At 36.3% G+C, this 115343-nt stretch carries 109 protein-coding genes and 1 tRNA gene (1 of these 110 running past the window's edge); 62 read left to right on the top strand and 48 right to left on the bottom strand.

All coding sequences use genetic code 11. From position 1 onward, the window contains the following. From B8977_RS14195 to B8977_RS14180, 4 genes are all read left to right on the top strand, one after another. Positions 1-277: the end of a malate dehydrogenase gene (locus tag B8977_RS14195; RefSeq protein ID WP_084018917.1), read on the top strand. Its footprint begins 650 nt before the window's first position; the window shows 277 of its 927 coding nt (coding positions 651-927); the start codon falls outside the window, past its left edge; the stop codon is at positions 275-277. A gap of 69 nt (positions 278-346) precedes the next feature. After that, the gene (gene nadC, locus B8977_RS14190; protein ID WP_084018914.1) at positions 347-1210 is read left to right on the top strand and encodes a carboxylating nicotinate-nucleotide diphosphorylase; all 864 of its coding nucleotides are present in this window, start codon (positions 347-349) and stop codon (positions 1208-1210) included. A 114-nt stretch (positions 1211-1324) separates the two neighbouring features. Continuing rightward, complete coding sequence (locus B8977_RS14185) at positions 1325-3745, top strand: TonB-dependent receptor (protein ID WP_084018910.1); 2421 nt, start codon at positions 1325-1327, stop codon at positions 3743-3745. Positions 3746-3825: 80 nt separating this feature from the next. Further along, complete coding sequence (locus B8977_RS14180) at positions 3826-4248, top strand: hypothetical protein (RefSeq protein WP_084018908.1); 423 nt, start codon at positions 3826-3828, stop codon at positions 4246-4248. Positions 4249-4448: 200 nt separating this feature from the next. On the opposite strand, the gene B8977_RS14175 is transcribed toward B8977_RS14180, so the two are convergent. The 3 genes from B8977_RS14175 to B8977_RS14165 all read right to left on the bottom strand — a co-directional run bounded on the left by B8977_RS14175 (position 4449) and on the right by B8977_RS14165 (position 6670). Then, positions 4449-5219, bottom strand: coding sequence for a DUF3108 domain-containing protein (locus tag B8977_RS14175; protein WP_084018894.1), 771 nt, complete (start codon positions 5217-5219; stop codon positions 4449-4451). Positions 5220-5285: 66 nt separating this feature from the next. Beyond that, a complete protein-coding gene (locus B8977_RS14170; protein ID WP_084018892.1) occupies positions 5286-5555 on the bottom strand; it encodes a NifU family protein in 270 nt (89 codons plus the stop codon). A gap of 14 nt (positions 5556-5569) precedes the next feature. Further along, a complete protein-coding gene (locus B8977_RS14165; RefSeq protein WP_084018890.1) occupies positions 5570-6670 on the bottom strand; it encodes an Mrp/NBP35 family ATP-binding protein in 1101 nt (366 codons plus the stop codon). A 433-nt stretch (positions 6671-7103) separates the two neighbouring features. Here B8977_RS14165 and B8977_RS14160 point away from each other — a divergent pair, with 433 nt between their 5' ends. Continuing rightward, positions 7104-7562: a DinB family protein gene (locus tag B8977_RS14160; RefSeq protein WP_084018888.1), complete on the top strand. Its 459-nt coding sequence runs from the start codon at positions 7104-7106 to the stop codon at positions 7560-7562. Positions 7563-7613: 51 nt separating this feature from the next. Here B8977_RS14160 and B8977_RS14155 read toward each other — a convergent pair whose 3' ends face one another. Beyond that, complete coding sequence (locus B8977_RS14155) at positions 7614-8687, bottom strand: HmuY family protein (RefSeq protein WP_084018886.1); 1074 nt, start codon at positions 8685-8687, stop codon at positions 7614-7616. A 5-nt stretch (positions 8688-8692) separates the two neighbouring features. Next, positions 8693-10861, bottom strand: a complete 2169-nt coding sequence (locus B8977_RS14150; RefSeq protein WP_084018884.1) for a TonB-dependent receptor plug domain-containing protein — start codon at positions 10859-10861, stop codon at positions 8693-8695. A gap of 122 nt (positions 10862-10983) precedes the next feature. Here B8977_RS14150 and B8977_RS14145 point away from each other — a divergent pair, with 122 nt between their 5' ends. Beyond that, positions 10984-12264: a T9SS type A sorting domain-containing protein gene (locus B8977_RS14145; protein WP_084018882.1), complete on the top strand. Its 1281-nt coding sequence runs from the start codon at positions 10984-10986 to the stop codon at positions 12262-12264. 545 nt (positions 12265-12809) lie between these two features. On the opposite strand, the gene B8977_RS14140 is transcribed toward B8977_RS14145, so the two are convergent. Continuing rightward, a tRNA-Leu gene (locus B8977_RS14140) sits at positions 12810-12891 on the bottom strand. 104 nt (positions 12892-12995) lie between these two features. Between B8977_RS14140 and B8977_RS14135 the strand changes: the two genes are divergently transcribed. The 3 genes from B8977_RS14135 to B8977_RS14125 all read left to right on the top strand — a co-directional run bounded on the left by B8977_RS14135 (position 12996) and on the right by B8977_RS14125 (position 14486). Further along, complete coding sequence (locus tag B8977_RS14135; RefSeq protein WP_084018880.1) at positions 12996-13364, top strand: DUF3127 domain-containing protein; 369 nt, start codon at positions 12996-12998, stop codon at positions 13362-13364. Continuing rightward, positions 13365-13901: a hypothetical protein gene (locus B8977_RS14130; protein WP_084018878.1), complete on the top strand. Its 537-nt coding sequence runs from the start codon at positions 13365-13367 to the stop codon at positions 13899-13901. It begins immediately after the preceding gene. Between the two features lie 117 nt (positions 13902-14018). After that, positions 14019-14486 (top strand): DUF6702 family protein, encoded by a 468-nt coding sequence (locus tag B8977_RS14125; protein WP_084018876.1) that lies wholly within the window; start codon positions 14019-14021, stop codon positions 14484-14486. On the opposite strand, the gene aroA is transcribed toward B8977_RS14125, so the two are convergent. The 11 genes from aroA to B8977_RS14070 all read right to left on the bottom strand — a co-directional run bounded on the left by aroA (position 14483) and on the right by B8977_RS14070 (position 25709). Continuing rightward, the gene (aroA, locus tag B8977_RS14120) at positions 14483-15703 is read right to left on the bottom strand and encodes a 3-phosphoshikimate 1-carboxyvinyltransferase (protein WP_084018874.1); all 1221 of its coding nucleotides are present in this window, start codon (positions 15701-15703) and stop codon (positions 14483-14485) included. The two genes, B8977_RS14125 and aroA, sit on opposite strands and share 4 nt — an antisense overlap. A 21-nt stretch (positions 15704-15724) precedes the next feature. Further along, the gene (locus B8977_RS14115; protein ID WP_084018872.1) at positions 15725-16051 is read right to left on the bottom strand and encodes a nucleotide pyrophosphohydrolase; all 327 of its coding nucleotides are present in this window, start codon (positions 16049-16051) and stop codon (positions 15725-15727) included. Positions 16052-16054: 3 nt separating this feature from the next. Then, complete coding sequence (locus B8977_RS14110) at positions 16055-18001, bottom strand: transglutaminase domain-containing protein (protein ID WP_084018870.1); 1947 nt, start codon at positions 17999-18001, stop codon at positions 16055-16057. A gap of 6 nt (positions 18002-18007) precedes the next feature. Continuing rightward, on the bottom strand, positions 18008-19900 hold the full coding sequence (locus B8977_RS14105) for a DUF3857 domain-containing protein (RefSeq protein ID WP_084018868.1): 1893 nt from the start codon (positions 19898-19900) through the stop codon (positions 18008-18010). Positions 19901-19926: 26 nt separating this feature from the next. Beyond that, entirely contained in the window at positions 19927-20379 is a 453-nt protein-coding gene (gene dtd, locus B8977_RS14100) for a D-aminoacyl-tRNA deacylase (protein WP_084018866.1), read from the bottom strand. A 21-nt stretch (positions 20380-20400) separates the two neighbouring features. After that, positions 20401-21321: a ribosome small subunit-dependent GTPase A gene (gene rsgA, locus B8977_RS14095; RefSeq protein WP_084018864.1), complete on the bottom strand. Its 921-nt coding sequence runs from the start codon at positions 21319-21321 to the stop codon at positions 20401-20403. Beyond that, positions 21321-22406: a bifunctional 3-deoxy-7-phosphoheptulonate synthase/chorismate mutase type II gene (locus B8977_RS14090; RefSeq protein WP_143736541.1), complete on the bottom strand. Its 1086-nt coding sequence runs from the start codon at positions 22404-22406 to the stop codon at positions 21321-21323. The genes rsgA and B8977_RS14090 overlap by 1 nt, the downstream gene beginning before the upstream one ends. Positions 22407-22433: 27 nt before the next feature. Further along, positions 22434-23297, bottom strand: a complete 864-nt coding sequence (locus tag B8977_RS14085) for a prephenate dehydratase (RefSeq protein WP_084018860.1) — start codon at positions 23295-23297, stop codon at positions 22434-22436. Between the two features lie 207 nt (positions 23298-23504). Beyond that, positions 23505-24224 (bottom strand): type IX secretion/gliding motility protein PorT/SprT, encoded by a 720-nt coding sequence (porT, locus tag B8977_RS14080; protein WP_084018858.1) that lies wholly within the window; start codon positions 24222-24224, stop codon positions 23505-23507. A 123-nt stretch (positions 24225-24347) separates the two neighbouring features. Continuing rightward, positions 24348-25073 carry a bifunctional demethylmenaquinone methyltransferase/2-methoxy-6-polyprenyl-1,4-benzoquinol methylase UbiE gene (gene ubiE / locus B8977_RS14075; protein ID WP_084018856.1) on the bottom strand — a complete coding sequence of 242 codons (726 nt, stop codon included), beginning with the start codon at positions 25071-25073 and terminating at the stop codon, positions 24348-24350. 81 nt (positions 25074-25154) lie between these two features. Continuing rightward, positions 25155-25709, bottom strand: a complete 555-nt coding sequence (locus B8977_RS14070) for a hypothetical protein (RefSeq protein ID WP_084018854.1) — start codon at positions 25707-25709, stop codon at positions 25155-25157. Positions 25710-25858: 149 nt separating this feature from the next. Here B8977_RS14070 and rpsO point away from each other — a divergent pair, with 149 nt between their 5' ends. Together rpsO and B8977_RS14060 are read left to right on the top strand one after the other, a co-directional pair. After that, positions 25859-26128, top strand: coding sequence for a 30S ribosomal protein S15 (gene rpsO, locus B8977_RS14065; RefSeq protein ID WP_084018852.1), 270 nt, complete (start codon positions 25859-25861; stop codon positions 26126-26128). A 134-nt stretch (positions 26129-26262) separates the two neighbouring features. Beyond that, the gene (locus tag B8977_RS14060) at positions 26263-28401 is read left to right on the top strand and encodes a polyribonucleotide nucleotidyltransferase (protein ID WP_084018850.1); all 2139 of its coding nucleotides are present in this window, start codon (positions 26263-26265) and stop codon (positions 28399-28401) included. A 208-nt stretch (positions 28402-28609) separates the two neighbouring features. Here the strand turns inward: B8977_RS14060 and B8977_RS14055 are convergent, their stop codons facing one another. Next, entirely contained in the window at positions 28610-30715 is a 2106-nt protein-coding gene (locus B8977_RS14055; protein ID WP_084018848.1) for a type IA DNA topoisomerase, read from the bottom strand. Positions 30716-30936: 221 nt separating this feature from the next. Here B8977_RS14055 and der point away from each other — a divergent pair, with 221 nt between their 5' ends. The 8 genes from der (at position 30937) to B8977_RS14015 (ending at position 40515) form a co-directional block, all read left to right on the top strand. Then, positions 30937-32244, top strand: a complete 1308-nt coding sequence (gene der, locus B8977_RS14050) for a ribosome biogenesis GTPase Der (protein WP_084018846.1) — start codon at positions 30937-30939, stop codon at positions 32242-32244. 49 nt (positions 32245-32293) lie between these two features. Further along, on the top strand, positions 32294-33709 hold the full coding sequence (locus B8977_RS14045; RefSeq protein WP_084018844.1) for an FAD-binding oxidoreductase: 1416 nt from the start codon (positions 32294-32296) through the stop codon (positions 33707-33709). Between the two features lie 152 nt (positions 33710-33861). Then, positions 33862-35319, top strand: a complete 1458-nt coding sequence (locus B8977_RS14040; protein ID WP_159447503.1) for a helix-turn-helix domain-containing protein — start codon at positions 33862-33864, stop codon at positions 35317-35319. A gap of 125 nt (positions 35320-35444) precedes the next feature. Continuing rightward, positions 35445-36812, top strand: a complete 1368-nt coding sequence (locus tag B8977_RS14035; protein ID WP_084018840.1) for a T9SS type A sorting domain-containing protein — start codon at positions 35445-35447, stop codon at positions 36810-36812. A 115-nt stretch (positions 36813-36927) separates the two neighbouring features. After that, entirely contained in the window at positions 36928-37506 is a 579-nt protein-coding gene (locus B8977_RS14030) for a hypothetical protein (protein ID WP_084018838.1), read from the top strand. A gap of 53 nt (positions 37507-37559) precedes the next feature. Further along, positions 37560-38555 (top strand): NAD-dependent epimerase/dehydratase family protein, encoded by a 996-nt coding sequence (locus B8977_RS14025; RefSeq protein WP_084018836.1) that lies wholly within the window; start codon positions 37560-37562, stop codon positions 38553-38555. A 1-nt stretch (position 38556) separates the two neighbouring features. Then, entirely contained in the window at positions 38557-39612 is a 1056-nt protein-coding gene (locus B8977_RS14020) for a diphosphomevalonate decarboxylase (protein WP_084018834.1), read from the top strand. A gap of 63 nt (positions 39613-39675) precedes the next feature. Next, a complete protein-coding gene (locus B8977_RS14015; protein WP_084018832.1) occupies positions 39676-40515 on the top strand; it encodes a T9SS type A sorting domain-containing protein in 840 nt (279 codons plus the stop codon). A 64-nt stretch (positions 40516-40579) separates the two neighbouring features. Here the strand turns inward: B8977_RS14015 and B8977_RS14010 are convergent, their stop codons facing one another. After that, on the bottom strand, positions 40580-41536 hold the full coding sequence (locus tag B8977_RS14010; RefSeq protein WP_084018830.1) for a YihY/virulence factor BrkB family protein: 957 nt from the start codon (positions 41534-41536) through the stop codon (positions 40580-40582). Between the two features lie 29 nt (positions 41537-41565). Between B8977_RS14010 and rlmH the strand changes: the two genes are divergently transcribed. From rlmH to B8977_RS13990, 4 genes are read left to right on the top strand one after another with little or no spacing between them, the layout of a single operon-like run. Beyond that, the gene (rlmH, locus tag B8977_RS14005) at positions 41566-42039 is read left to right on the top strand and encodes a 23S rRNA (pseudouridine(1915)-N(3))-methyltransferase RlmH (RefSeq protein WP_084018828.1); all 474 of its coding nucleotides are present in this window, start codon (positions 41566-41568) and stop codon (positions 42037-42039) included. Beyond that, positions 42032-42877 (top strand): CPBP family intramembrane glutamic endopeptidase, encoded by an 846-nt coding sequence (locus B8977_RS14000; RefSeq protein ID WP_084018826.1) that lies wholly within the window; start codon positions 42032-42034, stop codon positions 42875-42877. The genes rlmH and B8977_RS14000 overlap by 8 nt, the downstream gene beginning before the upstream one ends. Then, positions 42868-43440, top strand: a complete 573-nt coding sequence (rdgB, locus tag B8977_RS13995) for an RdgB/HAM1 family non-canonical purine NTP pyrophosphatase (RefSeq protein WP_084018824.1) — start codon at positions 42868-42870, stop codon at positions 43438-43440. Before B8977_RS14000 ends, rdgB begins: the two co-directional genes overlap by 10 nt. A 2-nt stretch (positions 43441-43442) precedes the next feature. Further along, on the top strand, positions 43443-44357 hold the full coding sequence (locus tag B8977_RS13990) for a ribonuclease Z (protein ID WP_084018822.1): 915 nt from the start codon (positions 43443-43445) through the stop codon (positions 44355-44357). Here B8977_RS13990 and B8977_RS13985 read toward each other — a convergent pair. Genes B8977_RS13985 through B8977_RS13975 form a run of 3 tightly spaced genes read right to left on the bottom strand, consistent with a single transcriptional unit; the run spans position 44354 to position 47022 of the window. Next, entirely contained in the window at positions 44354-45388 is a 1035-nt protein-coding gene (locus B8977_RS13985; RefSeq protein ID WP_084018820.1) for an AMP-binding protein, read from the bottom strand. The genes B8977_RS13990 and B8977_RS13985 overlap by 4 nt on opposite strands. Continuing rightward, positions 45385-45978, bottom strand: coding sequence for a DUF1684 domain-containing protein (locus tag B8977_RS13980; RefSeq protein ID WP_084018818.1), 594 nt, complete (start codon positions 45976-45978; stop codon positions 45385-45387). The genes B8977_RS13985 and B8977_RS13980 overlap by 4 nt, the downstream gene beginning before the upstream one ends. Before the next feature lie 9 nt (positions 45979-45987). Then, entirely contained in the window at positions 45988-47022 is a 1035-nt protein-coding gene (locus B8977_RS13975) for an o-succinylbenzoate synthase (protein WP_084018816.1), read from the bottom strand. A gap of 196 nt (positions 47023-47218) precedes the next feature. Here B8977_RS13975 and B8977_RS13970 point away from each other — a divergent pair, with 196 nt between their 5' ends. Together B8977_RS13970 and B8977_RS13965 are read left to right on the top strand one after the other, a co-directional pair. After that, a complete protein-coding gene (locus tag B8977_RS13970; protein ID WP_084018814.1) occupies positions 47219-51643 on the top strand; it encodes a T9SS-dependent choice-of-anchor J family protein in 4425 nt (1474 codons plus the stop codon). Between the two features lie 157 nt (positions 51644-51800). Next, positions 51801-52190: a group III truncated hemoglobin gene (locus tag B8977_RS13965; RefSeq protein WP_084018812.1), complete on the top strand. Its 390-nt coding sequence runs from the start codon at positions 51801-51803 to the stop codon at positions 52188-52190. Between the two features lie 62 nt (positions 52191-52252). Here B8977_RS13965 and B8977_RS13960 read toward each other — a convergent pair whose 3' ends face one another. Next, on the bottom strand, positions 52253-52933 hold the full coding sequence (locus B8977_RS13960) for a metal-dependent hydrolase (RefSeq protein WP_084018809.1): 681 nt from the start codon (positions 52931-52933) through the stop codon (positions 52253-52255). An 11-nt stretch (positions 52934-52944) separates the two neighbouring features. Next, positions 52945-53841, bottom strand: a complete 897-nt coding sequence (gene menA, locus B8977_RS13955; RefSeq protein ID WP_084018806.1) for a 1,4-dihydroxy-2-naphthoate octaprenyltransferase — start codon at positions 53839-53841, stop codon at positions 52945-52947. Between the two features lie 162 nt (positions 53842-54003). Between menA and B8977_RS13950 the strand changes: the two genes are divergently transcribed. Genes B8977_RS13950 through B8977_RS13940 form a run of 3 tightly spaced genes read left to right on the top strand, consistent with a single transcriptional unit; the run spans position 54004 to position 56723 of the window. Further along, the gene (locus tag B8977_RS13950; RefSeq protein ID WP_317043218.1) at positions 54004-55095 is read left to right on the top strand and encodes a DHH family phosphoesterase; all 1092 of its coding nucleotides are present in this window, start codon (positions 54004-54006) and stop codon (positions 55093-55095) included. Next, on the top strand, positions 55092-55634 hold the full coding sequence (locus B8977_RS13945; protein ID WP_084018799.1) for an FKBP-type peptidyl-prolyl cis-trans isomerase: 543 nt from the start codon (positions 55092-55094) through the stop codon (positions 55632-55634). Before B8977_RS13950 ends, B8977_RS13945 begins: the two co-directional genes overlap by 4 nt. A gap of 12 nt (positions 55635-55646) precedes the next feature. After that, a complete protein-coding gene (locus B8977_RS13940; protein WP_084018793.1) occupies positions 55647-56723 on the top strand; it encodes a peptidylprolyl isomerase in 1077 nt (358 codons plus the stop codon). 60 nt (positions 56724-56783) lie between these two features. Here the strand turns inward: B8977_RS13940 and B8977_RS13935 are convergent, their stop codons facing one another. Then, positions 56784-57335 (bottom strand): hypothetical protein, encoded by a 552-nt coding sequence (locus B8977_RS13935; RefSeq protein WP_084018788.1) that lies wholly within the window; start codon positions 57333-57335, stop codon positions 56784-56786. Between the two features lie 38 nt (positions 57336-57373). On the opposite strand from B8977_RS13935, the gene B8977_RS13930 reads away from it, so the two are divergent. The 3 genes from B8977_RS13930 (at position 57374) to B8977_RS13920 (ending at position 59865) form a co-directional block, all read left to right on the top strand. Beyond that, positions 57374-58468, top strand: a complete 1095-nt coding sequence (locus B8977_RS13930; RefSeq protein ID WP_084018783.1) for a Nif3-like dinuclear metal center hexameric protein — start codon at positions 57374-57376, stop codon at positions 58466-58468. Between the two features lie 12 nt (positions 58469-58480). After that, the gene (locus B8977_RS13925; protein ID WP_084018951.1) at positions 58481-59257 is read left to right on the top strand and encodes a zinc ribbon domain-containing protein; all 777 of its coding nucleotides are present in this window, start codon (positions 58481-58483) and stop codon (positions 59255-59257) included. 71 nt (positions 59258-59328) lie between these two features. Beyond that, on the top strand, positions 59329-59865 hold the full coding sequence (locus B8977_RS13920) for a hypothetical protein (RefSeq protein WP_084018778.1): 537 nt from the start codon (positions 59329-59331) through the stop codon (positions 59863-59865). Here the strand turns inward: B8977_RS13920 and B8977_RS13915 are convergent. Continuing rightward, positions 59862-60242: a PUR family DNA/RNA-binding protein gene (locus B8977_RS13915; protein WP_084018948.1), complete on the bottom strand. Its 381-nt coding sequence runs from the start codon at positions 60240-60242 to the stop codon at positions 59862-59864. The two genes, B8977_RS13920 and B8977_RS13915, sit on opposite strands and share 4 nt — an antisense overlap. 109 nt (positions 60243-60351) lie before the next feature. Continuing rightward, positions 60352-62070, bottom strand: a complete 1719-nt coding sequence (locus tag B8977_RS13910; RefSeq protein WP_084018773.1) for an ABC transporter ATP-binding protein — start codon at positions 62068-62070, stop codon at positions 60352-60354. 117 nt (positions 62071-62187) lie between these two features. Between B8977_RS13910 and nusB the strand changes: the two genes are divergently transcribed. The 7 genes from nusB (at position 62188) to B8977_RS13875 (ending at position 67713) form a co-directional block, all read left to right on the top strand. Further along, entirely contained in the window at positions 62188-63102 is a 915-nt protein-coding gene (gene nusB, locus B8977_RS13905; protein ID WP_084018770.1) for a transcription antitermination factor NusB, read from the top strand. A 100-nt stretch (positions 63103-63202) separates the two neighbouring features. Further along, complete coding sequence (locus tag B8977_RS13900; protein WP_084018765.1) at positions 63203-63703, top strand: DUF1573 domain-containing protein; 501 nt, start codon at positions 63203-63205, stop codon at positions 63701-63703. Between the two features lie 36 nt (positions 63704-63739). Further along, the gene (yajC, locus tag B8977_RS13895; protein WP_143736535.1) at positions 63740-64039 is read left to right on the top strand and encodes a preprotein translocase subunit YajC; all 300 of its coding nucleotides are present in this window, start codon (positions 63740-63742) and stop codon (positions 64037-64039) included. Positions 64040-64120: 81 nt separating this feature from the next. Then, positions 64121-64717 carry a dephospho-CoA kinase gene (coaE, locus tag B8977_RS13890; protein ID WP_084018761.1) on the top strand — a complete coding sequence of 199 codons (597 nt, stop codon included), beginning with the start codon at positions 64121-64123 and terminating at the stop codon, positions 64715-64717. Positions 64718-64774: 57 nt separating this feature from the next. Next, positions 64775-66328 carry a sensor histidine kinase gene (locus B8977_RS13885; RefSeq protein WP_084018758.1) on the top strand — a complete coding sequence of 518 codons (1554 nt, stop codon included), beginning with the start codon at positions 64775-64777 and terminating at the stop codon, positions 66326-66328. Positions 66329-66331: 3 nt separating this feature from the next. After that, positions 66332-67027, top strand: coding sequence for a response regulator transcription factor (locus B8977_RS13880; RefSeq protein ID WP_084018754.1), 696 nt, complete (start codon positions 66332-66334; stop codon positions 67025-67027). A 98-nt stretch (positions 67028-67125) separates the two neighbouring features. Beyond that, on the top strand, positions 67126-67713 hold the full coding sequence (locus B8977_RS13875) for a hypothetical protein (protein WP_084018750.1): 588 nt from the start codon (positions 67126-67128) through the stop codon (positions 67711-67713). Between the two features lie 564 nt (positions 67714-68277). Here B8977_RS13875 and B8977_RS13870 read toward each other — a convergent pair. Together B8977_RS13870 and B8977_RS13865 are read right to left on the bottom strand one after the other, a co-directional pair. Next, positions 68278-69390, bottom strand: a complete 1113-nt coding sequence (locus B8977_RS13870) for an ABC transporter permease (protein ID WP_084018745.1) — start codon at positions 69388-69390, stop codon at positions 68278-68280. Positions 69391-69519: 129 nt separating this feature from the next. Continuing rightward, complete coding sequence (locus B8977_RS13865; protein ID WP_245828570.1) at positions 69520-71577, bottom strand: carboxy terminal-processing peptidase; 2058 nt, start codon at positions 71575-71577, stop codon at positions 69520-69522. Positions 71578-71685: 108 nt separating this feature from the next. Here B8977_RS13865 and surE point away from each other — a divergent pair, with 108 nt between their 5' ends. From surE to B8977_RS13850, 3 genes are read left to right on the top strand one after another with little or no spacing between them, the layout of a single operon-like run. Beyond that, positions 71686-72468, top strand: a complete 783-nt coding sequence (gene surE, locus B8977_RS13860; RefSeq protein ID WP_084018737.1) for a 5'/3'-nucleotidase SurE — start codon at positions 71686-71688, stop codon at positions 72466-72468. A gap of 15 nt (positions 72469-72483) precedes the next feature. Continuing rightward, a complete protein-coding gene (gene aroQ / locus B8977_RS13855; protein WP_221405790.1) occupies positions 72484-72900 on the top strand; it encodes a type II 3-dehydroquinate dehydratase in 417 nt (138 codons plus the stop codon). Positions 72901-72914: 14 nt separating this feature from the next. Then, positions 72915-73457, top strand: coding sequence for an inorganic diphosphatase (locus tag B8977_RS13850; RefSeq protein WP_084018726.1), 543 nt, complete (start codon positions 72915-72917; stop codon positions 73455-73457). Here B8977_RS13850 and yihA read toward each other — a convergent pair. Both yihA and B8977_RS13840 read right to left on the bottom strand, forming a co-directional pair. Further along, positions 73454-74065 carry a ribosome biogenesis GTP-binding protein YihA/YsxC gene (gene yihA, locus B8977_RS13845; RefSeq protein ID WP_084018940.1) on the bottom strand — a complete coding sequence of 204 codons (612 nt, stop codon included), beginning with the start codon at positions 74063-74065 and terminating at the stop codon, positions 73454-73456. The two genes, B8977_RS13850 and yihA, sit on opposite strands and share 4 nt — an antisense overlap. Next, on the bottom strand, positions 74062-74838 hold the full coding sequence (locus tag B8977_RS13840; RefSeq protein WP_084018942.1) for an alpha/beta fold hydrolase: 777 nt from the start codon (positions 74836-74838) through the stop codon (positions 74062-74064). The genes yihA and B8977_RS13840 overlap by 4 nt, the downstream gene beginning before the upstream one ends. Positions 74839-75073: 235 nt before the next feature. On the opposite strand from B8977_RS13840, the gene mraZ reads away from it, so the two are divergent. Genes mraZ through ftsZ form a run of 13 tightly spaced genes read left to right on the top strand, consistent with a single transcriptional unit; the run spans position 75074 to position 90354 of the window. Further along, positions 75074-75541 (top strand): division/cell wall cluster transcriptional repressor MraZ, encoded by a 468-nt coding sequence (gene mraZ, locus B8977_RS13835; protein ID WP_084018723.1) that lies wholly within the window; start codon positions 75074-75076, stop codon positions 75539-75541. Next, a complete protein-coding gene (rsmH, locus tag B8977_RS13830; protein ID WP_084018937.1) occupies positions 75528-76436 on the top strand; it encodes a 16S rRNA (cytosine(1402)-N(4))-methyltransferase RsmH in 909 nt (302 codons plus the stop codon). Before mraZ ends, rsmH begins: the two co-directional genes overlap by 14 nt. Continuing rightward, entirely contained in the window at positions 76429-76779 is a 351-nt protein-coding gene (locus tag B8977_RS13825) for an FtsL-like putative cell division protein (protein ID WP_084018933.1), read from the top strand. The genes rsmH and B8977_RS13825 overlap by 8 nt, the downstream gene beginning before the upstream one ends. Further along, a complete protein-coding gene (locus B8977_RS13820) occupies positions 76763-78730 on the top strand; it encodes a penicillin-binding protein (RefSeq protein ID WP_084018721.1) in 1968 nt (655 codons plus the stop codon). The genes B8977_RS13825 and B8977_RS13820 overlap by 17 nt, the downstream gene beginning before the upstream one ends. A 4-nt stretch (positions 78731-78734) precedes the next feature. Further along, positions 78735-80195 (top strand): UDP-N-acetylmuramoyl-L-alanyl-D-glutamate--2,6-diaminopimelate ligase, encoded by a 1461-nt coding sequence (locus tag B8977_RS13815; RefSeq protein ID WP_084018718.1) that lies wholly within the window; start codon positions 78735-78737, stop codon positions 80193-80195. Between the two features lie 3 nt (positions 80196-80198). Next, entirely contained in the window at positions 80199-81425 is a 1227-nt protein-coding gene (mraY, locus tag B8977_RS13810; RefSeq protein ID WP_084018715.1) for a phospho-N-acetylmuramoyl-pentapeptide-transferase, read from the top strand. Between the two features lies 1 nt (position 81426). After that, positions 81427-82761, top strand: coding sequence for a UDP-N-acetylmuramoyl-L-alanine--D-glutamate ligase (murD, locus tag B8977_RS13805; RefSeq protein ID WP_084018712.1), 1335 nt, complete (start codon positions 81427-81429; stop codon positions 82759-82761). Positions 82762-82802: 41 nt separating this feature from the next. After that, the gene (locus B8977_RS13800) at positions 82803-84002 is read left to right on the top strand and encodes an FtsW/RodA/SpoVE family cell cycle protein (protein ID WP_084018709.1); all 1200 of its coding nucleotides are present in this window, start codon (positions 82803-82805) and stop codon (positions 84000-84002) included. Further along, positions 83974-85077 carry an undecaprenyldiphospho-muramoylpentapeptide beta-N-acetylglucosaminyltransferase gene (gene murG, locus B8977_RS13795; RefSeq protein WP_084018706.1) on the top strand — a complete coding sequence of 368 codons (1104 nt, stop codon included), beginning with the start codon at positions 83974-83976 and terminating at the stop codon, positions 85075-85077. Before B8977_RS13800 ends, murG begins: the two co-directional genes overlap by 29 nt. A 49-nt stretch (positions 85078-85126) precedes the next feature. Then, complete coding sequence (murC, locus tag B8977_RS13790; RefSeq protein WP_084018702.1) at positions 85127-86470, top strand: UDP-N-acetylmuramate--L-alanine ligase; 1344 nt, start codon at positions 85127-85129, stop codon at positions 86468-86470. Then, a complete protein-coding gene (locus B8977_RS13785) occupies positions 86460-87197 on the top strand; it encodes a cell division protein FtsQ/DivIB (protein ID WP_084018699.1) in 738 nt (245 codons plus the stop codon). Before murC ends, B8977_RS13785 begins: the two co-directional genes overlap by 11 nt. Continuing rightward, positions 87190-88578 (top strand): cell division protein FtsA, encoded by a 1389-nt coding sequence (gene ftsA, locus B8977_RS13780; RefSeq protein WP_084018696.1) that lies wholly within the window; start codon positions 87190-87192, stop codon positions 88576-88578. The genes B8977_RS13785 and ftsA overlap by 8 nt, the downstream gene beginning before the upstream one ends. 21 nt (positions 88579-88599) lie before the next feature. Further along, complete coding sequence (gene ftsZ / locus B8977_RS13775) at positions 88600-90354, top strand: cell division protein FtsZ (protein WP_084018693.1); 1755 nt, start codon at positions 88600-88602, stop codon at positions 90352-90354. A gap of 121 nt (positions 90355-90475) precedes the next feature. Here ftsZ and B8977_RS13770 read toward each other — a convergent pair whose 3' ends face one another. From B8977_RS13770 to B8977_RS13700, 15 genes are all read right to left on the bottom strand, one after another. After that, complete coding sequence (locus tag B8977_RS13770) at positions 90476-91327, bottom strand: acyl-CoA thioester hydrolase/BAAT C-terminal domain-containing protein (protein ID WP_084018691.1); 852 nt, start codon at positions 91325-91327, stop codon at positions 90476-90478. 70 nt (positions 91328-91397) lie between these two features. Then, complete coding sequence (locus B8977_RS13765; RefSeq protein WP_084018688.1) at positions 91398-91970, bottom strand: Crp/Fnr family transcriptional regulator; 573 nt, start codon at positions 91968-91970, stop codon at positions 91398-91400. 39 nt (positions 91971-92009) lie between these two features. After that, the gene (locus tag B8977_RS13760) at positions 92010-92963 is read right to left on the bottom strand and encodes a tetratricopeptide repeat protein (RefSeq protein ID WP_084018684.1); all 954 of its coding nucleotides are present in this window, start codon (positions 92961-92963) and stop codon (positions 92010-92012) included. 35 nt (positions 92964-92998) lie between these two features. Next, on the bottom strand, positions 92999-94876 hold the full coding sequence (locus B8977_RS13755; RefSeq protein WP_084018681.1) for a S9 family peptidase: 1878 nt from the start codon (positions 94874-94876) through the stop codon (positions 92999-93001). A gap of 182 nt (positions 94877-95058) precedes the next feature. Beyond that, on the bottom strand, positions 95059-95946 hold the full coding sequence (gene xerD / locus B8977_RS13750) for a site-specific tyrosine recombinase XerD (RefSeq protein ID WP_084018678.1): 888 nt from the start codon (positions 95944-95946) through the stop codon (positions 95059-95061). After that, positions 95947-97524, bottom strand: coding sequence for a S41 family peptidase (locus B8977_RS13745; RefSeq protein ID WP_084018675.1), 1578 nt, complete (start codon positions 97522-97524; stop codon positions 95947-95949). A 1-nt stretch (position 97525) separates the two neighbouring features. Further along, positions 97526-97960, bottom strand: a complete 435-nt coding sequence (locus tag B8977_RS13740; RefSeq protein WP_084018672.1) for a deoxycytidylate deaminase — start codon at positions 97958-97960, stop codon at positions 97526-97528. 94 nt (positions 97961-98054) lie between these two features. After that, on the bottom strand, positions 98055-99377 hold the full coding sequence (locus B8977_RS13735; RefSeq protein ID WP_084018669.1) for a retropepsin-like aspartic protease: 1323 nt from the start codon (positions 99375-99377) through the stop codon (positions 98055-98057). Between the two features lie 94 nt (positions 99378-99471). Continuing rightward, complete coding sequence (rodA, locus tag B8977_RS13730) at positions 99472-101004, bottom strand: rod shape-determining protein RodA (RefSeq protein ID WP_262494086.1); 1533 nt, start codon at positions 101002-101004, stop codon at positions 99472-99474. Beyond that, the gene (gene mrdA, locus B8977_RS13725) at positions 100979-102880 is read right to left on the bottom strand and encodes a penicillin-binding protein 2 (protein WP_084018663.1); all 1902 of its coding nucleotides are present in this window, start codon (positions 102878-102880) and stop codon (positions 100979-100981) included. The genes rodA and mrdA overlap by 26 nt, the downstream gene beginning before the upstream one ends. Further along, entirely contained in the window at positions 102877-103392 is a 516-nt protein-coding gene (locus B8977_RS13720; RefSeq protein WP_143736534.1) for a rod shape-determining protein MreD, read from the bottom strand. Before B8977_RS13720 ends, mrdA begins: the two co-directional genes overlap by 4 nt. Next, positions 103379-104230, bottom strand: a complete 852-nt coding sequence (gene mreC, locus B8977_RS13715) for a rod shape-determining protein MreC (RefSeq protein ID WP_084018658.1) — start codon at positions 104228-104230, stop codon at positions 103379-103381. The genes B8977_RS13720 and mreC overlap by 14 nt, the downstream gene beginning before the upstream one ends. A gap of 8 nt (positions 104231-104238) precedes the next feature. Further along, the gene (locus B8977_RS13710; RefSeq protein ID WP_084018655.1) at positions 104239-105264 is read right to left on the bottom strand and encodes a rod shape-determining protein; all 1026 of its coding nucleotides are present in this window, start codon (positions 105262-105264) and stop codon (positions 104239-104241) included. A gap of 177 nt (positions 105265-105441) precedes the next feature. Next, on the bottom strand, positions 105442-106203 hold the full coding sequence (locus B8977_RS13705; protein WP_084018652.1) for a C40 family peptidase: 762 nt from the start codon (positions 106201-106203) through the stop codon (positions 105442-105444). After that, a complete protein-coding gene (locus B8977_RS13700; protein WP_084018650.1) occupies positions 106200-106841 on the bottom strand; it encodes an O-methyltransferase in 642 nt (213 codons plus the stop codon). Before B8977_RS13700 ends, B8977_RS13705 begins: the two co-directional genes overlap by 4 nt. 80 nt (positions 106842-106921) lie before the next feature. Between B8977_RS13700 and B8977_RS13695 the strand changes: the two genes are divergently transcribed. The 7 genes from B8977_RS13695 (at position 106922) to B8977_RS13665 (ending at position 112083) form a co-directional block, all read left to right on the top strand. Continuing rightward, complete coding sequence (locus B8977_RS13695) at positions 106922-107620, top strand: CoA transferase subunit A (RefSeq protein ID WP_084018647.1); 699 nt, start codon at positions 106922-106924, stop codon at positions 107618-107620. Positions 107621-107643: 23 nt separating this feature from the next. Further along, the gene (locus B8977_RS13690) at positions 107644-108198 is read left to right on the top strand and encodes a hypothetical protein (RefSeq protein WP_084018644.1); all 555 of its coding nucleotides are present in this window, start codon (positions 107644-107646) and stop codon (positions 108196-108198) included. 43 nt (positions 108199-108241) lie between these two features. Continuing rightward, positions 108242-108898, top strand: a complete 657-nt coding sequence (locus tag B8977_RS13685; RefSeq protein WP_084018641.1) for a CoA transferase subunit B — start codon at positions 108242-108244, stop codon at positions 108896-108898. A gap of 57 nt (positions 108899-108955) precedes the next feature. Beyond that, positions 108956-109138 (top strand): CPXCG motif-containing cysteine-rich protein, encoded by a 183-nt coding sequence (locus B8977_RS13680; protein WP_084018638.1) that lies wholly within the window; start codon positions 108956-108958, stop codon positions 109136-109138. 85 nt (positions 109139-109223) lie between these two features. Beyond that, positions 109224-109853 carry an NUDIX hydrolase gene (locus B8977_RS13675; protein ID WP_084018635.1) on the top strand — a complete coding sequence of 210 codons (630 nt, stop codon included), beginning with the start codon at positions 109224-109226 and terminating at the stop codon, positions 109851-109853. Positions 109854-109884: 31 nt separating this feature from the next. Next, positions 109885-110700, top strand: coding sequence for a lysophospholipid acyltransferase family protein (locus B8977_RS13670; protein WP_084018632.1), 816 nt, complete (start codon positions 109885-109887; stop codon positions 110698-110700). Between the two features lie 33 nt (positions 110701-110733). Next, positions 110734-112083, top strand: a complete 1350-nt coding sequence (locus B8977_RS13665; RefSeq protein ID WP_084018628.1) for a UDP-N-acetylmuramate--L-alanine ligase — start codon at positions 110734-110736, stop codon at positions 112081-112083. A gap of 19 nt (positions 112084-112102) precedes the next feature. On the opposite strand, the gene B8977_RS13660 is transcribed toward B8977_RS13665, so the two are convergent. Beyond that, positions 112103-112426 (bottom strand): nucleoside triphosphate pyrophosphohydrolase family protein, encoded by a 324-nt coding sequence (locus B8977_RS13660; protein ID WP_084018625.1) that lies wholly within the window; start codon positions 112424-112426, stop codon positions 112103-112105. A 147-nt stretch (positions 112427-112573) separates the two neighbouring features. Here B8977_RS13660 and B8977_RS13655 point away from each other — a divergent pair, with 147 nt between their 5' ends. Continuing rightward, positions 112574-114718, top strand: a complete 2145-nt coding sequence (locus B8977_RS13655) for a M1 family metallopeptidase (protein WP_084018622.1) — start codon at positions 112574-112576, stop codon at positions 114716-114718. Positions 114719-114796: 78 nt separating this feature from the next. On the opposite strand, the gene B8977_RS13650 is transcribed toward B8977_RS13655, so the two are convergent. Continuing rightward, positions 114797-115000, bottom strand: a complete 204-nt coding sequence (locus B8977_RS13650) for a hypothetical protein (RefSeq protein WP_084018619.1) — start codon at positions 114998-115000, stop codon at positions 114797-114799. Positions 115001-115343: the final 343 nt, after the last annotated feature.

Raw genomic sequence — 115343 nt, 5'->3', positions numbered from 1 at the left:
GACCAAACTTTTAGGAACTTCAGCATGGTATGCACCGGGAGCAGCAGTTTCAGTTTTGGTTCAGTCGATTATTTGCGACCAGAAAAAAATGATTCCTTGTTCATTGATGTTGGATGGTGAATACGGACAATCTGATATTTGCTTAGGTGTTCCTGCAATCATTGGTAAAAATGGTGTTGAGAAAATCGTTGACATCACTTTGACAGAAGAAGAAAAAGAAAAATTCGAAACAGCTGCAGCAGCAGTTCGTGAAGTAAATGGCGATTTGAAATTTTAATTTAATTAAAATATTATAATTTTGACGGTGATAGATTTTATCACCGTTTTTATTTAAATAAATCAACAGATGAAAAGACCTGACTACGTGACTGCTGAACGATTACATCACTTCATTTCCGAAGCCTTCAAAGAAGATGTGAGAGATGGTGACCATTCCACTCTCGGAAGTGTTCCTGCAAACTTGCAGGATGATGCACACCTTTTGGTCAAGGAAGACTGCACTTTAGCAGGAATCGATTTAGCGGTTGAAATCTTTAAATTCTATGATTCTGATTTAGAAATTGAAATTTTGATGAATGACGGTGATACAGCCAAAGTAGGGGATGTAGCACTTCGTGTGAAAGGTTCTGCACGTTCCATTTTGACTTCAGAAAGATTGGTTTTGAATTGCATTCAGCGCATGAGCGGAATCGCAACTTACGCCCGCGAAATGGTTGAAAGGGTAAAAGGTACCAACGTTAAAATTCTTGACACCCGAAAAACTACCCCCAATTTCCGAATGTGTGAAAAATGGGCAGTTGCAATTGGGGGCGCACAAAACCATCGTTATGGTCTATATGATATGGTTATGCTCAAAGACAACCACAACGATTATGCTGGAGGAATTACAAAAGCAGTTCATTCCGTCAAGAATTATTTAAATTCAGTAGATAAAAAACTTCAAATCGAAGTTGAAACCAGAAATTTAGATGAAGTAAAAGAAGCGCTTTCTACTGATTTAGTTGATGTAATAATGCTCGACAATATGTCTTTGGAACAAATGAAAGAAGCTGTACAATTCATCAATGGAAGATGCAAAACGGAAGCTTCGGGCGGTATCACTTTGGAAACCATTCGAGCCGTTGCCGAAACTGGAGTAAATTACATTTCATCCGGTGCAATTATACATTCCGCTCCCAATAAAGATTTAAGCCTGAAAGCTATAAAATAGTCTGACCAAAATCATGCGTTCGGTTGAAAAAGCAGTTAATAAAATTAACGCTGTGTTAACACTTTAAATCTATAAGGGTTGCACCTTTGCCAAATAATTCAAAAATTAAAAATTATGAGGTACAACTCTAAAGTTTTATTGGCTTCCTTCATGCTTATGGCAGGTGGAGCTGCTATGACTTATGCGCAGGTAGATCCGGAAACGGAAGCTGTTGCTACGGACTCTGCAGACTGGGAACAGGATGTAATACTTAGTGAATCAATCATTGTAGGGAAAGGGGTAATCGACTTAGAAGAAAACCGAAAAACTCCGGTTGCTGTATCGACTATATACAAGCAAGAAATCCAAGACAAAGCAGTAGGTAACGTAGAGTTTCCTGAGATTTTAAAGAATACTCCTTCTGTTTATGTATCTGGCCAACAAGGTGGTTTTGGTGATTCTAAAATGTTTTTACGCGGTTTCGATCAATCCAACACTGCATACTTATTAAACGGTCAGCCTATCAACGGTATGGAAGATGGTAACATGTATTGGTCTAACTGGAGTTCGATGACTGATGTAGCAAACGTAATTCAAATTCAAAGAGGTTTAGGTTCATCAAAATTGGCAATTTCTTCAGTGGGTGGGACGGTTAACATCGTAACAAAAGCTACTGAAAAGCAACAAGGAGGTATGGCTCGTTTTGTCATGGGTAATGATTCTTACATGAAAGGAACCGTTGCTTATGATACAGGATTGAAAGGGAAATGGGGATTCTCTATGTTATTGGATTATTGGTCTGGTCACAGGAAGTTTGCGCGTGGAACTGCTGGGCAGGGACAAAGCTACTTTTTCTCAGTTGGTTACAAACCAAACGATCGGCACAATTTGAACTTCATGATTTTTGGTGCTCCACAGTGGCATGACCAAAACTATGCTACTAAATCTCAATCTCAGTGGGATAGAGGTGCTGAAGGAGGATTTGGTAAAAAATACAACAATACTTATGGTTTCTTAAATGGTGAAGCAACAAACTTCAGAAGAAACTATTATCACAAACCGGTAGCAAACTTAAACTGGGACTGGAATATCAACAACGATTTGTCTTTGTCAACTGTAGTTTATGCTTCACTAGGTAGAGGTGGAGGAACTGGAAACTTAGGTAGCTCAGGTAATACAGTTAACTTATTAAATGCTGGAGGTGAAATTGATTTCGACCAAATCTATGCTAATAACTTAGATGATGTGAATAACGGAGATGGAATCGGAAACAATGGAGGAGGTTTTAAAAACGGTGCAATCCGTTCTTCTGTAAATAACCATTTCTGGTATGGTGCCGTAACAAATTTGAACTATAACATCAATGAATATTTCAAAGTTAACGTCGGTGCTGACTTAAGATTCTACAAAGGTGACCACTTTAGACAAGTGACCAATCTTTTAGGATTGAACGGATGGCAAGATACAAAAGGATTCGATGGAGCAACTCCATTTGTAGCAACAGAAGTTTTTGAAGCAGATCCATGGTCAGCTTTATTTAACAATGCAAGCGAAGGTCAAAGAGTAGCTTATGACAATTCTGAAAAGATTAACTATCAAGGTGGTTTTGGACAATTTGAATTTGCAATGGGCGGATTCTCAGCATTCATTCAAGGTGCCGTTTCAAACCAGTCTTACCAAAAATTTGACCGTTGGAATTATGCAGGTGGTGAAGCTGAATCAGAAAAAGTAAGCAAAATTGGTTACAATGCAAAAGGAGGTTTGGCTTATGCATTTAATGAAGAACATACGGTTTTTGGTAATGCAGGTTTTTACTCTCGTCAACCTTTCTTAGACAATGTATTCGTACCAAATACAGTTGATTTGTATGAACCAGAAGTTGACAACGAAGAAATCACAGGCTTTGAAGTAGGTTACCGTTTCAAAACAAGAACTTTACAAGTAAATGTAAACTTATATCATACAGAATGGGCTAACCGTTTTGAAACTGGAGCATCAGCACAAGGACCAGATTTTACAAACTTATTTCCTAACGTAACTCAGGTTCACAAAGGAATAGAAGCCGATTTCTTTGCGAAATTGTCAAGAAAATGGACTTTTAGAGGTTATGCATCTTATGGTGACTGGCAATATGATGGATTTTCTCGAGTTTTAGAAAGAAATAATGATGATTTTACTTTAACTGAAAAAGAGGACAAAGATTTTTCAGGAATATATGTTCCAGAAGCTGCTCAGTTTACATTTGGTTTAGGGACAGCTTTCGAAGTTGTTAAAGGATTGTCTTTTGATGTAGATATGAATTACTATTCAAATATGTATGCAGTAGTAGATCCAATTACTTTTGATCCATTGGCTCAAAAACAAGAACAAGTATCTCCTTTCGCATTATTAGATGCAGGTGTAACTTATGAATTTAAATTCGGAAAACAAGCAGTTCGTTTCAGAGGAAACGTTAAAAATGCAGCAAATACCCAATACCGTATAACCCAAGATGCATTTGGTTACGGTTGGGGTATCGGAAGAACTTACAATGCAGGTATCCAGTACAACTTCTAATTCATAAAAAACAAATAATTTATATTTAACCTCCCACTCAGGGAGGTTTTTTTATTTTTGTATCAAACTAAACTTTATAGATGGACTTTTACAGCATTCTAAAACACATCCACAGCGGTTGGGCATATTTGGTAATTTTGGCAGCACTCTTTTTATTCCTTTGTCTTTCCTACTTTATACTCTCCAAAAAAGAAGCAACAACCAACCTCAGAAAAGTCAGTTTTATAACCACCATGATATTCCACATCCAGCTCCTAGCTGGAGCTATATTGTACTTGCTTTCCCCATATTCCAAATGGACAGAAGACACTATGAAAGACGACATCAACAGACTCTACGCCATAGAACACCCACTCATGATGTTTGCCGCAGTAGCACTCATCACTATAGTCAATTCACGCATCAAAAAATATTCCGACGTCAAATTCACCAACATGATTTTAGTTGCACTAGCAATAGCATGTATGCTGGCGATGATTCCGTGGCACGCATGGCCGATTTAAATCTCATATCCGAAATCTAAAATTATTATGGACGCCTTATCGGGCTGGCGGCACTCGCTTTTTTGTGAACTTCGCTGTGGCGAATCCACAAAAAGAGCTCAGACAGAAGCCTTCATCCCGGGCGCAGAATGATTATCCAACTCAAAAAAGTTATATAAAAAAGACATGATTCATCGTATCTCTACAAATATTGAATCAAATTATTTCGTGAAATTCAGAGTGTTTTTCACGTTTTTGTAGCTGTGAAGTTCAGCTTTCAAAGAACCTACCATCAGTTCAGCTTTTATCTGAACCGGAATGTGGTTGGCATCATCCGTTACCCACATCGTTACGCTTTCAGATTCCTTAAAGATTCTTCCGGACTGTACGTAAGGACGGATTTTGATACATTTAATTTTCCCGAATTTAGTTTTTACCGTTTCTCTTCCGAGAATTTTCAATCTAAATTTATAAGTCTCATCCGCCATCAAAATGTCCACATTCATGTAGTCGCCGGTTTTCAAATCATCTGTTTCCAGATTTCTCAGATAATAAAATGCAGACAACAAATCCTGCACGTTCCCGCTGAATTCCTTATAAGAAACCTTTTGCGCTTTACGGTCATTGATTTTAGCTGTTTTTTCTTTGTGATTGAAAGTAATTACCTGGTCACGGGTATAACCGCCTTCGCTGATTTTTCTGACAAATTTGGAAGGTTTATTCGTTGCCTTATCGATATAGGTCTCATACAAATCATCTACCTTGTAAAACGCACGGACTGCACCTGAAGAAGAACCTTCTCCCACAATGTGGTAGTGCGGTTTTCCTTCGTATGTGGTAGATTTTACTTCCAATGTTGCAAAACCTGCATTCAGCAATCCATAATGAATTCTGTATTTTAACAATTCACCTGATTCATAATTTTGAGAATCATTTTGGACAAATGAAAATGTGAAAACAATACAACAAAAAATCAGCAAGAATTTTTTCATTTATTAGGTTTTGGGCATATTTTAAACAAACATTCTGCCAAATTTGGTTATCGTAAATTTTTAGGATTAATTGACTTTGCTGCCCATCAAAGGATTAACACCGCTTGCGTTGATGACAGTTGATACTTCCGGTGCATATTTTTTAATCGTCATTTCCACACCTGACTTCAACGTCATTTGGTTGATACTGCATTCGGTACAAGTCCCGGTAAGTTGTACTGTTACTGTATCCCCTTCCACTGAAACCAATTCGATATCGCCACCGTCATTGTTCAAAAACGGACGGATTTCAGCCAATGCTTTTTCAATTCTTTCGTTTAAATTCATATCGCTCATAATTACAAAGTTAGTTATTTTTTTGCAGGCGAACACCCTGCCATTGTCGTAATTCTTACTGCTTCAGTCGGAGGAAGTGTATCATTTCTTTCTACCAAACTCACAATCATATTTTGGGTAATCGTTTCATAATTGTTGGAAACGGGCGTGTTATCCTGAAGAGCGGCTGGTCTTCCTGCATCGGCAGCTTCTCTGATGCTTTGTACAATTGGCACTTCTCCCAAGAAAGGAACACCTAAGTCTTCCGCTAAATTTTTCGCGCCGTTTTGTCCAAAGAGATAATATTTATTTTCAGGCAATTCTGCCGGAGAGAAGTAAGCCATATTCTCAATGATTCCCAACACCGGAACATTGATGGCTTCCATCTGGAACATTCCCACTCCTTTTCTGGCATCGACTAATGCGATGGTTTGTGGTGTACTCACAATCACAGCCCCAGTAATCGGAACTTGCTGCACGATAGACAAATGAATGTCACCCGTTCCCGGAGGTAAATCTACCAATAAGAAATCCAATTCTCCCCAATGTGCATCACGAATCATTTGATTCAAAGCTTTGGCAGCCATCGGGCCGCGCCAAACTACGGCTTGGTCAGTATTGGCAAAAAAACCGATGGATAGTAATTTCACGCCATAACTTTCTACAGGTTTCATTTTGGATTTGCCTCCCACGTTTACGGACATCGGCTGTTCACCCACCACATCAAACATAGTTGGCATGGAAGGGCCGTAAATATCGGCATCTAACAATCCTACTTTGAATCCCATTTTTTGAAGGCTGATAGCCATGTTGGCAGAAACGGTTGATTTTCCAACGCCGCCTTTTCCGGAAGCGATTGCAATTATATTTTTCACGCCAGGAATTTCATTTCCTTTGATTTCTTGTTTTTCCGGCGGGGTTTCTACGGTTATATTTAATTTGAGTTTTGCTTCTGGAAGCTGTTCTGAAAAAGTGACTTTCAGTGCTTGCTCCAAACGTTTGCGTTCGTGCATGGCAGGCGATGGAGATACGACATCGAGGATGACTTCATCACCCATGACTTGGGTGTTTTTGACCCAGTTTTCGATTCCTAACTCTTCTAATATTTCTCTTACACGATTTTTCAAACTGCTCATTGGTAATTTGTTTAATTTTTACGGTGCAAAGTTAGAGAGAAGGTTTCAGTAAATAAAATGGATTGGGATGATTTTGCTTATAGTGTCATTTTGTTGGATGATGGATGCTAGAAAATGCCCTTTGATATTCCGAGAAGCTCAGTACAGGCTGAGCTCAGGTTGACATGCGCTGATTTGGTGTGGCACGCGCCAGCGATAGTAAGGGCGCAACCGAAGGAAGCGGTACAGAATGAAATGGAGTACCGAAGCGAAGCGGAGCCCTGCATAGCGCGATCCCGGTAGCTGCAATTTTTAATTTCAAAAATGGAAAGTGAATCTACCGGGAGGCGCCCATGTCCCTAACCCCAAAGGGGGAATTAGAAAATAGAAAATGGAGTTGGGTGTGATGTATGGTAGATTTGTTATAGTTTTGTAACGAATTGAAATTGAAGTTATGGATAAGCATTTTGAAGATTTGGGGGTGATAAGAAAGCATTTGATTGAGTATCTTCATGCGTATGATTTGAAGCATTTAACGCAGATACCTCCGGGATTTCAGAATCATATTTTTTGGAATTGCGCGCATGTTTTGGTGACGCAACAGTTGATGACTTATTACTTGAGCAGCAATGCAATGCTGGTGGATAATGATTGGGTGATGCGTTATAAGAAAGGAACTGTGGGCGACAAAAATGTAACGGAAAATGATGTGCGGTTACTTATCAAGTTATTGCAAACGTCGCTGGTGCAGCTGAAGAAGGATTATAATTCGGAAAAGTTGTCTTATTATAAACCTTATGAAACGAGCTTTGGGATTCATCTTGAGAATATTGAGGATGCAATTCGTTTTAATGTTTTGCATGAGTCACTTCATTTGGGTTATGTAATGGCTTTGGTGAAGGGGATTTCATAAAAAAATCCCGAAAATAAGTCTCGGGATTTAATTCAAAAATTATGTTTAAAATTATAAAGGGTCGTATTCAAATACCGGATAACCGCGGTATCCGCTAGCATCTGACATGCTTATAAATCTTATTTTGAACAAAATTCCCTGAGGGTCTTTCAAAACATAGAAACGGTCTTTTCTCACGATTGCTCCCGGAACAGTTCGCCAATTGGCTCCAATTGCACGATGGTCATTATAGATAAAGGATGATTCATTTACATCTGCGGCACTGAAATTGTTGAAATCTTCCAGCAAAGTTGTTTCGTTTGTAATAACTTCATACGTACCTGTTTCAGCCATGGTGTTTGTCATCACAAAGTCTGTGTAGATATAGCTTCCCTGATTATTTCCGCTATTGTCAGAAACCTGGTTTACAAATACAGTAAAACAAATGTCCCAGCCAGTTTTAGGAGGTTGTATATCCATTACATTTCCGCTTACCAAACTGAAGAATGAGAAATTGTAGTCAGTATTTTTTGATATGAATGCTTCATTTATAGCTATATCATCCAGTCCTGCATATTGGATTTTGTATCCGTCATTTCCTTCTCTTGAAATTTTTACTTTTTTCCATCCGCGTGCGGCTCCGGCAGCATAAGAAGAACCGGGATTGAAAGTTCCGGTTGGAATTTCATATCCTAAATTGATGAGGTAAATTTTATTTTCTTCGTCTATAACTGTTCCGTTGTCAAGATAATTTCCTTTTACATCATCAATATAGTTGATGTTGTTAGGGTCGAAGTTTGCAACTTGCACCAACTGCATCAGCCCTGATAAATTTTGAGAATTAACTTGGCTTAATTCTGTGAAGCCTTCAACAGGAGAAGCCGACATAAGTGCTCCTGTGTTAAGAATTACAGCAAATTGATCTCCTGAATAAAGTCCCAAATCCCATGAGGTTCTGTTTGTTTCTTTCATTTCTCCGGTACTCAAATCAACCCAAACTTGATTCGGTTGATTGGGTCCGCCAACTTCAGGTTCTAGGGTTGAACCCTGAATTGGAGCTATCGTTATGATGCCGTCATCTTCTTTCAAACAACTTACCGAGATGAATAAAAGAGATAGTATTAATATTTTAATTGAAATTTTCATCTTGATTAATTGAAGTTAAGAATGTAATTTAATTTTAGGAAATAAGAACGTCCGTAGAAGAGCATAACATCGTTTGGTGCTGCTCCATGTAAAGAACCTGCTTGAGTAGTATTGGTGACAGATGTTACGTCAAAGATGTTTCTGATACCTAAAGTCAATTCCAGTTTTCTATCAAAAAAGCTTTTTCTGATAGAAGCGTCCATCATGCTAAAAGGTTCTTGCTCTCCCAGACGATAGTAGGGCGTTCCTAGTGGATCTTCCAATACGTATTGAGTCAATTTTCCTATGTATTTATAATAAGCTGAAATAGTTGTCCCCCATTTCGGAATCATATAATTTGCTGAGGCATTTGCTTCTAATGTATATCTGAAATCATCTTTTACTTCCACACCTCCATTATTTTCAAATGAACGAGAAATACCAATATAAGAGGCTCCAAGATTTACATTTAAATTATTGAAAGTAAATTGGTGGTCAGTAGTGATTCCCCAAGTTTTGTGCTCGTCAATATTGATGTACATATATTGTAAGGGATTGAAATTAATAGTAGCCAATTCGATTTTATCTTGTAAATCTAAATATATGGTGCTGATGCTATTTTGCATTCTGAATTCATTTTTGCGCAAGTTGTAATCCCATTGGATTGAGGTTGAATAACCTTTTTCAGGTTGTAAGTTTAAATTCCCTCTAACATCGTGGTTGGAGTCTACAAAATAAGTATAAAGTTCGTCAAAGTTAGGATATCTATTAGTGGTTCCAACAACTGCTCTTAGACTGTTGCTTGGGGATAAATCAAAACGGGAGCTTAAAGATAAATTAAGTTGAGAATCAAATTTATTGCTAAAATTGGCACGGATTCCCGGTCTTAATGCAAGACCAACATTGGTTCTAAATTCTGCAGATGCAAAAGCAGCATACGTGCCTAAAGTTCTGTTTATATCTTCTGCAAAAAAAGCTTCTCCATCTATTACATTAGAATTGTTAGCGGTTTTACCTCTAAATCCCTTGGTTTGATCTACTTCGTACCCAACCTGAAAGTCAAAATTATCAGTATCTAAAAAGTTGCTAAATGTTCCTCGAGAATAAAACGCTTCCGAAGATGCATATGACTTAAAATCGTCTCTGTTTACTTCTGTACGCGTTGGAATATCATAAAGATAATAGCTAACTTCTCTGTCTTGATTCTGGTACGAGAAATCTCCAATGAATTTTACTCGGTTGAAAAGTTTTGTATCGATGTTTAAATGATGAACCCAACGGTTGGTTCTATAATCCCTGTCATCAGCTCTATAAGTTTGTTGCCCTTGTCCCAAATGAAATGGTCTTACACTGTCATCATAGAAATTAATGTTTTCTAATAAATAGCTTAATTTGTAAAAAGCTTTAAAGTTTTTGGATTTGAAATTGACAACAGCGTTTGCGTTCCATTGTTCTTTTGGTTGCCAATCATATCCGCGCATTTTTGAATAATCTTTACTTCCTTTTTTATCATTCCAATATCCTTGAAAATCATTTCTATTTACCCCAACAGAAGCGAACCACTTATCTGAAATATTATGTGCAATTTCTAGACCTTGGATATGACGTCCTTTTCCCTTAGATAATCCTCCATCCTCGTACCAATCATATTCATCATTGATACTCTCTTCTTGTAAAAAAGTACTTACTTTCCATTTTGAACTTAATGATTTTTTGGTGATGATATTGATAATTCCCGTAAGAGCATTATTGCCATAATCCACACCCATGGCACCCTTTACGATTTCAATTCTTTCTATGTTGTCTACGTTAATCTGAGTTAAATCAATATCTACACCCATGCCATTATCACCCACCAATGGGATATTATCAATCAGTATTTTGGTGTAATTACCTCCAAGTCCCAATACATTCACAGTAGATCTGCCATCGTCTTTATTTGGTTGAATAAATATATTTAAGTTTTGATTCAAGATATCTGCTACAGTATTTCCTGCAAAATTCTTAATGTCTTCAGCAGTGATGACTTCTACTTTATATATGGATTTGTCAACTGATTGCGCGGAATATTGTCCAGTGATGACTACATTATCCAATCCAACAACTTTAGTGGAATCTATTTCTTCATCTATTTGGGCTTGCACCGCATTAAATGCAAAAAGCGCAACACAAACCAAACATCCGTACTTCTTCATCAAAATATGATTTTCGTTATAATTCGATGCAAAAGTAAAAATTTATTTAGACTTAATCCAAATTAAAATTATATTTGCCACATGATTTTAATTACTATTTAGTTTAAATAAAAATAAAAAAAATGAAAAAAATTTTACTTTGCGTTGTTACCGCAATGATGTCTTTGACAAGTCTTAATGCTCAAGTTGATGAGTTTGGATACACTACTGTAGAATTGACAACTGGACCAGCTTATGCTAACCGTGTGTTTTTTGATTTGTCTGAAAATAACATTGTTTCACATCCTGCGAATAACTGGGATGTAGCATTTTGGAGAATAAATGCAATGGATTATGGAACGCGTGTCAATGATGCTCAAAACATTGAAGTATATGAAGCTTCAGATAATCCAGCTGACTGGGATGCAATCAGCATTGCAAATCTAGCTTCTTGGGGAGAGCCGTTATACAATCCTGATCAAACAACTTATATAAACGAAGGAGCATTTGAACAGGGTTCTATCACTTCCTCAAATCCAAATGTTCCCGCTACAGGATGGGGAATCTATAATCCGGTTAATCACCATATAGAAGGAAAAGCAATTTTTGTTTTGAAATATGTAAGTGATGAGTCTTATGTAAAATTCATGATTGAAGACTATTATGGAGCCTATACTATTAAATATGCTAAATGGAACGGATCTTCATGGGATGCAACTCAAACTAAAACGATAGCAAATGGTTCAAATAATAATTATTTCAACTATTTCTCATTTGATACAAATGATGTAGTAACTGGTATCGAGCCGGAAATCGGAACCTGGGATTTGATGTTTACACGTTACTTTACTTTTTACATGAACATCATGATGTACCGTTTATCCGGTGTGATTCAAAGCCCGACTTTGGAAGTAGCAAGAGTAGAAGAAACGCAAGCGACTAATACGCTTTCTAATCCATCTGAGTATTCTAAAGTTATTACCGCAATCGGACACAGCTGGAAACCAACTACTGGAGTTTATGATAATGTAGTTTATTATATCAAAGAAGCAGGACAGATTTACAGACTATATTTCATCGAAAATGGTGGCGCTTCAAACGGAAATATGTATTTTAAATACAAAAATATAACAGATGAAATGGGCGTAACGGAATTAAACAAAGATTTCTCTTTCGGATTGTATCCAAACCCTACCGTAAATAAACAAGTAACTTTGGTGTATGATGTGAAAAATGCTTCAAATGCCTCAACTAAAGTTTCAATCTTTAATTTGGCAGGACAAAAAGTTTATGAGTCAAACATTCAAAACCAATCAGGTTTCTACCAAAAAGAATTAAATCTTAATTCACTAACTACAGGAACTTATGTTGTAGTTGTAGAATCAGGAAACAACAAAGCAAATAAAAAGTTGATTGTGAAATAAGCAATCACATTTCTTTAATTTTATTAACTCCTTGTCCTTTAGTCAAGGAGTTTTTTATTTTTTGTGAAGTTTGTATATTTAACAAAGAGATTATCTAAGCAAAAAAATCCATCATGAAAAATTAATCTTATTTATCACTTGCAATCATAATATAGAAGCTCAGTATAGACTCTTAATTGAATGGATGCGAGCGATAAGCCTATATAAAATAATAGTTTCTGATGAATGTGAGGATTCAATTATCAATTTAGATTCATATCAATTTAGATTCATATCAATTTAGATTCATATCAATTTAGATTCATATCAATTTCAAATCAAAGATTCAATTTTTAAATCAATTACAAACTATTTTAAAACAAAAAACATTAATGGCGAAATGAAAATAACAAAGATGTTTATTTCAAATATCTTCAACAAATTATTTTAATTTTAGAGAAAAATAATGAAAATAAAGCCTTTGTAAATGATGTTAAATTATTTATTAAAAGATTAGATTACTCATAAAAAAATCGCTCATCAATTAAGAAAAGCGATTTATAAAGTGCGGGTGGAGGGACTCGAACCCACACACCTCGCGGCACCAGATCCTAAGTCTGGCGTGTCTACCAATTTCACCACACCCGCAAAAGGACAGCAAATATACGTTAAATAATTATTTCACAAAATTTCAATTTGTAATTTTTATCATTCTGCGAATTCTTTTACTTTTGCACTAAACAAATTATTATATGGAAGTTAGCGGAAGAGTTAAGAAAATATTTGAAGCACAGACATTTGGAAGTGGATTCAAGAAAAGAGAATTGGTTGTTACAACGCAAGAACAGTATCCTCAAGACATCATTATAGAGTTCACACAAGACAAAACCGATTTGCTCAACACGGTAAATGAAGGTGATGAAGTAAAAGTTTCAATCAACCTTCGCGGCCGTGAATGGATTAATCCTGAAGGCGTTGCCAAATATTTCAACAGCATCCAAGGATGGAGATTGGAGAAAGGAGGTGCAGCACCTGCAGCGTCAATCAACGAATATGCAGATATGCCACCCGTTACCAATAGTAATTCAGGCGCTAATGAGCCGGACGATCTGCCATTCTAAATGAACATTTTTCATCAGTTAGAAAAAGAGCATAGCAAAGAAAATTCGCTCAGCATCGTTTCTTATATCGGAAATGATGCTGAGCGTTTTCATGAACTGATGGATTGTTTCTTTGCAGAAACCAAAGATTACCGCGTGCCTCAGAGAGCTGCATACACTTTGTCTCTCACGTTTGACAGGCGGCCGAATTTGATTCTCCCCTATAGAGAGAAATTAATTCAAAATTTAGAAAATCCTCAACTTAAATCTTCCCTCAAAAGAAACATTCTGCGCGTGCTTCAATTCACAGAAATCAAAGAAGAATGGATGGGTAGCTTGTACGATAATTGCTTTGAATTTTTGGAAAATCCAAAAGAGGAAATCGCTATCCGCGCTTTTGCAATGGTAGTTTTATATAATATTTCGAATACTTTTCCTGAATTAAAACCTGAATTGAAATCCATGATAGAATCGGTCTTCGAAGAACCGCAAGCTTCACCCGGAATTCGCTCCAAAGCCAAGCACATTTTGAAGAAATTATATGCAGAATTGCATTAATTTATTTGAATAATTTCATTTCATAAAAAAATCTTAAATTGCCACTCGTTTATTTTTAACAGATGGGTTGCTTATTTGGCACCGACTTTGCAAATATGATTTAAAAACAACCTTAAAATGAAATACTTACAATTGGTTTTAACGATATTGATGATGGGGATTTTTTCTCAATCATTTTCCCAGGACTTTCATGCATCTACCACCAAAGTAGAGTATGAAGCAGGTTCACTCAAATTGACAGCTAAATTTTTTACCGAAGATTTAGAAAAAGCAGTAGGCGCTTCTGCAGCATCAAAATCTGATTTTGACAACAAAGCAAGAAGTTATTCATCTTCCAGATTGACATTAAAAGTAAACGGAAGTTTGATTGGTTTGACTTATGTTGGTTCTCAGACTACAGATAAATCAACAAGATTGTATTTCAAAGCAGACAACGTTGCAGGAATCAATGATATCGAAATAAAAAATGCAATGCTCACGGAAATATTTGCCGATCAGCAGAACCTCGTAACATTTGATGTAAATGGAGTTAGGAAAAGTTTTACCGCCAAAAAAGGTGACGAATCAGGAAAAGTAACTTTCTAAACAGAAGTTAATTTCTCCAAATCAGACCAAAAGTCCGGATATGATTTTTTAATCACATCCGGACTTTTTATTTGCAAATCCATCAAAAGACAAAGCGGAGCAAAGCTCATCGCCATTCTGTGGTCGTTATAAGTTTCGATGTGAGGAATTTCATTTATAGATTCAAAATCAATTATTTCAAGTGAATCTTTTGTGATTTGAACCTTAGTTCCAACTTTTTTTAATTCATTTTTGAGAGCCGTCAAGCGGTCTGTTTCCTTGATAGAAAGTGTTTCCAGCCCGGTCAATTTACATTTCATTTTCAATCCGGCACAAGTGACAGCAATTGTTTGTGCAATATCTGGTGTTTCATTTAAATTTAGGTTTAAAGTTTTCAGTTTAAGGCTTAAATTTTTACGTAAAACTATTTGATTTCCTATGAATTCAGATTCGATTCCAAAATGATTTTTATAAATTTCAATCAATGCAGAATCGCCTTGCAGACTATTTTGAAAGTAGGAATTGATTTTAATCTCTGGGTTTTCAGACAAAGCCGCCAACGAATAAAAATAAGAAGCCGAACTCCAATCAGATTCTACAGTAATTTCCTGATATTGGATTTTATTTTTCGGATGAATTCTGAAAACGTTTTCACTTCTTTCGATTTGAATTCCAATTCTTTCCAAAAGTTCAACCGTCATCAACAAATATGGAAGCGAAGTGATTTTTCCATTCAATCGAATCGTTAATCCGTTTTCCAATTTCGGTGCAATCAACATCAAAGCAGTAATGTATTGGCTGCTGATGTTGGCATCCAACTCAACAAAATATTTTTTTAATTTCTTTCCTATTATCGACAAAGATGGAAATCCTTCATTTTCCAAATAGGAAATTTCAGCACCAAGCGAATTCAAAGCATCAACCAAAATTCCAATCGGACGCTGTTTCATTCGTGCTGAACCCGTAAGAACTACTTCGCGGTTTTCTTGCGTAGAAAGATAAGCCGTCAGGAACCGCATTGCCGTTCCGGCGTGATGAATGTCGATTTTGTTACCGGAATTTTTCAACGCATTTTGAAGCAATTCTGTATCTTCTGAATTTGATAAATTTTTAATTTCAATTGAATTATCAAACAAAGCATTCAAAATCAGAAGCCGGTTGCTTTCACTTTTGGAACCGCTGATGAAGATTTCCCCTTTAGGATTTTGATTTACTTTCTTTAAAAATTTAATTTCCATTCCAAACTTCTGTCTTCCTTCCTATTTTAGCTTTTCATTATTCTTATGACGGTCGTGGTCACGTTCCGTTTTCAGATTTAATTTTTTATAAAAAGCTGATTCTAAATCAACTCCGGTTTGATTTGCCAAACACAAAACTACAAACATCACATCTGCCAATTCTTCGCCCAAATCTTTTTGTTTATCAGATTCCTTTTCGGATTGTTCGCCATATCGGCGAGCAATGATTCGGGCTACTTCGCCGACTTCTTCGGTTAGCTGAGCCATATTGGTCAATTCGTTGAAATAACGAACGCCGTGTTCCTGAATCCAATTGTCAACTTCTGATTGTAATTTTTGAATGCTCATTTTTTATAATTTTACAAGTACAACTTGTTGGTTTTCAGCATTTATTTGTTTGCTTTCCAAATCTTTCATTAGTTTGTAATAGCTTGCAGGTAATATACTTTGATTGACCTGATACAAAGTTGCAACTTCTATAAAACCATCTTTTTCAATTACTTTGTAAACGTAACCTGCATGGTTTCCATCGATTACGAATTGTTTTTCCTGTGGAATTGATTCGACTTTATAGCCTTCAGGAATTTTAATTTTTATCGTTTTTGTTTCAGAGATTGAAGTTCCAAATTCTAGCGGATAACTTCTGTTTTCGTATTGAAATGAACTTTTCTTTAGTTGTGAAAACAACATAGGATTGAGTAAGATTTTGTTTCCAATTACTTCTCCGCCAGGTACATTGTCAAATTTAATACTGTAGCGGACGATTCCTTTTTCATTGTTTTCATCTACTTTGAAAGTATCAACATCAAATGCAAAGTTAGATAAATATTCAGCTTCAAATTCTTTTGGGCTGTCTTTGCGCCACATATTGTCAGACATTGCAAAGTATTCATCTTTTGTTTCTGTGTACGATCCTGAAATTGTACCGTCCGCATTTAATATCGCACCAATTACTTCCTTTGAATTACTCAAAGAATAATTTGTAAGTGAAATCTCTTTGATATTACCATTGCTTAATAGCTGAAATCCTCTGTGGTTCAAATCTCTCAAAGGGAGCATATTAATTTTGCTCATTTTCTCGGTAGCATCCATCAGATAAAGTTTTCCGTTAATTTCAGCAGATGCAATCAGGAAATTTAAACTGGTAACTGAAGGAAAAGAATAATTTATCATTAAATTATTTACACTACTTAAAACTACAGGATTTGCATTGATTCCTGCTTTTTGAAGCATTGAAACTAGCATTAAATTTAAATCTGCAGCATTTCCTGTTTTTTCCTTAAAAGTTCTTCTAACTCCATTATCAGCATACATGGAATTGAATCTGTTCCAGGTATAATTTTCTTTTATAAAATTGAAGATTGCCTGTGTTTTTTCTAGTTGATCGGGGATGCTTCCGGCAACACTTTGTACTGTTTCGTCCAAGAAACTATTTCCGCTCAGCTGAGCACCTATATTTTCATGTTTACCTAAATCTTTACCGATTTGCTGCCAAGTCGCTGAATAGTTTTCAGTAATGTAACCTGGATGGCTAAACATCATAAGTTCAAATCTAACTGACGCTTTCAAATTGTTTGAATTAAGTACAAATGATTCTCTTCTCAATGGTTTTACATTTTCAAAAGTATATTCATTGACTGCAGTAGAATATGTCCTGTCCGTAACGGGTCTTGTAGAATTGTTTATTTTTCCGCGAACTTCGCCTCTCAAATCTGGATTGTATGTAAAGAAATCAGGGTGACGAAATTTGAATTGACTATATAAAACCGGAATTTCCTGCTGGAAATACCAACGGTCAATCTCTCTGTAAAAAGGAGAAACAATGGTGTATTTGTATTCTAAGACAGAACCGTCTTTTACATTTGAAAAAGCAAATTTTTCAACTTCCCAGTTTTTGTTTACGCGCTCGGTAAAGATTTCATTTCCTTTTACTTTAGTTTCAACAATTTTTCCACCTTCCAGATTGTAAGTGACACCTTTAAAACCTAATAATTTTTCTCGGGTTGAATTTGGAGCATACATAGAGACCTCTTGTTTTAAAAATTTATCATCAGTATTGTCTTTGTTATAAATTTTAATTCTTCCTTCAATTTCTTTTGTAACGATAAATCCACCACCACTTGGGTTGAAATCCAGAGTGATGTCAATTTTTTCATATAAAATCTCGGCGGGAGATTCAATATCAATGGTGCTTCTTTCTTTAAAAAGTTCTTCTTTGCTTACTTTTCCAAATCGGTTGTCTTGTGCTGAACTCAATGTAAACAGCAATAAGGTGGCAGTTAAAATAATTGTTTTCATGTTATATTATAGTTTTTCTAGTAAAATTTTTGAGTTGTCAAATGATGATATTTTTCGTTGAAATTCAACATAATCGTTGAACTTTTCTTTGGGATAAATGCCGTCTTTTATAGATATAATTCTTTTTACTTTTAATGAATTTCCTTCTGCTGTGTTTACTGTTAATTGATAATTTCCAAATTCTGTTTGGTAAGCAATTGGCTCAAAAACGCCGTCAAGTTTGTAATCTTTTGGGATTTTTATTTCAAATTCGGCTTCGTCCACATATCCATGTCGGATTTCGAAAGGATATTTTCTATTGTTATTTTTTTTGAGACTTGTAGTTGAAATTTCTGAAGGAAGAATATTAATGACCATGTTATTTCCATGAATTTTTCCAAACTGAGTAGATTCTAAATTTACATTTGCAGTAAAAATTGCTTCATCCCAATTATTTTCAAATTTATAATTGAGAATATTCAGATTGGGGAGCGTTTCAAAAATGTCCTGAAGAATTCTTTTCTGGTCTTTACTGCTTTGAAAATTAACTCTATAAATCTGTTCATATTGTAATCCTGCGTAGTCCATCTTATAATCTCCTTTCAATTTTCCATCATTGAAAATTTCAATGGAACCAAAAATATTAAGTGTATTTTTTTCTGCAGGAAAACTTTGAGTTTTGATTATTTTTCCGCCTTCAGGAGTTACAATGAGTGCATTTCTATTATCAGTAAAAGTTCCTAAATAGTTAAATGCAGTTTGCTGGCTCGTAGTCTCCAGCCATAAATCTTCTTCATTCAGCGGAACATATAAAATGACATGATTTCCTTGTGCAACGCTCGCGAAATCAGTATGGAAATCAATTTTACTCCCGCCATATACAACGGTATAATAAGATTTAATCCCTACCGCATCCAACATAGATTGCATATAGTTTGTCAATGCTTTGCAGTCGCCGTAACTCTTTGATTCTACATAAGATGCAGGAAAAGGTTGCAATCCTCCAATTCCTAACTGAACACCGATGTATCTGGTTTTGTTTTGTAAATATTTGTAGAGAATGCTTACTTTTTGTTTATCATTTTTAGCATCTTTTACCAAATCCTGATAGAATTTTTTCTGAGTAGGAGTGAAGTCATTTGAATTTGTCAATAAACCACGGTACCATTTTCCCATTCCATTCCAATCAGTGAAATTTCCTTTTACGCCGTCGATAATAAAGTCAACCGCAGAAAATTCAACATTTGGAAAAATATTTTTAAACTGAAGCGTCATATCTTCTTTGTCAAACGCCTTCTGGTTTTTCATTTCATAATGAACTACCGATTGATTCGGATTTTGATTAGAAATGCCAAAATCAGATAAATTCATTTCTTTGGAATTCATTTTCAAGTTCATCAAATTATTTATTGTATATGATGATTTCTCAATTGCAACGTTGTATGAACTAACCGGTGTCCACCTTCCGATGGTGGTGTTTGAATAATTTATAACTGATTTGAAATGTAAAGTATATGGATACTGTGCAGATGAATAATTCAAATATTTGATGCGGCTGTCTGTGTACATTTGTCCATCAGATATATAAGATTGATCAAGAAAATCTTTTGATTTAAATTTTTTAATCGCTATCCCGTTTTGATCATAATAAACCGCTTCCAAAGTTGTGATTTTTGTATTTGGGTCATAAAATTCATGAGGCTGTGCAAATTTATCTCCTGACTTGTCAAAAACCGTTATGATTAATTCATTGGTATGAATGACTTTGTTGATCGAGTGAATGTCAATAGTCTTTTTTTCATTTCTGATTACGGCGTAAGCACCTTCTTTAAGTTCTGCAGTAATACTATTTGCAACAAAATTTTGTGCAGATACTATTATAAATGCAAGTAATGATGAAATACTTAGTAGTTTTCTCATTCAGTTTAAGTTTTTAATAGATAAATTTATTCTCTGTTTTTAGAGTCAATACAAATCGTGACAGGACCGTCATTGAGCAATTCAACTTTCATATCAGCACCAAATTCTCCGATTTTTATCGGGCGAAGATATTTATTTTGCAAAACTCTGACAAATTCATGGTACTGATTTTTAGCAATATTCGGCGGAGAAGATTTTATATATGAAGGGCGATTTCCTTTTTTTGTGGAAGCATGCAGTGTAAATTGACTTACCACCAACAAATCACCTTCAACATTCTGCACAGAGACATTCATGACGCCGTTTTCATCATTGAAGATCCTGAGTTGAATGATTTTATTGGCTATCCATTCAAAATCTTCATTGGTGTCATTTTCCTCAAATCCGGCTAAAACCAATAAACCTTTTTCGATTTTACCAATTACATTTCCCTCAACCGTAACGCTTGCGTGTTGTACGCGCTGTATGACAACTCTCATTTTTTTATTTTGAACTAAATTTTAGTAAGGATTCGTTTGAATTTCATCCAAAAAACCAACGTAGCTTTCATATCTGCTCGAAGCTATTTCTCCATTTTCAACTGATTCTATCACAGCACATTTGGGTTCGTTTAAATGAATGCAATTGTCAAATTTACATTCGATTTTCTTGGCGAAAATTTCAGGAAAATAATTCTGGATTTCCTCTTTCTCCATATCGACCAAACCAAATTCTTTGATACCCGGCGTGTCGATGCAAAATCCACCAAACGGCCATTCGTGCATTTCAGCAAAAGTCGTCGTATGCTGTCCTTTTTGGTTAAAATCCGAAACTTCTGAAGTTTTGATGGTTAAGTTTGGATTCAAAGCATTGAGCAAAGTTGATTTTCCAACGCCCGAATGCCCTGAAAACAAAGTGATTATTCCTTTCAACTCAGATTTGAAATTTTCTAAATTTAAGCCCGAAACAGCCGAAACTTCCATCGTTTTATAACCCAAAGGCTCATAAACAAATTTATAATCTTCCACGATTTCCAGTTGCTCTTCATCATAAGAATCCATTTTATTGAAAACCAAAGTCGCTGGAATGTGGTAAGCCTCTGCTGTAATTAAAAATCGGTCGATGAAACCATAAGAAGTTTTCGGGTTATTTACCGTAACGACAAGAAAAGCACGATCGATATTGGACGCAATGATATGCGTTTTTTTAGATAAATTAACGGAACGACGGATGATATAGTTTTTTCTATCGTGGATTTTGGAAATCACTCCATTTCCTTCATTGTCAATTTCATAATCGACAAAATCACCAACTGCAATCGGATTCGTATGCTGAATATTATCTAACCTGAATTTCCCGCGCATTCTTGCATTGATCATATTTCCAGAATCTTCTCTTACCGAATACCAACTTCCCGTTGATTTCATTACCAAACCGCTCATTAAGGTTTCAAAATTTTGTCCTGATTCATAATTGAATTTTGATGTTGAATGGATTCCTGGTGAATTGCTTTGAGGAGTTTATCGATAAATTCCTCTGACAATCCATATTTTTCTCCTTGTTTGATTGCGCTTTCCCAAATTGCTTTCCAGCGTTCCGGTTGAAAAACAGCTACATTGTGTTCTTTTTTTAATTCTCCGATTTGAGCAGAAATACCCATTCTCTGACCAATTGTTTCTATAATACTTTGATCAGCTTCGTCAATTTCATTTCTCAAACGGCTTAATCTTGAATGGTAAAAAGCATCTGGATCGTCACTTTTTCGAAGTTCTAATTTTTTCAAAATCTCGTGCAAACGTTCCGGCGTGATTTGTTGTTTGGCGTCGCTCCAGGCTTCGTCCGGATTGTTATGTGATTCAATCATCAATCCATCGTATTCAAAATTGAAAGCCTGTTGTGCCACATCAAAAATTCCTTCGCGGTTTCCGCAAATATGTGATGGATCACAAATCATAGGTATCCCAGGCATTTTATCCATAAAGTCCAATGCAATCTGCCATTGCGGATTGTTTCTATACTTTGTCTTTTTATAAGTTGAAAATCCTCGGTGTATTGCACCTAAGTTTTTGATGTTTTGTGCTTGTAACCTTTCAACTGCTCCGATCCATAAATCTAAATCAGGATTGACTGGATTTTTTACCAAAACAACTTTGTCTGTGTCGCGCAAAGCTTCGGCAATTTCCTGAATCGTAAAGGGGTTTACGGTTGAACGCGCACCAATCCATAACCAATCAACGTCATTTTCCAAAGCCAGTTTTACGTGGTTTGCATTGGCAACTTCTGTGGCAGTTATGAAACCAAATTCATCTTTTACTTTTTTGAGCCATTTCAGACCAATTGCGCCGACACCTTCGAAAGAATTCGGTTTTGTTCTGGGTTTCCAGATTCCCGCACGAAATACCTGAACATAATTTTGGTCCAATTGTCCGGCAATGTCCAGCATCTGTTTTTCACTTTCCGCGCTGCAAGGACCACCAATTACAAGTGGTTTTTCAAATTTACTGAGAAAGGATTTATTTGTATTCATATTTTGCAAATTTAAAGCGTTATTCATTTAAAAGTTTGATTTTAAGTCAATATATTCTAGTTCTTTCAGCAAATAGGGATTGTTTTTCTTGTATTCGCCCAGAATTTTCAGGTTATCGGTTTTGATTAAAATTCGTTTTTTTAATTCTTCATATTGTTGAATGGTTTCAAAAGAAATATCAACGTGAAAATTGTATTGCCACGGTTTCTCAATGATTGGAATAGATTGGATTTTTTCCATATTGATTCCTAAATAAACAAATTCGTTCAGCACATTTGCCAATGAGCCGCTTTTGTGCGGCGTGGCAAATGTAATAGAAGCCTTGTCGAAATCATTTGTGGGTTCAGTTTCTTTTGCGAGAACAAAAAATCGGGTAAAATTTTTATGAAATGTTTGGATGTTCCTTTTGAGGATTTCCAATCCGTATAAATCAGCTGCTTTTTGAGAAGCAATTGCCGCAATATTCCGGCTCAGTTCAGATTTTATTTTTTTTGCTGTCAATGCCGTATCGCTCGTTTCCCTAATGGTAAAATGATTATATTTTTCGAGAAATTGATCACATTGCAAAATTGCCATCGGATGCGAACGGATTTCTTCGATTTTGTCAAAATCAGTTCCCGGCAAAGCCATTAGCTGGTGCTGGATGGGTAAATAAATTTCGCCTACGATTTGTAAATTGTATTTCGTGACCAAAGAATAATTGGGAAGAATCGAGCCTGCAATTGTATTTTCAATCGCCATCAATCCAAAATCACATTCAGATTTTGAAACTGATTTTGCGACTTTTTTGAAGCTTTCATATTCATACAGTATAAATTCTTCCGAATTGAAAAATAAATCTGCCGCCTGATGATGATATGAGCCTAGTGTTCCCTGAATTCCAATTTTCATTTTACTTGATTTTATTTCATAAAAAAAGAGCCCCGTTTCTGACGGGACTCTTTTGGTTTTTTTATCTTTTAAATTTGTTTAACCAACATAAATTACCCGCTTCTGAACTCTTGCCCAAAAGAAGTAATAAAATGAAGTGTTAAATAAATTTGTCATTTCTTGTAAATGTTTCAACAAATATGAGAATTAAATTTGAATTATTTTTAATTATTCAAATTTAAGTGAAAAGAAAATTCCTCTTGTTGATAAGGATTTTAAACTTCCAGCCCATTGTGTGCTTGTATCAGGATTGTCCTGTACCAATTCATTATTGAAGAAGAAAATTCCTTTAATCGCCGGAGTCAATTTAAATTTGCTGAAATAAATTTCGACGCCCGCTTCCACCTGCCAGTTGAAATTATGGGTTTTCATACGGAAAATATTGTCCTGATTATCTTCTTCTTTCTTTTCGTTAGATTGTAGGTTCATCGTGTAACCCAAACCTCCTTGCAGATAAGGACGAGTATTCACCCAACGGTCTCCGTGTACTTTCAAAATAAACGGAATATCAATGTATGTAGATTTTACAGCACGCATACTATCTGTTTCATTGGTTTCGATGTTTCCAAAGTATAGATTTCTTTCTGCAAAATGAACACCTGGTTCCAATTTCAAATCAAGATTGTTATGAAGTTTCAATTTCGCCATTAAACCCACAGAAAACCCCATTTTGTTTTCCTGACGAAGGTAAATCATGTCTTGCTCACTAAGCCCTTCTTCGGCAGGTACTACTTTAAATGACATGATGTTGGTTCCTAAAAAGTAACCCCAGCCAAATCTTTTGTCATCGTCTTCTTCTCTGTGCCAAACCTTTTCTGAATTCGGACGGAACTGCCCAAAGGCTGAAATCGTCAGTGTAAATAATAAAAATGCAAGAAGTTTTTTCATCTGTTTTTTTCAATATTTTTTTCTAAAGCGGTCAGATGTAATTTACTGTAATCATTTGAATCTGTGATTGTAATGTTTTACAGCTTATTTCACATACCTTTCCTTAACGAATTTTTGTGTGTTTTATTTTGAGCTTTCGTAAATGCTTGCGATTCCAAAAGTAAGTTTTTTATCGAAAGGTTGTACAAAATTTGAATTTTTTAAAATTAATTTCATTTTCTCACCATAGGGAAAAGCTTTTACAGAGTCAGGGAGATAGGTGTAAGCGCTTTGGTCTTTGGAGATTTTTTTTCCGATTTGTGGTAAAATATTTTTTGAATAAAATCCGTACAATTGCTTCATCGGGAAGGATTCGGGTTGTGAAAATTCCAGAATAATAAATTTTCCTCCCGGTTTCAAAACTCGGTAAATATCATTTAAACCTTTTTCCAGATTTTCAAAATTCCGAACACCAAATGCAACTGTGATACAGTCAAAAGAATTGTCTTCAAAAGGCATGTTTTCAGCATCACCCTGAATCATTTCGATTCGGTTTTCCAAACCTTCTTCTTTTACTTTTTTTCTTCCAACCTCCAACATTCCGGCAGAAAGGTCAAATCCGGTAATTTTGGCCTCGGTAGATTTCGCCATCTGGATTGCCAAATCACCCGTTCCGGTTGCAATGTCGAGAATGGTCTTCGGATTGGAGGCTTTGATTGATTTAACAACTTTTTTTCGCCAGCTAACATCAATCCCCATTGACAATACCCGATTGAGTAAATCGTATTTTGGAGAAATGTTGTCGAACATCTGCTCGACCTGCTGTTTTTTGCTTAAATCCGAATCCGAATAAGGTTTTACTGTACTCATAAGTTCGCAAAGGTAAAACTTAGAAATTAGAAATTAGAAATAACTTGAAACATTGAACCTGAAACTTTAAACCAATAAAATTTACTCGTAATTTTCAAAATAAAATTGTTTGAAGTCGTCCTTGGAAAATATTTTTGAAATATCTGTTTTCAGACCTTTATTGTAGAAGAATTTAGGATAATCATGATTTAAATTATAATAAAATCCTTGGATGTATAATTCGTTGGAATGTTTGATGTTTCCATAAAAAATTTTTTCATCAATCGTTGTTGTTTGTGTTGTGAAGAGAGAATCTTTATTTCTTGCCGGTCCATAAGGTCGTGTGAAAATATAATAATCGGCTCCCGTAGGATTGATCACGCCATTGTAATATTTGACTTCAAAAACAGTGTCAATTGTTTTTCCTTGGTAATCAAAATTGATTTTATGCTTGCCCGGCGTCAATTTGATTTCCGTAGTTTGATTGGGGGCAATGGAATAATCCTGATTGTCAATTTTTAATTTGAGCGATTCTTCAGTAGGATTGGCAATCAAATAACTGTCTTTTTTCTCCAGAAATAATTTATAGGTGAAATAAGCAGCTGCAATAATTGCAATTGTTGCCAGCAATCCGATAAGGCTTGGATTTTTTTTCATTTGATTTTTTTGCTTTTCAAGGCGTTTTTCCTTGCAAATTTACCCATTCAAAAATGAATTCAAATGAGAAATAACATAAAGTTTCTAAACTCAATTAAATTTCATACATTTGCACCCGCATACATAATAATCATTAAAACAATATTGGAATGTATTTGACAACAGAAAAAAAACAGGAAATTTTTGCAAAACACGGTAAATCTAATGCAGATACCGGTTCAGCTGAAGGGCAAGTTGCTCTTTTTACGTACAGAATCAATCACTTGACAGAACACTTGAAAGTGAACAGAAAAGATTTTAACACTGAGAAATCATTGGTAAGATTGGTAGGTAAAAGAAAAGCCTTATTAGACTATTTGAAAAACAAAGACATCGAAAGATACCGTGCGATCATCGCCGAGCTTGGTCTTCGTAAATAATCTGATTCAAAACAAAATAAAAAGGCAATTGCAAGATTGCCTTTTTTCATTTTATAAAATGAAATTATAGAAAAACTATATATAACCCGGTGAGACAAACGGTTTCGCCAAGACGAATTAAAACAAATAGACGAATGATTCCACAAGCAATCACAGAAAAAATTATCCTTGCAGACGGCAGGGAAATCACAATCGAAACAGGGAAGTTGGCTAAACAGGCTAACGGTTCGGTTGTTGTAAGAATGGGCGACACAATGCTTTTAGCAACTGTTGTAGCCAACAAAGATGCCAATCCTGGTGTTGACTTTTTACCTTTAACGGTAGATTATAGAGAAAAATTTTATGCAGCGGGACGTATCCCAGGTAACTTTTTTAGAAGAGAAGCAAGACCTTCTGACGAAGAAATTTTAACAATGAGATTGGTTGACCGCGTTTTGCGTCCGCTTTTCCCGGAAGATTTCCATGCTGAAGTACAGGTGATGATTTCACTTATTTCTTATGACAAAGATGTAATGCCGGAAGCATTGGCTGGTTTGGCCGCTTCTGCAGCGATTGCAATCACAGATATTCCTTTTAACGGGCCGATGTCAGAAGCACGTGTTATCCGTTTGGATGGTAAATTGATGATCAATCCAAGTTTGGAACAATTGAAACAATCCGATTTGGACATCATGGTAGGTGCAACCAAAGATTCTATCGTGATGGTAGAAGGTGAAATGAAAGAAATTTCCGAAGCAGAAATGATTGAGGCAATTGAATTTGCACACGAAGAAATCAAAAAACAAATCGAAGCGCAAGAAAGATTGGCTGCAAGAGTTGCTAACGTTCTTCCAAAAAGAGAATATTCACACGAAACTCACAATGAAGAAATTCGTGAGAAAGTGTGGAAAGAAACGTATGATAAAGTTTATGAAGTAGCTAAAACGCCTTCAGCAAAGGAAGAAAGAGGTGATAATTTCAAAGCAGTTTTGGAAGAATTCCTTTCTCAGTATTCAGAAGAAGAATTAGATGAAGTAAAACCCTTTGCCAAAGTTTATTACCACGATGTGGAAAAAGAAGCGATGCGTCAAATGATTTTGAATGAAAACATTCGTTTGGACGGTCGTGACCCGAAAACAATTCGTCCGATTTGGAGCGAAGTGGATTATTTGCCGGGAGCACACGGTTCTGCTGTTTTTACAAGAGGTGAAACCCAATCATTGACAGCCTTGACTTTAGGTTCTTCTAAAGATGCAAACATGATTGACAGTGTAGCTTCACAACACGATGAAAAATTCTTTTTACACTATAATTTCCCACCATTTTCTACCGGAGAAGCACGTCCTTTGAGAGGAACTTCACGTAGGGAGGTTGGTCACGGAAACTTGGCGCAAAGAGCTTTGACTTATATTTTACCAGATGATTACGGATATACAGTTCGTATCGTTTCTGACATCTTAGAATCCAATGGTTCGTCTTCGATGGCAACAGTTTGTGCCGGATGTTTGGCGTTGATGGACGGTGGTGTGCCAATCAAGAAGCCGGTTTCAGGTATTGCGATGGGTTTAATCACTGACCAAAAATCAGGTAAATTCACTGTACTATCTGACATCTTGGGTGATGAAGATCACTTAGGTGACATGGATTTCAAGGTTACCGGAACAAAAGACGGTATCACAGCTTGTCAGATGGATATCAAAATCCAGGGATTGTCAATGGACATCATGAAACAAGCATTGGAACAAGCACGCGAAGGTCGTTTGCACATTTTAGGTGAAATGATGAAAACACTTTCTGAACCAAGAACACAATTGAAACCAAATGCTCCGAAATTAATCGTAATAGAAATTCCAAAAGAATTCATCGGTGCAGTAATCGGACCTGGTGGAAAAATTATTCAGGAATTACAGAAAGAAACCGGAACGGTTATCGCAATCGAGGAAACAGAAACTTCAGGACGCGTTGAAATCGCTGGTGTTGACCAAGAAAAAATCGATGCAGCAATCGCAAGAATCAAACAAATCGCTTTCGTTCCTGAACCGGGCGGAGTTTATGATGCGGTTGTGAAATCTATCAAACCATTTGGTGCTTTTGTTGAAATTTCAAAAGGCGTAGAAGGTTTGGTTCACATTTCTGAAATTGAACATAAACGTTTGAATACTGTAGAAGAAGCTTTGAATTTAAATGACAAAGTAAAAGTGAAATTCTTAGGTTACGACGACAAAAAGAAAATGAAACTTTCCATCAAGGCATTATTGCCAAAACCGGAAAGAGCTGATAAACCGGCAGAATAATTTCTGATTCGGATTGATAATACTGAAACGCTTCCTTTTTAGGAGGCGTTTTTTTATAAAATCCATTGATTTATCCAAAATCAGATGTAAATGATATTCATAAAGCAATTGTTTTGAGAGTCAACACTTTGTACTATAGAATTGTAGGTGATGAAATTAAAATTTTATCTTTTTTCTCAAATTCTCAAAGTCAGGATAAAAGAAAACTCTAATTCAATTCCATCTCACACCCATCACCCAAACTCAAAACACCTTCTTCCAAATTCTCAGGATGCAATTTAAAGCCTTTCAGCTTTGAAGTTTTTCCTTTAAGAATTAAATCTTGGATTTGTTTTTCGGTTAATTTTTTGCCGAAGATTTCAAATGGAACTTTGAACCCACAATTTTTAAAATCTGTACAGCCAATTGCAGTTTTTCCTTTGATTAATTTGTTGGATTTGCATTTCGGGCAATCAGTTTCTTCCCAAAGAATCTCTGATTTTTTACGAGGAATTTTTTCCTTTTTTTCTTCCGGTTTTTCTTCGTGAAGCTCGATTGTTTTTCCTTGACCTCGGATAACTTTCTGCGTCAATTCCCAAACCATTTTTATCAATTCTTCCTTGAATTGATTTGCTTCGTATTCACCGCTTTCGATTTTCCGAAGTTTAAATTCCCATTCACCCGTGAGTTCAGGACTTTTGAGCAATTCATCTTCGATGGTGTCGATGAGTTCCATTCCGGTGGATGTAGCAACGAGATTCTTGCGTTTTTTCTCGATGTATTTTCGGCGAAATAGTGTTTCGATGATGTTCGCACGTGTCGATGGGCGACCGATTCCGTTATTTTTCATCATCTCGCGCAATTCTTCATCTTCGACTTGTTTTCCTGCAGTTTCCATCGCTCGCAACAAAGTTGCTTCGGTGAAATATTTCGGCGGGGTCGTTTTTCCTTGGTGAATTAAGGGTTCGTGCGGACCCGATTCTCCCACGTTGAATTCAGGAATCGTTTGTTCCTCCTCTTTATTTTCTTCGGACTCTTCTTTTTTGTCTTTGGCATAAACTTCGCGCCAACCCGGTTCAAGGATTTGTTTCCCATTTGCTTTGAAAGGAATCGTTCCGACTTGTCCTTCCACCAACGTATTTGAAATTTTACATTCGGGATAAAAAACCGCAATAAACCGTCGCGCCACCAAATCATAAATATATTTTTCTTCGATGTTTAAACTCGAGGAAGGTGGAATTTCTGTGGGAATGATGGCGTGGTGGTCGGTCACTTTTGTGTCGTCAAAAACGGCTTTCGATTTTTGAATTGGTTTTTGTAAAAGCGGCGCAACCAAATCCTGATAAAAATTCATCTTTTGAAGAATTCCATTCATTTTCGGATGAAGGTTTTCTGACAAATAAGTAGTGTCCACACGCGGATAAGTCACGTGTTTTTTCTCGTACAAACTCTGGATGTGCTTCAATGTGTTTTCTGCCGAATAACCGTATTTTTTATTGGCTTCCACCTGTAAAGCCGTCAAATCAAACAAACGCGGATTCTTTTCTTTTCCTTCTTTGATTTCAAAAGAAACAATTTCAAATGGATGTTGTTTCAAATATTCCAAACCTTTTTCGGCGCGTTCAACGGAATTTAATCTGTCAATCGCCGCGTTAAAAATTACTTCACGGTATTTGGTTTTGAGTTCCCAGTAATCTTCGGTGTTGAAAGCATTGATTTCTTTTTGGCGTTGGACAATCATCGCCAAAGTTGGGGTTTGAACCCTTCCAATTGACAAAACTGCTTTTCCTCCACCAAATTTTTTGGTAAACAATCGCGTTGCATTAATCCCCAAAAGCCAATCGCCGACTGCGCGGGCATTTCCCGCAAGGTACAAATTCATGTAATCTTCAGCCGGTTTCAAATTGGCGAAACCTTCTTTGATTGAATCTTCCGTAAGCGAGGAAATCCATAAACGTTTCATCGGTTTGTTGCAACCTGCTTTCTGTAAAACCCAACGTTGGATAACCTCTCCCTCTTGCCCGGCATCACCACAATTAATCACTTCATCACATTCCTGCACCAATTTTTCAATGGTTTCAAATTGTTTTTCGACTCCTTTGTTAGGGATTAATTTGATGCCGAATTTTTGAGGAATAATGGGCAATGTGCTCAAATTCCAATATTTCAAATTAGGATTGTAATCATGTGGTTCTTTGAGCGTGCAAAGGTGTCCGAATGTCCATGTGACACAATAACCATTGCCCTCCATATAACCGTTGCGGGAGGCAGTGGCCCCGAGAACTTTGGCGATATCGCGTGCGACACTTGGTTTTTCGGCGATGCAGAGAATCATTTATTCAATTTCATTTTGAGAAAGCAAAAGTCTACATTTTTTTATTAATTCTAACTGAACTTTAAAAGTAGATGTTACATTTGAAAAATTGAAGAAATTCACAAAAAAATAGATTTAGTATAAATCAGTCTTTTAACTGCTTGACAAATTGTACCTTTGCCAAAAAATTGGGCTCCTTTGAGTTACCCATTAATAATTAACTTTTTTATTAAACATTTTTCATGTCAAACATTGTAGCAATTGTAGGCCGTCCTAATGTCGGCAAATCCACATTTTTTAACCGATTAGTTCAAAAACGCCAAGCCATCGTAGATAACGTTTCGGGCGTTACCCGCGACCGTCACTACGGAAAAAGCGATTGGAACGGAAATGAATTTACCATCATCGACACCGGCGGATACATCATTGGTTCCGAGGATGCCTTTGAAGTTGAAATCCGTAAACAAGTTGAACTCGCCATAGAAGAATCCAATGTAATCCTTTTTATGGTGGACAATCAGGTTGGTCTGACCGATATGGACAAAGAAGTTGCACAATTACTTCGCAAAAGCAAAAAGCCGGTTTTGTTAGTGGTAAATAAAGTTGATTCCAACAAAAATATTGATGATACTTACGAATTCTACAATTTAGGATTTGAGCAATTCTTTACAGTTTCTTCTCAAAGCGGAAGTGGAACAGGAGAATTGTTGGATGAAGTGGTTACACATTTTGACCAAGGCGATCATAAAGATCCTTTTGAAGGATTGCCAAGAGTAGCGATTGTAGGACGTCCAAATGCAGGGAAATCTACATTGACAAACGCTTTGCTTGACGAAGAAAGAAACATTGTAACCGATATTGCAGGTACAACACGTGATTCTATCGAAACTTTATACAACAAATTCGGTCATGAATTTGTGTTGATTGATACTGCAGGAATGCGTAAAAAAGGAAAGGTCAGCGAAGATTTAGAGTTTTATTCTGTGATGCGCGCTGTTCGTGCTGTAGAAGAGTGTGATGTTTGTGTACTGATGATTGATGCGACGCGAGGAATCGAAGCACAGGATTTGAACATTTTATTTTTGGCCGAAAGAAACCGAAAAGGTCTTGTGATTTTAGTCAATAAATGGGATTTGATAGAAAAAGAAACCAATACGATGAAGGCTTATGAAGCCGAAATCCGTAATAAAATTGCACCATTTAATGATGTGCCGATTCTTTTCGTTTCCGCATTGACAAAGCAACGTGTACATAAAACCGTTGAAATCATCATGGAAGTAAATGAAAACCGTAACAGAAGAATCAAAACCAGCAGGCTTAATGAATTGCTTCTTCCAATTATGGAAATTACTCCGCCACCTGCAATCAAGGGTAAATATATTAAAATCAAATACGTAACGCAGTTGCCGACACGTACTCCGCAGTTTGCATTTTTTGCCAACTTGCCGCAATACGTAAAAGAACCTTACAAACGCTTCATAGAAAACCAATTGCGTAAACATTTTAATTTTACAGGCGTTCCGATTGAAGTTTATTTCAGACAGAAATAGACTGGATGCGGGATAGTGGACGTTTGAACATTTAATTTTAAACGAAATTGTGGAGTATAAATTTCTTACAGATACAGACATTCAATTTTTCCGAAATTTAATCGGAACTGAAAATGTTTTAATTTCTGATTTTGAAATTTATGCTTCTGACGCGACTGAAAAACTTGAGTTTTTTCCAGATATCGTTTTGAAACCACACACTTCAGAAGAAATTTCCGAGATTGTTAAATATTGCCATAAGGAATTATTGCCCATCACGCCACGCGGCGCCGGAACAGGTCTCGCCGGCGGTGCATTACCTGTAAAAGGTGGTGTCTTATTATCTGTGGAACGAATGCATAAAATTCTGGATATTGATACCAAAAACTTTCAGGTTACAGTTGAGGCGGGCGTGATTAATTTTAATTTGCAACAAGCATTATTTCAGCATAATTTATTTTTTCCGCCTGATCCAAGCAGTTGGCAGAGTTCGTTAATCGGCGGAAATATTGCAACCAATGCTGGCGGACCTAAAGCTGTGAAATATGGTGTGACGTCGAATTATGTCTTGAATCTGGAAGTAGTTTTGCCTAATGGAGAAATTATCTGGACAGGTGCAAATACTCTGAAAAACAGTACAGGATTGAATCTGACTCAATTGTTTGTTGGAAGTGAAGGAACATTGGGGATAATTACGAAAGCAGTTTTGAAAGTCATGCCGCAACCTAAATTTGATGTTTCAATGCTCGTTCCTTTCCGGAATTTGTATGAAGCTTGCGATGCTGTTTCCGAAATCATGTACGCAGGATTAAATCCAGCCGCACTGGAATTCATGGAGAAAAATGCAATTCAGATTACAACCGAATATTTAGAACAAAATTCATTTCTGGAAGGGTTAAATAAAGATTTATTTGAAAATAACGAAGCTCATTTACTCATCATGTTTGATGGAAATTCTTTTGAATCCATCATGAATGAAGCGCAGAAAACGGCTGAAGTTTTGGGTAAATTTGACATTGGAGAAATTCTTTTTGCTGACGCAGAATTAGAAAAAGAAAGAATCTGGAAAATCCGCCGCCGCGTTGCGGAAATAGTGAAAATGAACGGATATACTATTGAAGAAGATACAGTTGTTCCGCGTGCAAACCTGGCGAAATTAGTAGAAGGAATGCATAAACTGGCAAACGAAAATGACTATAAAGTAGTTTGTTATGGTCATGCAGGTGACGGAAATCTGCATGTGAGAATCAATCACCCAATTCATAAAAACTCCTATAACAACCCCGAAATTCAAATCATTTTGAAAAAATTATTTGAAGAAGTAAAGAAGTTAGGAGGAACAATTTCTGGTGAACATGGAATCGGATTGATTCAGAAATCCTACTTGCCAATTGTGTTCTCACAGGCAAATTTAGATTTACAGAAATCCATCAAACAATCCATCGACCCAAAAAATATAATGAATCCGGGAAAGGTTTGGATTTGAGATTTTTTAATACATTTAATCCCAAATCTAAATTTTTGCATCGCTTTAATTTTCATATTTATTTAATTATAAGTATTTTACTTTTTTCGCCCTTTTCATTTTCTCAAAACGAAAAACAGAATCTGGATAGTTTGGAAAAGGTTATGTTTAATATGAATAAAAATAAACCCGATGAAATCATCAAATTGGGAGATTTTATTCTGAAACAAACCAGTTCAGATGAACAAAAAGGCAGGGTTTTAGGTTTGCTGGGTGTTGCTTATTTTGAAAAAAATGATTTGGACAAATCGACGGAATTGTTTTTTGAAGCGAAAAATATTGCTGAAAAAACTGGAAATCATGAGCTGACTGCAAAAATTTACGGTTCCATAGCGCATCAATACATTCATTTAAAATTGAATGAAAAAGCAAAATTTTACCTGAACAAAGCCATCGCAGAAATCGATAAATTACCCGAAGGAAACAAAAAATATTCACTCAAAGGTTTGTCTTATCTCGAACTCGGAAATGTAGAATTTGACAATCAAAATTATAAAATTGCCAATCAAAATTACAAGCAGTCGTTGACTCATTTTCAGGATATGATTGAGCCGGGAATGCAGATAACTTATCATTACAGAAGGTCTTTGTACAACATCGGGAATTCATATTTGTACATGAATCAGCCGGATTCTTCAGAATTTTATTTGAACAAAGCGATTCAAATAAAAGACGATAAGAACAAAGATTTAAATTTTTTCATTTATAATTCTCTGGCAAAAATTTATACGCAAAAAGGTTTTTACCAGCGTGCAGTTGATTCGCTTCAAATTGTTTTGAATGATCAAGAATTCAAAGACAAAAGGCTTGAATCGGAAATTTATCTCAATCTTTCTCAGAATTATAAAGAATTAGGGAATAATGATCAATATTATTTCTACAATGAAAAATATATCAAACTCAAAGATTCTTTGCAATTAACAGGATTGAATGCGATAAATTCTGCCATCGATGCCGAACAAAAAGATTTTTCGCTTGCGCTTTCGCAGTCAGACAGAAACAATAAATTCTTGATAATCGGAAGCATTTCATTTCTGATTTTAATGTTAATCGTCATTATTTATTTAATTTTTAAAAGGAAAAAAGAGCGTATTATTTTTGAGAAAATTATCATTGATTTGAAGGGAAAACTTGAAAATCCAATTGTTTCAGAGAAGGAAAAATTAATAAAAGAAGAAAATTCAATTCCAAGTTCTGTCGAGGAAGAAATTCTTTTCAAATTGGAGAAATTTGAAAATTCTCAAAAATTCACCAATCCAAAACTGACGATTTCTACTTTGGCGGTTCAGCTCAAAACCAATACGACCTACCTTTCTGAAGTAATCAATAATTATAAAGGTAAAAACTTCAATGCATACATCAATGAGCTTCGCATCAAACACATTTGTGAGAAAATTTATACGCATCCTGAATACTTGAATTACAAAATCAGTTATCTCGCCGAGGAGTCAGGATTTACTTCTCACAGTTCATTTGCGACAGTTTTTAAATCCGTTACTGGCATTTCTCCATCGGTTTTTTTGCGCGAAGCCGCCAAACATGATTCCTACAAGCCTAAATTGATAAAATAAATTTAACTCATTGGTTTTTAATATTTTGAAATTTAAAATGTCTTTTAAAATCAAGGATTTTGAAAGACAATCATTAGTATTTTACACAATCTGAAATTACATTTACTCAAAAATTAAACAACACGATGAAGAAAATTTTATTGACGACAATTTTGTTTGCTGGAATGATTGCTTTTGCACAGGATTGTTCTTACGGAACGGTTACGGATAATACAGCGAGCGGTGGAAATATAACGACGGGGGGTATGTATGAATATTCTTCAGCTGCCGATTTTGATGTTCCTTTCGGAACTATTTTGACAGTGAATCAAGTAAAATTGAACGTTACAAAAGGAGAAGCAGATTTAGAATATGTGCGTATTAAATTTCTGGAAGATGCCAATGGAAAACCTGGAGAGCCATTTCAAACATTTGAAAATGTGACTCCAACAAGCCAGATGTATTTGTATGCAACAGAAATAGAAGGCATGGATGTCTATGAGGTAACTGTGGATTTGCCTTCAACTTTTGCATTATCAAAAGGGAAATACTATTTAGAGGTACAGGGCGCACCAGGTGATGGCGTTGCTGTAGGTTGGGAAATTACCGATCAGGAAACGACTTCGGTGGGAAGATTTGATTTCAATAAATTTGATACAGATCCGTGGTTTGGTGGTTTTTCTTATTATGACAATGTTTTTCAGGTTTTAGGAACTTGTGCAGACAGTGGAGAAGAACAGCCTGATTATGGTGATGCTTGCAGTCAGGGAAATGCATCGAACGAATATGAAACTGGATTGAATCTGAGAGGAGGAAGTTTAACAGATGATTTCATCGTACCGGCCAATACTACTTTTTATTTAACAGATTTTAAAATTTCAACTTTGCAATTGGGGAATATTGTCAACGCGAGCATCAGCATCAGAAATTCAATTGATGATCGTCCCGGTGACGTGATTTATACCGTTGCAAATAAAGGTCCTAAAACTGAAAATTTCTTCGGATATCATCCTTTTGAAGGATTTCCGTTAGAAGTAGTTGCGGTGGAGTTGGAGTTTGAATTTGATGAAGCCATCGAATTGACCGAAGGAAAATATTTCATTGAAATGCACAACGTTGTCAATGTTCCGTTCACAGATTTCCTTGCCTGGGAAGCTACTTCGCTTGAAGGAATCGGTGGAAATGCATTCGAATCTTTTGATGGTGAGACTTGGACGGAAGTTGAAGGACTGAATCTGGTTTTTGATGTTTCAGGATTTTGCAAAGAAACTTTGGGCGTAAATGATTTGACGAAAGCGGATTTTAGTTTTTATCCAAATCCGGTAAAAGATGAATTGAATATCATTTCAAAATCGGAAATCAAAAATGTTTCTATCTATAATGTTTCCGGTCAAAAGGTTTTGAATTCTAATTCTAAGAAAATCAATACTTCAGCATTGTTAACTGGCGTTTATTTGGTGAAAGCAGAATTAGGAAACGGGCAAATTGAAACTTTCAAAATCGTTAAAAAATAAGTTTAAATTAAAGATGGTTAAAATAGGAAGCCTGTGGAGAAATCTACAGGTTTCTTTTTTGGAATGAATTTGAATCAATTCAAAATGCCTAATTTTACATTTAAAATAAAACGACGTGCACTTTTTTTTCAATTTCAACGAAGATATTCCGGAACAATTTTATTCAGAACAAGACAAACAGCCGCACAGCGAATGCTCAGTCTGTGGAAACGGGTTTGGAAACGGACATTATTTTGTCGAAAAAGCATTTCAGCGAACGCACGATAAATCTTCCTACGAATTGACTTTTGAATATGCAATTTGCGAGCGTTGCAAATCGGATATGATGCAGAGCATTTCCAAAGAATCTATGAAACATATTCAGGAATTTGCCATGAAAATGGGTGGAATGCCTGTGCCGGAAAATTCAAACGATGTAGAAATTGATTTGAAACAATACCTTACAACCTGTATCGCAACCGGGAAGTCTATTGATGAGTTGGAAGAATATCATTTAGTGGGAATTTTCCGCGGAAATAAAATGGTGCAGCTTCCGATGCTTTATGGCGAGACATTTATAGAAGAATATTCAGAATTATTATCAGAAGAAACCAAGGGCTTTTTCGATGATTTCTTCAATAACATCACGCTTTTGCCACCTACTTTGGCGAAAATTTTAGAAGACGAAAAACCCAGACGTCCTGTTTTCATTTAACCATTTTTAAATTTTCTCATTCTCAAATTTTCAAATTAAACTATCTTAGCCAAATGGTTTTAGTCACGGGCGCAACAGGACTTATCGGCGGTTATCTTTTGTTGGAATTATCCAAAAGAGAAAATAAGATTAAAGCAATGAAAAGAGTGAATTCTTCTTTGGATTCGATTCAGAAATTGTTTGAAGAATTTTCTACATTGCAGAAATTCAATGAAATAGAATGGGTAGAGACTGATTTGCTCGATGTCCCATCACTTTCAGATTCATTGCATGGAATTCAAACTATTTACCATACCGCAGGCTGTGTTGGTTTTGATGACCGTGAAAAAGAAATGATTCATCAAATCAATGTCGAAGGAACCGAAAATTTAATCAACATTGCAGTTTCGCAAAATATTGAAAAATTCATTTATGTAAGTTCAATTTCGGTTTTGGATAAAATGCCAACAGAAAATAAAATTGATGAAACCTCAAAATGGGACGGTGAAAAAGACCATTCGGAATATGCAATTTCTAAAAAGAAAGGCGAAATGGCAGTTTGGCGCGGTTCGCAGGAAGGACTTAAAGTTCTGGTTGTTTATCCGTCAGTCGTTATAGGAAGTTTGGACGGAAAGCGAGCAAGCGAAAAGATTTTTGAACTGGCGGCTAAAAAGAAAATGTTTGCCACAGAGGGAATTACAGGCTATATAGATGTGCGTGATGTCGCTTTTTGTATGGCAGAATTGGTTAAACAGGAAAAATGGAACCAAAGCTTTATCATTACTTCAGAAAATAAATCCTTTGTAGAAATTATGGATTTTCTAAGAAATAAATGGGATTTGACTAAAATCTCTGTTTTGTCCGAGAGTAAATTAAAATTTATAAGATTTATTTCAAATTTCAGTAGATTTTTTGGAGGGAAATACATGAGTAAGTCCAATTACAATGCGCTTACTGGAGAAGCAGCTTATTCCAATCAAAAAATAAAAAATGAACTCGGAGTTGAGTTTATTCCGATAAAGGAATCTTTGGATTTTCATTCAAATCGATATAAAAAATTAACACACTAAGATGGAACAATTTCATTCAAAATTAAACAAACAGAAAAGAGAAGGATCAGGAAGCGTTTCGGCACAATGTCCCTCAAATATAGCATTAGTCAAATATTGGGGAAAGCGAGGAAATCAAATTCCTATGAACTCATCTTTGAGTTTTACGCTGACAAACAGCTATACGGAAACCGAATTGAAATTCAAACCAAAAGAAAATGATGGATATTTAGTGAACGTTTATCTGGACAAAAATCTGAATGAGCATTTCGCGCCGCGCATTTATACTTTTTTTGAAAGAATTGAAGAATATATTCCATTTCTACAAGATTTTGAATTTGAAATTCATACACACAATACGTTTCCACACAGTTCTGGAATTGCATCATCTGCTTCCGGAATGGGGGCGATGGCTTTATGTTTGGTTCAGATGGAACAAAATTTCGGCGGAAATCTAAGCGAAGAAGAAATGTTGAGAAAAGCATCTTTTTTGGCAAGACTGGGTTCGGGAAGTGCCTGCCGTTCTATATACAAAGGAATTACGGTTTGGGGCGAATCTGAATTTGTAGAAAATAGTTCTGATTTGTATGCAGTTCCATATCCTTATGAAATTCATACAGTTTTTAAAGTTTTTCAGGATACTATATTATTAATAGATGAAGGACAAAAAGAAGTTTCAAGTTCAGTCGGACATAAATTGATGGAAAATCATCCTTACGCTCAACAAAGATTTTTAGCTGCGAATGAAAATTTAGGTAAATTAATTCCAATTTTGAAAGAAGGAAATTTAGAGGAATTCGGAACATTAGTCGAGCACGAAGCTTTGAGTTTACATGCGATGATGCTGACTTCCAATCCGGCCTATATATTAATAAAGCCAAATACATTGAATGTTATAGAGAAAGTTTGGGAATTCAGAAGAAATACTTCTGCTAATTTATTTTTTACTTTAGATGCCGGCGCAAATGTTCATTTGTTATATCCTGAAAATGAAAGAGAAGCGTGTTTGGAATTTATACAAAACGCATTGAAAACATATTGCAGCAAGGAGAAATTTATAAAAGATTTAACTTTTTAACATTCTAATTTAAAATAATTATTAAATTTGAGCAATTAATAACTAAATTAAAAATTAAAACGCATGAAAAAATTTTCTATTCTTTTAATGGGATTGGCATTTTCAGCTGGTTTCGCACAAACAACAATTACACAAAACACTGACACAACGACAATTTTGACTCCTCACGCAGTAACTTGTGGTGTTCAAGGTTCTTATACTGGTTACAACGTAATCAGTAGAGCATTCAAATTGGATACATTTGGAATCACTACAGACTTCACTGTAACAAACGTAGGTTTTGGTTTTGAAAACATTACAGGTGATTTGCCATTTGCTTTGATTTTGAGTACTTCAGGTGGAGCTTATCCTGCTGGGGCTTTGACTGAATTGATGTATGAGCCTGTTAACATTTCTGCTGCTGACAGCGGAACTATTTTAGATGTTGAACTTTCAGAAGCAGTAGTTGTTCCTGCGGGATCAGAATTAGTAATGGCTTTCGAAGGTGACGGTGAGTTAGATTTGGTATCTTGGTATCCTGCATCTAACGATGCTGGACAGTCTGGTCCATCTTACCTTACAGCTCCGGCTTGTGGTTTAAATACTCCGGGTACTTATGCATCAATCGGATTTGCAGATGTACATGTAATTATGACTGTAACAGGAACTACAGACATGGGTGTTGTAGAATTGAATTCTAAAGCACTTTCTGTATATCCTAATCCTGCAACAGATGTAATCAACGTATCATTGAAAAATGGTGAAGCTCAAAGCATCGAAATCACAAACTTAGCTGGTCAGAATGTTTATTCTGCAAAAGCAGCTAACTCTGTAAACGTTTCTTTCTTGCCTGCTGGAGTTTATGTTGTTAAAGTAAAAGATATCAACGGAACAACTCACATGAGCAAAATCGTAAAAAAATAATTAGAAATAATTTATTTTAAATTAGAAACCACTCAGAAATGAGTGGTTTTTTTATGATTTTAATTTAAACTTCAGCATCCTCAAACGGAATTTCTTGCTTTCTGTTCTTGGCATAATCAATGGTTGCATTCAACTCAAATCCTATTAGTATTAATAAAACATTGATATAAATGAAAAGCATCATAATCATCACCAGCCCAACAGAACCATAGAGGATATCATATCGGTTGATTTCTTTGACGTAATATCGGAATCCCATCAAGGTTACAAAGAAAAGCAAAGTTGCCATGATAGCTCCAGGAAACATAGTTCTGAATCTTTGCTTGATATTGGTTCCATAGTAATAAAGCATTACCAGTGAAGTAAAGTAAAACAACGTAGCTGAAGCAAAGTTCAACAAATAAATCGCAGGAGAAATATCATCAAAAGTCTTCGATTCTTCTATGTATCTCCAGATGAAGTTAGTATAATAAGTCAGTAATAATTGTACAATGATAAACACTACAAAAAACAAAGTCAAGACAATCGACACCAACCGTGCATTGATTCCTTTTCTGCGTTTTGCATAACCATAATGCGATTTATTGAATCCATTTATAATTGCAAAAATTCCATTAGAAGATAGCAAAATGGTCAGCAAAATATAAATCCAGCTGATGCCGCCACGCTCTTCTTGTCCGCGTGCTGTTTCGGAAACATATGTGATGACTTCAGCTGTAATTCTTTCCGGTAAAATTCTTGGAAGAAATTCAGAAAACAGCAATTCCTCGATTTCCGTGTACATCGGCGCATAGGGTAAAACGCTAAAAAGGAAAAGTAAAAAAGGAAAAATACTAAAGAAGAGTGCCCAAGAAACTGCACCAATCCTCAAACCAAATATTCCTTTAGCCAAGCCTGAAATCATCAATCCGATGAATTCATACAAAGAAATATGGTTCAGATTTTTAAATTTTATTCGTTTTGTAAGATTAACTACAGGATTATTCTGCAAGAAATGTTTAATCTTTTCTTTAATAGCCATAATTTTGTATTCAAGTTGATGAAGCAAAAATGAACCTTATCACCATTTGCATAGGTAAAACAGACGAAAAACCATTGGAAGAACTGATTCTGAAATATGAAAAAAGACTTCCGCAACATTGGAATTATCAACGCATCGAAATACCCGACATCAAAAATCGGAAAAACCTTTCGGAACAACAACAAAAAGATAAAGAAGCTGAATTAATACTTTCAAAAATCCAACCTACGGATTATGTGATTTTGTTGGATGAATTGGGAAAACAGATGAATTCAACCAAATTCGCAGAAGAAATTCAAAATCTGATGAACCAGTCCGTTAAACAAGTTGTGTTTCTGATTGGTGGTCCTTACGGATTTTCAGAGGAAATTTACAAACGCGCCAACCGCAAACTTTCACTTTCTGAAATGACGTTCACACATCAGATGATTCGCCTCTTTCTCACAGAACAAATCTATCGCGCATTTACTATCTTGCACGGAAAACCTTACCACCATGAGTAATTTTGATCAATTAGACGAATCTGAATTTATTGTCAATAATTCAGATTTCAAAATAGACATTCCTAAAGCACTGGGCGTTGCCATCATCATCATTTTATGTTTGGTGGTTGTCAGCAGCATTGTGACTTTGCCGGCATATTTTTGGAAAGATTTTTATCATGTGGCTTTGCCGCTTTCGTTTTTGGCAGGCGGTGTTTCAGCAATTTTTCTTTTATTGATTTATCTAAAAATCAAATGGAAAACCATCATTGAACATTTGAAGACTTCACCTAATGTTTGGGTAATTATTTTAAGTCCGATGCTTTTTATTTTTGCACTTCCATTTGCAGAATTCACTACTTCACTGGTTCCTACAGCCGGAAACCCGATTTTGGAACAATTGTACAAATCCACCATCGAAGCATTTGAGATGATGCTCAATTACAAAGTAGCAGGATTCATTACGGTTTGTATTTTGGCTCCTATTTTAGAAGAAATCCTTTTCAGAGGAATTTTACTTCGTGGAATGTTACACCAAGGAATCAATCCAGCTATTGCAATTATTTTGAGTTCAATTTTGTTTGGATTGGCGCACATGAACCCTTGGCAGTTCATCGGCGCAGGAATTTTAGGGGCTATTTTCGCGTACATTTATTACAGAACAAAATCACTTTGGATTTGTATTTTTCTACATTCATTAAATAATACAATTTCTTTTATTCTAATGCTTAAATTTCAATCGATGGAGGAAAATGTCATTGATCCCAATGATTATGTCTCCATTTTTTTATGTCTTTTCATCGCAATTTTAATCGGATTCGGAATTTATAAACTCACACCCAATATCAAATGGAATTAATTTTCGCATCACACAATGAAGGTAAAGTCAAGGAGATCAAAGCGATGGTTTCCGATAAAATTCAAATTCTATCTTTAAATGACATCAATTTCCATGAAGAAATTGAAGAAACCGGAAATACTTTAGAAGAAAATGCGCGAATCAAAGCCAAAGCTATCCATGATTTGACAGGTAAAAATGTTTTTGCAGACGATTCAGGATTGTTTGTCGAAGTACTAAATGGCGAGCCCGGTGTTTTTTCGGCACGTTATGCGGGAACCGGCAATTCAGATGATAATATTATGAAATTATTGAATGAGTTGAATTCAAATCCAAACCGAAATGCTTATTTTAAATCTGTTTTTTGTTTGATTCTCAATGATGAAGAAATTTATTTTGATGGAGAAGTTCATGGAGAAATTATTTCAGAAACAAAAGGAAATCAAGGTTTTGGATATGATCCGGTTTTTGTTCCCAATGGATTTGATTTGACTTTTGCCGAAATGAATTCAGAGCAAAAAAATCAAATCAGCCACAGACGCGAAGCGGTACAGAAATTGATTAACTTTATCGAAAATTTCTGACCTTGTCCTTAAAACTCACAATATTAGGTTTCAATTCTGCTATTCCCAAGAAAAAATCTGCACCGACTGCGCAGCTTTTAGAAATTGCCAATCGCCATTTTCTCATCGATTGCGGCGAAGGAACGCAGGTTCAATTGCGAAAAGCAAAAGCTAAATTTTCCAAAATCAATCATATTTTTATCTCTCATTTGCATGGTGACCATGTATTTGGATTGATTGGATTGATCAGTACTTTGCAATTGTTGGGAAAAGAAACCCCTTTGTGGATTTTTGGCCCGAAAGGAATTAAAGATTTCATTATGAATCAATTGCGTCATACACAATCCAATTGTTCTTTTGAATTAAGTTTTAAAGAACTCGAAAGCAAACATAGCGAATTGATTTTTGAAGACGACAAAGTAAAGGTTTTTACCATTCCATTGAATCACAGAATTTATACAAACGGTTATCTTTTCAAGGAAAAAGAAAAATCCCGAAAACTCAATATAGACGCAGTTAAAAAACATCCTGAAATCGAAACTTGTGATTACCAGAATTTGAAAAATGGACGTGATTTTCAATTGCAAAACGGAGAAATTTTATCGAATCAATCATTGACTTTTTCACCTGAAAAATCTTTGAGTTATGCATTTTGTTCAGATACGAGATACAAACCGGACATAGTTCCTATCATCGAAAATGTGGATTTGCTGTATCATGAAGCAACTTTTTTAGAAGATTTGAAAGAAATGGCAGATTATACCGGACATTCAACTGCGAAAGAAGCGGCGATCATTGCGCGTGATGCTAATGTTGGAAAATTGGTGTTAGGACATTTTTCTAACCGATATAAAAATCCAGAAATCTTGTTGGAAGAAGCTAAACTAGTTTTTGAAAACACATTCATCCCAAAACAATTACAGATTTTTGAAGCTTAATTTTCTTTTTTAATTAAATCCAAAATTTCATTTCGTTTGATTTTTCCGCTTTCGGTCCTTGGAAATTCGTTTAGGAAATAAGTTTCTTTAGGAACTTCATATTTATCCAGTTTTGAATTTTGAAATATAAGATTAGACTTTTTGTCAATTTTGAATTTTGAATTATTTCTGTCTTCTATAATTAAGATTAATTTTTGTCCTAAAGTTGAATCAGGTAAAGAGGAAATGATCAATTCGTCTTTTATAAAAGACTTTAACTTAGATTCGATTTGTTCAGGAAATAATTTAATTCCACCTGAATTGATCACATTGTCAAATCTTCCGAGCCATTTAAACTGATGTTCAGCTTTGATTTCCACAATATCATTTGTGGTGATTTCTTCTTCAAAATAAGGCGTTTGGATGACGAGACAATCGCGTTCATCTTTTCTGATTGAAATTCCGTTTAGCGTCGTGAAAAACTCTTCCGAAATTTTCTTCAGGGCAATGTGCGTGATGGTTTCAGTCATTCCATAAGATTCGAAATTTTGGGTTTTTAGTGGTAATAATTTGTTTCGAAACTCATCAGAAAGCGGCGCGCCACCAATTAATAAGATTTTTATTTTAGGCAATTGATCAAATGAATTTTCAACTTGCATCGGCGTCATAGGAACGAAATCAATTTTATCTGTGAAATCTAAGTTGATTTTGGATTTGGGTTCGACACAATATAATTTCAATTTTAATTCTAGTGCTCTTACAATCATCATTTTACCGGCAATAAAACTGACCGGCATACAGAGCAAAGCAGTATTTCCTTGATTTAGCCCAAAGAATTTTCCGGTCATTTCAGCACTCATTTTCATGGCGGTTTTCGGAATTTTGATTTCTTTGGGAATTCCGGTTGATCCTGAAGTTTTTGAAATGATAAACTCAGATTCTGAAAACCAATTCTTTATAAAAGAATAAATTTCATTTTTCCAATTTTCATTGCTTGATATTTCCTCTATTTCAAGGAAAGAGAACTCTTTTGAAAAATCTAATAAAATCATTCTGAATAACTTACGCCTGCATTGATTTCAGTTTCCAAATAATTATTGGCAGGAGGAATAGGACAATTATAATATTTGCTGTAAGCGCAATAAGGATTGTAGGCTTTGTTGAAATCAACGGTTACACTTTTGTTTTTGATATCTTTTATTTCGAGATCAATGTATCTTCCGCCTCCGTAAGTCGTCACACCATTTGTGTCATCTGTAAAAGGGAGAAAAAGGGAATTTTCATAACCTTCAATCGGAGGGTCTGATTGATAAAGAGTCAATTCGAAAGGTTTTTCATTCAATTCAAAATTAACTTTTCCGTATTCCCTGTAGTGTTTTATTTTTTGTGCTGAAGTGGGAAAAGGAATCGTTTTTCCGTTTTCGATTTTAGTGAAATTTGCTTTCACTGCGAAATCATTATTGACAGGGAAAAATGTAATTCCTTTGAATTTTTCTTTTTCGTCTTCTTTTAATGGCGTAGTTTCAGGATTGTTCCATTCATTTTTTAAATCTTGCTGGTATTTTGAAATCGATGAATTATAACTTGAAGCACAAGAAATAAAATTGAAAACAATAAAAGATAAAATTACGAATCTGTTCATGAGTCAAATTTAACTAAAATAAAGATTGTCGCCACGAACTTCCAATTTTGAAGGAAAATTATTTTCAAATAAACCTCCGGTTCCCAAACCTTGCGGCATTGGATTATTGAGGGTAAAAGTCCATTGTGCAATGGCATTAAGCCCTATGCTGCTCTCCAATGCAGATGTAATCCACCAATTAATTCCGAGTTCGTTTGCAAAATTTATCCACTCTTCGCTTCCCCGCCAACCACCCACCAAACTGGGTTTGAGTATGATGTATTGTGGTTGGATTTCTTGGAGTAATTTTTTCTTTTCTTCTGGATAAAATATACCAATGAGTTCTTCGTCCAGCGCAATCGGCATGGGAGTTATTTGGCAAAGTTCCGCCATTTCATCAATATTTCCTGATTTGATGGGTTGTTCGATGGAATGAATTTTTAAATCGGTCAATTCTTGCAAAATAGTTTTTGCTTCTTCAAATGAAAATCCACCGTTTGCATCAACGCGCAATTCCAAATCATTTTCTGAAAATTCATTTCGAAGGTTTTTCAGGATTTCGTGTTCCATTTCCCAATCGACTCCAATTTTTAATTTGATACAATGAAAACCTGAATTTAATTTTTCTTTGATTTGATTACGCATAAATTCTTCATTGCCCATCCAAATCAAACCATTGATGGGAATTCCTTCATTTCCTTTTGTGAATTCTGAAGGAAAGAGAATTGGATTAAAAACATCCTTTTTTACCTTGTATATTTTATGTTTTTCTTTCGATTTGAAAATTTGTTCAACACCGAATTGAATGGAAGGGAATTCGCGAAGTTCTTCATATAATTTATCTAATCCTAAATACAGATTTTGACAAACCCAATTTAATTTTTCTTCATAATCTAGACGGTCATCTGCGCTTAGACCTCTGAAAATACCGCATTCTCCATAGAATTCGGTTTCATCATTGTTTTCCGTTTTTAAAAGAAATGTTTCTTTTTTATGAAGAACTCCGCGGGAAGTTCCACTTGGTTTTTTTAAAATTAACTTATAAGACTGAAAATTTGTTTTCATTTTGATAAATATAAAGGTAAAAAGTATAAAAGAGTTATATTTTTTTTAAGTAGTGCATAATTTATTGATAATCATAGTGTTGATTAATTTTTTTTAAAATTGTGATGTTTTAACATAAAAACATGTTAAATGGTTGAGAAATTATTATTAAGTTAGTGTTTTATTTAACATTTTAATTTATTAACATTTTTTAACTATGAGGAAGTATTTATTTTATTTACTCTTGTCCATTTTGCCGCTTGCGGGGTTTGGGCAGATTTTCTCGGAGAGTTTTGATAATGTCACGACTCTCACGACGAATGGTTGGGTTAGATCCAATCAGAGTACGACTCCAGCGGGAGTTGAAGGGTGGGTTCAGGGAGTAGCCACTACTTTTCCATCTTATCAGGGCGGTCACATTGTATGTAACTTCGCTAGTAATACTGGTAGTGGTACAATCAGTAACTGGCTGGTAACGCCAAATATCAATGTAAAGGATGGAGACAAAATTTCATTCTATACAAGAGTAGGAGCAAATCCTGCTGAGTATCCGGACAGATTGCAGTTCAGAATGAGCCAAGCGGCTACTACGACTATGCCTGTAGGTCCTAATGATGTAGGATCATTTTCTGCTTTGTTAGTAGAGGTAAACCCTAGTCTTACGGCTACTGGATATCCTGCTACATGGACAAAATATGAAGCTACAATTTCAGGGGTTGGAACAACAGCGGTGCCTGTTAAATTCGGTTTCCGCTATTTTGTTACAAGCGGAGGAACCACAGGTGTTAACTCTGATATTATCGGTGTAGACCAATTCTTGGTGGAAGCAGGAACAACAGGAGGAGATCCATGTGCAGTTGATGCTTTCCCATTCACAGAAACATTTGAGGCAGACAGCTCATCAAGAGTTTGTTGGACAAATGAGTATGTATCAGGAACTCACAATTGGGAGTACAGAACTGGTGGAGTTAATTCACCTATTGTAACAACGGCTCACACTGGGACATTGAATGCTTGTTTTAATGCAAACGTTCAACAAACACACACAACTAAGCTTGTGTCACCAAAATTTGATTTCAGTTCAATTGCTAATCCAGAAGTGAATTTCTGGTATGTAAATCAAGAATGGTTGGGAGATCAAAGTGAGTTAAGAGTTTATTATAAAACTTCTGCAGCGGGTGCTTGGACGTTGATCCCAGGAGCAGTTTATACTACTAATATTACAGCTTGGACAGAAGTTACTTTAGCTTTACCAAATCCAAGTGCAGAATATTATATTGCTTTTGAAGGAGTAAACAATTGGACAAGAGGTATATTACTTGATGATGTAAAAGTTGATGGTGATGAAGTTGGAACAGGATGTGATGCTGTTGATGTTCCTTATATGGAAGATTTCGAAACAGCTGTTGTTCCTGCTATGCCGGAGTGTACTACAGTTGAAAATGCTGGAGCAGGTAATAACTGGATAACAGCTACTGAAGCAACAGGTAACTATGGATTTACAGGTAAATTCTTGAGATATAGATGGAATGCAGCTGAAGATGCGAATGCATGGTTCTATACTAAAGGAGTTAATTTAGAAGCAGACAAAACATATGAGATTTCATATAAATATGGAGGAACATTTACAATTTACCTAGAAAGTTTAAAAGTAGCTTATGGTACAAGTGCACAAAGTTCAGCTATGACAACTACGTTAGCAGATCATCCTATAGTTACTAATGATGTTCCTTTGATAAATACAGTAGAATTCTCGCCTGCAACAGACGGAGTTTACTATTTCGGTTTCAATGCATATTCTGAAGCAGATATGTTCTACTTACATGTAGATAACATCTCTATAGTTGAAACAGATGGAGGCCCTACAGACCCTGTATATTGCGAGCCAGTTTTAGACTGTACTGATAATGATGTGATCACTAATGTAACTTTTGCTGGAATTAATAATACAACAACATGTAGTCCTAATGGTTTCGGAGATTATACAGATCAAATTGCTGAAGTTGAAACAGATTCAACTAATCCAATTGCTGTTACAGTAGGTAATGGATGGGCTTTTGAATCAGTTTCTGTATGGATTGATTATGACAATAGTGGAACATTCGATGAGAATGAATTTACATATGTTGGAACCGGAAGCGCTGGTGTTGTTTCAGGAAATATAGCTATTCCTTCAGATGTTGAAGAGGGTGCTTACAGAATGAGAGTAAGAGTAGCTGCAGTAGGAGCTGTTTCTGCGACTTGGGATATGTCATGTGACGAAGATCAAGGTTTTGGTGAAACAGAAGATTATACAGTAAATATTACAGGTGGAGTTATTGAGCCAGGTAATGATTGTGAACAATCGACGCCAAGTAACAACTTCGAAAATGGTCATGGTAACTTACATTTATTGACTGTTGCTAATGATTTCTCTGTTGATGCAGATCAAACATTTACTGCAGATCAATTGAAATTCAACTTGATTTTGCCTGCAGGACAATCTGTTACAACAGCTACATTAAGTTTCTACCAAGACACAAATGGATCAGGTCCTGGTACTGAAATAGGAACAAGACCTGCTATCGTACCAACCTCTTCAACTACCGTTGGAGCTTTAGGTGCATTTGATGTTAAAGAGGTTACACTTGATTTTGCTCCTCAAGAATTCTTGGGTGGAGCGTCAGGGGCAAACTATTGGGTAGGTATTACAATCACTACTCCAGCAGCAGCATCTTACTGGGAAGGAACAACTATTTTGAATACAGATAACGAAGGTTATGTATTGCAGACTGGAGTTTGGAATAAAATCTCAACAGTATTTGCTTCTGCACCTTATGATGGAGTATTTACAATTTCAGGAACTTGTGAAGCAGGAGAAGATCCTGAACCAAGTGAAGATTGTGGACAAGGAGATGATTCAAATGGGTTTGAAAATGGATTCCAAATTGGTACAGGAACAGATTTTAGAAATACAGATGATTTCTTTGTTTCTGCAGATAATACATTAAACGTATTGACAATTGAATTGAATGTAATCGCAATGGAGCCTATCGAGTCTATTGGATTTACTTTCAGAGATGATGTTGCTGGACTTCCAGGAGCTGTTTTACCTCAGTCAGTAACAGGTCTAGTTCCTTATGAGCAAGTACTTGTAGGAAGTGCATTCGGATTTAATGTTTATGCAGTTTATGTAGATGTAGATTTAGAATTCGTAGGAGGCGCAACAGGAACAACTTATTGGATGCAGCCAACAGCTGTTGCAGCAGGGGGAGCTATCGGAGGAGCATTCTGGGAAATTAGCTCAGTTGGAACACTTGGAGCACCAATTCACACAAGTGAATTAAATGGTCCATGGACTCCAGATGTTGATGGTTCAGATGGTGTATTTAAACTACATTGTGAGCACATCACACCACCACCACCACCATGTATTTTTGCAATTACTATAGATATTGAACCTATTACGCGTGTTAAAGTTTCAAACATTGACAACGTATCAGACGCTACAGTAAATGGATCTCCAGATTTGGAAGACTTTACTTCAATCGAAGGTAACGTAGCAGCGGGTGATTCTTATGATGTAGCATTTGAAGGTAATACAGCTGGAAATTTCACAACATATTTTACAGTATTTATTGACTGGAACCAAGATGGTGACTGGACAGATGCAGGTGAAATGTATGAGATCGGCTCAATTACAAACTCAACTGGTACAGATGGTCAGCAAGCAACTGGTAACATTACTGTTCCTGCAGATGCTTTAGAAGGTAGCACAACGATGAGAGTTATTAAAAACTTTAATAGTTCTCCAACTAATCCTTGTGGAACATATTCTTACGGACAAGCTGAAGACTATACGATCATCGTTGGTGATGCACCACCTTCAGATGTAGACTGTCTTCAAGGAGATAACAGTAATGCATTTGAAAATGGATTACAAATCGGTACAGGTACTGACTTTAGAAATGCAGATGACTTCATGGTTTCAGCTGGAAACACATTGACCCTAGAAGCTATTGAAATCAATGTTATTTCTATGGGAGGTCCGGTTGATGCAATTGACTTCACATTCTATGATGATGCAGCAGGTGCTCCTGGAACAACTACAGTTGCAAGTGTAACTGGCATTGTGCCTGTTAGCCAAGACGTTATTGGTTCAGCTTTTGGATTTGACGTTATTCGTATTATCGCACTTGTTGATTTACAATTCACAGGTGGAGCGGAAGGAACAACTTATTGGATGCACCCTACAGCTACTGCTGCTGGTGGAGGTATCGGAGGAGTATTCTGGGAAGTTAGCTCAGTTGGTACTTTAGGTTCACCAATTCATACAAGTACAGTAAATGGTCCATGGACTCCAGATGCTGATGGTTCAGACGCTGTATTCAAATTGCATTGTGAATATTTAGGAGTATCAGATATGACACCTTATAACTTTGCTTACTATCCAAACCCTGTAAAAGATGAATTGAACATTACTTCTGATAAAGTAGTTCAGTCAGTATCTGTTTACAACTTGGCAGGTCAGCAAGTATCAACTCAGAAATTAAACGTAACAAACGGAAAAGTAAGCACTAGCTCACTTGCTCCTGGAGTTTATGTATTCAGAGCTGTACTTGATGGTGGACAAGTGGAAACTTTCAAAGTGATCAAAAAGTAATTTAAGTTTAAATAAATAACTTTTTATAATAGAGAATGGCCCGAAGATGATTCGGGTCATTTTTTTATTGAATTAATTTGCAGAAATTTAGCCTATCAAAATGTTCTTAAATAAATCAAATTCGACCTATAATTGTAAGTAAACAAATTTTTTAAAAATGAAGACAGAGATAGCAACATTAGAAAACATAAAACTTCTCGTAGATGATTTTTACGGAAAAGTAAGAGGAGACAAATTGATAGGATATATTTTCGATGATGTAATTAAAGATAACTGGAATGAACACTTGGAAAAAATGTACAGCTTTTGGCAGACCATTCTTTTGCATGAATACACCTACAAAGGCGCGCCTTTTCCAAAGCACCTGCAATTGCCGGTAGAAAAACACCATTTCGACCGCTGGCTCGAATTATTCCATGAAACTATTGATACTTATTTTGAAGGTGAAAAAGCAGAAGAACTCAGAATGCGTTCTGTGAAAATGGCAGAAATGTTTATGATGAAAATTAATTTCCACCGCGAAAATCCCGGAAAATTAATACAATAAAAAAAGTATTGAAAGCCAATTTCAAATTAGACCTTAAATACTTCTATATATTTTTTATAAATTTAAACATCCAGACTTTTCCCGATTTCCAACAAAATCAATTCTTTTCCATTTTGAGAGAAATGATCTTTAGCTTCATTATGGTTAATTTTTATCGGAGGAAATGTGTCGAAATGATAACCCAAAACTTTGTCACACTGCACAAAATCAGAAGCAAAAACCGCATCTTCAATTCCCATTGTGAAATGGTCGCCAATCGGTAAAATTACCAAATTCAATTTTCCAATAGTTTCAGGAATCAATTTCATTTCCTGTGTCAGTGAAGTATCACCCGCGATGTAAATTCTTTTTCCGTTCGCTTCCAAAATATAACCATTAGGATTTCCGCCATAACTTCCGTCAGGAAAAGAACTGGAGTGAAATGCAATTGTAGATTTAAATTTAATTCCATCAGATTCATATTTTCCGCCAGTGTTCATTCCCACAGCTTGAAATCCTTTGGAATTGTAGTGATAAGACATTTCCGCGTTGCAAATAATCGTTGCATTGGTACGCTTTGCAATCGCGTCTACATCCAAAATATGGTCTTGGTGCGCATGTGTCAAAAGAATGAAATCTGCTTTTAATTCATCAATTTTGATGTCTTTAGCCAAATCATTTGCTGTAATAAATGGATCAATAATTATGTGCTTTCCGTTGATTTCTATGTCTAAACTTGCGTGTCCTAAATATGTGATTTTCATTTTTTCCTATTTTAAAAATTAAAACTAACTCCTAAAATTAAAGAAAAAGCCAACGTCAGCAAAGCAACTTTCTTTAATTCTTTGTCAAGATTTCGCGGTTCCGTGGTTGCAAACATCATTTTCAAAATCATTATTGCAGGGATTAATAACAACATATAACTAAAATGATAAATTTCCATTTTGTCAGACAAAGCACGGTAAGCCATCGTCAATATGAATGGAAAAATGATTAGAAATGCTTGGTACTTCTTAGCATTTTCAAAACCCATTCGAATGGGTAAAGTGATTTTTCCGGCTTTTTTATCGGTTTCAATGTCACGCATATTGTTCAAGTTCAAAACTGCTGTACTCATCAATCCAATCGCTGCAGCCGGTAGGAATATCAATCCGTTGAAATGTTCATGTTGGTACAATGTATAACTTCCCCAAACAGAAACAATTCCAAAAAAAAGGAAAACAAAGACGTCGCCCATACCGGCGTAACCATACGCGTTTTTCCCGACTGTATATTTGATTGCCGCCCAAACACAGGCTACTGTCAGAAATAAAAACAACAAAATCCATTTCAGATTTTCTGCTCCAAATGAAATCCAAACCAGAAGACTTGCTGTCACAGCAGACAATATGCTGAACAAAATCACTGCGTTTTTCATTTGTTTCGCAGAAATTTCTCCTGATGCTACTGCACGCTTTTCGCCGATTCTTTCTGCGTCTGTTCCCTTTATACCGTCGCCGTAATCATTTGCATAATTGGACAAAATCTGTAAAAATAATGTTGTCAGAAATGCCAATCCGAAAATTAACCAATTTCCATATCCCTCAGACAAAGCAAGTAAAGAGCCTAAAATAATTCCGCTTATCGACAAAGGCAAAGTGCGTAACCGCGCCGCTGCAATCCATTTTTTCATATCACAAAAATAACTGATTAATTCGAACACTAAATTCTTTATAAGTTGATTTGTCAAAATTTAAAGGCGATGAACTAAAAAAGGATAACATATGCATATTTTTAAGAGGGAATCATGCATAGAAATATGTAATAAAATAAAATTGGAAAATTTTGAAGTTTTATGTACCAAAATCCCCCTTCGTGTTCTCTCACTTGTACAATTCTCTCGAAACCTATATCTTCGCAGACTATGGAAATGAATCGTTTCGAAGAACTCAAAGAACTATTGGCGCAGCCCAAAAAAATTGTTATACTTCCGCACCGAAATCCGGATGGTGATGCTATCGGTTCCACACTTGCCATGTCCCATTATCTTACAAAACTCGGACATGAGTGCGAAATCATCGCTCCCAACGATTTTCCTAAATTTCTAAAATGGATGGACGGCGCTAAGAAAATCAACATCGCCGAATACAAACCCTCCAAAGCAAGAGTCCTTGTAGAAAATGCAGACCTCATTTTCATTCTCGATTTCAATTCGTTCGGAAGAATTGACGAAGTAGGTGATTGGGTACAGCGTTCACGCGTCCCTAAAATCCTCATCGACCACCACCAGGAACCCGACCAGTTTGATTTTATGTATTCCGATACCATGATGCCGGCAACTTGTCAGATGGTGTACAATTTTATCGAAAAAATGGGTCATTTGGATTTAATTGACAAAACAATATCCGAATGCATCTACACTGGAATTATGACCGATACCGGCAACTTCAGATTCAGAAATACTGCTGCTTCCACACACCGAGTTGTTGCAGAATTACACGATAGAGGCATCGAAATCGACAAGATTTACAACAATGTTTTCGATACACAATCTCCAACCCGTATGAAATTATTGGGATTGGCTTTGAATTCGATGGAAACATTTCCAGAATTCAGAACAGCTTATATGTTGCTTACCCGAAAACAACAATTAGAATATAATTCCCAAAAAGGCGATACAGAAGGTTTCGTTAATTTTGGTTTAGGTTTAAATAATTTTGTGTTTTCAGTCATTTTTATTGAAGATCAGCAAAATGATTTCATCAAAATTTCGTTTAGATCTAAAGGGAATTTCGACGTAAATTCATTTGCCAGAGAACATTTTAGCGGCGGCGGACACGTTAATGCCGCAGGTGGAAAGTCTGATTTGAGCATGGAAGAAACCCTTCAGAAATTTCAGGAATTATTGCATCTTTACAAAGAAGAACTAGAACAAGTAGAAATATGATTCGTTTATTAATTGTCTCAATTTTCTTATTTACCGCCTGCAAAAGCAAAGTGGTGCAATATCCTGTCGATTATGACAAAGACGAATTCATGAAATTTTCACAAGACCGAAATAAAGAAATTCTCGAAGAAGATAACCAACTCATTAAAAATTACATTGACAGTACCGGAGTTAACTATTCCAAAACCAATTTCGGATTTTGGATTTCAAATTCTGCTCAATACACCGAAACGATGGCGAAAGGAGGTGATTATGTGAAGTATGAATATGAAGTGTTGGATTTCGACAACAATGTGGTTTATTCCAAAAAAGAATTGGGAATAAATGATGCCATTTTGGGCAAAGAAGATTTGCCGCGTGGATTGCACGTGACTTTGCAATTGATCGAAAAAGGTGATTCAGCCACCGCATTGTATCCCTCATTTTTGGCTTTTGGAGGTTATGGCGACCGAGACAGAGTCGGCGGAAATGCACCTTTGATTTTTAAAGTCAAAGTTTTAGATATAAAGAAATCAGCAAAACAAAATCCTAAGAATTAATACTAAATAGAAATGAAGAAAATTATATCAATCCTGACAGTCTCAGCCGTTTTGGCAAGCTGTTCTGTCAAAATACCACAATCAATGAGTAAAGAAGAATACAAAAATTTAAAAGACGGCTTATACGCCCAAATGGAAACCAGCAAAGGGAATATGACCATAGAACTCTATGAGGAAGATGCGCCGCTTACCGTTGCAAACTTTGTAGGTTTGGCTGAGGGAACCAAAAAAAATGAAGCGAAACCATTGGGAACTCCATTCTACGATGGGATTGTTTTTCACCGTGTGATCAAAGATTTTATGATTCAGGGCGGTGATCCGGACGGAAAAGGTACGGGTGGACCGGGTTATGATTTCGAAGATGAATTTTTTTCAGATAAAAAGCACGATAAAAAAGGAATTCTGTCTATGGCCAATTCAGGTCCTGCGACAAACGGAAGCCAGTTTTTCATCACGGAAGTTCCGACACCTTGGTTAGACGGTCGCCATACGATTTTCGGACAAGTTGTAGATGGAATTGAAGTGATTGACACCATAGCAAATGTAGAAAAAGGACCACAAGACCGTCCGAAAGAAGATATCGTTATCAACCACGTTTACATCATCAAAAAAGGTGATAAATACAAAAATTACGATGGGGGAAAAGCTTTTGATCAGGCTCAGGCCAACCACAAGGCTAAAATTGAAGAAATAGAAAAAAAGGAAAAAGCCGAATTGAGCACAGAAATTCAACGTCAGAAAGATTTGACTGCAAAAGCACAGTCAACTGAATCGGGCTTGAAATATGTAATTGAAAAAGAAGGAACAGGAGCGATGCCGGTACATGGCGACAACCTGCAGGTTCATTATACTTTGCGTTTAGCAGACGGTAAAAAATTGGATTCTTCATTTGACAGAGACCAACCATTGGAAGCGCAAGTAGGAATCACAGGTTTGATTCAGGGATGGATGGAAGCTTTGACTTTATTTAAAAAAGGAACAAAAGTATTTTTAATCATTCCTCCGGATTTGGGTTACGGACCACAAGGAGCAGGAGGGGTAATTCCACCTAACGCAACTTTGTATTTCGATATGGAAATTTTGGATTAATTATTTGAATTATAATTTACAAACCTGTCTTGATTCAAAATCCTGACAGGTTTTTTTATTTCAATTAACTTTAGGTAATTCTATATAAACATTCTTGAATTCTCCTTTTTCAAAGAAAAATAAGTTTCCAAGATATTCTTTGTGTTTATAATCCTTAGGTAAATTCATCAATTCATTTTCAAAGTAAGTAGTGTATTTATTTCGATTGGAAACTCCGTAAAATTCATTGTCAATAGAATAATATGGTAATTCAGCCATTTGATCTAATGTTTCATCCAGATTTGCATAACCATTCATTACCAAAAATAATTTATAATTGTTTGCTTCGGCATAGCTTTTATAAATGTTCGTAGGTAAGCAATGTTTTGTTTTACATCCATTTGTAAAAACATAAACGATTGATTTTGGGTGTTTCTGTAATTCTTCTTTTAATTGCGTTGAATTTAAAGAATAGATTTTTCCATTTTCTAAATTTTCAAAGCTTTTAAGAGGTAAAATCAAAGACTTTTGTCCATTGGTTAATTTTCCATAATCATTGGTTAAACCTTGGATTGTACAACTATTCAGAAATATACAAAAGATAATTGAAGAAAGTAGTTTAAGTTTGTCCATTAAAATTATATAAATTGCATATCTAACAAATATAATAAATGAAACTTTCAGATATCACAAACGAACTCGAAAAACTCGCACCGCTTGTATACGCAGAAGATTTTGATAATGTAGGACTGTTAGTGGGTGATACAAATGCCGAAATTTCAAAAGTGTTGGTAACGCTTGACACAACGGAAGAAGTGGTGCAGGAAGCCATCGAAAAAGGTGCTAATCTGATTGTGAGCTTCCATCCGATCATTTTTTCGGGAATGAAAAAAATTACCGGGAAAAATTATGTAGAGCGTGTGGTACAGCTTGCCATCAAAAATGACATCAACATTTATGCGACACATACCGCTTTGGATAATTCAGAATTGGGTGTGAATTATCAAATTGCAAAACAATTAAATTTAAAAAACACAAAAATTCTCATTCCTCAAAAAGATACTTTGCGTCATTTGGTGACGTATGTTCCAACCGAAAATGCAGAAAAAATTAGAAATGCACTTTTCTCTGCTGGAGCGGGTTCGATAGGTGATTATGACAATTGTAGTTTCAATTTGGAAGGAACGGGAACTTTCCGAGCAGGCGAAAATGCAAATCCTTTTGTAGGAGAAATAGGTAAAAAGCATTTCGAATCTGAAATCAGAATCAGTGTAATTTTCAACAAACATTTGCAAAGTCAGATTTTGAATTCGTTAAAAGAAAATCACCCTTATGAAGAAGTTGCTTATGAAATTTTTTCATTGGAAAATTTAAATCAAACCATCGGAATCGGAATAGTCGGCGAATTGGAAAATGAAATTTCAGAAGAAGAATTTTTCAAATATTTAAAAGATAAAATGAATACCGAATGCATCCGTCATTCAAAATTATTAAATAAAAAAGTAAAGAGAATCGCAGTATTAGGCGGGTCGGGAAGTTTTGCGATTGCTGATGCAAAAAGGGCAGGAGCAGATGTTTTTGTAACGGCTGATTTGAAATACCATAATTTTTTCGAAGCCGAAAATCAAATTCTGCTTACAGATATCGGACATTATGAATCGGAACAATTCACTAAAAATTTATTAACTGCTTATCTATCAGAAAAATTTCCTAATTTTGCAGTCCTAAATTCAGAGATTAATACCAATCCTGTTGTTTACAATTAAAATATGGCAAAAATAGTTCAACAAAAAGAAGCAAGTGTAGAAGAAAAACTTCGCGCACTATACGATTTACAATTGATTGATTCACGTCTGGACGAGATCAGAAACACACGTGGTGAACTTCCTTTGGAAGTTGAAGATTTGAGTGATGATGTGGTACAGATGGAAACCAGAATCAGCAAAATCGACGAAGAAATCGCTGAATTGGATGCTGAAATCAAATTGAAAAAAGAAGCCATCAAAAATTCTGAGGCTTTGATGAAAAAATACACGAAGCAACAAGACAATGTTCGCAATAACCGTGAATTTGATTCTTTATCAAAAGAAGTTGAATATCAGGAGTTAGAAATCCAATTGTCTGAAAAAAGAATCAAAGAATTCGGTGCAAAAATCGATCACAAAAATCAGGTGAAAGAAGAAGCTACTTCTAAATTGGATGGTATGAAAAACCATTTGGGTCATAAAAAATCTGAGTTGGATGCGATTGTAAAAGAAACTGAAAAGGAAGAAGAATTTTTATTGAAAAAATCAGAAGAATTTTCATTAGCATTGGACGAAAGACTTTTGAATGCTTACAAAAGAATCCGCTCTAATGTGAAAAACGGATTGGCTGTAGTTCCCGTTCACAGAGATGCTTCTGTGGGTTCATTCTTCACTATTCCGCCGCAAAGACAAATGGATATAGCCCAGCGCAAAAAAATCATCAGTGATGAGCACAGTGGTCGTATCTTGGTTGACGGAGAATTGGCTCAAGAAGAAAAAGAGAAAATTGAAGCCTTGTTAAAAGGTTAAAAAATTATAAAATCATAAGCAAAAACCTTTCATCAATTGAAAGGTTTTTCTTTTTACAGAAATTTTTGACTATGAAAAAAATATTCAGAATTCTACCCATTTTGCTTTTAGCTGTTTTTACAGTTTCATGTATCAGTTCAGACGATGATTTTTCAAATGGTGGTGGAAATTACCATAACGAAGGCCGGGTTTCTTTTGATGGTATTACGATTCCTTTGACATATGCGGATTTTTACAAAAGAACAAATATTCAGAATGGTGAAGTTTGGGCTTTGATTTTGTCGGAAGAATTCATTGGTTATGGCAATGCACATTCAGATGCATATTTATACTTGGAGGTTTTCCGTCCATTTGGCGCACCATTGGACGGGATTTATGATATGATTTTACCTCCCAAAACTTTAGACTACGCAGTTTATTACGAAGATGTGATTTTGTACAATGGAAACATAACCTCTTACGGATTTAATGTGTCCGATAATTCATTTGTTGACGGACAGGTCAGAATACAATTATATTCCGGTGATATCTATTTTTTTGAAGTGCGTTTACGAACTTTCAGCGGACAAATTCTGAATGCTTATTTTGAAGGGCGATTACAATATTAAATATCGTCAAAATCTACATCAGTAAAAGATTCAGTTCCTGTTTTTGTTTCAGAGTTAGCAGTTGTCGGTGTTTCGAAATTTTTCTGATGACGTTCTGAAATCACTTCTTCACCTTTTTCATTTACTACAAATTCTGTAATTTCATCCAAGATGTCGCGGAATTTTCCAAAGTCTTCTTTGTAGAGGTAGATTTTGTGTTTTTTGTAGAAGAAAGAACCGTCCTCGTTTGTGTTCTTTTTGCTTTCTGTAACTGTGAGGTAATAGTCTCCGGCGCGCGTTTCTCTCACATCAAAAAAATAAGTCCTTCGGCCCGCTCTCAACACTTTAGAATAGATGCCATCCCCATCCATCCTGTCAAAGTTTTCATTGTCGCTCATCATGTATTTATTAAGAAGTGTTAATACTTTGCTAACAAATCTATAAAAAAAACCTTAAATGGCAATTTTTGTGATAAACTTTTTGATTTAAATTCCCTTCAGAATTGCTTTAATCTAACTCAACTAGTTGTTTTTGAACCAATGAGAAATAAACACCTTCTTTAGAAACAAGTTCAGAATGTTTGCCAAATTCAGCAATTCTCCCATTATCCAATACCAAAATGTAATCAGCATTTTTAGCAGAAGAAATGCGGTGTGTGATAATTAAAGTCGTTTTTTGATTGAGTTCACTTTGTAAATTTTGAAGGATTTCTTCTTCCGTTTCTGTATCCACAGCAGAAAGAGAATCATCAAAAACCAAAATTTCAGGTTCTTTAATCAATGCCCGCGCAATGGAAATTCTTTGTTTTTGTCCGCCCGAAAGTGTGACGCCGCGCTCACCTAAAATGGTTTCATAACGTTCTTTAAATCCCATAATATTATTGTGAACGGCAGCTTTTTGCGCATATTTTTCGGCATCGGATTGACCTTTTTCAGAATCATTTACACCAAATAAAATATTGTGTGCAATCGTATCAGAAAATAAAAATGCTTCCTGCGGAACAAATCCAATCGCATCACGCAGCGAATTCAAATTCAGATTTTCATAAGGAACGTCATCGATGAATATTTCTCCTGAAGAAGGTTGCAATAATCTTGCGAGGAGCAAAGCAATCGTAGATTTACCAGAACCGGTTCGTCCCATGATTGCCAAGGATTTTCCTTTTTCGACTGTAAATGAAACATTTTTCAAAGCTTCAATTCCAGTATTTTCATAAATGAAACTTACATTTCTGAATTCAATTTTTCCCTGAATCGGCGTTTCTTTTTCGATTTGATTTTCGATTTCAGGTTTTTCTTTCAGAAATTCATTAATCCTAAACATAGAAGCTTCTGCACGCTGTACCAACATGGTCACCCAGCCTAAAGCAGTAAAGGGCCAAATCAACATATTCAGATACATGAAATATTGCGCAACTACACCGATGCTCAACTTACCTTCATAATAACGGACTCCTCCCATATACAAAATCAGCAAATTACTCACGCCGACAATCAAAATCATCAAAGGCCCAAAATAGGCTTCGGTCTGTGCAAGAGAAAGCGCTCTTTTTTCGTATTCGGCAGCCTCCTTTTCGTAATTGTCTTCAGTTGTGGTTTCCGTATTAAATGACTTTATAACACGGATTCCGGAAAAAGTATCTTGTACAATAGATGAAATATGGGATTGCTGTTCCTGAACAGACTTACTTTTTTTATTAATTGTGGATGCAACTTTGTAAATTAAAAATGATAAAATAGGCAAGGGGCCTAAAGTGTACAAAGTCAATTTCCAATCGATATCAATCATAAAAACCAGTAAGATGGTCGCTGTTGAAATTAAGTTGATTGGATACATGATTCCGGGCCCTAAGTATTGTCTAACAAATGCAACATCTTCGGTGATACGATTCATTAAATCTCCCGTTTTATTTTTTTTGTAAAATGAAAGAGAAAGTTTTTGGTAATGATCATAAATGTCATTTTTTAAATCATATTCTATGTGTCGGGAAGTAGCAATGATCATCAAACGAACACCTACAGTCAATAGTCCGGAAAGTAATTTCAGTCCGATAAACATCAGCGCAGCGTATAATAATCCACGTTTTACGATGGACATATCTGTCACTTCGCCTGTACCAAAACCGGTAAGGATTTTTTCTATATCATCAATTGCTTTACCGACGAAGTCAATGGAATAGATGGAAATGAGGTTGGAAAGAATGATGAGTCCAAATCCGGCTATCATTTTCCACTTGTATTTCCAGAGATATTTATTTAAAGATTGAAGGGATTTCACGTGGCAAAGTTACTGCTTTTTACTTACCTTTGTGCCCGTGACGATTAGAAAAAATAAATTGAAATTATGTTAGGGAGAAGACAACTTCGTGAAAAAGCAATGCAGGCAATCTATGCCTGGAAAAGTTCTGGTGAAGATTCTGACCAGCGAGCCATCGAAAAAAATATGCTCAAAGGCGTTGACCAGATTTATGATTTGTATATTTATTTGCTCAATCTTCTTAATTTCCAAAAAGAAATAGCCGAACATAAAATCGAACTTGCCAAAAACAAAAATTTTACCACAGAAAAGGATTTGAACCCCAATCTGAAATTCGTGTCAAATGAAGTTTTCAGAATTTTGGATGAAAATGAAGAATTGAATTCTTACACTTCCAAAAACAAACAATTGTCTTGGGATTTGCTGGATTCTTATCCAAACAATATTTACAAAGAAATTACCGCAAGTGAAGAATTCATTAGTTATATGAACAATCCCAATCATAATTTTAATGATGACAGGGAATTCATGATGACAATTTATGAAAATCACATCGCACCCAATGAATCTTTGCATGAATGGCTGGAAGAACAAAACATCCACTGGGCAGATGATTTGTACATCGCAAACTCAATGGTGATGACGACTTTGAAATCTTTCACACCAAAAAGTACGGGAAAAATCAAATTGTTTAAAGTTTACAAAGACGATGACGACAAAGAATTTGTGATTGATTTGCTGAGAAAAACAATTCGTTACGATCAGGAAACCAGAAAAAATATCGAAGAAAAAGCAAAAAACTGGGAACTCGACAGAATTGCAATGCTCGATTTGATTCTTTTGCAAATGGCTTTGACGGAGTTCAAATATTTTCACAACATCCCGCCAAAAGCGACTTTGAACGAATACATTGAACTTTCCAAGATTTATTCGACCGAAAAAAGTAAAGTTTTTGTCAATGGAATTCTCGATCGTTCCATGAAAGAAATGAATTCTTTCTGATCATTTTTGCAATTTCAGAATTAATTAACCTTATAGATGATATAAATAAGGTCGCTTTCTGCTTTATTTTTTTAAATTTGTAAATCAAAAAATTAATAAGATGAAAAATACATTATTAGGAATGAGCTTAGTAGCGGTTTTCGCACTAGTTTCATGCGAAAAAGACAAAGCCTCAAGCCTTTATACAGATGCAGAAAAAGAAGCACAAGCAAGTGAAGTTGTAGATCCTGCAACTGCTCCAAAATTACAATTTGAGCAAAGTGCATATGATTTTGGAGATATTCCCGCAGGTTCAAAAGTGGAGCATTATTTCAAATTTACAAACACAGGAAAATCTCCATTGATCATCAAAGACGGAAAAGGATCTTGCGGATGTACAGTGCCTGAATTCCCAAAAACGCCAATCGCACCGGGAGCAACAGATTCTATTAAAGTTTCATTTGACGCAGGTAAATTCCAGGGAAAACAAACCAAGACAGTTACTTTGACAACAAATACAGCGGCAAAAGAAGAAAAGTTGACAATTTCGGCAAATATCCCTACAGGAGAGCAGGCGCCAACTCAACAAGCTCCGGCAATGAGCCCGTTGAATGCACAATAAAAAGAAATTTAATTTAATAACTATATAATTTTACAAATGGGAGGAGACCAGGGTATATCTACGATGCTGATGTTAGGAGGAATGATTTTAGTATTTTATTTCTTCATGATTCGTCCGCAAATGCGTCGTCAAAAACAAGAAAAAAAGTACCAGGAAGAACTGAAAAGAGGTGACTGGGTAGTTACGACTTCAGGAATCCACGGTAAAGTTTTTGAATTAAATGCCGATACCGTAATTTTAGAAACAGGCGCGGGAAAAGTAAAATTTGAACGCAATGCCATTTCAAAAGAATTAAGCTCAGCCCGCTATTCTGCAGGTGCAGAGAAAAAAGATTAAACATATCTTTAAATAAGTAAATTTGTAAGCCGAAGTATAATGCTTCGGCTTTTTTTGTTTTAAATTAAAATTGAATTCAACATGAAAATTGTAGGACTTACAGGCGGAATAGGTTCCGGAAAAAGCACCATTGCCAAATGGTTTTCAGAAACCGGAATTCCTGTTTACAATTCGGACAATGAAGCCAAAAAATTGATGAATGAAAGTTCTGAAATCAGAAGAAAATTGATAGATCTATTTGGTGAAGATGCTTATTTGAATGAAGAATTGAATCGGAAATTCATTTCATCCAAAGTATTTGAAAACAAAGATTTATTGGAACAATTGAACCAAATCGTTCATCCCGAAGTTTTCAAAGATTTCAAAAATTGGATTCAAAGTCAAAACGCTCCATTTATTGTAAAAGAAGCTGCAATCCTTTTTGAAAGTGGATCTTACAATGATTGTGATTATATCATTTCTGTAATAGCTAATGAAGAAACCAGAATCCAAAGAGTGATGGAGCGTGATGGTGTTTCTAGCGAACAAGTGCTCAGCCGAATTCAAAATCAATGGACAGATGAACTGCGAATTGTTAATTCAGATTTTATCATCAAAAATAATGATGGTTTGGAAGAATTAAAAGAAGAATTTGAAGAAGTGTACAACAAACTGTTAAAGAAAGTCAACGCAAGTTAAATGCATGTTAATCGAAATTTTAACACTTTTTAAATGTTAAATTTGTATTTATAAAATATGAAAAAAGGATTCAACAATATATTGGTCGTTTTGATGAGTATCGCACTCATTGGTCTGGTTATCATTCAGATGTATTGGTCTAAGAAAGTCTTCAATTCTCAAACAGAGGAATTTAACGGACGTGTTTATCAGGCAATGAATGCGACAGCAGAGAAAATTAATCAGGGAGAATTGCAGCAGTATTACCAAAAATTTGACCAAGCACACAACGATCAGAAAAAATCGGTTGACAAGCCACAGGTGATTTCTTCACAAATGGTGCAAGACTCAGCCGGAACGACTTATTTGTACCTTACACGTTACGTGATGGAACGTTCCGCGATTCCGCTTTCTGATGAATACAATGACAGCCTAACTCAGGCAAATTTATATTCGCAGGAAAAAATTGTAAAAATTGAGAAAGATTCGGGAGCAAGTATCATCCAGAATTTTAGTTTAAATACAGAAGAAAATTTTAAAAATTCCACCTATACAATTGAGCGTTTAGCGCGATTAGATGCCGGAAATCGTCCGATTGACAAAAGGGTTCATATAGAATTAATCGATTCCATTTTCACGAAGGAATTAAGAGTTCGCGGCGTTCAGTCACATCCTCAGATTGCTTTACTATCCTCCGATTCTACCCTTACCAAAGTGGCGACCAAAGAATTTGATTTGAGTGATCATGAATATACGATTCCTATTTTTTATGACAAAGACGATAAGCCGCAATACCTGATTGCAACTTATTTTCCCGATAAACAATTGTCTATTTTAGGGCCCATCATTCCAATTGTGATGCTGACGATAATTTTTACTTTGATAATCGTTTCCGTTTTTTCACTGGCGATCTATTATATGCAGCATCAGCGAAAAATTTCGGAAGTCAAAACTGATTTTATAAACAATATGACGCATGAGTTCAAAACACCGATTGCAACCATTAATATTGCTTCAGATGCATTGAAAAATGAAAAAATTATAAATGATAATGAAAAGGTAAGGTACTACGCGGATTTGATCAAACAAGAGAACAAACGAATGAATTCTCAGGTCGAAATGGTACTGCGAATGGCAAAGCTGGAGCGCAACCAGATGGACATCAACCCCCAGCAATTGGACCTTAATGATTTGGTAAGGAAAAGTGTTGCCAATATGCGATTCATAGTAGATAACCGAAATGGCACTATTTTTGAAGATTATCAGGCGAGTCGCTCTGTGATAGAAGGAGACCCTTTCCACTTAGAAAACACGATTAACAATATTTTAGATAATGCGAGGAAATATTCCGAGGACAATCCACAAATTTTTGTTAAAACATATAATGAAGACAATTTCTTCGTTATAGAAGTGAAAGACTTGGGAATCGGAATGTCAAAATCAGTTTTGAAAAAGATTTTTGACCAATTCTACCGCGAAGAAACCGGAAATGTTCACAATGTAAAAGGCCACGGATTGGGTCTTGCATATGTGAGAAAAATAACTGAGTTACACAAAGGGCGTGTACATGCAGAAAGCGAAATAGGAAAAGGAAGTACTTTCTATATAAAACTGCCCATAAAAAATGACTAGAACATGAATGATAAACAAAAATTACTTTTGGTAGAAGACGACCCGAGTTTCGGTGCCGTTCTAAAAGATTATCTTGCTATAAATGACTTCGATGTGACGCACGCCATAGATGGCGAAGATGGGCTTACAAAGTTCAAAAGCGGGGACTTCGATTTGTGTATCCTTGACGTGATGATGCCTAAAAAAGACGGATTTACTTTAGGGAAGGAAATCAAAGATCTGAGAAGTGAGCAGCCAATCATCTTTCTTACCGCAAAAAATATGCGTGAAGATGTACTCAACGGTTATAAAATTGGAGCAGATGATTACATCCTTAAACCATTTGATTCAGAAGTATTGCTTTATAAAATAAGAGCTGTATTGCAAAGACATTCAGCCGATGAAGAAAAATTTGAACAAGAAGAATTTGAAATAGGTAAATTCAAATTCAATGCAAAACTTCGTCAATTGCAGATTGGAAGCAAATCTCACAAGCTTTCTCCGAAAGAAAGTGAATTGTTGCGTTTGCTTGCAGTTTACAGAAATGATTTGATGCCGCGTGAAGTTGCTTTGACCCGCATCTGGCATGATGACAATTATTTCACTTCGAGAAGTATGGACGTTTACATTGCAAAGCTTAGAAAATATCTAAAAGACGACCCTAATGTGGAAATCGTCAACATACATGGAGAAGGATTTAGACTTCTGATTTCAGAGTAATTTTTGAATACATATATTTATTAGTATTAAATCGGTCGATTTACTTATCATGAGTAACCGACCGATTTTTTTGTGGAAATAATTGTAATTTAGGGTTCATGAAAACGATTACTATCTTTATCATTTCTCTTATTCTTATTAATTGCTCCTCAAAAGAAGAAGAATCTTCTGAAACGAAATATTTCCCAACCAAAGACAGATTTATTTTATCAGAATATGAAAGATATTGGGAGAGCAAAGGGATGAGAGTTATCAATATAGATAATGTATATATTTTAGAAGACTCATTACTTAATCCCAATTATGTGAGAGGATTTACGCATATTTTAATTGTGGATTCCGACAAGATGTATTTTCATCAAGCAAAACAAGTAAACCAAGGTTGGGGTTGTGGTATTCCAATCGAGGTTAAGAGTAAAAATATTGATTATGCAAAACGATTAGATAGTTTAACTGTACTCAAACCTGACGACATACATGATTTATTGATTAAAAATCAAAGTGCATTTATAAGTAACGATTCAGTTATTTTGATAGGGAATATTTCAATTGCTTTGAAAAATGATACTTTAAATGGAACTTTTTTTTATAAAATTTTGAATCTTTTGAAAGAAAATAAAACTCTAATTATTCGCCGAATGAATTCTGATGAAATCAAGGCAATAGAAAAATTCAATAATAATTAATCACAATATTAATTCAGCATCTGAAAGAAGCAAAGGATTATTTATTTCATTTTTATTAATTTAACCTTTCACTTTTATAACTTCTAACTCATAGAGTTTATATTCATCCTTTTTATTTTCTAACATAATTGTGATTTCTCTTATAGTGTCTTTGAATAAGACGGTTGATTTTATATAAGTATGACCACCCTCAGCGCCTGTCTTTACCAGAGAAAATTCCGTTCAATCAAACTCGTAAATCACTTTCAATAAAAATTTTTACAAAAATCCCATCAAATAAAATACAGGATTTTTCCTGTATTTCGCATAGGAAAAATCTTCAAAAATACAGGAGAAATCCTCTTTTCAGTTTTGAATATCTACCCCATATTTGCATCAATCTAATAACCAAACCGCTATGAAAACCCAGCCGTAAGGCAAACCTCTCTACTAACAAATTACTATTAGCGTTGAACCCAAGGTTCAACGCTACAGTAATTAAAATTTCTACAATAAATTTTTTGAATAAATCTATTTATAAGTATAAATTTCGAAGTCTAAATTCGGAAACATTTAACTTATACTCTATTGTCTTACATCAAATGCATCTCTCAACACATTTCCAAAAACATTGAACGCGAGGACAAGGATAAGAATCGCTACACCCGGAAACAAAGCCAAATGCGCCTGTCCGATGATGATGTGTGAATAATTTTCTTTAATCAAATTTCCCCAAGAGGGAGTAGGAGGTTGTGCTCCGATTCCCAGAAAACTCAAACCGCTTTCTACTAATATTGCCGAAGCAAAATTTGCAGCTGAAATTACAATTACAGGAGCCAATATATTGGGTAAAATTTCCTTGAAAATAATTCTTCGGTCGCTGAATCCCAAGGCACGTGCAGCTTCTACAAATTCTTTCTCTCTGAAACTGATGAATTGTCCACGAACTACCCTTGCAACTTCCACCCACATGGTCAATCCGACTGCGACAAAAATCTGCCAGAATCCTTTTCCCAAAGCAAGTGTAATTGCAATTACCAATAATAAAGTAGGAATTGACCAGACAACATTGATGAGCCACATAATCACATCATCTACTCTTCCGCGGTAATAACCTGCAATTGCGCCCATCGGAATGCCTACAATAAGTGAAATGAAAACGGCTATGAATCCAATTAAAAATGAAATCCGTGTGCCGATAATTAATCTTGAATAAAAATCGCGTCCGTAGCTGTCGGTCCCAAACCAGTAGGATTGTGTGTAAATGAAATCCTTTTCTATCTTATCTATGGAAATCCCTTTTTCTGTCCATTCTTTCAGTGAGATTTTTACAATTTCTCCGGCTAGTCCGTCTCCTAAATAAGGTACATAAGAAATGGAATCTGATTCTATTTCGTATGAAGTGATGGCAATCTGGTCAACATCAACCTGTTTTCCCAAAAAGAAATCTTTCAAAGTAGATTTGTCTGAATGATTTGCCAAGGGAACTTCAATCAACTTTTGAGTATAACCCATCGGTTTGTGCGCGAGGATTACGTTTTGCTGATTTGCATTTTCAACTTTATCTTTGGATAAACCATAAGAGAAAATGGTAATTAATGCCGCTGCCACAATCAATCCTAAAGAAATTATTCCCAAAGGATTTTTTTTGATTTTTCGGATTGCTGTTTGACTAAACGAACCGGACTCTTGCGACATTTATTTCGTATTAAATAATAACGGTTTCAAATATAATTAATACATCTGAAACCGTCATCTTTATCTTTTTTATGTAATTGAAAGGAATAAATAAGAACTTCTAGTCTAAATCATCCTACTTACATTCTTTTAAGAAATGTCCTTCAAAACATTTACCGATTCTTCTAAATAGAAATCATTGGATAAATCTTTGTGCCAGTTCTTTCTTCTTGTCCCTAAGATTGTGTCTTGATCAAGTTTTGGCAATTCATAAGCCGGAGATTTGATTTTCAATCTTGTTTTGTATTTGTCGATAGAATCAAATTGTTTTGATTTGTCTTCTCTCATTTTTCGGTCTGCTTTGTATTTTTCCAGGTTTAAAGGGAAACGGTCAATTTTATCCAAATCCTGGTAATATCTTGCGCCTTTTTCCATTAAATCCAGATAAGCATTTCCTTTTAAACGGTTTGCACTTTTGGCCTTCACATCATCTATGTTGAACTTGGCTGCCCATCTGTCAAATTTGACTGCTTTGATTTGATCCCAAGGCAAGGCATCGTGCGCTTTTCCTTCGCTGATGTCGGCATAAGTAAGCATATCTGTAAGTGTGATGTCCGGTGTAACCCCGCGTAACTGAGTCGAACCTCCGTTTACACGGTAAAATTTCTGAATGGTCAATTTCAAAGAACCGTATTCATCCGGGTTGTAGGTGTGCTGGTCAAGCGGAATGAACGTCTGAACGGTTCCTTTTCCGTAAGTTTTGTTGCTTCCAATGATTACGGCTCTTCCGTAATCCTGCATTGCAGCAGCCAAGATTTCCGAAGCCGAAGCCGAAAGTTCGTTGACCATGATCACAAGCGGTCCGTCATATAAAACAGAAGGGTCTCTGTCTTCGTGTACTTTCATCTGTCCGTCGCTTCTGCGAACCTGTACGATAGGCCCCTTGGGGATAAACAATCCTGCGATTTCAACTACTTCTTCCAATGAGCCACCGCCGTTGTAACGAAGGTCAAAAATCAAACCTTTGATGTTTTCTTTCTTTAGCTCTATGATTTCTTTTGAAATATCATCTGAAGGATCGCGTCCGTTTTTGTCATTGAAATTGGTGTAAAATTCAGGAAGATAAATCACACCGTATTTGTCGCCACCGTCTTCGATGACTGCACTTCTTGCAAAAACTTCTTCCTGCTCGATTACATCACGAATCAATTTGATGTCTTTGATAGAACCATCCTTTTTCTTTACAGTCAAAATAACTTCAGTTCCTTTTTTACCTCTGATGTGTCGGATGGCTTCGTCCAATAACATTCCTACGATGTTTACAGGATCTTCACCTTTTTGTTTTACATGTGTGATTTGGTCACCTACTTCCAATTGTCCGTCTTTCCAAGCCGGTCCGCCAATCACAAGCTCCATGATAGTTGCATTTCCTTTTTTGTCTTGTAGTCTCGCACCGATTCCTTCCAACTGTCCAGAGATGCTTACATCAAAATCATCTTTGTCTTGTGGAGAAAAATAACTGGTGTGCGGGTCATACTTTTCTGTAAATGAATTGATGTATAAAGTCAGGTATTCGTCTTTTTTTCTCTTTTCCATGCGGCGGAAAAAATCAGTTGTATTTTCTGCAACTTTTTCTCTTGCTTCCTTTTCAAGGTCTTTGAATGCTTTTTTTACATTGGTAGAATCCTCTTGTAGACGCACTAGTTCAAGCAAAGTGTTGTATTTTAAATATTTTCTCCAAAGTTCTTTTGCTTCTTTTTTGTCAGCTGCATATTGGATCAAATCATCGCCAATTAGTAAATCTTCTTCAGTTGTGAAATCAAATGGTTTTTTCAAAATTTCATCTGAATAAGCTTTTGTTTCGGAAATTCTTTTATAAATCGTATCAACCGTTGAATGGTAAAAAGTTAAATCCTGGTTGTTGAAATAATCATCTAAATTGTGGATGTCTTTTTTGAAATGTTCAAAATCGGATTTTAAAAAATATCTTTTTGACGGATCGACTTTTTCCAAATACATTTTGAAAACATCTTCCGAGAAATTATCGTCTATCTGCTGAGGGCGATAGTGCATATAGGTAAGTGTATTTCTGACATTTTTGATAATGGTTTTGATTTTGGAATCGTCTGTACCCAAATCAGGAGTACAGAAACAGAATGCCAAAAAACACATTGACAGAAAGGATAGGAGTATGAATGTTTTTTTCATCAGCATAAAAGCCTTTTTATTGAATATAAATTTATGTTATTTGTGCCACACAAATATAAAGCCAAAAATAGTTTGATTAACTTTGCGGACTCAAACGCACAAATATAAATGAATCCACACGAAAAACCACTTATTCTTGTAACAAATGATGACGGAATCACCGCGCCCGGAATACGTGCTCTGATTGACATGATGAACGAAATAGGAGATGTGTATGTAGTGGCTCCGGACAGTCCGCAAAGCGGTATGGGGCACGCAATCACAATTAACTCGACTTTGTTTTGCGAGAAAATCAGAATCGACGACGGACCTCAGAAAGACAGAGAATGGGCTTGTTCGGGAACGCCGGTAGATTGTGTGAAACTTGCTATCACTAAAATATTGCCAAGAATACCGGACATTTGTGTGTCAGGAATCAATCATGGTTCCAATTCTTCAATCAATGTGATTTATTCGGGAACGATGTCGGCAGCTGTTGAAGCGGGAATAGAAGGAATTCCGGCAATCGGTTTTTCACTTTCTGATTTTTCGTATAGTGCAGATTTTTATGCAGCGAAAGAATTCATCCAAAAAATTGTAAGAGAATCCATCGAAAAGGAAATGCCGAAAGGAATGATTCTCAATGTAAACATCCCGAAATTACCGAAAGAACAAATCAAAGGAATCAAAGCTTGCCGCCAAGCAAATGCAGTTTGGAAAGAAAGTTATGATGAAAGAAAAGATCCGCGCGGAAGGTCATATTATTGGTTGACGGGAGAATTTGTGAATTTGGACAAAGGAGAAGATACGGATGAAAATGCTTTGAGCGAAGGTTATGTTTCAGTCGTTCCCATTCAGTATGACATGACTGCGCATCATTTCATTTCAGATTTAAATCAGTGGGATTTATAAATTAATTAAAAAATGATTCAGATTCAAATCATCAACGGACCCAATCTTAATTTATTGGGAAAAAGAGAGCCTGAAATTTACGGAAATGTTTCGTTTGAGGAATATTTTGAATCTTTAAGAAAAGAATTTCCCCAAGTTTCCATGCATTATTTTCAATCGAATCATGAAGGTGATTTGATTGATAAATTACACGAAATCGGATTTAATTATGATGGAATTGTTTTGAATGCAGGCGCTTTGACACATTATTCTTATGCATTGGCAGATGCGGTAAAAGCGATTTCCATCCCTGTGATTGAAGTGCATATCTCTGACATTTATGCAAGAGAAGATTTCAGAAAAATTTCACTTACGGGAGAAAATTGTATAGAAATCATTTCTGGAAAAGGATTGAACGGATACAAATTGGCAATAGAAAAATTAATAAAATAGAATAAATAATAATAATGAAAGAACAATTTAATCCCTGGCATGATGTGACGCCGGGAACCAACCTGCCTGATGTAGTGAAGGGAATCATTGAGATTCCAAAAGGAACGCGTGCCAAATATGAATTGGACAAAGAAAGCGGAATGTTGATTTTGGATCGTGTGATTTATTCATCTATGTATTATCCGGCGAATTACGGATTCATCCCGAAAACATATTGTGACGACAAAGACCCGTTGGATATTTTGATTTTGACGCAGATTGACGTAGTTCCACTTTGTATCGTTCCTGCAAAAATCATAGGTGTGATGCGTATGTTGGATGGTGGTGAAGCGGATGATAAATTGATCGCAGTAAGCGCTGGTGATCCGAGTGTAAACCACTTAAATGATATTTCAGAATTGCCTCCACATACCGTCTTGGAATTGAGAGCATTCTTTGAAGATTATAAAAAATTAGAAAATAAAGCCGTTGTGGTAGAAGATTTCTTAGGCAGAGAAATTGCTTTGGAGATATTACAGGACGCCTTTAAATTATATGAAGAAACTTTTGAGGGTTAATTTTTAAATTGACCTTCTAACTGTTCATTAATTGTATTGATGTAATTCAAAAGTTCAAGTCTGCCGATGCGACCGGTAGCGGAAGTGGTAAAAACCTGCGGCATCGATTCCCAGGTTTTTAGCATTTCTTTTCTATAATGAAGCAATGCTTTTTGCAAAGCCGCGCTGCTGATCTTATCTATTTTGGTGAAAACCATCGAAAACGGAATCTGGTTTTCGCCCATCCACTCCATAAATTCCAAATCGATTTTCTGTGGTGGAATTCTACAGTCAATCAATATAAATGTATTGATCAAATTAGGGCGTTGCGTCAGGTAATTGGTAATCATTTTCTGAAATTCCCCGCGTTTTACTTTCGAAACACGCGCGTATCCAAATCCCGGTAAGTCCATCAGGTACCATTTTTCATTCATCAAAAAAACATTCAGCAACTGTGTTTTTCCTGGAGTTCCGGAAGTTTTTGCCAAATCTTTTTTATCTGCAAGCATATTGATCAATGAAGATTTTCCAACATTTGATCGTCCGATGAAAGCGTATTCAGGGATGTTCGGTTCAGGGCATTCGGTCCATTTTGGAGCGCTTTTGATGAATTCTGCTTTTACATTCATCCTTTTGCAGTTATTTTTTTCTCTTGAAGCCAATCGTTCAAAAGTTCATTGAAAACTTCAGGATGCTCCATCATCGGCGCATGACCACATTTATCGATCCAGTACAAAGATGAATTAGGCAAGCCTTCATTGAATTCCACAGCAACTTCAGGTGGTGTCACACCATCTTGTTTTCCCCAAATCAAACAAACAGGCGTCTGAATTTCTTTCAAATCATTTTTCATGTTGTGTTTGATGGCACTTCTCGCGATGTAAAGCGTTTTGATGGCTTTTTTTCTGTCATTTACAGTTTCAAAAACATCATCTACGATTTCTTTCGTTGCCACCGCAGGGTCATAAAAAACTTCTTGTGTTTTGCGAAGTACATAATCATAATCACCACGCTTCGGGAAAGTTTCCCCAAAAGATTTTTCATACAAACCTGAACTTCCGGTAAGGCACAATGCTCTTACCAGCTCAGGATGTTTGTGGGTTACAACTAAACCTAAATGTCCACCCAAAGAATTTCCGACTAAAATAGCAGGTTCCTGAACAACTTCTTTCAGAAATCGAGCTACAAATTTTGCAATACTCGAAACATTTGTACTAAGCAGCGGATAGCTGTAAATGGGTAATTTTGGGGCAAATATTTTGTAACCTTGAGTCGAAAAATGATTGGTAAGCGAACTGAAATTACTCAATTCTCCCATTAAACCATGGAGCAATACAATAGGTACTCCTTCTCCTTCTTCGATGTATGAAAATTTTTTCGACCTCTTGAGTTTTATCAGCATTTTCCTTTGTTGTGACACAAAAATAGCGATTTCTGTCATATAATAATTAAAAATTCAATTTCTGTTAAAATTTAATATATGTAAAAATGAGTTAATAAGTTGAAGTTCTTATCAATAGCAGATTTGATGATGAAATGAATTGTTTTTGTGTAGAAAGGTGGTAAAAGTTTTCAACAAAGTGGTAATTTGTGGGAAATTGTGGTAAAAAGTTTATATTTTTGATAAAATTTTTTATTTGAATCCACTGATTGGAACATATGAATGCAAAGTAGATGCAAAAGGACGGCTTCCTTTACCGGTAGGGCTTAAAAAACAGCTCCTTACGGTAATGGAAGAAGGTTTTGTGCTGAAGCGTTCTGTGTTTCAAAATTGCTTGGAATTGCACCCGATGAGCGAGTGGAATAAGGTAATGTCGGAAATAAATCAGCTGAATCGTTTCGTTAAAAAGAACAACGATTTCATCCGACAGTTTACCGCGGGTGTAAAAGTGGTGGAAATTGACGGGAACAGCAGAATTCAAATTGCTAAAGATTTGGTTGCTTTTGCCGGGATTTCCAAAGATGTGGTACTCTCTTCTTCAATCAATGTGATTGAGATTTGGGACAAAGAAAAGTATGAGCAATCTGTGAATGTAGATGAATATGATTTCGCGCAATTGGCGGAAGAGGTAATGGGAAATAAGAATGAAAATGGAATATCATAATCCTGTTTTATTAGACGAAAGTGTGAGTGAATTGATTCATGATTCCAGCGGGATTTATGTTGATTGTACTTTTGGTGGCGGTGGTCACTCGCGTGAAATTTTGAATAGACTAAAGGAAGAAGGAAAATTAATTTCTTTTGACCAAGATGAAGATGCGCAAAGAAATTTGATTGATGATTCCAGATTTCAGCTCGTGATGCAGAATTTCAGGTATTTGAAAAATAATTTAAGATTTCTGAAGATTAAAAAAGTTGCTGGCGTTTTGGCAGATTTGGGTGTTTCTTCGCATCAGTTCGATACGCCTGAACGTGGTTTTTCTACCCGTTTTGATGGAGAATTGGATATGCGCATGAACCAAAGCGCAAAATTGACGGCTAAGTTGATTTTGAATGAGTATGAAGAAGAAAAATTAGCTGAAATTTTCTATTACTATGGTGAATTGAAAAATTCACGTAGAATGGCAAAAGAAGTCGTTGCCTTTCGCAGTTCACAGAAAATTAATTCAATAAATCAACTGAAAGGAATTTTCAGTTACATCCCAAAAAATATAGAGAACAAATTCTTTGCGCAATTGTTTCAGGCATTGCGAATTGAAGTTAACGACGAAATGGCCTCCCTGCGTGAAATGTTGATGCAGTGTGGAGAAGTGATCGAAGACGGCGGTCGTTTGGTGGTGATTTCTTACCATTCGTTAGAAGATCGTTTGGTAAAAAGATATATGAAAACCGGAATGTTTGAAGGTGATCCGGAGCGGGATGTTTTTGGAAATTGGTCTGCACCTTTCAAAACCCTTCAGTCAAAAGTGATTGTTCCGACCGCCGAAGAAATTAAAACCAACCCAAGAGCAAGGAGTGCAAAAATGCGTATAGCTGTTAAAAATGAAACCAATGGCTAAAAGAAAAAATACAAAAAGCAATATTTCTGTCAAAGATATCCTCAAAGGGAAATTTTTGGTGGATGACGGTTCTATGCAGAACTGGCGTTTTGTTATGTTTTTGATGTTATTGGCATTTATCAGTATTTCAAGTTCGCATTGGATTGACAAAAAAGTAGTTCAAATTAATAAATTGGATGAAGAGGTTTCCAGTTTAAAATCTCAATATACAGATGCGCACAGACTCTTAATGGGTTTGCAATTGGAGCCTGAAATCATCAGACAGTCAGCGTCCATAGGGATTAGTTTGACTGAAGAACAACCCTATGTATTAATAAAGAAAGTATATGATAGCCAACCGTAAACATATTTTGATGCGCGGATATCTGATTTCCGCTTTTTTACTGCTGATTGCATTTGGGATTATTTATTCCATGATTCAGATTCGTGTGTCAGAAGGCGCTGAATTGGAAGAATTTGCTCAGCAAAGTTTTCGATTGTCAACTGAGCAATCGGAACGTGGAAATTTATATGCTTCAGGCGGAGATTTGTTGGCGACAACCGTTACAATTCACAATGTTTATGTTGATTTAACTGTAATTGATGATGAATTATTTGATGCTGAAGTAGGAGTTCTTTCTGATTCTTTGGCTAAAATGTTCCCAAAACCGGCTTCTTATTTCGAAAATAAATTCAGAACAGAGCGCAGAAAGAAAAACCGTTACATGACTTTGATTAAAGGTTTGGATTACGACGAATACCAAAGATTAAAATCATTTCCGATTTTCAACAAAGGACAAAATAAGGGCGGAATAATCCATGAAACAAAGCCAAGAAGAGAATTGGTTTTAAAAGATGTGGGTGCGCGAACAATTGGTTACGACGACCAAAGGGGAAAAACCGGAATGGAAGGTGCTTATTCTACATATCTTCAAGGAACGGAAGGTAAAAGATGGGAGCAATTCATGGGTGGAGGAAAGTGGAAGCCATTCAAATCCTGGGAGCAGGAACCGATTGAAGGATTTAATGTTTACACAACTATTGATGCGGGAATGCAGATTGCAGCTTATGCCGCTTTGCACGATCAATTGGTTCAATTCAATGCTGATCACGGTTGTGTGGCGGTGATGGAAGTTGCAACAGGGAAAATTAAAGCGATTGTCAATCTTCAAAAAGTAACCGACAGCATTTATTCAGACAGATTAAATTATGTAGTAGGGGAAGGAGCTGAGCCGGGTTCAACTTTCAAAACGATTTCTATTTTGGCGGGATTGGAAAATGGAAAATTTAGACCGGAAACCCAAGTTCAGACAGGGAATGGACGATACAGAATTTACAACAGAACGATTACTGATACACACGGAAACGGAACATTGACGGTGGAAGGTGTTTTGATTAAATCTTCAAACATCGGAACTGCAAAATTGATCAATGAAGCTTATGGAAGCGAGCCGCAGGAATATTTTGACCAATTGGCAAAATGGCATTTAACCAGACCGATGGAAATCGATATTCCTGGCGAAGCGGTTCCGCAGTTTCATTCGCCAACTGATCCGAACTGGAGTAAAATTACTTTACCGGTGATGTCTTATGGGTACGGATTCAAAATGACGCCTTTACAGGTTTTGACTTTTTACAATGGAATTGCCAATGGCGGAATGATGCTAAAACCTTTATTTATCGATAAAATTGAAAAAAATAACGGAGAGCTGAAAGAATTTAAACCACAGGTTCTAGTTAAGCAAATGGCTTCTCCGGAAAATATAGAGGCTGTTACGAAAATGCTTGAAAAAGCAGTTTCTGCAGGAACGGCGAAAAATATTTTTACCGAACATTATGAAATCGCAGGTAAAACGGGAACCTCACGTGTAGAATATTGGATCAAAAATCAACCGATGCAATACCGTGCTTCATTCGCAGGGTTTTTTCCGGCAAACAATCCAAAATATACTTGCGTGGTGGTAATTCATAAACCGGATAGAAGGAAAGGTTATTACGGTGGAGGTGTGACAGCACCGGTTTTCAAGAAAATTGCGGACTGGGTTTATTCGCGAACGCCGCAACCGATTCCGTACGCGCCGCTTTTGGTTGATGTGGAGAAAACGATAAAAACAGATCCCAAATTCAAACCTAACCACGAAAGCAACCGCATTCCAAACGTGGTGGGAAAAAGTGGTGTAAATGTAATTCCGGCTTTGGAAAATTTAGGATTGGATGTAAGGTATTCCGGAATCGGAAAAGTGACCGCACAATCCATTCCCGCTGGTGCAGGATTTAGAAAAGGTGAAACAATTTATTTGACTTTGGAAGGATAGAATTATGAAGTTAAAGGATTTACTATATAAAGTTGAACTGATCGAAATCATCGGAAACGTTGATTCTGAAATACTGTCGGTTGAATTTGATTCAAGAAAAATTCAAAAGGGAACTTTATTTGTGGCACAATCCGGAACACAAGTTGACGGTCATGATTTCATTCAAAAATCCATTGAAAGCGGAGCCATCACTATTGTTTGCGAAAGAAAACCGGAGGAAATTAATCCAAATGTAACTTACGTTGTCGTTGCCAATTCTTCCATCGCATTGGGAATTATTGCTTCGAACTTATACGATAATCCAACCGAAAAATTAAAATTGATCGGGATTACCGGCACGAACGGAAAAACCACAACTTCAACTTTGACTTATAACTTGTTGGAATCTTTGGGTTATGCGACGGTTTTAATTTCGACCATTCGAATTTTAGTTCATGGAAACGAATATCCATCTTCACACACGACACCTAATATTTTGACTTTGAACAAAATCTTTAGCGAAGCAGTTCAAAAAGGTTGTGAATTTGCGGTGATGGAAGTAAGTTCACACGGAATTCATCAAAACAGAATTGCAGGATTACACTTTCAAATCGGAGTTTTCAGCAATATAACGCACGACCATTTAGATTACCACAAAACTTTTGCAGAATACATCAAAGCCAAAAAGAAATTCTTTGATGAATTACCAAAATCAGCTTTAGCGTTGACCAATTTGGATGATAAAAACGGAGTAGTGATGCTTCAGAATTCAGCTGCAAAAAGATATTCATACGCGTTAAAAACGGATGCAGATTTCAAGGCAAAAATTCTTGAAAATCAATTTGACGGAATGTTGCTTTTGCTGGATGGAAAAGAATTTTGGACGCCGCTGATTGGACAGTTCAACGCTTATAATTTATTGGCGGTTTATAGTATTGCAATTCTTTTGGGAATTGATCAAGAAGAAGTTTTGACACATTTGAGCAAATTGAAAAATGTGGACGGAAGATTCCAGACTTTCAAATCTCAGGGAGGAATTGTTGCGATTATAGATTATGCGCATACGCCCGATGCTTTGGAAAATGTTTTAAATACGATTCAAAATATCAGAACCCGAAACGAAAAACTAATCACAATTGTAGGTTGTGGCGGCGATCGAGATAGAACGAAACGCCCTGAAATGGGGAAAATGGCAGCGAGAATGTCGGAATTGGCAATTTTCACTTCGGACAATCCAAGAAGCGAAGATCCGGAAGAAATTTTAAAAGAAGTAGAAGCCGGCGTAGAACCGCAATTTTACAATAGAACTTTGAAAATTACCGATAGAAAAGAAGCGATAAAAACAGCTTACAAAATGGCTGAAAAAGGCGATATCATCTTGATTGCCGGAAAAGGTCACGAAACTTATCAGGAAATCAAAGGTGTGAAACATCATTTTGACGATTTGGAAACAGCACAAGAATTAAGTAATCAGCTCAATAAATAATTTATGTTATACTATTTATTCGATTTTCTAGACAAACAATTCAACATTCCGGGTTCGGGAATGTTCCAATATACCTCGTTCCGAGCAGGAATGGCGGTGCTTACGGCATTGTTGATTGCTTTGTTTTTCGGTAAAAAAATCATCAATTATTTACGTCGTGAACAATTGGGAGAAACCGTTCGTGATTTAGGATTAGTAGGCGAAAAAGAAAAACAGGGAACGCCGACAATGGGTGGGGTCATCATCATTTTGGCGACGATCATTCCGGTTTTGTTGTTTGCGAAATTGAACAATATTTACATCATCATTCTTTTAGTGTCAACGGTCTGGTTAGGTGCGATTGGGTTTATTGACGATTACATCAAAGTTTTTAGAAAAAATAAAGAAGGGCTTAAAGGAAAATTCAAAGTTTTAGGTCAGGTTGGATTAGGATTATTTGTAGGAGCCATGATTTATTTTAGTCCGGATGTGACTGTGAAACATCAGGTCCCGGTTGAGCAAGGGAAAGTAATTGGTAATCAGATTATTAAATTCGGTCAAGAAGAAAAAAGTTTAGATACAACCGTTCCTTTTTTGAAAAATAATGAATTCAATTATGGGAAATTACTTTTCTGGATGGATGAGTCCGGGAAATTAAAATATGAATGGATTGTTTATTTGCTTGCCGTAATTTTCATCATCACAGCCGTATCCAACGGAGCAAATTTAACTGATGGAATTGACGGTCTAGCAGCGGGTTCTTCGGTCATCATTGTTGCCGCTTTGGCGCTGTTTGCATTCGTTTCAGGGAATATCATTTTTGCGGATTATCTCAATATTGTATTTATACCGAGAACAGAGGAAGTAGTGATTTTCTGTACTGCATTTATCGGAGGATTGATTGGATTTTTGTGGTACAATACTTATCCGGCACAGGTTTTTATGGGAGACACAGGAAGTTTGACTATTGGTGGGTTGATTGCTGTCATTGCTATTATCGTAAGAAAAGAATTAATGCTTCCGGTACTTTGCGGAATTTTCTTCGCAGAAAGTTTATCGGTAATGCTTCAGGTTTCTTATTTCAAATATACCAAAAAGAAATCTGGTGAAGGTCGCAGGATTTTCCTGATGTCACCTTTGCATCATCATTACCAAAAAGAAGGTTACCACGAAAGCAAAATCGTAAACCGCATGGTCATCATCGGATTTATCCTCGCAGTTGCTTGTGTCATCACTTTAAAAATGAGATAAAATGAAAGAGCGATTGGTGATATTAGGTGGTGGAGAAAGCGGAGTCGGTGCTGCGCTTTTAGGAAAGAAACACGGTTTTGAAGTTTTTTTGTCAGACAAAGGCAATTTAAAAGATGAATATAAAAATACGCTCATTGAAAATTCAATCGAATTTGAAGAAGGATTTCATACCGAAGAAAAAATACTGAATGCGGATTTGGTCGTGAAAAGTCCTGGAATTCCTAAAAAAGCAGATTTAATTCTGCAATTGAATTCTAAAAATATTCCTGTGGTTTCTGAAATTGAATTTGCTTCAAGATATACAGAAGCGAAAATCATCGCAGTTACAGGAAGCAATGGTAAAACCACAACGACTTCACTTGTTTATCACATTTTGACACAAGCAGGATTGAATGTCGGTTTAGGTGGAAACATCGGGAAAAGTTTTGCGCAGTTAGTTGTGGATGATGTTTACGATTATTATGTATTGGAAATCAGTAGCTTTCAATTGGATGATGTGGCGACATTTAAACCTTATATCGCGATTTTATTGAACATTACCCCCGATCATTTAGATCAATACGATTACAAACTGGAACTCTATGCACGTTCCAAATTTAAAATAACTGAAAACCAAACCCACGAAGATTATTTCGTGTACAATTTTGACGACGATACAACGGTAGAATTATTAAAAGAAATTAACACAAACGCTAAAAAAATACCATATTCTATGAATACAGAAATGCAAGATGGAACTTATGCAGATGACTCAAATGTTCATGTAAATTATCCCTATGAATTGAAACTTTCTATATCAGAATTTTCACTTCGTGGAAGACACAACGTTGCAAACACAATGGCAGCAGCAACGGCAGCCAATATTTTAAAAATAAGAAAAGACACCATCAAAAGAAGCTTGTCTGACTTCACAGCAGTTGAACACAGATTGGAAACCGTTTTGAAAATTGGTGGGATTGAATTCATCAACGACTCAAAAGCCACCAACGTCAATGCAACTTATTATGCTTTGGAAAGCATGAATACGCAGACCGTTTGGATCGTAGGTGGAACTGATAAAGGAAATGACTATTCGGATTTAATTCCTTTAGTGAAAAAGAAAGTACGTGCGATTGTGTGTTTGGGGCTTGACAATTCCAAAATCCTTTCCGCATTTGAAGGTTTGGTGGATAACATCGTCGAAACAAAATCGATGCAGGACGCTGTTCGTGCAGCTTATATGTTAGGCAAAAAAGGCGATACGGTTTTACTTTCACCGGCTTGTGCAAGTTTTGATTTGTTCGAAAATTACGAAGACAGGGGAAATCAATTCAAAAAAGAAATTAAAAATTTATAATTAGAAACTCGAAATTCGAATTTCGCAAAACGAAAAATAAGATGTTAGCATTTTTGAAAAGATACATTAAAGGAGACAAATACCTATGGGCATTCATAGTGTTTTTGGCTATCTTTTCATTTTTGCCGGTATATTCGGCAAGTTCAAACTTGGTTTATACAGTAGGTTCAGGATCGGTGTTTTCGCACATTGGAAAGCATGCATTCTTTTTGATTATTGGAGTAATTATCATAGTGACGCTGCAAAGAGTGGATTATAAATATTTCGGAGGAATTGCGTTGCTCGGATTGCCCATCGTATTCATCATGCTGGTAGCGACTTTGGTACAGGGGACGACTATTGACGGCGCAAACGCTGCGCGTTGGTTAAAGCTGCCGGGAACTTCGATTACGATTCAGACTTCGACTTTTGCTTCGATGGTTTTATTGGTTTATATCGCAAGGTATTTAACCAAAATCAGAAACAAACAAGTAAAGTTTTCGGAAACGATTTTTCCGCTTTTCTTCCCGATGTTTGTCATTATCGGATTAATTTTCCCTGCAAACGGTTCTACCGCTGCCATGCTTTTTGTAATGGCGATGACGCTTCTGTTTTTGGGTGGATTTCCGCTTAAATTTTTATTAGGAATTTTAACTACAGGAATTGTCGCCGGAGGAATTTTCGTTTTTGTTGCATTTAATTATGCAGATATGATTCCCAATTCACGTGTGCATACATGGAAATCAAGAATTGACAATTTTTCCAACGATGACGGATTAGCATCTTACCAGGTTCAACATGCAAAAGCTGCCATCAACCGTGGAGGTGTTTTTAATCTGCAGCCGGGAAAAAGTGTGTTCAAACATACTTTACCGCAGTCATCATCTGACTTTATTTATGCAATTATAGTAGAAGAATACGGAATGTTCGGAGGCGCATTATTGCTCTTCCTTTTCCTTTTGGTATTGTTTAGAATCATGATCATCGCCACCAAAATCCATACATTTTTTGGGACATTACTCGTCTTTGCCGTCGGCTTGCCTGTGATATTTCAGGCGTTAATCAACATGGGGGTAGCGGTAAATTTATTTCCGGTAACGGGACAACCGCTGCCGATGATCAGTTATGGGGGGACGGCCCTTTGGGTAACGTGTATAGCGTTTGGGATTATTTTGAGTGTGAGCCGCGCAATCAAATCGCCGGAAGAAATTGAATTAGAAGAAAAAAGAAACAGTGAAGCAATTATCCAGGATATCGCCTAAAATTATCATCAGCGGAGGAGGAACCGGTGGTCACATTTACCCTGCAATTGCGATTGCAGACGAAATCAAACGCCGTTTGCCCGATGCAGATATTTTATTTGTAGGAGCTGAAGGCAAAATGGAAATGGAAAAAGTTCCGAAAGCAGGTTATCCGATTATCGGATTGCCAATTGCCGGAATTAACCGTGGAAATTTATTGTCTAATTTTTCTTTTCCTTTCAAATTAATCAAAAGTTTAAACCTAGCTTCGAAAACCGTTAGAGAATTTCAACCGGATATCGCAGTTGGAACGGGCGGATACGCAAGTGGTCCTTTGTTGAAAAGAGCATCGAAACGAGTTCCGATTGTCATTCAGGAACAGAATTCTTTTCCTGGAATTACCAATAAATTATTGGCAAAAAGTGCAGCTGCGATTTGTACAGCATATGAAGGAATTTCTCAATTTCCACAAGAAAAAGTGCATCACACCGGAAATCCGATTCGTGCAGAATTATTTCAGAATTTACCTGAAAGAAATAAAGCGGTTGAATCTTTTGGTTTAAATCCTGAAAAAACGGTTATTCTTTCAGTTGGCGGAAGTCAAGGTTCAAGAACTTTGAACAATGCTTGGATTGAAGGGATTAATGAATTAGAAAAAAACAATGTTCAGCTTATCTGGCAAACCGGAAAGTTGGAATACCAGAAAATAAAAGAACAAACTGCAAAAGATGTTGAAGGAATTCACATTTCTGAATTTATTTACAACATGCAGGATGCTTATGCGGCGGCAGATATAATCGTTTCGCGTGCGGGAGCGATGGCGATTTCGGAATTGTGTTTGATTGGAAAACCTGTGATTTTGGTTCCGTTTCCATTTGCGGCAGAAGACCATCAAACCAAAAATGCAAAATCTTTGGTCGATAAAAATGCGGCAATCATGTACAAAGACGATGAGGTTCCATTGAAATTGGTCAATGCAACTTTGGATTTGGCGCAAAATGAAAATCATCAAAAAGAACTTTCCGATAGTATCAAAAAGCTAGGAAAACCCCATGCTACAAAAGAAATTGTGGATATAATTTTAAATTTAATCTGATGATGAATCATTCAAAATTCAGAATTCAGAATTCAAAATAATTATTTGTATGAGCGTTTTAGACAAGACATATTATTATTTCATCGGAGCCGGAGGGATTGGAATGAGTGCGCTTGCGCGTTATTTCAAATCGATGGAAAAAGTAGTTTTGGGCTACGACAAAACGCTCACGGAATTGACCAAAAAATTGGAAGAAGAAGGAATAGATTTGCACTACGACGATGATTTGACCAAAATACCAAATTTTCTAAATCCTGAAAATACATTGGTGATTCATACGCCTGCAGTTCCCATTTATTTAAAAGAATACCAATATTTCCTTCAAAATAATTTCGAAATCTTAAAACGTTCAGCTGTTTTAGGAGAAATTACTGCGAATACTTATGGGATAGCCGTTGCCGGAACGCATGGGAAAACCACAACTTCTTCAATTTTAGGACATATTTTAAAAGAAGCAGGATTGGAAAGTACTGCGTTTTTGGGTGGTGTAGTGGAAAATTATGATTCCAACGTCATCATGAACGGCGGAAAAATTACCGTTTCAGAAGCCGATGAATTTGACCGTTCTTTCTTGCGTCTTTCCCCAAAAATCGGAATCATCACTTCGATGGATGCCGATCATTTGGACATTTACGGCGACAAAGAAACTTTGGAGGAAACCTTTATTGAATTTGGCTCTAAAATAGAAGAACAATTATTTGTCAGAAAAGGTTTGCCGATTGCCAATGCCATGACATATGGTGTGGAAAGTGGCGCCGATTACGATGCCATTAATATAAAAATTGAAAATGGAATTTACCACTTTGAAGTAAAAACGCCGGATGGCGAATTGCTCAAAAATTTCAAATTGCAATTGCCTGGCAAACACAATGTGGAAAATGCAACGGCTGCAATTGCGGTGGCGGATTACATGAAAGTTCCGGCGCATAAAATTGCATACGGACTGGAAAATTTCATCGGCGTGAAACGCAGATTCAACCGTTGGGACATCAATGGGAAAATTTATATCGACGATTATGCACACCATCCTACGGAATTGAATGCGGTTACACATTCCGTTCGTGAAATGTTTCCGGGAAAAAAAGTTTTGGGTGTTTTCCAGCCACACTTGTTTACGAGAACGAGAGATTTTGCGGAAGGATTTACAGAAAGTTTAAGTCAGTTTGATGAATTGATTTTGCTGGATATTTACCCGGCGCGTGAAGAGCCTTTGGAAGGAATTCATTCTGCATGGTTGTTGGAGCAAATTAATTTAGACAAAAAAGAAATTTCCACGCTACAAGATGCGATGGGTAAAATCAAAACCAAAGAATTTGACGTCTTGGTAACAGTTGGTGCAGGAAACATAGACACGTTGGTAAAACCTATAAAACAATGGTTGTATGAAGGCTAAACTCACCATATTAAAAGCATTTTTAGGTGTGGCGATTCTTGCGTTTCTGGTAAGTTTTTCCGCGCAACGTCATGCTTGTAAAGAATTAAAAGACATTAAAATCAAAATTGACCACGAATCGGGAACTTATTTTGTGAATGATAGTTTGGTGCGGATTTTAATTGATGGAAATAAATTGAAAGTTTCTCAAATTCCATTGGGGAATTTAAATATTTCAGAGGTAGAACAAACTTTAAACAAGAGTTCATTCATCAAAAAATCTGAAGTTTTTCAAAATATCGACGGAGAAATGTCGGTTGAAATCACACAGGAAACGCCAGTCGCAAGAGTAAATACCGGGGAAGATGAATATTATTTAACCAAAGAACTGACCAAAATCCCGCTCTCAAATTTGTATTCAGCTGAGGTAATGCTGGTTGGTGGAAAGATAGAAGAAGAAGATTTTAAAGGATTAAATGAACTGCTAAAATTCGTAATGGCTGATAAGTTGTTGAAAAAACACATTATCGCCGTAAAAAAACAACAACCAAATTCGTTTATTTTGTTGGTTAACAAAGGAGATTACATCATTGAATTTGGCGAATTAAAAGATTTCGAAAAGAAATTTGAAAAATTAAAATTGTTTTACAACCAGTATCTCGGTAAAGTCGGGATGAATTATTACAAAACAATCAACCTAAAATTTAATAACCAAATTGTTGCAACCAAAAGAAACAGTGATGAATAACAAAGGAATAGCAGTAGGACTCGACATTGGAACCACGAAAATCGTGGCGATGGTCGGCAGAAAAAATGAACATGGAAAGATTGAAATTCTAGGTGTTGGAAAAGCCAAAAGTTTAGGCGTTCACCGTGGAGTTGTCAACAATATTACACAAACGGTTGCTTCAATAAAAGAAGCAGTGGCGGAAGCTGAAGCTGCTTCGGGCTACAAAATTACTGATGTTACTGTTGGGATTGCGGGTCAGCATATCCGCAGTTTGCAGCACAGCGATTACATCACGCGTCCCAATTATGAAGATGTAATTGACGAAAATGATTTGAAAAAATTAGTCAATCAGGTATATAAATTAGTGATGCTTCCGGGAGAAGAGATCATCCACGTGTTGCCACAGGAATTCAAAGTGGACAGCGAGGGCGAAATCAAAGAACCGATAGGTATGTACGGAAGCCGTTTGGAAGCAAATTTTCATGTCGTTGTCGGACAAGTTACTTCCATTAAAAATATAGCAAGATGTGTGAAAAATGCAGGTTTAAATCTTGCAGGAATTACGCTCGAACCCATTGCTTCTTCAGATGCAGCATTGAGCAAAGAAGAAAAAGAAGCAGGTGTAGCCTTGATTGACATCGGAGGTGGGACAACTGACATAGCGATTTTCAAAGACAATACAATTCGTCACACTTCTGTCATTCCTTTTGGCGGAAATGTAATTACGGAAGATATAAAAGTAGGTTGTTCGATTATCGAAAGACAAGCTGAATTATTAAAAGAAAAATTCGGATCAGCTTGGCCGGGGGAAAACAAAGAAACAGAAGTTGTTTCTATTCCGGGATTGAGAGGCCGCGACCCAAAAGAAATTTCATTGAAAAGATTGTCACAAATCATCCATGCACGTGTGCAGGAAATTTTGGAGCAAAGCTATTTGGAATTGAAACATTATGGTTGCGAAGAACAAAAGAAAAAATTAATAGCAGGTATTGTGATGACAGGTGGTGGTTCTAAATTAAAACATATCCGTCAATTGACAGAATACATCACAGGAATGGACGTGAGGATTGGGTATTCCAACGAACACATCATCGGTGACAAAGCCGCTGAACTTTCAGGTCCTGAATATGCAACTTCGGTTGGATTGTTGATGAAAGGATTGGAAAAATTAGAAGAAAACCAAATCGAAATTTACGAAGAGGAAGTAATGAATACGATGGGCGGAAATGATTCCACAGCGGATTCACAGAAAGTAATGATCGATGAATATTTAGATGTTCCTGTTGTGGATGCTCCTGAAAAACCAGGCGTTAAAACAAAGCCTAAAACACAAAAAGGACCTTCTATTTTTTCTAAATGGACGGATAAATTTATCCAAATGATTAATGAAACTGAATAACTGAATTAAAAATTTAATAATATGAGCACCGGAGATTTTATGTTTGACTTGCCAAAAAACCGCTCTTCAGCTATCAAAGTGATAGGTGTAGGAGGTGGAGGTAGCAATGCTGTGAATTACATGCATCAGCAAGGGATTACAGGTGTGGACTTTGTAGTTTGCAACACCGATGCACAAGCATTGAACAATAGTCCTGTTCCTAACCGTGTACAGTTGGGGCAATCTACAACAGAAGGTTTGGGCGCAGGCGCAAATCCTGAAGTAGGTGAGCAGGCAGCGTTGGAAAGTATAGAAGACATCAAAAAGTTTTTGGATGTCAATACCAAAATGGTTTTCATTACTGCCGGAATGGGTGGTGGAACCGGAACAGGAGCAGCTCCTATCATCGCCGGAATTTCTAAAGAATTGGGGATTTTGACCGTAGGAATTTGTACTGCACCTTTCTATTTTGAAGGTAAAATGCGTTTGGAGCAAGCTGAGCGCGGTATCGAAAAATTAAGAAATAATGTTGATTCATTGATTGTTATCAACAACGATAAATTGCGTGAATTGTACGGGAATTTAGGTTACAAAGATGCATTTACACGTGCAGACGAAGTTTTGACAACAGCAGCGAAAGGAATTGCTGAAGTAATCACGAAACATTACGCAACCAATATCGACTTGAAAGATGCAAGAACTGTTTTGGCTGACAGCGGAACCGCAATCATGGGAACCGGAAAAGCAAGCGGTGAAAACAAAGCAAGAGAAGCTATCGTTGGCGCACTGGATTCTCCTTTGTTGAACAACAACAAAATCAGTGGTGCAAAAAATGTATTGTTATTAATCGTTTCGGGTGAAAATGAAGTAACGATGGACGAAATCGGAACCATCAACGACTACATCCAGACGGAGGCAGGGAACAATGCCAATATCATCATGGGTATAGGTGAAGACATGGAATTGGGGGATAAAATCAGTGTTACGGTTGTAGCAACGGGTTTTCCGACCGAAGACCAGATTTTCACAGGAAAGGAAGAAGAGAAAGTTTTCCATAGATTAGAGGAAGAACAGCCCTTGATTCAAAAGCTTTCACATGAAACTCCTTTTCCCGTTCATGTTAAAAAAATTAAAGACATAGAAGAACCTCAAATGGTTCAGCCTGTAGAGACTCAAACGCAGCAAGTTAGATCTGAAGAGCCTCAACAGGTAAAATTCTTTTTGGAAGAAGAAGCTCCAAAAGTTACAAAACCAGTAGTTGAAGACGCTTGGGAACCTCAATTGAAATCTGAAATGAAAGTGCAGCAGCCTTTGTTTGAGGAAGAAATTGTTTTTGAACAAAATTATCATTTCGATGAACCGGTAAATGAAGTAGAGGAAACGATAGAAGAGGAATTTACAGAAACGGTGATGTTTACTTTAGATGATGATTTCGAAGAAGAAACAATCGAAGAAAAACAAGTTTTTTCAAATCCAAATCAGCAGACTGAGCCTGAAGTAAAGAAAGAAATCAGAATTGAAGAAGAAATAAATCCAACGGATTCTCCGATTTCACAATCGCTTTCTCAGGCAATCGAAGAGCGAAGAGCGAGATTGAAACAATTCAATTACAAGTTCAAAAATACATTGAGCAATAAATCTGTCGACGAAGTAGAAAGTATTCCAGCATACAAAAGACAGGGAATCGAGTTGAATGAAAGAGACTACAATTCGCCTTCAGATTTGGTGGTAGGAAAGGACAGCAGCAACGAATTAAAAATTCGTCCAAATAACTTCCTGCACGACAACGTAGATTAAAGATTATTTTCATAGGTTTTAGGTTGGTTAAAAATGCTTTCGGAGATTCTTTTCCGGGAGCATTTTTGTTTGTGGATTAATTTGACTCGATTTAAACTAAAATATTTAGAAATTTAAATAATTATTTCACCGGGAAATTCTTCTCTAAAAATTTAAAAATCAAATCAAAATGCTGTAAAGGTGTGCTATGACTTCCTTCTATTGCTTTGTGCTCATAATTATATTTGAAATGCTTGCTTTTCAATCTTGAAATCATTTTTTCTGACATTGGCGTAGAAGGACAAATTTCGTCTTTGGTGGCCGAAAGTAAGAAAATAGAACCCTTTATATTTTCCACTTTGATCAAAGCCTTTTCCTCTGCGGTACTATCTTTCAGCATTGTTTCAAAAGCACCTCTCAAATCCCTTTTCATCAAAAATGGAACGGTTTCCTCATTCACCGGAACAAATGGTAATTCTTTCCCTTCAAATGTCCAGGCTGAACTGTTGAAATGTTCCGTATGTCCCGGAAAAGCAACGTGACTTGGCACAATTCCCACCACACAACTGATGTCAGAGTAATAACTACCCAACAGCAAAGCCAAATCTGCACCGCGTGAACCGCCGACAATTGCAATTTTTTCGGAATTAATTTTTGGATTTTCTGCAGCTTTCAAAATAGCATTATGTACATCTTCCAATGCTATTTTGTCCAAAATAGGCGGCGTTCCGGGCGCACCGAAATAGCCAATGGCGAGAAAAGCATAGCCTTTTTCTATAAATTCATTACGCGTTTTTTTCCAATAATCGCTCGTCCAGGCATTCCCACCTTCTGAACCGCCCAATCCTACAACCAAAGGCTGATTTTCACCTTCGCTCAAATAAAGAAAACTCTCTGTATTGACTGTTTCGAGCTTAATTTGACCATAAGAAAGACCGGAAAGCACGATGGCGATACCTAAAAATAAAGTTTTGAATGTGTTGAAGTTTTTCATTTTTTTAGATGAATTTGAAATGCGAAGTTGAACATTTATAAATTCAAAACATTTGACCTGTATCAAATAATTACTTTTTTGCACGGATTCGGCTCAGCGTTTCTTGTGTAATGCCTAAGTAAGAAGCCACCATTCCTAATGGAATCCGATGGTAAACATCTTTGTAAGTTTCACAAAAGTGAATGTATTTTTCAAGTGCAGTCGTAAACCGAAGCGAAGTGATGCGTTCCATCAAATGTCCGAAAACCGTTCCCATTGAAAGCCGTGCATACCTTTCCATCTCCGGGAAATTTTCGAACAAATAAACTAGATCATTTACATGAAGACAAAATACCTCCGTATTTTCAATGGCATCGATGTAATAAATATCCACTTTTCTCTGCATAAAACTCCGCGGCGAATTCACCCATTCTCCTTCCTCGCTAAAATATTCGCTCACTTCCTTTCCATCTTTTAAAAAATAAGTGCGGAGCAAACCCTTTTGTATGAAATAGCTCTCCGTGCAAACCGTAGCTGCATCATGCACCAATTCACCCTTTTTGAAAGTTTTGAAATGAATTCGGCTCACCAATTCCCGCTGCAAATTATCGCTCAGCTGGATGTATTTTTCGAAATGTGCTAGTAAAATTGTTTCTGTTTGCATAGGCAATTAATTGAGAAAAGTTTACGCTATTGAATATTCTTAATTACCTTTTCTCCATTCTGACAAAGGAATTTCTTTTTTATTAATGGTGTCTAAATAAAATATTTCGAACGAAAGTGTATCAACTAAAAAGTTGTATATAATTTTCTTTGACTTAGCTTTCATCCAATAACGACTTGACTCTCTAGGTTCTTTGAAAACAGATACCGATCCACAATTTTTACATTCCGGAATACTCCAAATTGTATCAAATACTTTGTTTCTTATTCCATTATCACTTACGGTAATTTTTGCATCAGAACGATCACTTGGGTAAAATAATTCAGTTAAAAGTTTGGGATTGGATTTTTTTAGTTCTAATAATCTAATCTTTGAATGTCTGTAATGATAATAATGATCCATTGAAATATCAGAAACTATCTCCTCGTATTTTTTTATAGCCATTTCTTTATTACCAATTACCTCATAAAAATTTGCGTTTATAAAATTTGTAATATACCACCCAACTCCAGCTTTACTTAATAATTCCTTTGCTTTTTCAAAATCTTTTAACTTTACATAATTACAAGCCAGATGAATAAAATCATTTTCACTATAATTAATTTCTCCATCAAATCTTCGTTGACTCAATTTTGCAGAATGTTCTATCTCATTAATTGACTTTTGATATTCTCCCATCCTATAAAGAGTCTCTATCTTTAAATTTGTGACTAATGACACTTTATTGTCCTTTATTTTTAGTGAATCTGTTTCTGAGTTCAATTGATATTCAATCTTTTCAATTTCTTTAAGTACAAATTTGGGTTCATCATTTATTTTTTCATAAAGATTTATAATTATAGAATCAAATCTATTTAATTCATTAGAAACTCTTCTCATTTCCACCTCCATTTGACAACTTCCACAAACAGCTTTTTCAATTACCTCATCATTGTCTTTTTTACAAGAATAGATCATTGTGAAAATCATTAAGATTAAAAAAAGTATTCTCATTAGTTTGGGGATTCAAAATAAGAATTCAAAATAATTTACCTCAAATACTTATCTAAAAATGCCAGCACAGCTTTACACGCATTGATTTGATTTTCCTTTTTCACAAATCCATGCCCTTCATCCGGAAACAAAACATATTCTACCGGCACACCTTTGTTTTTGGCAGCTGCAGCCATTTCATCCGTTTCGATTTGCAGTACGCGAGGGTCTTGCGCTCCTTGCAAGAAAAGTACAGGTTTTTCGATTTTATCTGCATGAAACAACGGAGAAATCTTTCTCAATCGTATTGAATCTGAAGTCGTGGGATCACCCATTTCTTCATACAATGCGATTCGTTGAGCTTCCCACCAGGAAGGAATGCTTTCCAAAGTTCTCATCCAGTTCACAACTCCAAAATAATCGACACCCACCTTGAATTCTTTCGGCTGAGATGTCAGCGCAGCCATTACCATAAATCCACCGTAAGAACCGCCCATAATGCCTATTTTATTGGCATCTATATAAGGAAGCGTTGCCAAATAATTTTTCCCTTCTATGCAGTCTTGCAAATCCCCTTCTCCGTGGTTTTTGTCATCCATTCTATAAAAAGTTTTGCCATAACCACTTGAGCCGCGGTTGTTCACAGCCAATATCGCATAACCGTGATTGACATAATACTGCATTTCTTCGCTAAACCCAACTCTGCTTTGTCCGCCAGGACCGCCATGCACCCAAACCAAGGCAGGCACTTTTTTGTTGGCATTTGCTTGTTTTGGTTTGTATAAAATAGCAGGAATTTCCACACCGTCAAAAGATTTGTAACGCACCACTTCTGCCGAAACCAAATCTTCTTCATTGATTTCGGGATTCAAAGAATTCGTCAGTTTCTGAAGTTTTTTTGTGTTTAAATCGTAAGAATAAATGTTAGCGGGCGACTTTGAACTGCCGACTCTCAAGGACATTTTTGATTCGCTCGGAGAAAAAATTACGCCCAAAATATCACCATCCGGAATTTTAGGAACCTCAATTTGTTTCCCTGTTTTCGTGTCAAAAATTTTAACTACGTTTTTTGCATCTTCATTGATGCCCACTACGCGGTATTTCCCTTTTTCGGTATGGTAAGCATAAGAAATATCCCATTTTTCCTCCCATATTTTTTCTGATTTTTGGGTTGGAATATCATACCGCATCAAATGTTTGAATTCACTTCCATAATCTGTCAAATAATAGAAAGATTGATTGTCCAGGCTAAAATCACAAGCAGCATAATCAGCACCGTCCACAGAAATTTTAATTGTTTCTTTGGTGTCTATTTTGTACAAATAAAGCTCAGAAACAGAAGTGGTAATCGGTTTGAGAAGCGATACGATATTTTTATTCCCTGAAATAATGCTTACCTGATAACCGCCGTCATTTTGATAAATCATTTTAGATTGAAACTTCGAAATGTCCATTTCATATAGATCAAAAAAACGTTTGTCCCGCTTATTGGAAGTATAGAAAAAACTCTTTTTATCCTTGCTCCATTCCAAAAAAGAACTGATTGCACCCTTATCCGGCGTGAGGTCAGTCACCTCGCCTTTTTCATTTTTGAGGTAAATGTGGTCGATTTCATTTCCTCCTTGGTCACTTGCATATAACATTCTATTGTCAGATGGAAAATAAGAAATGGGAAAAAGGGATTCAGTTGTAGAATTCGTCAGCGCTTGAGCCTCACCGCCATTCACAGAAATTTCAAATACATTGTAAATACCCGTTTGATTACTGCCAATCAGTAAGTTTTTTTCATCAAAAGAAAAACTCCCGCCGTTGTACCGAATCGTTTTGTAAAATTGTTCGATCGTATATTGTTTTGGATCTTGAAACGAAGTTTCAAATGCCGACAATATTGCCAAAATGACAATAACTGAAATGGTTTTGTAAATGGTTTTCATGTGATTTTTTTTAGTTTTTATAAGTAGATGTTTAATTCTTTCAATGATGTTGAGAGTTCTAACTTTTATTCTTAAGCTGATTATCAAATATACGAACTTAAATATCTTTCAATAAATTAAATTTTATCGAAATAAATTGAATATTAGTCTCTTAACTGTTTTTTTATCTTGTAAATAGAAATTCATTTACTCCTCGGATGATAAGTCAAAATAGCATTCCGCATATCTTTATCATCCAAATGTGTATAAATCTCAGTCGTAGTGATGCTTTCATGTCCCAGCATCATTTGTATCGAACGCAAGTCTGCTCCATTTTTCAGTAAATGCGTCGCAAAAGAATGCCGGAACGTATGCGGACTTATTTTTTTGTGAATTCCCGCTCGCTCTGCCAGATTTTTAATGATGGTAAAGATCATCACGCGCGTCAAATTTTTACCACGTCTGTTCAGAAATAAATAATCCTCAAAACCTTTCTGTATCACCTGATGATTCCTGATATGTTCTTTATATAAATTGATGTATTTCACCGTATAACCCGAAATCGGAATCAACCTTTGTTTATTTCCCTTTCCCGTCACCCGTATAAAATCCTCCTCAAAAAATAAATCAGAAAGTTTCAATTCAGTTAACTCAGAAACGCGCAAACCGCAACCATACAAAGTCTCGATGATGGCCCGATTCCTTTCACCTTCTGCCAAACTCAAATCAATTGCCGCAACCAATTTATCAATTTCCTCTTCCGAAAGCGTATCAGGTAATTTCATTCCCAATTTTGGAGTTTCCAACAGCTCAGCCGGATTGTCTGACCGCCAATCTTCCAATTGCAAATACCCGAAAAAACTTTTTAAGGATGAAATCAATCTTGCCTGCGATCGAATTGCGGTTTCACTTTTCGCAAACTGATACAGGAATTCCTCCACATCAGATTTCCCAATCTCAATCGGATTTTTATCAGAAAAAAATTCCAGTTTCCTCAAGTCGCGGAGATAGGCTTCCAGCGTATTATCAGACAAACTCTTCTCAAGTTTTAGATAAGATTTATATTCAGAAATAGCTTCCCGCCATTCCATCTATGTCGGATTTTCAATTTCAAAGACCTTTTGGATCATCGAATCCTGTGGAATCCATGCACGGTAAAGTGCATTCGTCCCGAAAAGTTCATCGGCTATAGATGCCTTCAAAAAGTCTTTCAATGTTTGTTCATCATGCTCATTCACATTTCTTCCACGGATCCCCATGATTCCCAAAAACTCATTGTAGACAGGAGTTACATCATAATGACTTAGAAAAATATTTTCATTCAGCCAAAACGGATTGTAACGGTTTTCTTCTACTTTTTTAAAGATGAAATCTTCCGTATCGCGCGTACTGCTGTGGTAAATCCATTGTCCCAATTTAGAAGAATCAATCGGGACAAATTCATCCGGAACAATTCCTCCGCCACCGTAAACGATTTTACCCGAAGGAGCTTTGTATTCTAAATTTTTATTGAATTTAATGCTGTCTTTGGTGTACAATTCACCGCTTTGCAATCTTCGGTAAATTTCATCTGAGTAAGCAGAGTTTCCTTCGTCATAAGGTCTTTGAATTGAACGCCCTGAAGGCGTATAATACCTTGCGACTGTCAGTCTCAAACGTGTGCCATCTCCCAAACTGATTTCTCTTTGAACCAATCCTTTTCCGAAAGAACGTCTTCCGATGATGGTTGCGCGCCCGTATTCCTGCAAAGCACCCGAAACGATTTCACTCGCAGAAGCAGAATTTTCATCAATCAAAACATAAACTTTCCCATGCTCAAAACTCCCTTTGGAAGTTGCGTAAATGTATTTTCGTTTTTCTTCTTTGTCTTGTGTGTAAACGATGAGTTCTTTTTCTTTGAGGAATTCATCGGCGATTTGTTCAGCAACCGTCATAATTCCGCCCGGATTTCCTCTTAAATCCAGAACCAAAGATTTCATTCCTTTTTTGTTTAATTTTTCCAATGCAGCATGGACTTCATTCGCCGATTGTTCCGCAAATCGAACGAGTTTTATGTACCCCATTTCATCATTGATCATAAAAGAAGAAACGACGCTCGGCAACGGCAAACTTCCTTTTTTTGCATTTATTTCAACCAAAGACTTATTTCTCAAGACTGTGAGACTCACTTCCGATTCGTTTCCGCCTTTGAGCAAAGCAGTTGCTTGCTCGGCTTTCAGGTCCATGATGTCGATGCCGTCAATTTTCAAAATCCTGTCACCCGGAAACAGTTTTCCGACATTGGGACTTTCTGCCACAACGCGGCTGATGACAATCGTATCGTTGTAAGATTTTACATTTACGCCAATTCCCTGAAAGCTTCCGCTCATTTGCTGGGTAACTTTTTGGATTGATTTTTTGTCTAAATAAGTAGTGTGCGGATCTAAATTACTCAACATCTGCGTAATTGTTTTGTCCACCAGACTGTCTGTATTTACATTTTCTATATATTGATTGTCAATCAGAGAAACGAGTCTTCTGATTTTTTGTTCATTGTCGCTGTACTCTAAACCAACCAGTTTGTCATTTTCATCGACAGCTATGTCATACTTTTTACCCACCATAAATCCGGCAATGAAGATGATCACTACTACCAGAAAAATGTTGATTATTTTGAAAAAAAGTCTCATTTTAATTCATTAAATCTTCTATAGAAAGTTGAACTACATCAATGTTTGCCTTTTTTAGAAATTCAATTCCCGAAATGTCTTTGTATTCTTCGAAATAAACCACTCTCGTGATACCTGCCTGATGAACCAGTTTGCTACATTCGCGGCATGGAGAAAGCGTGATGTACAAAGTGGCACCGACGCAAGACTGCGTGGAAGCAGCAACTTTCAGTATGGCATTGGCTTCGGCGTGCAATACATACCATTTGGTATAGCCTTCGTCATCTTCACATATATTTTCAAATCCAACCGGCGTGCCGTTGTATCCGTCAGAAATGATCATTCGGTCTTTGACGATCAGAGCACCGACCTGTCTTCTTTCGCAATAAGATAAATTTCCCCATTCCAATGCCATTTTCATGTAGGCTTTATCGTATCTCAATTGTTTTGAATCCATTTATTCACTTTCAAACAAAGCATTTTGCCTTTTAATTTCAAACTGTTGCAAGTTAGAAAAAGAAAGAATATTAATGATCGAATTAAGAAAACTTTTAGATAGATTTTTCTAAAATAAATGAGGTCTCATGCTGAATTCCATTATTTCCCCGCGTGTAGATGATGGTTATTTTTTCTCCTTCATTTTGTTTGAACAAATCCAGCATCTCAGGCAGTGAAATCGTTTCATGCTTTTTACCGTCTAGTTCTACCTTGTCCAATTTGCTGGCGGCAAATCTATAGTCGATAATATGATTTTGAAAGACACCTACTTTTTTACCGTTGATGAATTGGATGGCATCTCCTTTTTTGATACCTGCAAGCGCCGCCGGAGAATTTTCGCGTATGTACATGACTTCTAAATAGGGCAGTTCCGGATAGGGTTGGTAGAGTTCCATCCCTGCCATATTGTAGTTGAATTTGTCATTGAATTTTTTGTTCTTTTTGACAAATAATTTCTGGTTTTTATAATCATAAATGGTGGTGAAACGTTTCAGTATCTCGCCTCCAATCGTTCCGTTTCGTTCCAGCCGGCTTATTTTTCGGGTTGATAGGGTATCGGGAAAAGATGTCGTTGGTTCTTCCAGTTTTACGGAACCAAGTTGTACATAATTGATGCGTGATTTCTTGCCATGGATTTCTCCATTCAAACCAAAACCTAAATAATCAACAATATATTTAGAAGGAATGTTGACCATCTGGCTTCCGTCTTCAAAAAGCCAGACAGCGTCCCAACTACCGGAATCGATCAATAATTTCAATGAAATTTCGACACCGTTGATGGCAGAATGTGTCGTTACGTAAGGTTTTTTCTTTTTGATTTCGAGATTAACTTCGTCAAATTTTTTGATTTTGTCCGCCTTTTTTTTGTAGAAATAATCGTGTTTGTAAAATGTGATTTTCTTGTTGGAATAATTAATTTCTGTGACAAATTCATTTAATAAATCATAACCGATAATCCCATAAATCGGTACCCCAAAACGGCTGCTGAGGTTAAACTCTTTTTCAAACAACAAAACAATCTCCGTGGTATATGAATTTGCCAAACCAATTTTCAAGGTATTGTTCATGGAAAGATAAGCTTCCAATGTTTTAGAATCGTTTCCCAATCCGGCAATTTGAATTGGTTTTCCTTTGTTGAGTTTGAAATAATTGATGGCTTCCAAGTTGGTGATGATGGTATGCGGCGAACCGGTGTCGATGATAAAATTCAGCGGAACAGAACCATTGATGGAAAGCGGAATGATGACGAGGTTTCCAACGTGTTGAAATGGCAGGCTGAATTTATTTTTATTTCCTTCAATAGAAAATTCCTGTCCAATCAAAATGAATGGAAGGAGCGTCAAAATATAAAATATGGTCAATCGAAATGCTTTCACTCAAACTAAGTTACAAAAACTTAACATTGGTTTGATTAAATTTTATGAACGCCCTAATTTCTCCATCAAACAGCATATATTTTGCAACTAAAACTTAAATCAAACTCTGTTTATCCTTATAATTTAAAATAAGGAAAATGGTAATCAAAGTGATGAATGACCAAAGTGAACTTCCGCCATAACTGAAGAATGGAAGCGGAATCCCTACTGTCGGGAACAATCCCATGACCATCGCGATGTTGATGAAAAAGTGAATCAAAAATATGGTAGCAACTGAATATCCAAAGAACCTTGAGAATTCACTTCGCTGGTTTTCTGCGAGGTAATAAATCCTTGCGATGAAAAGTGCATAGAAAATCACCAAAATAGAGCTTCCTAAAAATCCCCATTCTTCGCCGACTGTACAAAAAATATAATCTGTCGGCTGTTCCGGAACAAATCTTCCCATCTTGACTGTTCCCTGCATGTAGCCTTTTCCAAAGAAATCTCCCGAGCCGATTGCGGTTTTGGAATACAATAAGTTATAACCTGAAGTGTCGCGGTATTTTCCTTCACCTTCAAACAAAACCATGATGCGTTCCTGCTGGTGTTTGGGTAATTCCTGATAAATGGATGCGGAAAATAAACTGATGAAAATGGTCAAACTTAAAATGACGCTTGTGATAATGGCTGTGCCGTATGTGTTGTTAGAGCCGATTTCCGATGCAGATAGTTTAAATGCGGATTCTGAACTATCATTCATAAAGAAATAAGCGACCGATAAAGTACTGAACAAGGAAAGAATTAATCCTATCAATGAATACAAATAAACATTGAATTTTAAATTTTCCAAAGGAACAAATTGCGCCGCCGTTTCGTCTTCGACTATTCCTAATTCAGGGAAAAATGCCATGAGGAAAATCAATACTAAAAAGAAAAATACCAATCCGATGTGCAGTCCGGCAATGGTTCTCAATGTACTTCTATTGTAGGTAAAGGAAACGACCAGAGTCCCAATAATTGCCGTTAAAAAACCTGCAGCAGTTAATATATAATAGGACGGATATGTAATCGAAAATAAGAATAAAATACCACCAATCACCGGAATGAAAATGTACCAAGGCGAAAATCCTTCACGGTAAAGTGCAACGATAAATGCGCTGAAAACCAATACTGAACCCAAATCGGGCTGTAATAAAATCAGTATAACAGGTATTCCCAAAATGGCAAAAGCGGTGATGACGGTTTTCTGTGATTTGATTTCTATCGAGGGAGAGCTGATGTAATTTGCCAGCAGTAAACCCGTTGCCAGCTTGCCTAATTCTGCCGGCTGGAAACTGACGAATCCAAAATCAAACCAGGCTTTTGCACCGTTGATTTCCTTTCCGAAAATCAGTACGCCGACTAGTAGAAGTAAAGCGCCGCCATAAAGCAGCGGGCTGTAAACTTCAAAAAAGTTAGATGTAGAAGAAGAAATTGAAATCAATAAAATGACAATGATGGGACTGAGTCCGAAGAAAATCAATTGTTTGATTCCGCGGGCTTCTTCCACGCTGTAGACGTTCATGATACCAAATAAAATCAGCATCAGACACATGATGATTGTCGTCCAATCAATTCCTCTAAATGTCCTCGACTGACTCAGCACTGTCTTTTTTTACGGGTTCTACATACCATCCTTTTTTCTTCAGATAGTTTATCCATTGTCGTCTGTATTCACCTTCCAGATTTCCTTGTTTCATTCGGGTTTCCAGATGAGGTCTTTTAATTGTATCGGTCAAATGCTTTTCAGCAATCAAACTTGCCATCGGTCCGGCCCAACGCGCGCCCCAATATCCATTTTCCACCACAACTGCAATTACAATCTGCGGATCGTCAACCGGTGCAATCAATGTAAACAAAGAGTGGTCTTGTCCCTGCGGATTCTGGGCGGTTCCGGTTTTTCCTGCTTGTGTGAAATCTTTTGAAATAAAGCTGCGGGCTGTTCCGTTGGTGAAAACCTGCGCCATTCCATCCAAAACGGGTGTGAAATGTTTAGGGTTGACCAATGATTTTTTAGGGATTATAAAATTTGAATCTTTGATGAATTGTCCATCTATTCCTTTTACTATATGCGGTGTAAAATAATGTCCTTTGTTGGCAATTACCGCTGTGAAGTTCGCCATCTGAAGTGGTGTCAAAGTAATGTCACCCTGTCCTATTGCATTGAATACAAATTGATAAGGATTCCATTTGTCCAATCCAAAACGTTTGTCATAAAATTTGGAAGAAGGAATTAATCCCGGGCTCCCCACAGCCAAATCATTGTTCATGTAAACACCCAAACCGAAGCTGTTCATAATGGCTTTCCATTCATCAACTCCTTTTGCATAATCATTGGGATATTTTTTAACGATATCGATGTAAGCTTCCGAAAAGTAATTGTTACAAGATTTCGCAATCGCCAACCTGAGCGCAATCGGTCTGTAGAACTGACCACAGTGACATGCAATCCTCATTCTCCCATAACGGAAACCATGTTTACATACATAAGTAGTGGAATCGGAAATCACACCCATTTCCATCGCAGCCAAAGCTGTCATGAGTTTAAACGGCGAGCCGGGCGGATAACTACCTTGTGCTACACGGTCGTAATTTGCCATGGAAACGGAATCGTTGATTAATGCATTTCTTTCGATGGATGTTAAATATCTATTGGGATCAACTGTCGGTGCAGAAGCCATTGCAAGGATTTCCCCTGTTTTGGGATCGAGGGCAACGATAGCACCTCTTTTATTTTGGAGTAATTCTTCTGCGTACAATTGTAAATCGTAGTCGATGGTGAGCGTAAGCGTTTTTCCGCTTTTGGCAGCACGGTCGTATTCACCGTCTTTGTAAGACCCTACAGATTTCATCAAACGGTCAGCGACATAATTTCTTACACCTTTTACACCGCGTAATTCTTTTTCATACGATTTTTCAACGCCTGCGATTCCTACTAAATCTCCCGGTTCGTAATAAGTTGAATCGGTTTTGATGTATCTTTCATTCGCTTCATTGATGTAACCCAAAATGTTTCCGGCAGTATGTACCAAATATTTTCTTTCCGGTCTTTTGACGATGGACATGGAAGGATATAGGTAAAGTTGCTCCTGAATTCTAGCGTAAGATTCTCTTGGGATGTTTTTAATTAAAGGATAAGGAGAAAGTGCACGGTAATGTTTTTCATTTTCGATTTGTTTCAATCGGTTGTGAAATTGTGCGGTGGTAATTCCTGCCAATTCACAAAACTGAGCAGTGTCAAAATCAGCACCAATCATTGCAGGAATGATGTCTAATTCATATACATAAGAATTACTCACAAGCAATTTTCCGTTTCTGTCCAGAATATCACCACGATTGGGATAAAGTACTTCTTGCTTGATCGAAGTATTGATGGCATTGAGCTTGTAGCGGTCGGTAGCAAGCTGTAAATAATAAAGGCGCCATATAAACAACCCGATTATGAAGAAAATTACAATATAAAGGACATGAATTTTTTTCATCTTTCGGCCTTTTTTCTAAACAAAATTAAATAGAAAAATATAAAAATGATAGTAAAGATGGAACTGTAAATTGCTTTCAGAAGTGTATCTAAGGCATTTGTAAATGAAAATATTTCTAAAAAGAAAATTAATAAATGGTGAATCAAAACCATGACAACGGTATAAAATACCCATTGGCTTGTGCCGAAATCAGAAAATCTGAATTCTTCAATTTCAAAGAATTTCGTTCCTGAAACCATTTTGATAATATGTTTGCTCAAATATCCGAGCGTCACACTTGCAAAAGCATTGATTCCGCCGGTGTCTTCAAAAATATCGACGCCGAATCCCAATAAAAAACAGAGCAGTAAAAACACATATCTGTTTCTGAATGGCGGATAAAGTAAAATGAAAATCACATAAATGTACGGACAAATGCTCCCATTGAAATTGATGTTGCTAAAGATAAAAACCTGAAGCAATACAAGAAATGTAATCGTCAATAAATTGATTAAAAATCTAGGGTTGAGCATTTTGTGTTATACTATCGCGTTCTACTGTTATTATTTCTTGTTTTTCCAAATTCAAAACTACCTGCGCATATCGGAGTTTTCCAAAGTTCTCTTTTAATTTTACTTGGATATTTAATTCACCTGAAGTTTCATCAATTTTAGAACTGAAAACCGTTCCGATCATAATTCCTCCAGGAATTGCCGGCGATTTTCCGTCCGTTTCTATGGTGTCTCCTTTTTCTACTTTGATGTATTTTGGGATTTCGGTCAATTGTGCAAAACGCGAGTCTTTTCCATTCCAGCGAATCGTTCCGAAATATTCATTCCCCTTGATCCGGGCATTGATCCTTGTATTTGTATTTAATGTGGACATTACTCGGGAATAATTTTCTGAAGTATTGTACACATAACCGATTACACCATTGTGAGAAATAATTCCCATTCCTTTTTCTACACCATGGCGCGTTCCTTTGTTGATGGTAATCATATTGTGCGCTTTTACAATCGAATTATTGATGACCTGCGCAGGAATGAAACTATATGTTTGGTGGAATTGTAAATTGCTTAAAGTTTTTGTTGTGGTATCTGATTCAGAAATTTCACCTTTGAGCATTTCCAGTTCTTTGCGCAATTCTGCATTTTCGTGCTGAAGTAATTTGTTATCCTTATTCAGGTTAACAAAACTTGTTGCTCTTGAAATTTTATCGTCAAAATACCCGCTGATATTAGTACTTGTTTTGGACATTACAGATTCGTGATAAACCTTTTGTCTGAATGTCAAAACCAGCGAAATGACCAGTAGAAAAACAAAAAACAGGAACAATCCATTCTTGATTATGGGATTCAGGATGAATTGCATACCGTAAATTATTTCATTAAGAAAGTAAACTTATCCATATTTTTCAAAGCAATTCCTGTTCCACGAACAACCGCTCTCAAAGGATCGTCAGCAAGGAACACAGGCAATCCGGTCTTTTTGGAAATTCTCTGATCCAAACCTCTCAACATCGAACCACCGCCGGCCATGTAAATCCCGGTGTTGTAAATGTCGGCAGACAATTCAGGAGGCGTTTGAGAAAGTGTTTCCATTACTGCATCTTCGATTCTCAGGATTGATTTATCCAAAGCTCTTGCGATTTCTTTGTAATTAACTGTGATCTCTTTTGGTTTACCCGTAATCAAATCACGTCCCTGAACCGCCATATCTTCCGGCTCGTGTTCTAAATCTTCGATGGCAGCACCGACTTCTATTTTTACACGTTCAGCAGTTCTTTCTCCTATGTATAAATTGTGGTGGCTTCTCAAATAATAAGCAATGTCATTGGTGAAAACATCACCTGCAATTTTCACAGATTTATCACAAACAATTCCACCTAAAGCAATTACGGCAATTTCAGAAGTTCCACCTCCAATATCGATGATCATGTTTCCTTTTGGTAATTGCACATCGATTCCAACTCCGATTGCCGCAGCCATCGGTTCGTAAATCAATCGAACATCTTTTGCATTTACATGCGCAGCAGAATCTTTTACTGCACGTTTTTCAACTTCTGTAATTCCCGAAGGGATACAAATTACAATTCGCAATGAAGGCGAAAAAAATGTTCCTTTGATGCCCGGAATTTGTTTGATGAATTCGCGAATCATAAATTCCGAAGCTTCGAAATCAGCGATTACACCATCTTTCAACGGTCTTACCGTTTTTATATCGTCATGGGTTTTACCCTGCATATGTTTTGCTTTCTCCCCAACAGCAATTACTTTGTTGGTTCTGCGGTCGATTGCGACAATCGACGGACTGTCAATTACAACCTTGTTATTGTGTATGATAAGTGTGTTGGCTGTACCTAAATCTATGGCAACTTCCTGTGTGAAAAAATTAAATAACTTCATTTAAATCAAAAAAACTTTTATGTGTGCGTGCAACTGAGGTACAAAAGTAGATAAATTATAACGAGTTCTTGTAAGGTAAAATTGCCTTTTTTTCAAAAACTTCAATATTTTTTGATTTTTGTGTGAATTTGAAAGTGAAGAATGAAAGATAAGAGATTAACTGATTGAATTACAGTTTTATATAATTCTCTTGACAACTCTTAATTTATGCGAATAATTTTGATAATCCGTATTGAAAATTCCATTGTTGTCAAAAGGATCAATGCGAACTTTCCCATGTGCGTGAATGATCTTATTTCCTTCCAAAATGATTCCCACGTGAATGATTTTCCCCTCTTTATTATCAAAAAATGCCAAATCTCCCGCTTCCGCTTCTTCGATGAAGCTCAATGCTTCGCCAAATTCTGCCTGCTGATAAGCATCTCGTGGCAATTTATGTCCGCATAATTTATAAACTTGCTGCACCAAACCCGAACAATCAATTCCAAAAACTGATTTTCCACCCCAAAGATAAGGCGTATTCAAATACAATTTAGCGATGGAAACGATGTCTGTTTTCGTGAAATTTCCTGAGCAGGTTTCCCCTAAATATTCAAATTCTTTATTTCCTAAATTAATTTTGTAATCAATCAAATTTGGCAAATGCGCCGCAATCGGAAGCGTTATCGGATTGTCATTTTCTACCAAAAGATTGAAACTTTCTGATGCGTACAATTCAGGATTTATGTTTTGAAATTCTTCTTCAGAGACTTCCAAAAATTGTTTTTTGTCTGCCCACCCTTCGTAATTGTCAAATTCTGCTTTGATTTTTATCCAGTTGTCTTTTTGTTCAAAAATTTCAACTTTTTCTCCAAATAAAATCTGACTGACCATCTCCGAACGGTCAGACGCCTCTGCTCTCAAAGGAGAAACGCTTACTTGACAAATTGCAAATTTCATTTTTTTCTAATTAAACTGATTCCGTCACGGACAGGCAATAATACAACTTCTATTCGGGAATCTGAAACCAACATTTCATTGAATTCTTTCAAAATCAAAGTGTCTTTGTCATTTGCTTTGGTTTCTTCCATCACTTTTCCGTACCACAAAACATTATCCGCCAAAATCACACCGCCGGAATTCATTTTATCAATGATTTTATTGTAATAGTTGATGTAATTGCTCTTATCGGCATCGATGAAAACCAAATTAAAATTATCCTCCAATTCATCTAAAATATCCAACGCATTTCCAATTTTCATTTCAATTTGATTTGAAAATTCAGATTCCTCAAAATATTTTTGGGGAATGTACATCAATTCTTCATTTCGGTCGATCGTGATGATTTTTCCATCTTTTTGTAAACCTTCCGCTAAACACAAAGTTGCATAACCCGTAAAAGTTCCGATTTCCAAGATGTTTTTCGGATTAATCATTTTCGAAATCAAACTCAATAAACGTCCCTGATAAGCTCCCGAAAGCATCTGTGGTTGCGTTGTTCTCAGAAAAGTTTCCTTTCTGAGTCGTGCCAAAATTTCAGATTCGGCAGTGGTATGTTGGGAAATGTATTTTTCTAATTCGTCTGATAAAATCTCCATCGAAGGCTCATTAATTCTACAAAAATAAACATTTCGGTAAAATTATTTTGTATTTTTATCCGCATTCAAAACAAACATAAATGATTAACAAAAAAGTAGATAATGTGCAGGTTGCTTTGGAAGGCGTGAAGGATGGAATGACCTTTATGGTTGGCGGTTTTGGGCTTTGCGGGATTCCTGAAAATATAATTGGAGAATTGGTTCGATTGGGGATCAAGGACATTACTTGTATTTCCAACAATGCAGGTGTGGACGATTTTGGATTGGGATTTTTGCTCCAACACAAACAAATCAAAAAAATGATTTCTTCATATGTCGGGGAAAATGATGAATTCGAACGCCAAATGCTCAGCGGAGAATTGGATGTTGAATTAACGCCACAAGGAACTTTGGCAGAAAAATGCCGGGCTGCCCAACATGGATTTCCGGCAGTTTTCACTCCGGCAGGTTATGGGACGGAAGTAGCTTTCGGGAAAGAAACGCGTGAATTTGACGGAAAAATGTATGTCTTAGAACCGGCTTACAAAGCAGATTTTTCTTTTGTAAAAGCATGGAAAGGCGATACAGCCGGAAATTTAATTTTCAAAGGAACGGCGAGAAATTTCAATGCACCGATGGCTGGCGCCGGAAAAATTACGGTGGCAGAAGTCGAGGAATTGGTTCCGGCAGGAGAATTAGATCCCAATCAAATTCATATTCCGGGAATTTTTGTTCAGCGAATCTTCCAAGGGGAAAAGTATGAGAAAAGAATTGAGCAGAGAACCGTTCGCCAACGGTAATTTGAAGATGTGCTGATTTGAAAATGAAATCATATAAATCTCTTTTATGCTTTATTATAATTATTTTCTTTTTTCAAGGATGTACAAGATATGTTACTACTGTTAGAGATATTGGAATTACTAACTATTATTTTTCATCTGGATTCTCTGATAATTTAATAGAAACAAAGAATGATAGTATTGCGGAAATTACTTATTTTAATGAACAACAAATGATGTTAAGTGCTCCTCAGGGGTACTCTGCCATTTGTGAATTTTGTAATGATTTTTTTGAAGCAGAGATAGTATTTAAAAACTTAAATAAAAGAGAATATTCTTATCCATTGATTTGTTTAGATTTTGAAGATTTTAACCGTAAAACGGTTCAAATAGAATCCGGAGAATATGAAGTGTTTATGAATATTAATTGTGCAGGTGAAAGGAATAAACAGAATCGTACATTAGATATGGGGAATTTTGAAATTAAAAAAGGAGAAAAAAGAAATTTGAATATATGGATTGACTTAGATATTGTCACTCATGATGCTATCGAGTATATAAAAATTCCAAGAAAAGAATACAGGAAAATTCAAAAATAAAATAGAGAAAGAGGTTGATTAGACGAAAATAAAAAGTTAAAAAATGGCACTAAATAAAGAACAAATAGCACAACGCATCGCAAAAGAATTAAAAGATAAATATTTCGTAAACCTTGGAATCGGGATTCCGACTTTGGTGGCGAATTACATTCCACAGGGAATCGAAGTGGAATTTCAAAGTGAAAACGGAGTTTTGGGAATGGGGCCGTTTCCATTTGAAGGCGAAGAAGACGCTGATGTCATCAATGCCGGAAAACAAACGATCACGACGATGGACGGTGCATCATTTTTTGACTCGGCGATGAGTTTCGGGATGATCCGTGGAAAACACGTTGATTTGACTGTTCTCGGCGCGATGGAAGTTGACCAGAATGGTGACATTGCTAATTGGAAAATTCCAGGAAAAATGGTCAAAGGAATGGGCGGCGCGATGGATTTGGTGGCTTCCGCAGAAAACATCATAGTTGCGATGATGCATGCCAACAAAGCCGGAGAATCAAAAATTCTGAAAAAATGTACGCTTCCATTGACGGGAGTAAACTGCGTGAAAAAAGTGGTAACCGATTTGTGCGTAATGAGCATTGAAAACGGAAGCTTTAAACTTTTGGAACGCGCGCCAGGTGTTTCTGTAGAACAAATTCAAGCAGCAACTGAAGGTGATCTAATCATCGAAGGAGAAATTCCTGAAATGATTTTTTAGTTTTTCTTTGTCATTCCGACAAAAGAGGGATCTAAAATTTAAAATAGTTTAGTTATTATGTACGAACACTTTTTCACTTGTCCTCATTGCTGGGAAGAAATTTCAATGCTGGTTGATACTTCGGTTCCGTATCAGAAATATGTGGAAGATTGCGAAGTTTGTTGCAACCCGATCGAAATCATTGCCACTTGCGAAGAGGGAGAATTAATGGCTTTTGAAGCAATTAGTTTGGAGCAGTAAATTTTTAAAGTAAATAATTTGTAGAGACGTGAAGCATTGCGTCTCTGCGTTTTTTATATCAAAGTGATTCCCTTAATTTTGCCAAATGTACTTAAGTCAATTAAAAGATAAAATTGAAAATTTCCAATCAGAACTGCCCGGATTTGAAGCGCAAAAATTGCTTTCTCCGCCGTACAGGCAGCATTATGATTTGGAAGAAATAAAAAAAACAAATCCAAGAATTGCTTCAGTGATGATTCTTTTGTACGAAAATGACGAAGGCGATGTGGAGTTTCCGGTAATGCTGCGTCATACATACGAAGGCGTGCATTCTAACCAATATTCGCTACCTGGCGGTTCTTTCGAGCCGGAAGATATCAATTTACAATACACGGCGCTTCGCGAAACGATTGAGGAATTAGGTATCGAAGAAGAAAATATAGAAATCATCGGCCAACTGACGGAATTGTACATTCCGCCGAGTAATTTTTTGGTTTATCCTTTTATCGGAATTTACCACGGAACACCTGAGTTTTTCCCAGATGAAATGGAAGTTGCAGAGATTGTTCCTATAGATTTGGAAGCATTTTTAAATGCTGAACCTATTTCTTTTGAGAAATCTTTCTCAGGAAATACAGTGGAAATCCCGGGCTATGAAATCGGAGAAAATGAATTTATTTGGGGAGCAACTGCAATGATTTTAAGCGAATTCAATTCTTTGTTGGAAAAGCTGTAAATTTGTGCTCAATTAATTAGAGGAAAGACTAATGGCGAAACAGAAAGCAGTTAAGAAAAATGTGTACAGAGACGCTTTCGGGCATTTATATTTTTTAAAAAGAAGTTTGATTTTTCTTTTTGGAGGATTCACTTATAACCGCTACAATGGGTTCAATAAACTAAAAGTTTCTGGGACTGAACATTTGATGAATTTACCCAATACCAATGTGCTTTTCGTATCCAATCACCAGACATATTTCGCAGATGTTTTTGCAATGTACCATGTTTTTTGCAGTGTCAAAAACGGCTTCAAAGACACGATTAAAAATCCGGTTTACCTCTTAAATCCTAAGACAGATTTTTATTACATCGCAGCGGAAGAAACGATGAAGAATAATATTTTGACCAAATTATTTGCATACACAGGAGCGATTATGGTGAAAAGAACTTGGCGGGAAGCCGGCAAAGACATCAACCGAAAAGTAGATGTTTCTGAAATTTCAAACATAGAAAAAGCATTGAATAACGGTTGGGTTGTAACTTTCCCTCAAGGAACAACTACGGCATTTGCGCCGGGTAGGAGAGGAACGGCATTATTGGTGAAGAAAACGAATCCAATTGTTGTTCCGGTTGTGATTGACGGATTCCGCAGAGCGTTTGATAAAAAAGGTTTGAAAATGAAAAAGTTAGGGGTGAGAGCCACCATGAAATTCAAAGAACCTTTGCAATTTGATTTTGAAAATGAAAATGCCAATCAAATCATGGAAAAAATCATGGATGCAATCGAACAATCGCCTAAATTTTTAAAGGTTAAATCCCTTGATGAAATTCTACAGGACCGTGAGCCACAGGATTTCTTTAGTTAAATGAATTCACGTTTTTCCATATTATTTTAATTCATGAAAAAAGTCCATTTTATCGCTATCGGAGGAAGTGCGATGCACAATTTAGCCATCGCATTACACGAAAAAGGTTATCAGGTAACCGGCTCAGACGATGCCATTTTCGAACCTTCGAGCACCCGATTGAAACAACGTGGACTTTTACCTGAAGAAATGGGTTGGTTTCCTGAGAAAATCACTGCTGATTTAGATGCGGTAATTCTCGGAATGCACGCACATGCCGACAATCCTGAAATGGAGAAAGCACAGGAATTGGGTGTTAAAATTTATTCTTATCCGGAATACCTTTATGAACAATCCAAAGACAAAACCCGTGTTGTAATCGCTGGTTCACATGGGAAAACGACTATCACTTCTATGGTTTTGCATGTTTTGCATTTCCACCACAAAGAAGTGGATTATATGGTCGGTGCGCAATTGGAAGGTTTTGATGTCATGGTAAAATTGACCGAAGAAAACGATTTTATGGTCATGGAAGGCGACGAATACCTTTCTTCTGCTTTGGACAGAAGACCGAAAATTTTATTGTATCAACCCAATATTGCTTTGATCAGCGGAATTGCCTGGGATCATGTGAATGTATTTCCGACTTTTGAAAATTACATCCACCAGTTTGAATTGTTTGTGGAAAGCATTACCAACGGAGGTGCTTTGATTTATAATTCTGAAGATGAAGAGGTTGTAAAAGTGGTCGAACAATCAGAAAAAGCATTGAAAAAATTTCCATACAAAACGCCTGAATACACAATAGAAGACGGTATCACCTTCCTTCAAACCGAAGAAGGTCCGGTGCCATTGGATGTTTTCGGGAAACACAATTTGAATAATTTGGAAGGCGCAAGATTGATTTGTAACCAATTGCAAATCATGGACGATGATTTTTATGAAGCGATTCAATCTTTCAAAGGTGCGTCAAAACGTTTGGAGTTGATAAACAGAACCAAAGATTTCGCAGCATACAAAGACTTTGCACACGCGCCGAGTAAAGTGATTTCGACTACCAACGCAGTCAAAGAACAATTTGAAAATAGAAAATTAATTGCTTGTCTGGAGCTGCATACTTACAGCAGTTTGAATCCTGAATTCCTTTCGCAATACAAAGGTACGCTGGATAAAGCGGATGAGAAAATCGTTTATTACAATCCTGAAGCATTAGCAATTAAACGCATGGAGCACATTTCTCCGGATGACATCCGCACAGCTTTTGGTGATGATTCCATTTATGTGTTTACTTCTTCAAATGAATTGAAAAGTCATTTGGACAGTTCAGACAAATCCCAAAAAGTTTTTCTCATGATGAGTTCCGCTAATTTTGGTGGAATTGATTTGAAGGAATTGTTTGCTTAATTGAATCGATTCAAAAATATCATTGATCCAAAAGTTTTTCCGTTTTAGATAAAAAGTTTTCTAAAGCGGCTTTTACATCCATTCCGGATCTGTCTGCCAATACAATCAACCACCAGATGCTTTCGCCGATTTTGTGTTCCAATTCAGATGCGCTGTGGGCTTTCGGCCAGCGTTCCTGTTGCGACATGATGTTTCTTCCGACCAATCCGGCATCGGTCAGAAAAGCCAAAGCATCTTCTTCAACAGACCAGTGACTTCCGTGGTGTGTGAGCTCCAACTCATGGTACTTCTTTCTCAATTCCAGAGAACGGTTGATGATTTCATCCAATTCACTTTTGCTCATAAAATTATTTTTAATTTGGTTAAATCTAATTATAAACTTCGGTTAAGTATAAAGTATTAATTGATTATAGAATTAATGATTTTCCATTTGAATTAAATCAAAAATTTAAAATCAAAACCGTATTTTTATCCCAAACACACAAACACAATGAGGAAATTTATCTTAATTACAGTACTTTCCGCCTTACCTATTTTTACGATTTCACAAGAAAAAATCGACTACCAAACCACTAAAGGACACAAAGGAGAATCGCCATTTAACCAAATGTATGATTTGCTCCCCACGCCCAATCAGTACAGAACTGCTTCCGGTGCACCCGGACCGGCATATTACCAGCAGCAAGCGGACTATGAAATGAATTTAATTCTCGATGCTGAAAAGGATATTTTGAATGGGGAGGAAATAATTACTTATACTAATAATTCCCCCGATGTACTGGAATACCTTTGGGTACAACTTGACCAAAATACCCGTAAGAAAGATGCCCCGATTCATAACGTGAACCAAGTTTCAACGCCTAAAAATCCGGTTGACGCCAATTATTTCGCCCAAACATTTATGAAAGAAAAATTTGATGGTGGTTATAAAATTCATTTTGTAAAAGATGCAAATGACAAAGATTTAATTCACTACATCAATGAAACCATGATGCGCGTAATTCCACCAAAACCACTTCAGCCCAAAGAAAAATTTACATTTAAAATCAAATGGTCTTACAATATTCCTAACTATTTTGAAGTCGGCGACCGAAATGGATTTGAGCCCAATGAAAAAGGAAAAGTTTACGCCATGGCACAGTTTTATCCGCGAATGTGTGTGTACAACGATGTCGAAGGTTGGCAGAATATGCCTTATTGGCAGCGTTCTGAATATGCTTTGCCTTTTGGAAATTTCAAAGTAAACATTACTGTTCCTTCGGATCATGTGATGAATGCAACAGGGAAATTTGCCAATGCACAAGAAATTTTAACCAAAGAACAATTTCAACGCTATCAGAAAGCAAGAACTTCTTTTGATAATCCTGTAATGATTATTACCGAAGAAGAAACAAATAAAAGAATGAATGAAGGAAGCGGTGGCAAAACCAAAACATGGAAATACGAAGCGGAAAATGTGCGTGATTTTGCATTTGCTTCTTCGAGAACTTATATGTGGGACGCGATGGCGGTAAAAATAGGGGAATTTACACCGATGGCAGAGTCCGTTTATCCTAAAGAGGGCGGAAATTTATGGAAAGAATATTCGACCAAAGCTGTGGCGCATACGCTGAAATGGTATTCGCATTTTACATTTGATTATCCCTATCCAAAAGCGGTTTCAGCAAGTGTTCAAAGACAGGGTATGGAATATCCGATGATTGCTTTCAACGGGGGAAGAGCGAAAGCGGATGGCACGCATGATGAAAACCAGATGTATGGTTTGGTGAGTTTGATCATTCACGAAGTAGGACACAATTTCTTCCCGATGATTGTCAATTCGGACGAACGTCAATGGACTTGGATGGATGAAAGTTTGAATTCATATATTCAAAATATAACTGAACTGGAATGGAGCAAAGATTTCCCGTCGAGAAGATACAAAGCCGAACAAATTGTAAACTACATGCAATTACCGCAAGACCAGATGATGCCTATTATGACACAGGGCGATTTGTACAAACAATTTGGTGATGAAGGCTATTCGAAATCAGCGGTCGGATTGGCTATCCTGAGAAATACTATTGTCGGAAAAGAAAATTTTGATTATGCTTTCAAAACTTATGCACAGCGATGGATGTTTAAACACCCGACGCCTGCGGACTTTTTCAGGACATTGGATGATGCGAGCGGAAATGATTTGGATTGGTTCATCAGAGGTTGGTTTTACACAACTGAAGTGGTGGATTTGGGAGTGAGAAATGTTTCGCAATTGTACCCGAAAGAAGTTGAAACTAAAGACGGAAACAGAATTGAATTCACGACAAAATCAAATTCTAAAGACATTTACAATTCATCTGTTTTGAAAGAATTTTTAGCACAGCAAACTACCAATGAATTTACAAAATCGCCGAAGTATTTTTACGAAGTTGAATTTGAAAAAGTGGGAGGAATGGTTATGCCTTTACTAGTAACTTTCAATTTTGAAGATGGAAGCTCGCAGGAAATTAGATACCAAGCCGAGGTATGGCGTTTTGCTCCAGAATCTCTGAAAAAAATGTATGGATTTGACAAAGTGTTGAAGTCAATTGAAGTTGATAAAAAGTTGGAAACGGCTGATGTGAATTTGAAAAATAATGTTTGGAAGAAAAACTAAATCAAATAAAAATTTGTTGTAAATAAAAACCCGGAGATTTTCATTTCCGGGTTTTTTGTTGAAGTTAATCGTGATTTTTTATGCAATTTGCTTGTTTTTATTTTTCATTATGAAATATATACCCAGAGCAACTCCAGCTAATATTAATAAAAGTAACCAATTGTCAATCGGTGCTTGTGGGTCATCACCATCATCTGGATCGTTAGGGTCTGCTAATGCAGGAAGGGTGTAGGTTAGCCATAAAAATGCTAATAATCCATACTTATGAATTCCTCTTTTCATATTATTTGGTTTTAATTGGTCGTAAATGTCCGATTTAATGAGGCATTTTACTTTACCTGATTGTTAATTATTGATTATTTTTTATGTGTTAATGTACTTATTAATTAGAATTTAAATCTACTAAACTAAACGCATTGTTTTTTTCTTTTTACGATTTGATTTAGAAATTAATGCTTCATAATCAATAGTTTAAATTTTCGTAAATATAATAACTTGTAATTTAATTTTTTAAGAATTAATTTATAAAAATTCCTACTTCTAAAATCAAATACCCCGGATTACCGGGGTATTTTTCTTGAGCTAAATTTTAAATTATTGAGCAATTGCTTTTCTGTTATATTTT

Source organism: Moheibacter sediminis, assembly GCF_900176425.1.
GTDB lineage: Bacteria > Bacteroidota > Bacteroidia > Flavobacteriales > Weeksellaceae > Moheibacter > Moheibacter sediminis.
This window is presented reverse-complemented; position numbering and strand designations above follow the sequence as displayed.

Bases quoted from the DNA above. Each gene is read 5' to 3' on its own strand.
- B8977_RS13690 (WP_084018644.1), top strand. From the start codon at position 107,644: ATGAAATCATATAAATCTCTTTTATGCTTTATTATAATTATTTTCTTT.
- B8977_RS13930 (WP_084018783.1), top strand. From the start codon at position 57,374: ATGAAACTTTCAGATATCACAAACGAACTCGAAAAACTCGCACCGCTT.
- mraY (WP_084018715.1), top strand. From the start codon at position 80,199: ATGTTATACTATTTATTCGATTTTCTAGACAAACAATTCAACATTCCG.
- rsgA (WP_084018864.1), bottom strand. From the start codon at position 21,321: ATGAGCGGTTTGGTAATGAAATCAACGGGAAGTTGGTATTCGGTAAGA.
- B8977_RS13850 (WP_084018726.1), top strand. From the start codon at position 72,915: ATGAAAGAACAATTTAATCCCTGGCATGATGTGACGCCGGGAACCAAC.
- B8977_RS14165 (WP_084018890.1), bottom strand. From the start codon at position 6,670: ATGAGCAGTTTGAAAAATCGTGTAAGAGAAATATTAGAAGAGTTAGGA.
- B8977_RS13820 (WP_084018721.1), top strand. From the start codon at position 76,763: ATGATAGCCAACCGTAAACATATTTTGATGCGCGGATATCTGATTTCC.
- B8977_RS13970 (WP_084018814.1), top strand. From the start codon at position 47,219: ATGAGGAAGTATTTATTTTATTTACTCTTGTCCATTTTGCCGCTTGCG.
- B8977_RS13945 (WP_084018799.1), top strand. From the start codon at position 55,092: ATGATTCGTTTATTAATTGTCTCAATTTTCTTATTTACCGCCTGCAAA.
- B8977_RS14000 (WP_084018826.1), top strand. From the start codon at position 42,032: ATGAGTAATTTTGATCAATTAGACGAATCTGAATTTATTGTCAATAAT.
- B8977_RS13785 (WP_084018699.1), top strand. From the start codon at position 86,460: ATGAAGGCTAAACTCACCATATTAAAAGCATTTTTAGGTGTGGCGATT.
- B8977_RS13720 (WP_143736534.1), bottom strand. From the start codon at position 103,392: ATGCTCAACCCTAGATTTTTAATCAATTTATTGACGATTACATTTCTT.
- B8977_RS13840 (WP_084018942.1), bottom strand. From the start codon at position 74,838: ATGCTGATAAAACTCAAGAGGTCGAAAAAATTTTCATACATCGAAGAA.
- B8977_RS14130 (WP_084018878.1), top strand. From the start codon at position 13,365: ATGAACATTTTTCATCAGTTAGAAAAAGAGCATAGCAAAGAAAATTCG.
- B8977_RS13935 (WP_084018788.1), bottom strand. From the start codon at position 57,335: ATGGACAAACTTAAACTACTTTCTTCAATTATCTTTTGTATATTTCTG.
- B8977_RS14025 (WP_084018836.1), top strand. From the start codon at position 37,560: ATGGTTTTAGTCACGGGCGCAACAGGACTTATCGGCGGTTATCTTTTG.
- B8977_RS13710 (WP_084018655.1), bottom strand. From the start codon at position 105,264: ATGAAGTTATTTAATTTTTTCACACAGGAAGTTGCCATAGATTTAGGT.
- B8977_RS13665 (WP_084018628.1), top strand. From the start codon at position 110,734: ATGAAAAAAGTCCATTTTATCGCTATCGGAGGAAGTGCGATGCACAAT.
- B8977_RS14125 (WP_084018876.1), top strand. From the start codon at position 14,019: ATGAAATACTTACAATTGGTTTTAACGATATTGATGATGGGGATTTTT.
- porT (WP_084018858.1), bottom strand. From the start codon at position 24,224: ATGAAAAAACTTCTTGCATTTTTATTATTTACACTGACGATTTCAGCC.
- der (WP_084018846.1), top strand. From the start codon at position 30,937: ATGTCAAACATTGTAGCAATTGTAGGCCGTCCTAATGTCGGCAAATCC.
- B8977_RS14015 (WP_084018832.1), top strand. From the start codon at position 39,676: ATGAAAAAATTTTCTATTCTTTTAATGGGATTGGCATTTTCAGCTGGT.
- B8977_RS13985 (WP_084018820.1), bottom strand. From the start codon at position 45,388: ATGATTTTATTAGATTTTTCAAAAGAGTTCTCTTTCCTTGAAATAGAG.
- ftsA (WP_084018696.1), top strand. From the start codon at position 87,190: ATGAATAACAAAGGAATAGCAGTAGGACTCGACATTGGAACCACGAAA.
- B8977_RS13815 (WP_084018718.1), top strand. From the start codon at position 78,735: ATGAAGTTAAAGGATTTACTATATAAAGTTGAACTGATCGAAATCATC.
- B8977_RS13655 (WP_084018622.1), top strand. From the start codon at position 112,574: ATGAGGAAATTTATCTTAATTACAGTACTTTCCGCCTTACCTATTTTT.
- mreC (WP_084018658.1), bottom strand. From the start codon at position 104,230: ATGCAATTCATCCTGAATCCCATAATCAAGAATGGATTGTTCCTGTTT.
- B8977_RS13865 (WP_245828570.1), bottom strand. From the start codon at position 71,577: ATGAAAAAAACATTCATACTCCTATCCTTTCTGTCAATGTGTTTTTTG.
- B8977_RS13920 (WP_084018778.1), top strand. From the start codon at position 59,329: ATGAAAAAAATATTCAGAATTCTACCCATTTTGCTTTTAGCTGTTTTT.
- B8977_RS14070 (WP_084018854.1), bottom strand. From the start codon at position 25,709: ATGAAAAAAAATCCAAGCCTTATCGGATTGCTGGCAACAATTGCAATT.
- rpsO (WP_084018852.1), top strand. From the start codon at position 25,859: ATGTATTTGACAACAGAAAAAAAACAGGAAATTTTTGCAAAACACGGT.
- B8977_RS14150 (WP_084018884.1), bottom strand. From the start codon at position 10,861: ATGAAGAAGTACGGATGTTTGGTTTGTGTTGCGCTTTTTGCATTTAAT.
- B8977_RS13680 (WP_084018638.1), top strand. From the start codon at position 108,956: ATGTACGAACACTTTTTCACTTGTCCTCATTGCTGGGAAGAAATTTCA.
- B8977_RS13900 (WP_084018765.1), top strand. From the start codon at position 63,203: ATGAAAAATACATTATTAGGAATGAGCTTAGTAGCGGTTTTCGCACTA.
- B8977_RS13975 (WP_084018816.1), bottom strand. From the start codon at position 47,022: ATGAAAACAAATTTTCAGTCTTATAAGTTAATTTTAAAAAAACCAAGT.
- surE (WP_084018737.1), top strand. From the start codon at position 71,686: ATGAATCCACACGAAAAACCACTTATTCTTGTAACAAATGATGACGGA.
- B8977_RS14160 (WP_084018888.1), top strand. From the start codon at position 7,104: ATGGATAAGCATTTTGAAGATTTGGGGGTGATAAGAAAGCATTTGATT.
- rsmH (WP_084018937.1), top strand. From the start codon at position 75,528: ATGGAATATCATAATCCTGTTTTATTAGACGAAAGTGTGAGTGAATTG.
- B8977_RS13770 (WP_084018691.1), bottom strand. From the start codon at position 91,327: ATGAAAAACTTCAACACATTCAAAACTTTATTTTTAGGTATCGCCATC.
- B8977_RS14060 (WP_084018850.1), top strand. From the start codon at position 26,263: ATGATTCCACAAGCAATCACAGAAAAAATTATCCTTGCAGACGGCAGG.
- B8977_RS13965 (WP_084018812.1), top strand. From the start codon at position 51,801: ATGAAGACAGAGATAGCAACATTAGAAAACATAAAACTTCTCGTAGAT.
- B8977_RS13870 (WP_084018745.1), bottom strand. From the start codon at position 69,390: ATGTCGCAAGAGTCCGGTTCGTTTAGTCAAACAGCAATCCGAAAAATC.
- B8977_RS13740 (WP_084018672.1), bottom strand. From the start codon at position 97,960: ATGGATTCAAAACAATTGAGATACGATAAAGCCTACATGAAAATGGCA.
- B8977_RS13880 (WP_084018754.1), top strand. From the start codon at position 66,332: ATGAATGATAAACAAAAATTACTTTTGGTAGAAGACGACCCGAGTTTC.
- B8977_RS14135 (WP_084018880.1), top strand. From the start codon at position 12,996: ATGGAAGTTAGCGGAAGAGTTAAGAAAATATTTGAAGCACAGACATTT.
- B8977_RS13670 (WP_084018632.1), top strand. From the start codon at position 109,885: ATGGCGAAACAGAAAGCAGTTAAGAAAAATGTGTACAGAGACGCTTTC.
- B8977_RS13910 (WP_084018773.1), bottom strand. From the start codon at position 62,070: ATGATAGCCGGATTTGGACTCATCATTCTTTCCAACCTCATTTCCATC.
- mrdA (WP_084018663.1), bottom strand. From the start codon at position 102,880: ATGAAAAAAATTCATGTCCTTTATATTGTAATTTTCTTCATAATCGGG.
- B8977_RS13980 (WP_084018818.1), bottom strand. From the start codon at position 45,978: ATGAACAGATTCGTAATTTTATCTTTTATTGTTTTCAATTTTATTTCT.
- B8977_RS13760 (WP_084018684.1), bottom strand. From the start codon at position 92,963: ATGAGAATACTTTTTTTAATCTTAATGATTTTCACAATGATCTATTCT.
- aroA (WP_084018874.1), bottom strand. From the start codon at position 15,703: ATGGAAATTAAATTTTTAAAGAAAGTAAATCAAAATCCTAAAGGGGAA.
- B8977_RS14115 (WP_084018872.1), bottom strand. From the start codon at position 16,051: ATGAGCATTCAAAAATTACAATCAGAAGTTGACAATTGGATTCAGGAA.
- murC (WP_084018702.1), top strand. From the start codon at position 85,127: ATGAGCGTTTTAGACAAGACATATTATTATTTCATCGGAGCCGGAGGG.
- B8977_RS14180 (WP_084018908.1), top strand. From the start codon at position 3,826: ATGGACTTTTACAGCATTCTAAAACACATCCACAGCGGTTGGGCATAT.
- B8977_RS14085 (WP_084018860.1), bottom strand. From the start codon at position 23,297: ATGAAAATTGGAATTCAGGGAACACTAGGCTCATATCATCATCAGGCG.
- B8977_RS13915 (WP_084018948.1), bottom strand. From the start codon at position 60,242: ATGAGCGACAATGAAAACTTTGACAGGATGGATGGGGATGGCATCTAT.
- B8977_RS13885 (WP_084018758.1), top strand. From the start codon at position 64,775: ATGAAAAAAGGATTCAACAATATATTGGTCGTTTTGATGAGTATCGCA.
- xerD (WP_084018678.1), bottom strand. From the start codon at position 95,946: ATGGAATGGCGGGAAGCTATTTCTGAATATAAATCTTATCTAAAACTT.
- B8977_RS13875 (WP_084018750.1), top strand. From the start codon at position 67,126: ATGAAAACGATTACTATCTTTATCATTTCTCTTATTCTTATTAATTGC.
- B8977_RS14185 (WP_084018910.1), top strand. From the start codon at position 1,325: ATGAGGTACAACTCTAAAGTTTTATTGGCTTCCTTCATGCTTATGGCA.
- B8977_RS13940 (WP_084018793.1), top strand. From the start codon at position 55,647: ATGAAGAAAATTATATCAATCCTGACAGTCTCAGCCGTTTTGGCAAGC.
- B8977_RS13675 (WP_084018635.1), top strand. From the start codon at position 109,224: ATGTACTTAAGTCAATTAAAAGATAAAATTGAAAATTTCCAATCAGAA.
- B8977_RS13825 (WP_084018933.1), top strand. From the start codon at position 76,429: ATGGCTAAAAGAAAAAATACAAAAAGCAATATTTCTGTCAAAGATATC.
- B8977_RS14090 (WP_143736541.1), bottom strand. From the start codon at position 22,406: ATGAATACAAATAAATCCTTTCTCAGTAAATTTGAAAAACCACTTGTA.
- B8977_RS14175 (WP_084018894.1), bottom strand. From the start codon at position 5,219: ATGAAAAAATTCTTGCTGATTTTTTGTTGTATTGTTTTCACATTTTCA.
- B8977_RS14035 (WP_084018840.1), top strand. From the start codon at position 35,445: ATGAAGAAAATTTTATTGACGACAATTTTGTTTGCTGGAATGATTGCT.
- rlmH (WP_084018828.1), top strand. From the start codon at position 41,566: ATGAACCTTATCACCATTTGCATAGGTAAAACAGACGAAAAACCATTG.
- B8977_RS13660 (WP_084018625.1), bottom strand. From the start codon at position 112,426: ATGAGCAAAAGTGAATTGGATGAAATCATCAACCGTTCTCTGGAATTG.
- B8977_RS13755 (WP_084018681.1), bottom strand. From the start codon at position 94,876: ATGAAAACCATTTACAAAACCATTTCAGTTATTGTCATTTTGGCAATA.
- ftsZ (WP_084018693.1), top strand. From the start codon at position 88,600: ATGAGCACCGGAGATTTTATGTTTGACTTGCCAAAAAACCGCTCTTCA.
- B8977_RS14010 (WP_084018830.1), bottom strand. From the start codon at position 41,536: ATGGCTATTAAAGAAAAGATTAAACATTTCTTGCAGAATAATCCTGTA.
- B8977_RS14105 (WP_084018868.1), bottom strand. From the start codon at position 19,900: ATGAGAAAACTACTAAGTATTTCATCATTACTTGCATTTATAATAGTA.
- B8977_RS13765 (WP_084018688.1), bottom strand. From the start codon at position 91,970: ATGCAAACAGAAACAATTTTACTAGCACATTTCGAAAAATACATCCAG.
- dtd (WP_084018866.1), bottom strand. From the start codon at position 20,379: ATGAGAGTTGTCATACAGCGCGTACAACACGCAAGCGTTACGGTTGAG.
- B8977_RS13950 (WP_317043218.1), top strand. From the start codon at position 54,004: ATGTACCAAAATCCCCCTTCGTGTTCTCTCACTTGTACAATTCTCTCG.
- B8977_RS14170 (WP_084018892.1), bottom strand. From the start codon at position 5,555: ATGAGCGATATGAATTTAAACGAAAGAATTGAAAAAGCATTGGCTGAA.
- yihA (WP_084018940.1), bottom strand. From the start codon at position 74,065: ATGAATGTAAAAGCAGAATTCATCAAAAGCGCTCCAAAATGGACCGAA.
- B8977_RS13650 (WP_084018619.1), bottom strand. From the start codon at position 115,000: ATGAAAAGAGGAATTCATAAGTATGGATTATTAGCATTTTTATGGCTA.
- B8977_RS14110 (WP_084018870.1), bottom strand. From the start codon at position 18,001: ATGAAAACAATTATTTTAACTGCCACCTTATTGCTGTTTACATTGAGT.
- B8977_RS13705 (WP_084018652.1), bottom strand. From the start codon at position 106,203: ATGAAATTTGCAATTTGTCAAGTAAGCGTTTCTCCTTTGAGAGCAGAG.
- B8977_RS13745 (WP_084018675.1), bottom strand. From the start codon at position 97,524: ATGAGACTTTTTTTCAAAATAATCAACATTTTTCTGGTAGTAGTGATC.
- B8977_RS13700 (WP_084018650.1), bottom strand. From the start codon at position 106,841: ATGGAGATTTTATCAGACGAATTAGAAAAATACATTTCCCAACATACC.
- B8977_RS13800 (WP_084018709.1), top strand. From the start codon at position 82,803: ATGTTAGCATTTTTGAAAAGATACATTAAAGGAGACAAATACCTATGG.
- ubiE (WP_084018856.1), bottom strand. From the start codon at position 25,073: ATGAGTACAGTAAAACCTTATTCGGATTCGGATTTAAGCAAAAAACAG.
- B8977_RS14040 (WP_159447503.1), top strand. From the start codon at position 33,862: ATGAATAAAAATAAACCCGATGAAATCATCAAATTGGGAGATTTTATT.
- B8977_RS13695 (WP_084018647.1), top strand. From the start codon at position 106,922: ATGATTAACAAAAAAGTAGATAATGTGCAGGTTGCTTTGGAAGGCGTG.
- B8977_RS14020 (WP_084018834.1), top strand. From the start codon at position 38,557: ATGGAACAATTTCATTCAAAATTAAACAAACAGAAAAGAGAAGGATCA.
- nadC (WP_084018914.1), top strand. From the start codon at position 347: ATGAAAAGACCTGACTACGTGACTGCTGAACGATTACATCACTTCATT.
- coaE (WP_084018761.1), top strand. From the start codon at position 64,121: ATGAAAATTGTAGGACTTACAGGCGGAATAGGTTCCGGAAAAAGCACC.
- murD (WP_084018712.1), top strand. From the start codon at position 81,427: ATGAAAGAGCGATTGGTGATATTAGGTGGTGGAGAAAGCGGAGTCGGT.
- B8977_RS14055 (WP_084018848.1), bottom strand. From the start codon at position 30,715: ATGATTCTCTGCATCGCCGAAAAACCAAGTGTCGCACGCGATATCGCC.
- B8977_RS13960 (WP_084018809.1), bottom strand. From the start codon at position 52,933: ATGAAAATCACATATTTAGGACACGCAAGTTTAGACATAGAAATCAAC.
- B8977_RS14155 (WP_084018886.1), bottom strand. From the start codon at position 8,687: ATGAAAATTTCAATTAAAATATTAATACTATCTCTTTTATTCATCTCG.
- yajC (WP_143736535.1), top strand. From the start codon at position 63,740: ATGGGAGGAGACCAGGGTATATCTACGATGCTGATGTTAGGAGGAATG.
- B8977_RS14145 (WP_084018882.1), top strand. From the start codon at position 10,984: ATGAAAAAAATTTTACTTTGCGTTGTTACCGCAATGATGTCTTTGACA.
- rdgB (WP_084018824.1), top strand. From the start codon at position 42,868: ATGGAATTAATTTTCGCATCACACAATGAAGGTAAAGTCAAGGAGATC.
- menA (WP_084018806.1), bottom strand. From the start codon at position 53,841: ATGAAAAAATGGATTGCAGCGGCGCGGTTACGCACTTTGCCTTTGTCG.
- nusB (WP_084018770.1), top strand. From the start codon at position 62,188: ATGTTAGGGAGAAGACAACTTCGTGAAAAAGCAATGCAGGCAATCTAT.
- B8977_RS13685 (WP_084018641.1), top strand. From the start codon at position 108,242: ATGGCACTAAATAAAGAACAAATAGCACAACGCATCGCAAAAGAATTA.